The sequence below is a fragment of the Xanthomonas sp. XNM01 genome (genome assembly GCF_014851915.1).
Lineage (GTDB): Bacteria > Pseudomonadota > Gammaproteobacteria > Xanthomonadales > Xanthomonadaceae > Pseudoxanthomonas.
The window spans coordinates 1129664-1244252 of the sequence record NZ_JACVAP010000001.1; the positions used below are offsets into that span (position 1 = coordinate 1129664).

Genomic DNA, 114589 nt, shown 5'->3' on the forward strand with positions numbered 1-114589 from the left:
AGGCGCTGCACGACGGCGCCAACGACTACATCCTCAAACACAGCAGCGCGCGCCTGCCGATGGCGGTCGAGCGCGCGCTGCGCGAGGCCCGCACCGAGGCCGAGCGGCAGCGTGCCGAGGCCGAGCTGATGCGCACCCAGCGCCTGGAAAGCCTGTCGCTGCTGGCCGCCGGCCTCAGCCACGACCTGCGCAACATCCTGCAGCCGCTGCTGATCGTGCCCGACCTGCTGCAGCAGCGGACCGACGACCCGCGCCTGCACCAGCTCGCGGCCGTGGTGGCCGAGTGTGGCCGCCGCGGGCACGAGATGGCCGAATCGATGCTCTCGTTCGTGCGCGGGTCGCGGCGGGCCAGCGAGCACATCGCGCTGGTCGATCTGTTCCACGCGGTCGAGCTGCTGCTCAAGGGCAGCCTGCCGCGCGGCGTCGAACTGGAGCTGGCCATCGCCGACCAGGCGCTGGCGGTGGAAGCCAACTACACCGAGCTCCAGCAGTGCCTGCTCAATCTCTGCCTGAACGCCCTGCATGCGATGCCCGACGGCGGAAAGCTGACCCTGTCGGCCGATCAGGTCGGCCTGCAGGTCCGGATCGGCGTCAGCGACACCGGCGTGGGCATGGACGACACCACCCGCGCGCAGCTGTTCACGCCGTTCTTCACCACCAAGACCAGTGGCACCGGCCTGGGGTTGGTGTCGTGCAAGCGCATCGCCGAGAGCAACGGCGGCCGGATCGAGGTCGCCAGCGCCGTCGGCGAAGGCACCCGTTTCGACCTGTGGCTGCCGCTGCCGGTCGAGATCGCCGACGAGGATGCCGAGCAGATCCCGGCGCCTGCGGCCGGCCATGGCGAGCGGATCCTGCTGGTGGCCGCCGAGGCGGCCCAGCTGTCGCTGCTCGGCCACGCACTGGCCAGCCAGGGCTACGTGCCCGACATGGCGACCGATGGCGCCGCCGCGCTGCGGCGCTGGGTCGACGGCGAGGCGCCAGACCTGGTGGTGGTCGACAGCGGCATCTCGATGCTGACCGCCGCCGGCCTGCTGGCGGCGATGCACGAATCCGGCTACGCCGGCCCGGCCATCGTGCTGGAGGATGCCGCCTCGCCGCTGGAGGAAGCGCTGCTGCCGCCGGCACTGCCACTGCGGCGCCTGCAGCGTCCGATCGGCATGCGCGAGTTGTTCGAGTCGGTCGCCGAGGCCCTGGCCGAAAGGCACGCCACCGCCTGATCGCACCGCTTCCGGGGCCATCTGCACGCCACCGCGCCCGCCTATACTGGCGCGGTCTTGGCGGAACGGATGCGTGTGCATGGAGCAGGTCGGACAGGGGACGCGGTGGATGCGGCGGTGCCGGTCGGCGGTTGCGACCGTCCTGCTGGCGTTGGTGATCGTCGGATGCGGACGCGACCCGGGCGGGCAGCTGCCGCAGGCCGGTGGCGAGAAGATCCAGGCCCAGCGCGAGACGGTCGAAGGCTTCGGCCTGGTCCGCGCGTTTCCCGACCAGCACGACGGCCAGCTGACCCTGGCGCTGGAGTTCTCGCAGCCGCTGGTCGGCACGCAGGATTTCGATGCGCTGCTGCAGGTCGATCCCAAGCCGGACAACGGCAGCGGCTGGTCGCTGTCCGAAGACGGTCTGACCCTGCGCTATCCCTACGTGGAGGCGGCCAGGGATTACCAGGTCAAGGTCTCGGCCGACCTGGTCGCCGCCGATGGCACCCGGCTGGGCCAGGCGATCGACAGGCAGGTGCACACCGGCGAGCTCGAGCCGGTGGTCGGCTTCGCCTCGCAGGGCAGCGTGCTGCCGGCGCGCGAAAGCCGCGGCCTGCCGGTGGTGTCGGTCAACGTCGAGGAGGTCGACGTCGAATTCCTGCGCGTGCGCGATGCCGAACTGCCGCGCTTCTATGCCGCATTCCAGAAGGGCGGCCGTCGCGGTGGCTGGGAGCTGGACAGCGAGTACGGCGAGCGCACGCCGCTGCGCGAGCTGGCCGAGCCGGCCTACCTCAACCGCTTCGTACTCGGCGGCGAGCGCAACGAGCGCGTGCTCAACTACCTGCCGGTGCAGGACATCGCCGAGCTGCAGCAACCCGGCCTGTACTTCGCGGTGATGCGCCGGGTCGGCCAGTACTCGGACCAGTACGACACCGCCTTCTTCAGCGTCAGCGACATCGGCCTGCACACCCGCGCCTACCGCGATACGCTGTACGTGCACGCGGCCTCCCTGCACGACGGCTCGCCGCTGAAGGGCGCCGAACTGCGCGTGCTCGACGCCAGGGGCCAGGCGGTGCTGAAGGCCTCCACCGATACCAACGGCAACGCGCTGCTGGACTACCGGCTCGATGCCGGCCACGTGCTGGTCGCCCGCCGCGGCAAGGACGTCTCCCTGCTGCCGTTCAACCAGCCGGCGCTGGACCTGTCCGAGTTCGCGGTGGACGGCCGCGGCCAGGCCGACTTCGACGTGTTCGCCTGGTCCGGCCGCGACCTGTACCGGCCGGGCGAGACGGTGCGCATCTCCGCGCTGCTGCGCGACTTCGACGGGCGCGCGCTGCCGGCGCCGAAGGATGGAAACGGCAAGGGCCAGCCGCTGTTCCTGCGGCTGAAGCAGCCTGATGGCCGCGTGTTCCGCGAGACCCGGCTCGAGGCCGGCACCCAGGGCCATTACCGGTTCGAGCAGGAGATCCCGGCCGACGCGCCGACCGGACGCTGGCAGGTCGAATTCCGCACCGATCCGGGCGCGGGCGAAGCGGTGCAGGGCATGACCCTGCGGATCGAGGAGTTCCTGCCCGAGCGGATGAAGCTGGACCTGTCCAGCCCGCAGGAGACGCTGGCGCCCAAGCAGCCCTTCAGGCTGCAGGCCGACGCCGCGTACCTGTACGGCGCGCCGGCCGATGGCAACCGTTTCACCGCGCGGCTGACGGTGGCGGTGGCGCGCGAACCGTTGCCGGGCAAGCTGCCCGGGTACCGCTTCGGCGACGCGACGGTGAGCCTGCCCAAGGATCCGCGCGACGTGATCGACACCAGCTTCGATGCCAAGGGTCGGGTCGAGGCCGAGCTGCCCCTGCCCGAGGAGGTCGACGGCAAGACGCCGGTGCTGGCCACGGTCAGCGGCAGCGTGCACGAGAGCGGCGGCCGCCCGGTCAGCCGCACCCTGCAGCGGGTGGTCTGGCCGGCCGATGCGCTGGTCGGCGTGCGCCCGCTGTTCGACGAGGCCGATGGCGCCGACGCCAACGGCAATGCGCGCTTCGAGCTGGTGCGCGTCGGCCGCGACGGCCAGCCGCTGCCGGCCAAGGGGCTGCAGCTGACCCTGGTGCGCGAGCTGCGCGACTACCACTGGCGCTTCGACGACGAAGGCGGCTGGGATTACGACTTCACCCGCCGCTTCGAGAACAAGCAGACCCGCACGCTGGATGCCGGCACCTCGGCGACCGCGTTCGACGTGCCGGTGGAGTGGGGCGAGTACCGGCTCGACGTGTTCGACCCGGACACCGGCCTGACCATGCGCTATCCGTTCCGCGCCGGCTGGAGCTGGGGCGACGAGAACCGCGGCCCGGATGCGCGCCCCGACAAGATCAAGCTGGCGCTGGACCGCACCGGCTACACCGCCGGCGACACGCTCAAGGTCACGGTGACCCCGCCGCAGGCCGGGCGTGGCGTGCTGCTGGTCGAGAGCGACAGGCTGCTGTACGTGCACGACATCGAGGTCCGCGGCAGCGAGGGCAAGGCCACGGCCACCTTCGAGATTCCGGTCACCGAGGACTGGGAGCGGCACGACGTGTACGTCACCGCGCTGGTGTTCCGCGGCGGCTCGGCGGCCAGCCAGGTCACCCCGGCGCGTGCGGTCGGCGTCGCCCACGTGCCGATGTCGCGCAAGGACCGCCGCGTCGCGGTCGGGCTGAAGGTGCCGGAGCAGATGCAGCCGGGGCGCGCGCTGCCGGTCACGGTCAGCGTGCCGCAGCTGGCCGGCCAGCAGGCGCACGTGACGGTGTCGGCGGTGGATGTGGGCATCCTCAACATCACCCGCTTCCCGGTGCCGGACGCGAACGCGCATTTCTTCGCCCAGCGTCGCCTGGCCACCGATGCCTACGACGTGTACGGGCGGGTGATCGAGAGCTTCGCCGGCGGCACCGCGCGGCTGCGCTTCGGTGGCGACATGGCCCTGGCGGCGCTGCCGCAGGCGCGGCGCCCGACCGCCCGCGTGCAGACCGTGGACCTGTTCTCCGGGCCGGTCGCGCTGGATGCGCAGGGCAATGCCAGGCTGCAGCTGCCGGTGCCGGATTTCAACGGCACGCTGCGGGTGTCGGCGCTGGTCTATGGCGATACCCGCTACGGCAACCGCGATGCCGAGGTGCTGGTGCGGGCACCGGTTGTGGCCGAGGCCGGCATGCCGCGGGTGATGGCGCCTGGCGACGCCGCGACGGTGACGCTGGACGTGCAGAACTTCAGCGGCAAGGCCGGCAGCTTCAAGGTCCGGGTCGACGGCGAGGGCCCGCTGGCGATCGCCGAGGGCGAGCGCACGCTGGAGCTGGCCGATGGCGCCAAGCGCACGCTGAACTTCCCGCTGCGTGCGCTGGAAGGCCACAGCGTCGGCAAGGTGCGGGTGCGCGTCGATGGTGGCGGCTACACCGTCGACCGGCGCCATGAGCTGCCGGTGCGGGCGGCCTGGCCGTCGATCCTGCGCGCGCAGACACGCGTGCTCGGCGCCGATGGCGTGCTGACTCTGGATGCGGCCCTGGCCGATGGGCTGATGGGCGAATCGGTGCAGGCGCGGATGCAGGTCTCGGCCTTGCCGCCGGTGCCGTTCGCCGCAGCCCTGCAGGGCGCGCTGGAGTATCCGTACGGCTGCGCCGAGCAGACCACCAGCAAGGGCTACGCCGGCCTGCTGCTCGATGCCGAAACCGCGGCCCTGTTCGGCGTCGCCGGACTGGACGCCTCGGCCCGGCGCGCACGCATGGAAGGCGCGTTCGGCCGCCTGGCGGCGATGCAGTCGGCCAATGGCCACTTCTCGTTGTGGGGCGGACAGGGCGAGGCCGATCCGCTGCTGACCCCGTACATCGCCGAGTTCCTGCTGGATGCGCGCGAGGCCGGTTTCGCCGTGCCCGAGGGCATGCTGCAGAAGGCGCTGGACCGGCTCTCGGAGGACCTGCTGTCCGGCGCGAACCAGTTCTACGGCCGCGACCGCCGCGAGCACCTGCGCTTCGCCAACCGCGCCTATTCGGGCTACGTCCTGGCACGGGTCAACCGTGCACCGTTGGGCACGCTGCGCGCGCTGTACGACAACGAGAAGGGCAGCAGCCTGACCGGCCTGCCGCTGGTCCACCTGGGCCTGGCGTTGAGCCTGCAGGGCGACGCGAAGCGCGGCGCGGCGGCGATCGCCGACGGCTTCGCCCGCGATCCGGACCAGCGCCCGTGGCTGGGCGACTACGGCAGCCGGATCCGCGACGACGCGCTGATGATCGCGCTGCTGCACGAGCGCGGTCAGGGCAAGCCCGAGTACGACGCGCGCGCTGTGGCGCTGGGCCGGGCGATCGATGCCAGGCGCGGCGGCGACAGCGGCAACCGGTTGTGGCTGAGCACCCAGGAGCAGATGGCGCTGGCGCGCATGGGCAAGGCGCTGGGGGCCACCCAAGGCCGGCGCATCGGCGGACAGCTCGCCATCGGCGACAGCAGCGAGACGGTCGCGCCGGCGCGGATGGTGTCGCGGCTGTTCGACCGCGCCGCGCTGGCCCGCGGCGTGCGTTTCGTCGCCGAAGGCGGGCAGGGACCGCTGTACGCCAGCATCGACGTGGCCGGCATTCCGCGCCAGCCGCCGGCCGAGGACATGCGTCGCATCGGCGTGGTCCGCGACTGGTTCCTGCCCGACGGCAAACCCTGGCGGGGTGGCCCGCTGAAGGAAGGCCAGACCCTGGTCGTGCGCCTGACCGTCAGCGCCGACCAGCCGATGCCCGACGCCCTGGTCACCGACCTGCTGCCGGCCGGCCTGGAGATCGAGAACTTCAACCTGTCCGATCCGGCGCAGTGGGACGGCGTGGACATCGAAGGCGTGTCGATCGGCGAACGTGCGCAGGCGGCCGACCTGCGCCACGAGGAGTTCCGCGACGACCGCTACGTGGCCGCACTGCGGCTGGGCTCGGGCAGGTCGCGGCTGTTCTACCTGGTGCGGGCGGTGACGCCCGGCACCTACAACGTGCCGCCGCCGATGGCCGAAGACATGTACCGTCCGGAGCTGCGCGGCGTCGGCGCGTCGAGGCCGGCGACGATCACGGTGATCGCGCCCTGAGCCGGGCAACGCCCCGCATGCGATCGGCATGCGGGGCCTGCGGTCTGCGGCTGTCTGCGCGGGAGATCACGCGCGTGATGGCGGATGGGAATCCGGTTGCGGCCATGCCCGCCGATTCCGGGCGGCTGCGGTTTCGCGGCGGAGATTCCCAGCGCGCGCCGGTGACGGGAGTGGTTAGGGCCATGCTTCGCCGGCGCTGCCGGGATTCTGCGTCGCCAGTTTTCAGGGCCTGCGCCAGCGCATAAAAAAAGCCCCGCGGGTGGGCGGGGCTTCAATATCGAATTCTTTGTGTCGACTGGTATCAGATCAGTCGAGCGGAGTGATGTTCGAAGCCTGAGCGCCCTTCGGGCCCTGGGTGACCTCGTAGCTCACGCGCTGACCTTCCTTGAGCGAGCGGAAACCCTTGGAATTGATCGCGGAAAAGTGCGCGAACACGTCCGCGCTGCCATCCTCCGGCGAAATGAAGCCGAATCCCTTGGCGTCGTTGAACCACTTGACGGTACCGTTGGCCATGATGCTGCGTAGTCCTTGCGATTGACGGAATGTGCGGCGGCCGCCACACCCGCCGAGTATGCAAATCCTCGCGCGTGCTGACAATCCGTGCCGCAACATAATTCTTACATCGCCGATCACGCCGCCAGCGATGCACCAGCGTGGTGCCTTCGGCCCGTCGGACGTCCCGCCGCGCCGGGCATGCACCTGCCCGGCGAGACCGCGGTGCGGCTCAGCCGCGGGCGAGTTCGGCGACCAGTTCGGGCAGGCCGGCCGAGGCGGCGGCCACGTTGTCCAGCACTTCGGCCAGGGTGATCTCGGCGGCATCGCCGCAGCCGGCGGCCCAGTTGGCGACGATCGCCAGGCAGGCGTACTCCAGGCCCAGCTCGCGCGCGAGCGCGGCCTCGGGCATGCCGGTCATGCCGACCAGGTCGCAGCCGTCGCGGCGCATCCGTGCGATCTCGGCGTTGGTCTCCAGGCGCGGGCCCTGGGTGGCGCCATAGCAGCCGCCATCGACGACGCTGGCACCGGTGACGCGCGCGGCCGCCAGCAGCTTGGTCCGGAACAGGGGACTGTACGGATGGCCGAAATCGACATGCAGGGCCTCGCCTTCGCCGTCCCAGAAGGTCGACTCGCGGCCCCAGGTGTAGTCGATCAGCTGGTCCGGGCAGGCCAGCACGCGCGGGCCGTAATCGTCGGTGATGCCGCCGACCGTGTTCAGCGCCAGCACGCGCTGCGCACCGGCCTGCTTGAGCGCATGCAGGTTGGCGCGGTAGTTGACCCGGTGCGGCGGCAGCGCATGGCCTTCGCCGTGGCGGGCGAGGAAGGCCACGCGGCGGTCGCCGAGGCGACCGATCCGCAGCGGTCCGGAGGGCCTGCCGTAGGGCGTGTCGACCTCGCGTGCCTCGACGTCCTCCAGCGCGGCCAGGCGGTACACGCCGGTGCCGCCGATCACCGCCAGCGCGATCTCCATGCGCTCAGTCCCGCAGCGCGTAGATGCCGGGCAGGTTGCGGCCCTGCTCGGAGTAGTCCATGCCGAAACCGAACACGTAGCGGTCCGGCACGTGCACGCCGACGTAGTCGGCGCTGACGCCTTCGATGCGGCGGTCGTGGTCCTTGACCACCAGCGCGGCGATGCGCACGTCGGTGGCACCCTGTTCGATGCACCAGCGGCTGACCTCGCGCAGGGTCTGGCCCTCGTCGAGGATGTCGTCGACAAGCAGCACGCGGCGGCCGTACAGCGAGGTGGCCGGGCGGTGCTTCCAGACCAGTTCGCCGCCGGCGTTCTCGCCGCGGTAGCGGGTGGCGTGCAGGTAATCGAACTGCAGGTCCAGGCCGCGTGCGCCCAGCTCCAGCGACAGCTGTCCGGCGAACGGCATGCCGCCGTGCATGATCGTCAGGAACACCGGCACGAAGCTGTCGCCGAGGCGGTCGCGCGGGACATCGCCCATGTAATCGTGGGCGATCTGGCCGGCCATGCGGGCCACGGCGTCGTCGATGGTGGCGCGGTCGACCAGCAGGTCGGCGCGGGCGAGGACTTCGGAAATCAGGAGATTCGACATCAGGTGATGCTACCGGATCAGGGGGGAAGGCTGAACCGCCGGAGCCGGCGGCCGGCCGGGAAGGTCAGGCGAGGGAGGTGGGTGGCAGGTTGGCGCGGGCACCGCCGTAGCGGGTATCGGCGAGCAGGCCGTCCCAGCCCAGCGCGCCGCGGCCGATCAGGCCCAGCAGCGCGGCGGTGTTCAGTGCACGGCCTTCGACCGCGGCCAGCGAGTCGGCGACCAGTTCGGGATGGCAGACCAGGACGACGTCGCAGCCGGCATCCAGGTGCGCGTCGACGCGGGCCTTGATGCCGCCGGCCGAGTAGGCCGCGGCCATGCCGATGTCGTCGGAGAAGACCACGCCGCGGAAGCCCATCTCCTCGCGCAGGATCTGCTGGATCCAGCGCGGCGAGTAGCCGGCCGGCTCCGGCGCGACCTGCGGATAGGCCACGTGCGCCATCATCACCGCGTCGGCACCGGCGTCGATGCCGGCCACGAACGGGACCAGGTCCTCGCTGCGCAGCACCTCCAGCGGGCGCGGGTCGACCGCGTCGTCGAAGTGGGTGTCCTCGAGCACGGTGCCGTGGCCGGGAAAGTGCTTGAGCGTGGCGCCCATGCCGACCGAATGCATGCCGCGCACGTAGGCGCGGGTGAACGCGGCGACCACCTGCGGGTCGTCGCTGAAGGCGCGGTTGCCGATCGCGCGGTTGCCGCGGGCCAGGTCGACCACGGGCGCGAAGCTCAGGTCGACGCCGCTGGCGCGGATCTCGCTGGCCATCAGCCAGGCGTGTTCCTCGGCCAGGCGCAGTGCGGCGGCCTGGTCCTGCGCGTAGAGCTTTCCGAAAGTGTCCAGCGGCGGCAGCGGGCTGTAGCCATCCTGGAAGCGCTGCACGCGGCCGCCTTCCTGGTCCACGCAGATCAGCTGCGGGCGCGGCGCGGCGGCACGGATCGCCGCCGACAGCTCGGCCACCTGGTCGCGCGAGGCGAAGTTGCGCTTGAACAGGATCACCCCGGCGACGGCGTCGTGCTGCAGCCAGTCGCGTTCCTGGGCGGTGAGTTCGGTGCCGGCGACGCCGATCACGAGCATGCGGTGGAGCTCCGTCAGACCGCGCGGTGCGCGCGTGACCGGATTGTCGCAGATGCGGGTGCCGCTGTTGGAGGCCGGCGATGTCCGCGCACCGCGACCGGCACGACGCCGTGGCCGGAGGCTGTCGCCGCGCATGCGTCGGGGAGGCGGAGATCGATCACAGCGCGTCGATGGAAGGCGCGGCCGGCAGGCGTCGTCGGCGTTGCCGTTGCGGCTGAACGTCAGGACGCTGAGGGTCTCGGCGAGCGTACGGGCACGATGGCAACGTGGCACAGCGTGCCCGTTGCGGCGGCCATGGCGATCTCGGCCCCGTGTCGGGGGAGCCGCGTGCCGACGCGCACTCGCGCGGAAGCACGCTCGTACCGGTATGGCCTGGCGTCGGACCGGCATGGGGCGGAATCAGGGGGGCGACCCCGCCTTCAGACGCTGCAGCCCTCGGGGCCGCACGCCTGGTCCGGTGCCGGTTGCGCGGCCGCCGCTGGGGCGTCGGCCTGGGCCTGGCGCAGGGCCTGGGCGAAGACCTCCGGCGGCTGTCCGCCCTGGACCGCGTAGCGGCCGTCGATGACGAAGGTCGGCACCGCACGGATGCCCATCGACTGGGCCTGGGCGATGTCCGCACGGACCTCGGCCAGCCCTTCGTCGCCCGCCAGCAGCGCGTCGACGCGCGCGGCCGTCAGTCCGCCGGCGGCGCCCGCGGCGACCAGGGTGTCGCGTCCGGCCAGGTTGCGGCCGTCGACGAAATGGGCGCGGAACAGCGCCTCGCCCACGGCCCCCGCGTCGCCTTCGCGCGCGGCCAGCCACAGCAGCCGGTGCGCGTCCAGGGTGCTGACCTGGACCTGGCCTGCATCGAAATCCATCGGCAACCCCTCGGCCCGCGCCGCGGCCTGGGTACCGGCCAGCATCTGGGAGACCCGCTCGCCGCCGCCGAACTTGGCCGCCAGCGCCTGGCGCAGCGGGACCGGGTCGGTGCCGGCCTCGGGGTCGAGCTGGAACGGATGCCAGTGGACCTCCAGCGCGGGGGCGTCATCGCCCAGCAGTTCGACACCACGCTGGAAGCGGTGCTTGCCGATCCAGCACCAGGGACAGACCACGTCGGACCAGATATCGATTCTCATCGCAGGCACATGGGGATGGCACCGGCGGTACGCAAGCGTGGCAGCGGCATGGTCGCCGCGGCGGCAGGGCCCACCGCCCGTGCGGACGCTGCCGACCTGGCGCCGGGCTGGCGCGATGACCGGGAGCGGCCGGAGCCGCAGGCCTCGACGTCACCGTGTCAGCCGGGCGACGGGTGGGTCGGCCGGCCGTTTCAGGCGCCGCCGCGACGCTCGTCCTCGCTCCACTGCGCATACGGCCGGGAGGCCAGTGCGAGGTTGTAATAGCGGGTCTGGTCGGTGACCTCCATCCCGGCCCAGTCGGGCAGGGCGAAGGCTTCGTCGGCGGCATCCAGTTCGATCTCGGCCACGACCAGGCCGGCGTTGTCGCCGAGGAATTCGTCGACCTCCCACAGGTGGCCCTCGTGCTCGACGTAGTGCCGGCGCTTGTCGACCAGGCCGCCCACGGTCAGCGCGAGCAGTGCCCGGGCGTCGTCGACCGGCACCGGGTAGTCGAACTCCTGCCGGGTGTGCCCGGACTCGCGCGACTTGATGTTCAGGAAGGCCTGGTCGCCTTCGATCCGGACCCGCACCGACGCCTTCTGCCGGATCCCGTCGACCAAGGCCAGGTCGTTGAGGTAGCCCTGCGCCATCGGCTGCACGCGCCCGGCGGCGTCACGCCAGCCGTCGCCCTTCACCAGGAACTTGCGTTCGATTTCGATGCCCATTGGTCCTGACCCTGCGTGGTGGGCGGCCATGGTAGGGCGGGGCGCCCGGTCCGAACAGCGCATCCTGCCCGTGCTGCGGACCGGCGCGCACGGCACGTTTCCCGCGTTCCGTCATGGACGCTTCCGGGGCCATCGTGTATTAAACCGGCTTCCCCCGCGCTTCCCCGTTCGCAGAGCACGCATGCAGAAAGACATCACGATCCGGCTGATGATCGTCGACGACCGCGTCGAGGACGCCGAGGCCATCGTCAGCGCCCTGCGCAATGGCGGGATCGCGGTCCGGCCGCTGCGGCCACAGTCGCTGGCCGAACTGAGCGAGATGGTGGCGGCCCAGCCGGTCGACCTGATCCTGGTGTCGCAGTCCCAGCTCACGCCGCTTGCGGAGGTCGGGCAGCGGGTCGATGCCAGCGGCAAGGATGCGCCGCTGCTGGCGTTGCTGGAGACGCTGGACGATGGCTCGGTGCTGGGCGCGTACGCCGATGGCGCGCGCGCGGTCGCGCTCAAGCGCCGGCCCGAGCACCTGGTCGAAGTGGTCCAGCGCGAATGGGCGGACCTGGAGGCCCGCCGCGGCCTGCGCCGGCTCGAGGCGCAGCTGCGCGAGACCGAACGCCGTTGCGATGCGCTGATCGCCTCCTCGCGCGATCCGGTCGCCTACATCCACGAAGGCATGCACATCCGGGCCAACGACGCCTACCTGGAGATGTTCGGCTTCGATTCCTTCGACGACGTCGAGGGCGTGTCGCTGCTGGACCTGGTCGGTGCCCAGCACGCGGACGGGTTCAAGCAGCTGCTGAAGTCGCTGTCGCGCGGCGAGCCGCCGCCGGCCGAGTACCTGATGGAGGCGCGCCACCTCGACGGCAGCACCTTCCCGGCGAAGATGGAGTTCGCCACCGCCAGCTACGAGGGCGAGGCCTGCGTGCAGGTGGTGTTCCGCCGCCGTGAGGAACTGGATCCGGAGCTGGCGCGCGAGGTCGAGGAACTGCGCCGGCGCGACCAGGTCACCGGGCTGCTGAACCGCCCGACCTTCATGCGCATGCTGGAGGACGCGGTGGCCCAGGTCGGGCGCGATGGCGGCCAGTACGGCTTCCTGCTGGTCGAGCCGGACCACTACAACCGGCTGCTGCCGGACATCGGGCTGGATTCGGCCGATGCGCTGGTCGCCGCGCTGGCGGCGCGCCTGCGTGGCAGCGTCGAGGCCGACGTGCAGATCGCCCGCTTCGGCGAGCACAGCTTCGCCCTGCTGATGGAAGGCGGCCACGCGCGCACCAAGGCGGTGGCCGAGACGCTGCGCGACGGCTTCGCGACGCATCTGTTCGCGGTCGGCGAGCGCTCGGTGACGGTGACCGCCAGCATCGGCGGCGTCCAGGTCGGCGAGAAGATCGCCAGCGTCGGCCAGGTCCTGGCCCGGGCCAATTCCTGCCTGCATGCGGCCTCGGAGCTGGGCGGCAACGCGGTCCAGGTGTTCGACCCCGGCGCGGTCGACCGCGCCGAGGAAGAGCGCGTGCAGCGCTGGGTGTCGCGGATCGAGGAGGCGCTGGACGGCGACGGCTTCGTGCTGCATTACCAGCCGCTGATCAGCCTGCAGGGCGAACCGGGCGAGCTGTACGAAACCCACCTGCGCATCGACGCCAACGGCGAGCTGGTGGCCCCGGCCGGCTTCCTCAGCATCGCCGAGGAACACGGCCTGCTGGAGCGGATCGACCACTGGGTCGTGCGGCGTGCGATCGCGCTGCTCGCCGAGCGTGCCCGCGCCGGCCGCCAGACCCGTCTGCTGGTCCGGGTCAGCCCGGCCTCGTTCGCCGATCCGGCGCTGGCCCAGCTGATCCGGCGCGAGCTGGCCGCCCACGAGGTGCCGGGCGACCATCTGTGGCTGGAAGCGCCCGAGGCGAAGGTGTTCACCCACCTGCGCCAGGCCCAGCAGTTCGTCGCCGAGGTCGCGCCGCTGGGGTGCCGCGTGGGCCTGGAGCAGTTCGGTTCCGGCCTGGATTCGTTCCAGCTGCTGACCCACTTCAAGCCGGCCTTCGTCAAGATCGACCCGACCCTGACCGAGGAACTGGCGCGCTCGGCCGAGGCGCAGGACAAGGTGCGCGAGATCACCGTGCGCGCGCAGCAGGAGGGCATCGCCACGATCGCCACCGAGGTCGGCGACGCGCAGGCGATGACCCAGCTGTTCAGCGCCGCGGTCGACTACGTCGCCGGCGGATTCGTGGCTCCGGTCGGCGCGGCGATGAACTTCGAGTTCTGAGCGCGGCCGGAGCGCGATCATGCAGGACCTGCCGGCGTTCGAGACCCACCGCGTCGACAACCAGCCGCCGCCGTTCGAACCGCGCGACCTGTGGCAGGACGACCTCGCGCTGCGCGAGGCGGTGATCGCCGGCGCGGCGCAGGGCTTCGCGCCGCGGCTGGAGGCCTACGGCCGGCTTGCCGGCGATGCGCTCTACCGGCTCGGATTCGACGCCAACCGCGACCGCCCGCGGCTGCGCAGCCACGACCGGTCCGGCCATCGCATCGACACGGTCGAATTCCATCCGGCCTATCACCAGTTGATGCACGCCGCGAAGACGCATGGCGTGGCCGGGCTGAGCTGGCACACGCCCGGCCCGGGCGCGCACGTCGCACGCGCCGCGCTCAGCTACCTGCATCATCAGGCCGAGGCGGGCACCAGTTGCCCGCTGACCATGACCCATGCCGCGGTGCCCGTGCTGCGGCGCGCACCGGCGCTGCAGGACTGGGCCACGCGCGCGGCCGCCCCGCATTACGATCCCGCCGATGTGCCGGCGTCGGCCAAGGCCGGCCTGACCATCGGCATGGGCATGACCGAAAAGCAGGGCGGCTCGGACGTGCGTGCCAACACCACCGTCGCCACGCCGCACGGCGATGGCCACGCCCTGGTCGGGCACAAGTGGTTCCTGTCGGCGCCGATGTCCGACGGCTTCCTGGTGCTGGCCCAGGCGGCGGCTGGGCTGTCGTGCTTCCTGATGCCGCGCCTGCTGCCGGACGGCAGCCGCAATGCCTACCGCCTGCTGCGGCTCAAGGACAAGCTGGGCGACTGGTCCAACGCCTCGTCCGAGGTCGAGCTGTGTGGTGCGCAGGCCTGGCCGGTCGGCGAGGAGGGGCGCGGCGTGTCCACCATCATCGAGATGGTGATGCTGACCCGGCTCGACTGCATGCTCGCCGCTGCCGCCGAGGTGCGGATGGCGCTGGCCCAGGCGCTGCATCACGCCCGCCACCGTCGGGCTTTCGGGCGCCGCCTGGTCGAGCAGCCGCTGATGGCCAACGTGCTGGCCGACCTGGCGCTGGAATCGGAGGCGGCCACGCGGCTGGCGCTGCGCGTGGCCGCCGCGGTCGATGCCGCGCCTGCCGACCCGCGCGAAGCCGCGCTGGCGCGGGTGGCCACGGCCATCGGCAAGTACTGGCTGTGCCGGCGCGCGCCGGCCTGCGTCAACGAGGCCCAGGAATGCCTGGGCGGTGCCGGCTACATCGAGGAATCGATCCTGCCGCGGCTGTACCGGCAGGCGCCGCTCAACGGCATCTGGGAAGGCAGCGGCAACATCCAGTGCCTGGACGTGCTGCGCGCGCTCGAACGCGAGCCTGGGGTGCGCGGAGCCCTGCTCGACAGCATCGCGACCGGTGGCGGCCGCGACCCGGTGTTCGATGCCACGGTCGCCCGCCTGCCCGCGCAGATCGATGCCGCCGGAGAAGGCGACGCGCGCCGGCTGGTCGAACGGCTTGCGCTGGCCCTGCAGGCGGCGGTGCTGCTGGCCCACGACAGCCCGCTGGCGCCCGCGTTCGTGCGCAGCCGGCTGGGCGGCGAGCACAGCTGGGCGCTGGGAACGCTGCCCGGCGGGATCGACACCGCCAGCGTGCTGGCCCGCGCGCTGCCGGCCTGAGCCGATGACGCCGGACGCCAGCGCTGCGCCCTGGCCGCCGGCCCTGCTGGATCCGGCGCAGCGTGCCGATCTGGTGGTCGTGCACAAGCGCGATCGCCGCCTGCTGCTGCTGCGCGAGGGCCGGGTGCTGGCCAGCCATCCGATCGCGCTGGGCCCATCGCCACTGGGCCACAAGCAGCGCGAAGGCGATGGCCGCACGCCCGAGGGGCACTACAGGATCGCGCTGCGCAACCCGCGCAGCCGCTATCACCTGTCGTTGCGGATCTCCTATCCGGCGGCCGACGACCTGGCCCGGGCGCAGGCGGCAGGTGTGGCGCCGGGCGGCGACATCATGATCCACGGCAATCCGCAGTGCCGCACCGGCGACTGGACCGAAGGTTGCGTGGCCGTGTCGGACGCCGACATGGAGGCGATCTGGCAGCGGGTCGACGTCGGTACGCGCGTGCACCTGCTGCCCTGAGCGGTGCGCACGGGCGGTCGGCCTCGCCGCGGCCGGTCGCGTCCGCCATGGACGGCGCGGTGTCCGGTGTCTCCGGTCGCGGTCTGCGTTCGCGCCGTCTTGGTCACCAGCCCCATGTCGCCACCGCGCGCCGCAGCGCCGGGCAGCGGCCCGGAGTGCGTGCATGAGCCGCAATGGCCGCCTGCCGCATCACACCGGGCCGCGCGCCATCCCCGCGCGCGGCCTGCGCCGCTGCCATGGTCATCCACGCGCAGGCCGCGTTCCGCCAGAGGCTGACTCCAGCGCCGGGTTCGCGCCTGCGATCGGCCGGTTCAGTCCAGGAACTGCAGCCGCGCCAGTTCCGCGTACAGGCCGTCCTGCGCCAGCAGCTGTTCGTGCGTGCCCTCGGCCACGATCCGGCCGCGGTCCATCACCACGATCCGGTCGGCCTTGAGCACGGTCGCCAGCCGGTGCGCGACCACCAGCGTGGTCCGGCCCTGCATCAGGTTGGCCAGCGCGTGCTGCACGGCCCGTTCGCTCTGCGCGTCCAGTGCGCTGGTGGCCTCGTCCAGCAGCAGCACCGGCGCGTCCTTGAGCAGGGCGCGGGCGATCGCCACGCGCTGCTGCTGGCCGCCGGACAGGCGCGTGCCGCGCTCGCCCAGTTCGCTGGCGTAGCCGCCGGGCAGGGCGCGGATGAACTCGTCGGCCTCGGCGGCGCGGGCGGCGGCCTCGACCTGCGCGTCGTCGGCCTCGAGCCGGCCGTAGCGGATGTTGTCGCGCGCGCTGGCGGCGAACAGGGTCGGCTGCTGCGGCACCAGCGCGATGCGCTCGCGCAGCGCGGCCGGGTCCAGTTCGCGCAGGTCGACGCCGTCGATCCGCACCGCGCCGGACTGCGGGTCGTGGAAGCGCAGCAGCATCGACAGCACCGTGCTCTTGCCGGCGCCGGACGGACCGACCAGGGCGACGGTCTCGCCCGGGCGTACGTCCAGGTCGAAGCCGTCCAGCGCCGGGGCATCCTCGCGCCCGGCGTAATGGAAGGACACCTGCTCGAAGCGGATCGCGCCGCGCAGCGGCTGCGGCAGGGGTCTGGGCTGGGCCGGCGCCGCCACCTGCGGCTGTTCCTGCAGCAGTTCGCTGATCCGGCCCATGCCGCCGGCGGCGCGCTGCAGCTCGTTCCAGACCTCGGCCAGCGCACCGACCGAACCGCCGCCGATCAGCGCGTACAGCACGAACTGGCCGAGCGTGCCGGCGCTCATGTTGCCTTCGATCACCTCGTGCGCGCCCGACCACAGCACCAGCACGATCGCGCCGAACACCAGCACGATGGCCGCGGCGGTCACCGCGGCCTGGGCGCCGATCCGGCGCCGGGCGGTATCGACCGCGACCTGCAGCGCGGCGCCGAAGCGGCCGCGCTCGTAGGGTTCGCGCGCGTGCGCCTGCACCGTGCGCACCGCGCCCAGCGTTTCTGCGGCCAGCGCGTTGGCATCGGCGACGCGGTCCTGGCTGGCGCGCGAGGCCTTTTCCAGGCGGCGCGCGCCGAGCACGATCGGCAGCACCGACAGCGGGATGCCGATCAGCGAATACGCGGCCAGGTGCGGGCTGGTGACGAACAGCATCACCAGGCTGCCGATCACGGTGACGGTGCTGCGCAGCGCCACCGACATCGTCGTGCCGATCACGCTGCGCAGCAGCTCGCTGTCGGCCGACAGGCGCGAGACCAGTTCACCGCTGCGGCTGCGGTCGTGGAAGCCCGGATCCAGCCCGATCAGGTGCGCGTACAGCCGGTCGCGCAGGTCGGCCACGACCTTCTCGCCCAGCAGCGACACGAAGAAGAAGCGTGCGGCAGTGGCGACCGCCAGCACCACCGCCACCGCGAACAGCAGGCCGAAGGCCAGGTTGATCTGGCCGCCGCCGGTGAAGCCGCGGTCGATCATGTAGCGCACCGCCACCGGCAGGCTCAGCGTGGCGCTCGAGGACAGCGCCAGCGCGCCCAGCCAGGCCACGAACAGCCCGCGATGGCGGCGCACGAACGGCCACAGCGTGTTCAGGCTGCCGAGCTTGCGCATGCGGCCTCGACGGTCGGGAGAGGAATCGGTCATTGCGTGGATGTCTCGTGGCGCGCTTCGTCGTCGAAGCGGATGCGGTTGCGGGTAGCGTCGCGCAGGCGGGTCTTCAGCGCGTCGAGCCGGTCGGCGGGCAGGCTGAGCGTGAGCACGGCGCCATCGGCGTCGAAGCGCTCGTCGGTCATGCTTGCCTCATGCGCGGCCAGTGCCGTGTGGATGGTGCCGAGTGCATCGAACGGCCCGGCGACGGTCAGCGTCGCCATCGTCACCAGGGGCCGCCGCTCGGCGGTGCGCAGGCATTCGGCGGCGCTGCCGCCGTAGGCGCGGACCAGGCCGCCGGCGCCCAGTTTGATGCCGCCGTACCAGCGGGTCACGACGACCGCGACCCGGTCGTAGCCCTGGCCGTCGATCGCGGCCAGGATCGGCCGCCCGGCGGTGCCGGCGGGCTCGCCGTCGTCGCTGGAGCGGTACTCGCCGCCGATCCGGTAGGCCCAGCAGTTGTGGGTGGCGGCCGGGTCGGACACGGCACCGAAGAACGCCAGCGCCGCCTCCGCGCTCTCGACCGGTGCGGCCTGGGCGATGAAGCGGCTGTGCTTGACCTCGAGGGCATGCGTGGCCGGGGCGGCGAGGGTGTCGGTCATCGCCGCGATTTTAGGTCATCCGGGCCGACGGCCGCGGCTGACCGAATGTCCAAGCGGCGTCGCCGTGCAACGCGACGCCGTCACGCCGCCTGTCGAGGTTCAGCGCAGCGCCCGCAGATCCTCCGGCAGCGGGTGCCCGGGATGGGCGTCGACGAAGCGGGCGAGGCTGGCGCGTGCGCCGTCCAGATCGCCGCGGTCGCGCTGCTGCCGGATGCGTTCCAGCCAGCCGGCGATGTCCGCCGGATCGTGTGCATCGCGGGAGGGCGCCGGCCGTGCCTGGGCCTTGTCCGCCGCTGCCTGCTCCTGCGTGCGCAACGCCGCTGGCGCGTCCGCGGCGACGACCGGCGCTGCCGGCGGCGGTGCCGGGAGTGCCGTCCCGGTGACGATGACCTCACCGGTGGTCTCCGGGCGCAGGCGCATGGCTGCGGGTGCGGCCGCCGGCGCTGCCACGGCGGCCTCGGGCCGTGCTTCCGCCGCCCGCATGCCTGCACGACGCGCGGCGGCCGGCGCCGCATCCTGCATGCGCTGTTCCGCGGCTGGTGCAGGTGTCGCCGCAGGCGGGGGTGCGGGAAGCGTGTCCACGAAGGCGGGTTCGCTCGCGGCGTCGGATGTGGCCGGCGGTGCCGGCGCCGGCCGCGCGATGCCGGTTCCGGTCGCGGTCGACGGCGCGGAGCGGGCAGCCGCTGGCGGCGCAGGGCGGGCGGCAGTGGCCGGTGGTTCGGGAGCGGTTGCCGCATCGCTGCGCAGCGCCGGCGCGGCCTGCGGCGCGGCTGGCGCCTCCTGCATCGCCGTGTCGGCCGGGCGTGCCGCCTCTTCGGCGTGTCCGGCGATCATCCCGGTCTGCGTTCGCGGCGGTTCGCGCAGCTGCCAGGCCACGCCGACCGCCAGGGTGAGCGAGGCGGCCAGACCCAGCGGAGCCGCCCAGCGTCGCCGCGGCCTCGTGCGGGCGGCATCGCCGCGACGCCGCACCGTGTCGGTGCCGGGCAGGTCGGCATGGACCTGAGCCGCTCCGGCTCCAGGTCCGGCGACGGCGCCGCGGGCCTGGGCCAGGATCCGCGCGTCCAGCGCCGCCGATGGCATCGCATCGTCCAGCGCCGCGTCGAGGTGGTCGGCCAGGGCGCGTTCTTCGGGTGTCAGGGGGTGTCTGGGGGCGTTCATCGTTCCACCCTCGCGCGCAGCTTGTCGAGCGCGTAGCGCAGCCGCGATTTCACCGTTTCCCGGCCGACGCCGGTGATCGTGCCGATCTCCTCCAGGCTCAGCTCGCGCTGCAGCCGCAGCAGCACCACGGCACGCTGCTCGTCGGGCAGTTCGTCCAGCGCCTGCATCAGGCGCGCATGACGCTCGCCCTGGTCGGCCCGGGATTCGGGGGTATCGGTATCGGCCAGCGCCGCCAGCCGCAGGTCGGCGTCCAGCGGTGCGGCCGGCCGGTGCCGTTGCGCGCGCCAGTGGTCGTTCAGGCGGTTGTGGGCGATCCGGTACAGCCACGTGCCGAACGCCGCTTCCGGACGCCAGCCGGCGCGCGCGGCGATCACCTTCTGCCAGACATCCTGGAACAGCTCCTCGGCCAGCGCCTTGTCGCGCAGCTGCCCGAGCAGGAAGCGGAACAGCGGCAGCCGGTGCCTGGCGTACAGCGTCTCGAACGCAGGCGCGTCGCCGCCGGCATAGGCGAGCATCAGGGTTTCGTCGCTGGGGTCGACCGGCTGCTCCACGGGCGCAAGACTACGGGCTGCGGCGACCGGTGCAAAGCGGGGCGGCGCGTGGAGCGAACGGGCGTGGATGGCGATCTGCATGCAGGGGTCAACGTGCGGGTGGGGCTGATGGGGTTGCACCGCCCGCCGCGCGGTATGCTGCCGGCACGCGAGCGCAGGGAACCCGCAGGGCGAGGATGAGCGCAACCACCAGCGTCCGACATGCACCGGCGGAGTCCGGCGGCCCCGACACGTCCCTGCGGACGACGCTGGAATCGCTGTCGCGGCTGCTGCCGGACGACACCCCGCTGGTGGTCGGCTGGCAGGACGCGGCGCTCGGGCTGGCCTGCGCCGGGCATGCGGACGCGGACTCTCGACTGCGCGCGCATCTGGCCGAGGCCCTGCAGCGCGGCCAGACGGCTGGCGCCGACCCGATGAGGCTGGTCGTGCTCGACGCGCAGGGGTGCGTCGCGGTCGGCCTGCAGCCCGCACTTCGGCCGGATACGCGCTTCGATATCGACGCCTGGCTGGGCGCGGCCTGCCAGGCGGTGGCAGGCGCGCTGCGCACCGAACGCGCTCGCCTCAGGATCGATGCGCTGGAATCGTCGCGCCGGCTGCAGCGGGCGCTGTACGAGATCACCGACCTGGCCGGTGCCGAGCTGGAGACGCAGGTGATCCTGCAGCGCCTGCACGCGATCATCGGCGCGCTGATGTACGCACCGAACTGCTATATCGTCGAGTACGACGACGCGCGCAACCGCGTGCGCTTCCTGCACTTCGCCGACCAGGTCGATGCCTACCGCGCCGATGTCGAGCGCGAATGGGGCGAGGAGGAGATGCGCAGCAGCCTGACCTTCGCCCTGCTGCACCACGGCCAGCCGCTGTGCGGCCCGTCCTCCGACCTGCGTGCCCGGCTGGGCATCGTCGGCGACGAGGAACAGGGGCCGGACAGCCGCGACTGGCTGGGCGTGCCGATGCGGCGCGGCGATCGGATCTGCGGTGCGATCGTCGTGCAGAGCTACGACCGGGCGGGCGTGTACGGCACCGAAGAACAGGCGCTGCTGGGTTACGTGGCCCAGCACGTGCGGATCCTGCTCGATCGCCGGCAGGCGCAGGCGGAACTGGAGCGACGGGTCCGGGAACGCACCCTGGAGCTGCAGGAAGCCAACCAGGACCTGCAGGAAGAGGTGCTGGAGCGCCAGCGCGGCGAGCGCCTGCAGCACGCGCTGTTCCGCATCGCCGAGATGGCGGTCACCTCGGCCAGCCTGGAGCAGTACTACGCCAGGGTGCACGCCTCGGTGGACGAACTGCTCTACGCGCGCAACTTCTACATCGCGCTGCTCGATCCCGGGCGCGAGGGCATCGCCTTCGTGTATTCGGTCGACGAGCACGGCGACCAGCGGCCGCCGCGCCGTCTCGGCAGGGGCATTACCGAGTACGTGATCCGCCACCGCTGCGCGCTGCTGGCCGACCGCGCGCGCATCGAGGCGCTGGTGGCCGAGGGCGAGATCCAGGAAAGCGGCAGCCAGGCGCGCTCCTGGCTCGGCGTGCCGCTCTCGCACGATGGCGAGGTGGTCGGGGTGCTGGCCGTGCAGAGCTACAGCGCCGGCATCCGCTTCACCCCCGACGACCAGCGCCTGCTCGAGTTCGTCGCGCACAACATCAGTGCCGGCCTGGCCAGACAGCGTGCGCAGGACAGCCTGCGCGCGGCGCATGCCGACCTGGAGCGCCGGGTGGCGGCACGCACGGTGGAACTGGAGGAAGCCAACGAGCGCCTGCTCGACCAGATCGGCGAGCGCCTGCGTGCCGAGCAGAAGCTCACCCACCAGGCCCGTCACGATGCGCTGACCGGCCTGCCGAACCGGACCCTGCTGCTGGAGCGGCTGGATGCGGCGATCGACCGTGCCCGCCATGGAGACGGAGTGCCCTTCGCGGTGCTGTTCCTGGATCTGGACCGCTTCAAGCTGGTCAACGACAGCATCGGCCATGCCGCCGGCGACCAGCTGCTGATCGAAGTCGCCCGGCGGATCGTCCCGAGCATGCGCGGCGAGGACCTGGTCGCGCGGCTGGGTGGCGACGAGTTCGCGATCCTGCTGACCTGTCCGGATGGGCCGTCGGGCGTGCGCGAAGTGGCACAGCGGATGCTCGGCGTGCTCGGCCAGCCGATGTGGGTGGCCGGGCGCGAACTGTTTCCATCGGCCAGCATGGGCATCGCGTTCTGGCATCCGCGCTATCGCAGCGGCGAGGAGCTGCTGCGCGACGCCGATGCGGCGATGTACCGGGCCAAGGCCAGCGGCCGCGACCGCCACGCGGTGTTCGACGAGGCCATGCGCGAGGAGGCCATGCGCAGCCTGGACCTGGAGGCCGACCTGCGGCGCGCGATCAAGCGGCGCGATTTCCTCCCGCATTACCAGCCCATCGTGCGGCTGGAGGACGGCGTCGTCGTCGGTTACGAGGCGCTGCTGCGCTGGCGCCACGAACGGCGCGGGCTGCTGGGCCCGGACGCGTTCATCGTCCGCGGCCAGGAAACCGGACTGATCGAGCAGGTCGACTGGCTGCTGTACGAGCAGGTGGTCCAGGCCCTGGCCTGCGGCGGCACGGGCTATGTGTCGGTCAACGTCTCGCCGCGGCATTTCCATTCGCCCGATTTCGCCGACCGCCTGCTCGGCCTGCTCGCCGCGGCCGATGCCGATCCGCGTCGGCTGCGGGTGGAAATCACCGAGGTGGCGCTGCTGGACGATGCGCCGCGCACGCTGCGCATCCTCAGCACGCTGCGCGAGAACGGCGTGCTGGCCCAACTGGACGACTTCGGCACCGGATTCTCGGCACTGTCCTACCTGCACCGGTTCCCGATCTCGGGCCTGAAGATCGACCGCAGTTTCGTCGCCGGTCTGGATGCCGAAGGCCGTCGCGGCGAGAGCCTGGCGCTGGTGCGGGCGATCCTGGCGATGGCCGGCACGCTGGGCATCGACACGGTGGGAGAGGGCGTGGAAACGGCCGCGCAGCGCGACACCCTGCGCCAGCTGGGTTGTCACAGCGGCCAGGGCTACCTGTTCGGGCGGCCGACCGCGCGGATGGGCTGAGTCACGGACGCGGCCCGGATGGGGCTGCAGTCGTCGATCGTCCGGCCCGGGTCAGGCCGATGGCATCGGCATCCGCATCGCGCGTGCGATGCGCTGGTGTGCTCCACGCAGCATCGCGATGCGTGGCATGACGTCCGGATGAGCTGTCGGCCGCGCGTTCCGTTGACAGGCCGCGCGTTGCATTCTGCGCGCAGCGATGCGGTCTGCACCGGCTTCAGACCAGTGCTGGCGGCGCCGACCACGGAAACGGCCGGTAGCCTTGCACCTGCAGTGTCGCGTCCAAGCGAGCGAAGTCCGTGGCGATCGCGCCTGCGCGCCTGCGGTCGAGCTGCTCGCCGAGCGCCAGTGGCAGTGCCCTGCAGCGTGCCAGCGCCTCGCCCGCCGGAATCTCCAGCAGGCGCGCCACCTGCTGCGCCACCACCTTGATCCGTGCATCGGGGCACGCCGTCAGCACCAGGTCGAACGAGGCGAAGATGCCCGGCCCGACACCGGCGGCGCGCGCCTGCCGCTGTTCCGTGGCGCTGGCCTCGCCGGTGGTGGCGTCGATGCCGTCGACCTCCAGAAAGGCGTCGTACTCGGCGTAATGGGCCAGCGCCTGCGCATAGTCCTGCAGCGTGGACAACGGCCGCTGGCGTTTCTGCACCTCGAGCACGCCGGCGAACGTGGCCGGTTCCAGATAGGTCGACAGGCCGAGCGCACGTGCGTGCTCGGGTACCTCGCCGTCATCGTCGAACGCGGTCTCCTCGTCGGGCGGCAGCCAGAAGCGCGCCTGCAGTGGGTCGCCATCGGTGGCGTGCACCCAGCCGAAGGAGGCCCACACCTGGTCGCCGTCGTTGCAGGCGGCGAAGGCATCCAGGGGCTGGCGAAGATCGAGCAGCTCCATCAGGCGTTGTCGGCCAGGCAGTGGCGGGTGCTGCAGTCTACCTTTGCCGGTCGCAGCCCCAATGCGATCAGCATGCCGAGCCCGGCGAACAGCGCGGCGCCGTACTGCGCATCGACCATGCCCTGCAGCGCGTCGGGGCTGGTCGCTGGCTGCCCGCCGCGTGCGGCGTTGGCCAGCATCACCAGCACCGCCAGGCCCAGCGCGCCGCCGATCTGCTGCGCGGTGGCGGCCATGCCCGAGGCCACGCCCTGCTGCGGCGCCGGCACGCCCTGGCCGGCGACGATCCACATCGCGGTCCAGCTCATGCCCTGGCCGATGCTGAGCACCACGATGCCCGGCAGCAGCGGCCAGTAGCCGGCTCCATGCGGCAGCGCCAGCGCCACCGCGGCGATGCCGGCGGCGCCCGCGCCGAAGCCCCAGGCCAGTACCTGCCGTGGCGAATGCCGCCGCAGCATGCGTTCGGCGACATGGATGCCGAAGGTGCAGACCACGGTCGGCAGCAGGAACGCGAGCCCGGCCTGCAGCGGGCTCCAGCCATAGCCGTCCTGGAAGTACAGCGCCAGGAAGTAGTACTGCACGCCGTAGCTGCTCATGAAGGCGAAGGTCAGGCCCAGCGCGGCGCGCAGGCCGGGCAGGCGCAGCAGGGCGAACTGCATCAGCGGGTCGCGGCTGCGCGTTTCGATCACGACGAACAGCGCCAGCAGCGCCACCGCCAGCAGCAGGCAGACCAGGGTGAGCGGCGCGGTCCAGCCCCATTCCGGGCCCTGCACCAGCGTGGTCACGAGCAGGCTGCCACCGGCGGTGACGGTCAGGCAGCCGCCAAGGTCGAATGAACGGCCGCGCAGGCGTTCGCCATCGGCCGGCAGCCAGACGCCAGCACCGACGGCGCAGGCGCTGGCCAGCGGCACGATCACCGCCAGCACGGCCGGCCAGCCGAAGGCCTGGGTCAGCACCCCGCCGAGCAGGGTGCCCAGCGCCAGGCCGACCGCGCTGGCCATGCTCCAGATCGCCAGTGCGCGGTTGCGCACCGGCCCTTCGGCGTACAGCGTGTTGATCAGCGCCAAAGTCGCTGGAAACAACAGCGCGGCGCCCATGCCCTGCGCGGCGCGTGCGATCACCAGCAGGGTGGCGTCCGGCGCCAGCGCGCCCAGCAGCGAGGCCAGCGCGAACAGCAGCATGCCCAGCCGGTAGAAGCGACGGCGGCCGAGCAGGTCGGCGGCGCGTCCGCCCAGCAGCAGGCAGCCGCCGAACGCCACGGTGTAGGCGCTGACCACCCACTGCAGCTGCTGCGCGTTGATCTGCAGGGCGCGGCCCATGTCGTGCAGGGCGACGAAGATGATGGTCGCGTCCAGCGCGATGATCAGCTGCGCGGTGGCCAGCAGGGCCAGCGCCCAGCGGGGGTGTTTCAGATCGGTCATTGCGGGGTCCGGCGTCGGGGGACGGCAGTCTCATTGATGCGGGCCGATACATAAACCCGGGTTGTTCGATATCTGTCATGATTTTTCGCATGAGCGGATCGTCGATGGACCTCAATGCGGTGCGGATGCTGGTGCAGGTGGCCGAGGCACGCAGCTTCACCGTCGCCGCCGGCCAGCTCGGGCTGAGCCAGTCGGGCCTGTCGCGGGCGATCGGGCGGCTGGAGGCGACGCTGGGCGTGAAACTGCTGCAGCGGAACACCCGCAGCGTCGCGTTGACCCCGGACGGGCGTCAGTTCGTCGACCAGGTCGCACCGCTGCTGTGCGGGATGGAAGATGCCGAGCGGCAGCTGGCCGACCGGCCCTGCACGCCCTCCGGCACGCTGAAGATCAGTGCCCCGTCGATGTTCGGGCGCAAGGTGCTGGTGCCGCTACTCGCGCCGTTGCTGGCCCGGTATCCGCAGCTGCAGGTCGAAGCGGTGCTGAGCGACCGCCTGGTCGATCTGGTCGAGGAGGGCTTCGACGCGGCGCTGCGCACCGGGCCGATCGCCGACCAGCGCATCGTCGCGCGGCCGTTGCGCGCGCTGCGCTGGATCACCGTCGCCAGCCCGGCGTATCTGGCCGCGCATGGCACGCCGGGCGATGTCGCCGCACTGCGGGGGCATGCCTGCCTGGCGGTGCGCAACCTGCGCAGCGGGCGGCTGGTGGACTGGCAGTTCCTGCAGGACGGCCAGCTGCGCGAGCTCACGCCATCGACACGGATGGTGTTCGACAGCGGGGATCCGCTGGTGGAAGCGGCGATCGCCGGTGTCGGCATCGTCCAGGTGATGGATTTCGCAGTGGCCGATGCACTGGCCGATGGCCGGCTTCAGCGCGTGCTGCAGCCATTCGAGGGCCGCAGCCGCGAGTTTTCGCTGATCTACCCGCCGTCGCGGCAGCACTCGGCGAAGCTGCAGGTGCTGGCCGAGGCGTTGCTGGCCGGCGCCTGGTGATCAGGCCAGGGCATTCGCGTCCGGGCGCGCTGCGGCGGCCGGGGAGCGGACCGGGTGTCCTGTGTGGCTTCGGAGCGGAAACGGCACTCAGACCCCGGTTTTCGCCGCACCGATGACCTCACCGATCATCTGCTTGCTCTGCCTGAAGCGTGTGTGGCGGCGTCCGGGGCAGGGGCCGGCGGAAAGTGCACTCTGACCCCGGTTTCGGTGTCAGGTTTTCAGTACCAGCAGCCGCACTTCGCTCATGTCCTCGATCGCGAACTTCACGCCTTCGCGGCCCAGGCCGGAATCCTTGACCCCGCCGTAGGGCATGTTGTCCATGCGGAAGCTGGGCACGTCGCCGACGATCACGCCGCCGACCTCAAGCCGGTCCCAGGCCTGCATCGCATGCGCGAGGCTGTCGGTGAACACGCCGGCCTGCAGGCCGAAGTCCGAATCGTTGACCGTGGCCAGCGCCTGGTCGAAGTCGCTGAAGCGCTCCAGCAGCGCCACCGGGGCGAAGGCTTCCTGGCGCTGCAGGTCGGCGTCGCGTGGCACGTTCTCCAGCAGCGCGGGTTCGAGCATGTTGCCGTCGCGGCCGCCACCGGCCAGCACGCTGGCACCGGCATCGCGCGCGGCGCCTATCCAGCCTTCGATCTTCTTCGCCGCAGCCTCGTCGATGACCGGGCCGATGAAGGTGGCCTCGTCCTTCGGATCGCCGCAGACGAAGCCACGCACCTTGTCGGCCAGCTTGTCCTTCAGCGCGTCGTAGACCGTGTCGTGGACCAGGATGCGCTGCACGCTGATGCAGCTCTGGCCGGACTGGTAATAGGCGCCGAAGGCGAGCCGGTCGACCACGTGGTCGAGCTTGCCGGCCTGGTCGCCGTCGACGATGCAGGCGGCGTTGCCGCCCAGTTCCAGCGTGACCTTCTTGCGCCCGGCGCGGGCCTTGAAGTCCCAGCCGACCAGCCCGCCGGTGAAGGACAGCAGCTTGATCCGGTCGTCCTCGATCAGCGGCGCGGCGTCGTCGTTGCTGCAGGCGAACACCGAGAACGCGCCCTTGGGCAGATCGGTCTCGGCCAGCACCTCGGCGATGATCAGCGCGCCGACCGGGGTCTTGGCCGCCGGCTTGAGCACGAACGGGCAGCCGGCGGCGATCGCCGGGGCGACCTTGTGCGCGACCAGGTTCAGCGGAAAGTTGAACGGGGTGATGAAGCTGCACGGGCCGATCGGCACGCGCTTCCAGATGCCGCGGTAGCCGGTGCCGCGCTCGGAGATCTCCAGGTCCACGGTCTGGCCTTCGATCCGCACCGCTTCCTCGGCGGCGATGCGGAAGGTGTCGATCAGCCGGGTGACCTCGCCGCGCGCGTCCTTGATCGGCTTGCCGGCCTCGATGCACAGGGCCAGGGCCAGCTCCTCGGCGCGTTCGCGGAAGCGGCGCACGCAGTGTTCGAGGATGGCCTGGCGTTTGTAGGCGGGCAGGGCGGCCATCGCCGGCGCGGCGTCGACCGCGGCCTGGATCGCGCGTTCTATCGTGCCCGCATCGGCCATCGCCACCCGGGTGGCGACCTCGCCTGAGTATTTGTCCAGCACCTCCAGATCGGTGTTCGGGGTTTCGGGCCGGTTGGCCACGTACAGCGGATAGGTCTTCTCGAGCATGGGGTGCCTCGTGGGGTCAGAGTGCGGCCGCGCGGTCGCGCAGCGCATGGTTGAGGATGGCGACGTTCTGCGAGTAGTCGACCTGCAGGTCGATCAGGTCCACGCCCTCGCGCGCCAGGCAATCGGCCAGCAGCGGCGCGAACGCCCCGGCGCTGTCGGGACGATGGCCGCGCACGCCGTAGCTCTCGGCGTACCTGACGAAATCCGGGTTGCCCAGGGTCATCGCGTAGTCGGCGAAGCCCATGTCTTCCTGCTTCCAGCGGATCATGCCCAGCGCGTCGTCGCGCAGGATCAGTACGGTCAGGTTCAGGCCCAGGCGCACGCAGGTTTCCAGCTCCTGCGAATTCATCATGAAGCCGCCATCGCCGCAGACCGCCAGCACGCGCCGCTCCGGATGCAGCAGCGCCGCGGCCATCGCCGACGGCAGGCCGGCGCCCATCGTCGCCAGCGCGTTGTCCAGCAGCAGGGTATTGGGCCGGCTGGCGCGGTAGTTGCGGGCGAACCACAGCTTGTAGATGCCGTTGTCCAGGCAGACGTGGTCGCAGGCCTCCATCGCGCCGCGCACGTCGGCGACCACGCGCTGCGGCAGCACCGGGAAGCGGTCGTCGTCGGCGCCCTCCAGCAGCTGCGCGTCGAGCGCCTGGCGGACCGTGTCGAAGAAGCCGAAGTCCCAGTGCGGCTGCGGGTCGAAGCCGTCCTGCAGGCGCCACAGCGAATTGGCGATGTCGCCGACCAGCTCAATCTGCGGGAAATAGACGCTGTCGACCTCGGCACCGACGTAGTTGACGTGGATGACGGTGCGGCGGCCCTCGCGCATGAAGAACGGCGGCTTCTCGACCACGTCGTGGCCGACCACCAGGATCAGGTCGGCCTCGGCGATCGCGCGGTGCACGAAGTCGCCGTCCGACAGCGCGGTACAGCCCAGCCACAGCCGGTGGTGCTCGTCGACCACGCCCTTGCCCATCTGGGTGGTGCAGAACGGCACGCCCAGCGTATCGACGAAGCGGGTCAGCATCTTCGACGCGCTCTTGCGGTTTGCCCCGGCGCCGATCACCAGCAGCGGCCGCTTCGCCTGTTCCAGCGCACGCCGCGCGGTGACCACGGCCTTCTGGTCGGCCACCGGCCGCCGCGACTGGCTGGGCGCGGGCAGGTGCGCGTCGCAGTCCTCGCGGGCGATGTCCTCGGGCAGCTCCAGGTGGGTCGCGCCCGGCCGTTCCTCGGCGGCGCGGCGGAACGCCTCGCGGACCTTGGCCGGAATCCCGGCCGCCGCCACGATCTGCCGGGTGTACTTGGTGATCGGTCGCATCATGTCGACCACGTCGATGATCTGGAACGCGCCCTGCTTGCTGCTGCGGATCGGCTTCTGCCCGGTCAGCATCACCATCGGCATCGCGCCGAGCTGGGCATAGGCCGCGGCGGTGACCAGGTTGGTCGCGCCCGGCCCCAGCGTGGACAGGCACACGCCCGGCTTGCCGGTCAGCCGGCCGACCGTGGCGGCCATGAAGCCGGAGGCCTGCTCGTGGCGGTTGACGACCATCCGGATCGGCGACGCGCGCAGCGATTCGAGCAGGTCGAGGTTTTCCTCGCCGGGGACGCCGAAGATGTACTCGATGCCCTCGGCCTCGAGCGCGCGGACGAACAGGTCGGATGCTTTCACGCCGGTCTCCGTTGGATCCTGCGCGGCAGTATGCCGGGCAGGGCGCGAAGCTTTCGTTGCCGGCCACCCGTGTGTCACGCCCGGTCCACGGGTGACCGCCCGGCACCGGGACGCCGCATTCCTTCACCCACCGCTCGCCGGGGCGCAGCTGAATCCACGGCGCATCCAGGCCCTGGCGCTGGCCGGCATCCACCCCGGACGACGGCCCAGGCACTACAATCCGCGCCATGCAGCACGATGCCGTCACCCGCCCCACGCCTCCCGCCTCGGCCGCGCCGTGGGCGCGCCGTCCCACCCGCCAGGTCCTGATCGGAGGCATCGCCGTGGGCGGTGGCGCGCCGGTCGTGGTCCAGTCGATGACCAACACCGATACCGCCGACGTGGCGTCCTCGGTCAAGCAGGTCGCCGAGCTGTGGCGGGCCGGTTCGGAGATGGTGCGGCTGACGGTGAACACGGTCGAGGCCGCCGCTGCGATCCCCAGGATCCGCGACAAGCTGGCGATGATGGGCGTGGACGTGCCGCTGATCGGCGACTTCCACTACAACGGCCACCAGCTGCTCGCCGCCGAGCCGGCCTGCGCCGAGGCGCTGGCCAAGTACCGGATCAACCCGGGCAACGTCGGCTTCGGCAAGAAGAAGGACACCCAGTTCGCCTCGATCATCGAGAAGGCGATCGAGTACGGCAAACCGGTCCGGATCGGCGCCAACTGGGGCTCGCTGGACCAGACCCTGGCCGCGCGCCTGATGGACGAGAACAGTGCCCGGGCCGAACCCTGGGATGCCGGCCGGGTGCTGCGCGAGGCGCTGATCCTGTCGGCGCTGGAGTCGGCCGACCGCGCGGTCGAACTGGGCCTGCCGGCCAACCGCATCGTGCTCAGCTGCAAGGTCAGCGGCGTGCAGGAGCTGATCGCGGTGTATCGCGACCTGGCGATGCGCAGCGACTACGCGCTGCACCTGGGCCTGACCGAGGCCGGGATCGGCAGCAAGGGCATCGTGGCGTCGGCCGCGGCGCTGTCGGTGCTGTTGCAGGAAGGCATCGGCGACACCATCCGCATCTCGCTGACGCCCGAACCGGGCCAGTCGCGCACCGCCGAGGTGGTCGTCGCGCAGGAACTGCTGCAGACCACCGGCCAGCGCGCCTTCACCCCGATGGTCACCGCCTGTCCGGGCTGCGGCCGCACCACCAGCACCTTCTTCCAGGAGCTGGCCAAGACCGTGCAGGAACACGTGCGCGCGAAGATGCCAGAGTGGCGCATCTCGCACCCGGGCGCGGAGAACCTGTCGCTGGCGGTGATGGGCTGCGTGGTCAACGGGCCGGGCGAATCGCGGCATGCCGACATCGGCATCTCGCTGCCGGGCATCGGCGAGGCGCCGTCGGCACCGGTGTTCGTCGATGGCGAGAAGAAGGTCACCCTGAAGGGCGAGAACATCGCCAGCGAGTTCGTCGCCCTCATCGACGACTACGTGCATACCCGCTATGCCCGCAAGGCCGGTTGAGGCCGGCGGCGGCCGGCTGGCCGCCATCGTATCGGTGCTGCGCGGCAGCTGGGGCCGCATCGCGCTGCTGTTCGTCGGCCTGGCGCTGCCGTTGTGGCTGTTCGCCGAACTGGCCGACGAAGTCCACGAGATGGAAGCGCTGGTCTTCGACGACGCGCTGCTGCTGCGCCTCAATGCGATGGCCACGCCGGCGTGGGACGCGTTCTTCCTCGCCGTCACCCGGGTCGGCTACCAGTACGGCGTGATTCCCGGCGACATCATCGTCGCGCTGGCGCTGTTCGCATTGCGCCGCTGGCGCGAGGCGGTGTTCGCCTCGCTGTCCTTCGCCGGTTCGGCGCTGCTGAACATGGCGACCAAGCAGGTGTTCCAGCGCGAGCGGCCGTCGCTGTGGGAGTCGATCGCGCCCGAATCGACCTTCAGTTTCCCCAGCGGCCACGCGATGGGCTCGATCACCCTGGCCGCGGTGCTGGTCCTGCTGGCCTGGCCGACCCGCTGGCGCTGGCCGGTGCTGGTCGCGGCGACGGTGTTCACCGTGCTGGTCGGCGTGTCGCGGATCTACCTGGGCGTGCATTACCCGTCCGACATCCTCGGCGGCTGGGCCGCCGGCCTGGCCTGGGTGGTCGGCCTGTACCTGGTGCTGTTCCGGCAGCGGCTGCCGTGGCAGCGGCATCGTGGAAACGCGACGGCGTAGCAGGCGTTGCCCGCACACGTTCCGCGCGGTGGTGCGCGGGGGCTGCGGTGAACAGGCAGGTTGGCCGTAACGGACGCGATGGTGGTCGCGGCCAAGGCCCCTCCTGCACGAGCAGGACGTCGCACCTGCAGCGGCGGACGCGCCCGCGACCACTCCGTGTTCGAGCAGGCTCCGCTCGCCTTTGCAGCAGTCGCCTTGGCTGACACCGCCATGCCCTGTCCGCGCAGTCGTGCGGCGGTGGTGCGATGGCGGCCGCGCGCAGGTGCACGCCTGCAACGGAGATCAAGCTCACCTGTCGGCATGGTGCTGGTCACGATCGCGTTTCGCGACCGGCAGGCGGTGAGCCTTGGCCGCGATCGCGATGCAGGTTGATGCGCACGCTCGGGACCGGCCTGCGCGATGACGCATGCGCCGCGGACGGAATGATGCTGGTCGCGCGTGCGGACCGCGTCGCTTCAGTCCGGCGCCATCTCCGGCGTGGACCGGCTGTCGGCCTGCCGCGGTACCGGTGCGGCGCTGCGCTCATCGAGGTCCTGGTGCAGGATGCGGCGGATCTCCAGGATCGCCGGCGCGGTTTCCTGCACGCTGTGGCCGGACACGATCACCTTCTCCGAGAGGGCGTCGGCCAGGTGCGCGCTGCGGTAGGGCACCAGGCCGTCGTCGGTCTGCTCGAGCGGGCCCTCGGCGGAAAGCCGGGCGATGATCGAGTGGTAGCGCACCTGCGGCGAGATCGGCAGGTCGGCAGCCGCGCGCACGAACGGATCCTTCTCGCTGAGGTTGTCGATGCTGTTGGGCAGGCGCGCCGGCGTGCCGTCCGGTTGCCCCGGCTCGCTGCCGACCAGCGCCTGCAGGACCTCGCCGAAGTTCTCCAGGATGGTCAGCGGCAGCCGCACCAGTTTCGCGATCCAGCGCCCGACGCGGTGGTCGGCCACCGCGGTGCCGCGGTGCGGGGCGGCGATGAAGATCGCGCGGTCGACCTGCGGCAGCGGCTCGAAGGTCAGCATCGATTCCAGCCGCGGACGCACCCGCGCGGGGATCTCGCGTTCGCTGGCGAAGCTGTCCCACAGCTGGCGTCCGGACGAGGACACCAGCAGCCGCGAGATCACTCCGCCCATGCTGTGCCCGACCAGCACGATGTCCTGCGAGGCGCGGGCCCGTCCCTGCGGATCGAAGTGCTGCAGCGTCTCACCGACCAGGCGCCGGATCTGCGCCTGGTTGAGCGCGATCGGCATGTTGGTCGGGTAGTAGACCTGCCAGACCTGGAAGTTGCGGCGCAGCGCCTCGTCGCCCTGGACCTCGTTGGCGACGTTGACCCAGGCTTCGGGACTGGACGCCAGGCCGTGCAGCATCAGGATGATCCGACGGTCCGGGTCGTAGGGCTGCATCATGTACAGGTGCGGGCGGTCGATGCCGTTGGCGCGGCCGAACAGGGTGCGCAGCGACTGCCGGTTGAAGCCCGAACGTGCCAGCCACAGCCCGTAGCCGGCGGTGAAGTTGGCCGCCAGCGGCACGCGCTGGCCGTGCAGGACCACGTCGGTGTCGACGTACGGGTCGTGCACCTCCATCACCACTTCGCGGCTGGCCAGGACCTGCTCCAGGTCGCTGCCGGCGAAGCGGAACAGCACGGTCAGGCTGGGCGAGGGCATTTCGCTCCAGGCCGGTGCATGGCGCTGGCGCCGGGCGATCCCCTCGGTACCGGCCTGCGCGTCCGCAGCGGGTGCGAGCACGGTGACCGGGTCGTCCTCCATCACCGCCACCAGCTCGGCGCCGAAGCCGTCGCGGCGGTAGGTGCTGCGCAGGCCCTGGAACGACAGCGAGGACGCCGGCAGCAGTTCCCTGGGCAGGGCGACGCCTTCGGGGAAACGGACGTTGCGCATGTCCACGTGCAGCGTCCATTCGCCGAGCCGCAGGGTGTCCTCGATGCCGGCTTCCGGCGCCGTCGCGTCCGCCGCGTTGGCGGCCGGGGTGTCGGATGCCTCGCCCACGCGCTGCAGGAACAGGCGCGTGGTGGCCTGCTGCACCGCGTAGTTGTACCAGTCGCGTGCCTGGGTCTGGCGGTCCTCGAAGGCGCGCTCGCCTGGCGTGCGCGGGCTGAAGAACAGGTAGGCGTACGCGTGCCGCGCCGCTTCCAGCCAGGCCTCCAGCGCGGGATCCGCAGGCACCGCATCCCCGGCCACCGTCCCGGCCGGCCCGGCGGGGACGGCCAGCGCATGCTGCAGCCACAGCTCGGACAGCGCCGAGAGCCGGCGCTCGCGGTTCAGGCCGGAGCTGTCGGCGAGCGCCTGGATGCAGCCCGTGGCCGGCCGCGCGCAGGCACCCGAATCCAGTCCGGCCACACGCAGGGTCTGCTCGGTCGCGGCACTGAGCCGGCCCGAGGTGAGGATGTCGCCACGCTGCAGCGCGATGTACTCGCCCGGCGTCATCGGCTTGACCGCCACCGCAGGCCGGAACTCCTGCAGGATCGAACAGCCGGCGAGCGCGCCCAGCAGGATGGTGGTCAACGCCAGGCGCGGCAGCGGATGGGACGTGGAGGTCATGGCGCGTCGTTGGCGGGAATGCCGGGGACATCCCGGCGGATCGCGGCGGGAAAGCCGGCGGCGGGCCCCTCGTAGGCGCGTGCACGTTCGCTGATCCGGCCGCGCGCCTGCAGGGTCGGGTAATCGTAGCCGGCGACCAGGCCATCGTGGTCGAACGCGTATTCGGCGAACCAGCCCGACAGCAGCAGGCGATGGTCCAGTGGCAGGCCAGGATCGAGGCTGCGTGCCAGTTCGAACACGATCGTGGTGCAGTTGCTGGTCAGGGTGTTGTAGAAGCGTGGTTGCCGCCGGATCCGCTCGGCCCGCTGCAGATAGCCCAGGAAGGCCTGACGCAGCTGCGCCTGGTCCAGATCCAGGCGGTAGAGGTAGACGTCTTCGCCACGCGCATTGGTGCGGGTGCGCAGGATGTCGTACTCGTCGGCCGCGACGATGACGGTCTCGTACTCCTTGAAGAAGCCGGCGATCGAGGAGAACGCCTCGCCGCGTTCCTTGCGGATCTCCAGCGAAAACACCAGCTGGCGCCCGTCGGCGAAGCCGAACGACACCAGCGTGTGCGCGATCGCCGGGCCCATCCAGTAGGACAGCACCAGGTCGGCGGAGACCAGCTGGTCCAGGTCGTAGGTGCGCGTCTCCCAGCGCACGTCGTAGTCCTGCTCGCTGCGCCAGTGGAAATCGCGCACGTTGTGCAGCACCACGCGGTCGCCGTCGATCTCCGCGGTCAGCAGCCGCGCGACGTCGTCTGACCAGTCGCGGTCATGCGACGGGGTCAGGCTGTGCCACCAGGCCAGCATCGCCAGGACCGCGACGACGGCCGGCCATCGGCTCCAGCGCGGGGCGCGGGTGGACAGCGGTGCGAGGCAGGCGGCGGACCAGGCCAGGACCAGCACGCCGCGCACCACAACGGGTTCCGGCCCCCGGTACACCAGGGCGAGCACGCCCCACGCCGCGAGCAGGGGCAGGGCAACGCGCAGGCCGATGCGCAGCAGGGTGGCCGGCCAGCGTCGGGCCGGCGGGGCGTGGGAAGTCAGGACCATCGGAACGTCCGCTGCGGAATGGCCATGATGCCGGCGAGCAGGCGGGGCGGCATCATCGGGGCGTCCAAGCCAGCGCCCGTCGTCGATGCGATGGCGAGTGCCCGAGCGGACCGCCGCGGCCGGGTCGACGATGGGGAAGTCGCGACATCACCCTCGTCGGGCTCGCACGGCACCGACGCCGGGAACGGCTCAGACCGCTTCGGCGCGCGCGCTGTCCCGGGCGACATCGACCAGCTCGAAGAACTGGTTGAGCCGGAACGGCTTCTGCAGGAAATGCGCACCTGCCGGCAGCGGCGGCAGTTTGAACGGCGGATGGCCCGACGCCAGGATCACCCGTGCGGCGGGCAGGGTGCGTGCCACGTGCTCGCCCAGCTGCGCACCGCTGATCTCGCCCGGCATGTGCACGTCGCTGAAGAGCACGTCGCAGGCATACCCGGCATCGAGCAGCTCCATTGCCGCATGCGCGTTGCCGACGGTGCGCACCTCCATGCCGCGGTCCTGCATCACGTCGGCCAGCAGGTCGCGCAGGTCCGCCTGGTCCTCGACCAGCAGCACCCGCAGCGCCGGCGGTACGGCGGCCGCGGCATCCGTGATGGTCTCCGGAGCGATGCCCGCATCGAGGTCGTGACGTCGCGTGCTGTCCGCGTCGCTGCTCATGATCCTGCCCCCTGATTGATGACAACCGGAGACGGTAACGGAAGCGCGCGTGAAGGTCGTGTGCACGCAAAAAGGCCGGAAAAAGCCGCTGTCGCTCGGTTACCATCCCGCGTCTTGATGCGTCGACAGGGGGCGGGAATGGGGATCGGGCGGGATGTGGCGGTCAGCGTGGTGGCATTCGGTCTGGCCGCCGCGACGATGGCGCTGGAGCTGGTGACCCCGCTGGGCTATGCGGTCTGGCTGATGCACTTCCTGGCGGTCGGCGTCACGGTCTTCCAGCGACGTCCGCAGCTGCCGCTGATCGTCGCCCTGGTGTCGTGCGTGCTGCTGGCGATCGGCTACAACGTGGCGCCGGCCAGCACCAATTCCGCGTTCTCCTTCGTCAACCGCTCGATCGGCGGCACCTGCTTCATCCTGACGGCCCTGGTGGTGATGCAGGCGATCCGCGCGCGGCGCGAAGCCGAGCAGTCGCTGTGGCTGCAGGAGGCGGAGACCGCGGTGGCGGTGAGCCTGCAGGGCGACCACGACCCCAGGAGCCTGGCCGAAGCCGGATTGCGCGTCCTGTGCGGTTTCACCGATGCGCAGGTGGCGGCGCTGTACCGGCTCGATGGCGACAGGCTGCTGCTGGCTGGCGGCGTGGCGCTCGGCCGGCAGGTGCCCGGCGAGGTCCAGGCCGGTGTCGGGCAGCTCGGCGAGACGGTCAACCACACCCGGCCGCGGTTGCTGAAAGGCCTGGACGCCAGCCACCTTCCGATCGAGTCCGGGCTGGGGCGCAGTGCGCCGTCCGAGCTCCTGCTGGCGCCGGTCTCGGTCGACGGGCGGGTGATCGGCGTGCTGGAGATGGGACGCCGCGCCTCCCGTGGCGACAGCAGCGTGCATCTGGAGCTGCTCGAGCGCTGCGCCGAGAGCATCGGCATCGCGCTGCGGACCTCGCAGCTGCGCGCCGAGCTGCTGGAGCTGCTGGAGGAAACCCAGCGCCAGAGCGAGGAGCTGCAGGCCCAGCAGGAGGAACTGCGGGTCGCCAACGAGGAGCTCGAGGAACAGAGCCGGACCCTGCAGCAGTCCCAGGTCAGCCTGGAACAGCAGCAGGCCGAGCTGGAGCAGACCAACGTGCAGCTCGAGGAGCGCACCCACGAACTGGAGGCGCAGCGCCGCGGGCTGATCGCCGCGCAGAACGAGCTGGTCAGGAGCAGCGAGGAGCTGGCGACCGCATCGCGCTACAAGTCCGAGTTCCTGGCCAACATGTCGCACGAGCTGCGTACGCCGCTCAACAGTTCGCTGATCCTGGCCAAGCTGCTGGCCGACAACCGCGACGGCACCCTGACCACCGAGCAGGTCAAGTACGCCACCGCGATCCACTCGTCCAACAACGACCTGCTGGCGCTGATCAACGACATCCTCGACCTGTCCAAGATCGAGGCCGGCCACGTGGAACTGGCCAACGAGACGCTGGCCACCGAATCGGTGCTGGCGCGCCTGCGCGAGACGTTCGAGCCGCTCGCGCGGCAGAAGGGGTTGGCGCTGGAGATCTCCGCCGAGCCGGATGCGCCGGCGACCTTCGTCGCCGACGGCCAGCGCCTGCAGCAGATCCTGAAGAACCTGCTCGCCAATGCGGTCAAGTTCACCGAACACGGCAGCGTCAGCCTCACCCTGCGCGCCGCAGGCTCCGACCGGGTGTCGTTCGAGGTCTGCGATACCGGCATCGGCATTTCCCGCGAGCAGGTGCCGGTGATCTTCGAGGCGTTCCGGCAGGCCGACGGCAGCACGCGGCGCCGCTTCGGGGGTACCGGCCTGGGTCTGGCGATCTCGCGCGATCTCGCGGTCCGCATGGGCGGCGGCATCGAGGTGGAAAGCGAGCCCGGCCGTGGCAGCTGCTTCACCCTCGAACTGCCGGTCGATGGCGCGGAGGAGGTCGAGCCGCCCGCCGCGACAGCGGGCGCGCAGCGGCCTGCACCGGCAGCCACACCGGCTCCGCTGCAGCCGCGCCCGTCGCCGGCCCTGTCGCCGGCCGCCGGTCCGGTCACCGGCGCGGTCACCGGCGCGGTCGAGCCGGCGTCGCCGCGGGTGGCCGACGACCGCACGCAGCGGCGTCATCCCGGCCGCCTGATCCTGGCGGTGGAGGACGATTCGGGCTTCGCCGAGGCGCTTGTCGCGCTGGCGCACGAGCTGGACTTCGACTGCGTGGTCGCATCCACCGCCGAAGAAGCGCTGGAGATCGCGGCCACGATGCGCCCCAGCGGCATCCTGCTCGACATCGGCCTGCCCGACGTCTCCGGCCTGAGCGTGCTGGAGCGCCTCAAGCGCGACCCGGCCACGCGCCACATCCCGGTGCACGTGGTGTCCGGGCTGGAGCGGACCCAGGTGGCGATGGAACTGGGCGCGGTCGGCTACCTGATCAAGCCGGCCACGCGCGAGCGCCTGGCCTCGGCCATCCACCAGCTGGAGGAGACCAGCGCGCGCGCGGTGCGCCGGCTGCTGATCGTCGAGGACGACCAGGACCTGCGCCGCAACCTGGAGCTGCTGCTGGCCCGCGACCAGCTGGAGATCGTCGCGGTCGGCAGCGTCGCCGATGCGATCGAGCAGCTGTCGGGCACCACCTTCGACTGCATGGTCACCGACCTGACCCTGCCCGACGGCAGCGGCTACGACCTGCTGGAGCGGATGGCCAACAACGGCGCCGGCGCGTTCCCGCCGGTGATCGTCTACACCGGCCGCGCGCTCACCCGCGACGAGGAGCAGCGGCTGCGGCGCTTCTCCAAGAGCATCATCATCAAGGGCGCACGCTCGCCGGAGCGGCTGCTGGACGAGGTCACGCTGTTCCTTCACAGCGTCGAGGCCTCGCTGCCGAGCGACCAGCAGCGGATCCTGCGCGAGGCGCGCCGCCGCGACGCGGTGCTGGACGGACGCGCGGTACTGCTGGTCGAGGACGACGTGCGCAACGTGTTCGCGTTGTCCAGCGTGCTCGAGCCGCTCGGCGTCAACCTGCACATCGCGCGCAACGGGCGCGAGGCGCTGGAGAGCATCGGCCGGCAGGATTTCGACCTGGTCCTAATGGACATCATGATGCCGGAGATGGACGGCCTGACCGCGATGCGCGAGATCCGTCGCGAGCGGCGCTGGCAGGAACTGCCTATCATCGCGCTGACCGCCAAGGCGATGGCCGACGACCGCGAGCGTTGCCTGGAAGCCGGCGCCAACGACTACATCGCCAAGCCCATCGACATCGACAAGCTGGTGTCGCTGTGCCGGGTGTGGTGCGCGCGCAAATGAACGAGGTGGAGCTGTTCGACCTGGAGCTGAAGCTGCTGCTCGAGGCGATCTACCATCGCTACCACTACGATTTCCGCCAGTACGCGGTGTCCTCGCTGCGGCGCCGCGTGCGCCAGGCGATGGGCCGCTTCGGCTGCGACAACGTCGCCCAGCTCCAGCACCGGCTGCTGCACGAACCGGACCTGTTCACCGAGGCGATGCAGTACTTCACCGTCCAGGTCTCGGAGATGTTCCGCGACCCGGATTACTTCCGCGCGCTGCGCGAGCAGGCCGTGCCGGTGCTGCGGACCTATCCCTCGCTGAAGATCTGGGTCGCCGGCTGCAGCACCGGCGAGGAAGTGTGGTCGCTGGCGATCCTGCTGCATGAAGAAGGCCTGCTCGACCGCACCATCCTCTACGCCACCGACATCAACCCCGATGCGCTGGCACGGGCCGAGGCCGGCGTGTTCGGCATCGAGCGCATGGCCCAGTTCAGCCGCAACTACCTGGCCTCGGGCGGCACGTCCTCGCTGTCGGACTACTACAGCACCGCCTACAACGGCGCGCTGCTCGACCGCCGGCTCAAGCGCAACATCGTGTTCGCTGACCACAGCCTGGCCACCGACACGGTGTTCTCCGAAGTCCATCTGGTGTCGTGCCGGAACGTGCTGATCTACTTCAACCGCGCGCTGCAGGACCGCGCCATCGGCCTGTTCCGCGATGCGCTGGTGTACCGCGGTTTCCTCGGCCTGGGCAGCAAGGAGTCGCTGCAGTTCGGCCAGCACGCCGAGGCGTTCGAGGCCTGCGCCCGCGGGCAGCGCCTGTACAGGAAAGCTGCATGACCGTGCCGACGCAGCCGCTGCGCGGGCGCTACGACGCGATGGTGATCGGCGCGTCGGCCGGTGGCGTCGCCGCATTGCGCGCGGTCCTCGGCAGTCTTCCGGCCGACCTGCCGGTGCCGGTGCTGATCGTGCTGCACCTGCCGCGCGACCGGCCCAGCGGGCTGGCCGAGCTGCTCGACGGCGTCTGCGCACTGCCGGTGCGGGAGGCGCGCGACAAGGCCGCGCTGCGCGCCGGCGAGGTGATGGTGGCGCCACCGGATTACCATCTGCTGGTCGAGGACCGGCAGAGTGTCGCGCTGTCGCTGGACGAGCCGGTGCTGTTCTCCCGGCCCGCGGTCGACCCGCTGTTCGAGAGTGCGTCGGAAACCTTCGGCCCGCGCCTGCTGGCGATCCTGCTGACCGGCGCCAGCAGCGACGGCAGCGCCGGCATCGCGGCGGTGCGCGCCCGCGGCGGCACCGCCTGGGTGCAGCTGCCGGCCGATGCGTCGTCTTCGCTGATGCCGGCCTCCGCGCTTTCGCTGGCCGGTGCCGATGCGGTGCTGACCCTGGAACAGATCTGCCTTTGCCTGACGGAGTATCACGCGTGAACCTCAGCCTGACCTGCACCGGACCGGACCAGGACGAGACGATCGACATCCTCGTGGTCGACGACATCGCCGAGAACCTGGTGGCGATGGAAGCGCTGCTGCGCCGCGATGGCGTGCGCGTGCTGTGCGCGCGCTCCGGTGCCGAGGCGCTGGAGCTGCTGCTGGTGCACGACGTGGCGGTGGCCCTGCTCGACGTGCACATGCCGGAGATGAGCGGTTTCTCGCTGGCCGAACTGATGCGCGGGTCCTCGCGCAGCCGCGCGGTGCCGATCATCTTCCTGACCGCGTCCTCGAACGACCCGGTGCGCGCGTTCAAGGGCTACGAGGCCGGTGCGGTGGACTTCCTGCACAAGCCGATCGAGCCGGACGTCATCCTCAGCAAGGTCAACGTCTTCGTCGAACTGCACCAGCAGCGGCGCCTGCTGAAGGTCCGCAACGAATCGCTCGAGCGTGCGCTCAAGCTCAACGACACCATGATGGCGGTGCTGACCCACGACCTGCGCACGCCGCTGTCGGCGATGCTGCTGTGCGCGGAAAAGCTCGCGTTCCAGCTGCCCGACGACCCGTCCGTGCAGCGCACGCTGGCGCAGATGGAGAGCAGCGGCTGGCGGATGGCGCGGATGGTCGAACAGCTGCTCGACTTCTCCCGCATCCGCACCGGCGGCCTGCATCTGGAGCTCGGCGACTGCGACGGCGGCGCCGTGGTGTCGGCGGTGGTCGAGGAGGCGCGACGCGCCAATCCGAAGGCCGAGGTCCAGCTGCGGGTGGACGGGCCGCTGCCGCTGCGTGCCGATGCCGACCGGTTGTCGCAGGTGGTGTCCAACCTGCTCAACAACGCCATCGTGCATGGCGCCGGTGGTCCGGTCGTGGTCGAGGTGGAGCGCGGCGCCGGCGGTGTGTCCATCGCCGTCTCCAACCAGGGCGTGATCGACGAGGAGCTGCTGCCGCGGCTGTTCGAGCCGTTCAAGAGCAGTTTCCGTCCGAGCCAGGGGCTGGGACTGGGGTTGTACATCGCGCACCAGTTCGTGCTCGCCCATGGCGGGCAGCTGTGCGCGGGCAACGTCGACGGCCGGGTCCGGTTCGAAGCGCGCATTCCGGCCTGAACCGCGTCCTCTGCCGTGACCGCGACCTCACGCCGTCATCGCTAGCGTGCCCTGCAGGCCCGACCGGGCCGCAGCGAGGCGACAGAGATGACGAACCAGAAGCGCGAGCAGGGTGTCGAGGAAGGGATCCGCGAAGGCCGCCAGGACAGGAAGCAGGACGAGGTGGCGCGGGAGCGGCCCGCGTTGAAGGACCTGGAGGTCCACGACGACCACAACAAGCGGCCCAGGCCCAGCGACGAGCGCGGCGACTGAGAAGGCCCGTCGCGGTGGCAACGGGCAGGGGACGCATGATCCGGACGGCCCGGATCGGCGCCACCTTGCCCGCACCGCCGCAGCGGCTGCCGGCGGCGTGCGGGTGGTGGAGCTGCCGGATGGCGCGCGTGCCGCCTGGAATCCTTCCACCGGGCTCCGCGTCGCCGGGATGCTGAGCCACCGGCTCGCGTCCTGATACTCTGCGAGCCCCTCGCCAACGAGTCACGACGCATGCTCACGATCTGGGGACGCCAGAACTCCACCAACGTGCGCAAGGTGTTGTGGTGCGCCGAGGAACTGGAGCTGTCCTATCGACGCCTCGATGCGGGTGGTGCGTACGGCGTGGTTGACGGCGCCGCCTATCGGGATCTCAATCCCAATGGCCGGATTCCCACGCTCGAAGACGATGGCTTCGTCCTGTGGGAATCCAACGCCATCGTCCGCTACCTGCTGGCCACGCACGCGGACGGCACGCCGTGGCATCCGGCCGATACGCGCGCGCGGGCGAGTGCGGACCGCTGGATGGACTGGACGACCGCGACGCTGGCCGGGCCGTTTCGCGACCTGTTCTGGGGCGTGGTGCGCACGCCGCCGGAGCATCAGGACCAGGCCGCCATCCTGCGCGCGCGCGATGCCTGCGGCGGGATCCTGCGGATCGCCGACCAGGCGCTCTCCGCGGCGCCGTATCTGTCGGGGCAGGCGATCGGCATGGGCGACATTCCGCTGGGCAGTTTCGCCTATGCCTGGTTCGGCATGGCGATCGAGCGCCCGGACCTGCCACACCTGTGGCGCTGGTATCAGCGGCTCGCCGGGCGGCCGGCCTATCAGCGGGCAGTGATGACGGAGCTGACCTGAGGCGAGCGCGGGCGCATGGCGGGACGAGATCGCCGCCGCCGTCGCACGCATCGAGTGGCGCGGCGCACGGCAGATACGGCTGTTCCGAGGCGGCGCATGACGCGAAAAAGCGAAGGCCCGGGAGCGACCCGGGCCTTCTGGTATGTGGTGGAGCCAGGGAGGATCGAACTCCCGACCTCGTCATTGCGAACGACGCGCTCTCCCAGCTGAGCTATGGCCCCACGGATGTTGCCGCTGTGGAGCCGTCTGGAGCGGCGTCCGCAGGATGGCGATTCTAGCCGCTAACCGGGGCCGCTGCCAACAGGGGCGTGAGCAGCGGTTCGAGCTGCTGCCGACGCCACTGTCCGAGCGAGGCCGGCCACTGCCCGCGTTCGAGCAGGGCCTCGAGGTGCTTGCGCGAGGCCAGCACGCCGTCGGGCAGGCCGAGCTCGGCGCTGCGCTGGGCGACGGCGGTCTGCAGCCGCTTCAGGGCGGCCTTGTCCGGTTCCGCGGCGGGCGCTGGCGCGGCGGCTTCGTCGGCGAGCGGGGTCTGCAGCGCGTCCCAGATCGCGCCGGCCAGGCGCCGTGGCGATTTCGGCGCCGCGTCCAGGCGCCGCTGCAGGTCGGCCAGATCGGCCGGCGGGTCGCGGGCGAGCAGGGGCGCCAGTTCGTTGTCCAGCACCCAGCTGCGTGGGAGATCGTGTTCACGCGCATAGGCGTCGCGCCAGCGCAGGAGCCGCAGCAGGCGGATCTGGGTCGGCGCATCCAGGAACTGCGCGGCGCGCATCGACAGGTGCGGCCAGCGCTCGGCTTCGTCGCGCTCGATGTTGGTCAGCAGCCGCTCGACGTCCTCGGCCAGCCACGCTTCGCGTCCCAGCGCCTGCAGCCTGCCCAGCGTATCGAGATAGACCGCATCCAGATGCCGCACGTCGTCGGCCGCGTACTCCAGCTGCGAAGCGCTGAGCGGACGGCGCAGCCAGTCAGAGCGGGTCTCGCCCTTGGCCAGGGTCACGCCGGTGACCCGTTCGACCAGCTTCTGGTAGCCGATCCCGGAGGCGATGCCGGCCAGCGCGGCCGCCATCTGGGTGTCGTACAGCGGGCGCGGCAGCACGCCGCAGGTGCACTTGAACGCGACCAGATCCTCGCTGGCGCTGTGCATCACCTTGAGCACATGCGGCGCCTGCAGCCAGGCGGCCAGCGCCTCGGGCATGCCGGGGGCGAGCGGATCGATCAGCAGGATGCGGTCGTCCAGCGCCATCTGCACCAGCGCCAGCTTCGGCCAGTAGGTGCGTTCGCGGATGAATTCGGTATCCAGCGCGACCCGGGTCGGCGCGGTGGGCAGGTGGTTCAGCAGAACGGCAGGATCGGTGATCCAGATCGGAGCGGGCACAGGGATTCCATCAGGTGTCGCGGTTGCCGCAGTCGGCCACAATAGCCTAACGTCAAACGCGACGGATGCGGACGAAAAAAAGCATGGGAGCGGGCGCGCGCGGATACGCGTGGACAATGCTGTACCTGTCGCTGCTGGCCTCGATGGTCGGCTGCACGCCTGCGCCGGTGCCCGGTGCGGAAGACCCGGTGCCGGGTGCGGCCGGGCCGGCGTCCGCGGCGCAGCCGTCGGTCACCGTCAGCGGCGACGAGAGCGAGGCGGTCAGCGGCGTCTGGGTTCCGCCCGCCGTGGCCATCGATGCCGACACCGACCGCGCCGCGCTGCGCCGTCGCGCCGCCGAGGCGCTGGCCGACGGACACCTGTTCGAGGACGCGGAGGCCGCTGCGCCGCTGTATCTGGCGCTGGCGGCCTTCGACCCGGCCGACTCGGTGGCCCGGCGTGGCGTGCAGCGCACGCTGCAGGCGGTGATCGCCGCGGCGGACGAGGCCCTGGCCGGCAGCGAGCACGAGGTCGCGCTGCTGGCCCGCGCCGAACGACTGGCCGCGGTCGCGCGCACGCTGGCGCCCGATGCCGGGCCGGTCCTCGCGTTGCAGTTGCGGGTCGAGTTCGCCCGCCGGCTGCTGACCCTGAACATGGCCGGCGAAGACGATCTGCGTGCCGGTCGCCTCGGCGAACAGGGCAATGGCGCGCTGGCCTGGTTCCGCGATGCGCTGCTGTTGGTCGACAACGACCCGCGTGCGTTGCAGGGACGCGCCGCTGTCGAGAGCGCGATGCTGCGCCGGGCCGACGATGCCGGACGTGGCTTCGATTTCGACGAGGCCGGGCGCTGGCTCGACCACGCGCAGGCGGTGCGCGAGGATGCGGCCGGTGCGGTCGCCGACGGTCGCGACCGGCTCGAAGCGGTACGGGCGGCCCGGGTGGCCGCGCTGCGCGATGCCGCGCTGCGCGACCTGGTCCGCGGCGATGGGCTGCGCGATGCGCGGATCAAGCTGGAGGAGATCCTCGGCGTCGCCAGGCCCGGCGACCCGGTCGCGGCCAACCTGCGCGAACGCATCGACCTGGCCACCCACTACGGTCAGTTCCGTCCCGGTCAGGTGTTCACCGATGCGCTGGGCAACGGTGGCCGCGGACCGCAGATGGTGGTGGTGCCGCACGGCGCGTTCCGCATGGGCGCGCTGGACAGCGACCCGATGGCCGCCGACGCCGAGAAGCCCGCGCACTACGTGCGCTTCGACCGCGGGTTCGCGATGTCGCTGACCGAGGTCACCGTGGCCGAGTTCGGCCGCTTCGTCGCGCAGGCCGGCGCCCGGCCGCGGGCGACGCGCCGCGGCAACTCCATCGTCTACGACGAGCGCAGCGGCAACTTCGTCCGCCGCAGCGGCGTGGACTGGCAGTCCGGCTACGACGGCCGCCCGGCAGCGCCGGGGGACCCGGTCATGCACGTCAGCGTCCGCGATGCGGAGGCTTATGCGGCCTGGCTGTCCGAGCAGACCGGGCGCCATTACCGGCTGCCGAGCGAAGCGGAGTTCGAGTACGCGCTGCGGGCCGGCAACGCCGGACGCTATCCCTGGGGCAACGACGGTCGGCCGCCCGAGGCCAGCGGCAACTTCACCGGCGGCAACGACGTCTCGCCGAGCGGGCGCACCTGGAACAACGCCTTCGTCGGTTACGGCGACGGCTACTGGGGGCCGGCGCCGGTCGCACGGTTCCGCCCCAACGCCTGGGGGCTGCACGACATGGCCGGCAACCTCAGCGAGTGGGTTGCCGACTGCTGGCATGCGAGCTACCGGCGTGCGCCGGCCGACGGGGCGGCGTGGTACAACCCCGGCTGCCGGGCGCGCGTGGTGCGCGGCGGCAACTGGGCCGCGTCGCCCGGGCATACCCGGTCGGCATGGCGCTCGTCGGTGGACTCGGACATGACCAGCGCGCGCATCGGCTTCCGTCTGGTCCGCGGCATCTGAGGCGCCGGCCCGGGCGGCAGCCGGTCCGGCGACCGTCGGGCAGGGACATGCGATCTTGTCCGCGCCTGCACGTGGGCAGGTGCGATGCTTGATCGACACCGCGGGCTGCTCCCGACAGGAGGATGGTGATGCGAAACGATCCGTTCGGCCAGGGACGCGGGCAGCCGGCCCGGCGCAGGCGCGGTGTCGGAGGCGGACGCTGGCTGATCCTGCTGGCCTTCGCCGGCTATGCCGCCTACTACTACGTCTCCAACCGCACCGCCGATCCGTACACCGGCGAGACGGTGCTGATCGACAGCACGATCGGGCCGGAGCAGGAGCGCGCGCTCGGCCTGGAGGCCTACCAGCAGATCCTGCAGCAGGAGCCGCCGCTGCCGGCCAGCGATCCGGCGGCGCGCGAGGTGCGCGAGATCGCCACGCGCCTGATCGACAAGGTCGACGAGGTCTCGGCCGCGCTCGCCGCCGAACACGGCATGCAGGCGCTCGACCACTGGCGCGGCTTCGAGTGGGAGGTCAACGTGATCCCCTCGCCGCAGGCCAATGCGTTCTGCCTGCCGGGCGGCAAGATGGCGGTCTACACCGGCCTGATTCCGGTCGCCGAAACCAGGGACGCGATGGCGGTGGTGATGGGCCACGAGATCGCGCACGCGCTGCTGCGGCATGGCGCGCAGCGGATGAGCCAGCAGAAGCTGGCCCAGATCGGGCAGATGGCCGGCGCGGCCAGCGGCATGGACCCGCAGCAACAGCAGATGGTGATGGCGGCGATGGGCTATGGCTATCTGCTGCCGTATGCGCGGACCCACGAAACCCAGGCAGACGAGGTCGGCCTGATGCTGGCGGCCGCCGCCTGCTACGACCCGAACGAGGCGATCGGCCTGTGGCAGCGGATGGGGCAGGCGTCCGGCGGCGAGGCGCCGCCGGAGTTCGCATCGACCCACCCCAATCCGGGCACCCGCATCCAGACCCTGCAGGCGCTGATGCCCAAGGCGATGGAATACAGGCAGCGGTTCTGCCGGCAGTAGCCAGCGGCGGATGACCGCCGCTCGCCGTGCCCGAGGGCGCGGCCACTGGGCGCTGCTGCGGTGGCGAAGCGGGCACGCTGTCGCGCGATCATCGGGAACCGGGCTTCCGACCGCAGACCGGGCACGGTGATCTCGGATCGCGGCACGGCCGCCATCGGTGGTGGTGGCGACACCGGCTCGACGCTTCGCTGCGGAGCCTGCACGTCGGCGCCTGATGACCGGCTCCGCGAATGCACCCGCGATTCCGGCGTGGAAACCGACGGGGCCCCACAACGAAAATGGCCGCCCGGAGGCGGCCATCTGGTGAATCCCCTGGCTCAGCGGCCGCGGGTCTTGCTGCGGTCCGGCGCCGGCGTCTCGCCCGGGCGTCCGACCGGACGGCCGATGCCGCCGGTGAGGTTGCGCTGGAATTCCTGCCACAGCTCCAGGTTGCGCTCGGTCAGCTGGTTCATCGCCGTCCACGGCGTCTGCCCGAGGAGGTTGCCCATCTGCTGGCGGAAGGTCTGCTGCTGCTCCAGGAACAGGGTCATGCTGCGTTCGAGGTAGTTGCCCATGAAGCCCTGAAGCGAGTCGCCGTAGAATCGGATGATCTGGCTCAGCAGCTGGGTCGACAGCATCGGCTCTCCATCCTGCTCCTGCTCGGCGATGATCTGCAGCAGGACGGAGCGGGTCAGGTCGTCGCCGCTCTTGGCGTCGCGGACTTCGAAGGATTCGCCGTCCAAGATCAGCTGGCGGACGTCCTCGATGGTGATGTAGCTGGAAATCTCGGTGTCGTACAGGCGGCGGTTCGGGTACTTCTTGATGATGCGGGTGGCGGCCATCTAGCGGTCACTCGTTTGCTCCCATGTGCGCCGAGCATGGCGCACTGCAACAGCGCTTGCAACTGCCGGAAGACGGGGTGGAACGTGGCGCGAACGAGGACCGCGGGCTTACCAGCCCATGTGGTGACCGCCGTTGATGTCCAGGTTCGAACCGGTGATCCAGGCGGCCTCGTCGGCGACCAGGAAGCCCACCGCGTAAGCGATTTCCTCGGGCTTGCCGAGGCGTCCGGTCGGGATGTCGGCGACGATCTTGGCGCGCACTTCCTCCGGCACGGCCATCACCATGTCGGTGGCCACGTAGCCGGGCGACACCGTGTTGACGGTGATGCCGAGCCTGGCGTTCTCGCGCGCCAGCGAGATGGTGAAGCCATGCATGCCGGCCTTGGCCGCCGCGTAGTTGGCCTGGCCGTACTGGCCCTTGAGGCCGTTGATCGAGCTGATCTGGATGACGCGGCCCCATTTGCGCTCGCGCATGCCGTCGATCACCGCGCGGGTGACGTTGAACACCGAGTTGAGGTTGGTGTTGATCACGTCGTGCCACTGGTCCGGCGCCATCCGGTGGAACGTGGTGTCGCGGGTAATGCCGGCGTTGTTGATCAGGATCTCGACCGGGCCGAGCTGCGCCTGCACGCCCTCGACCAGCGCCTGCGCGCCTTCCGGCGTGCCGACGTCGCCAGGCACCAGCGTGAACGCATAGTCCTCGGCCTGCATCGCCTGCTGCCAGGCACGGGCCTTCTCTTCGTTGCGGTAGTTGGTGGCGACCTTGTGGCCCATGTCGGCCAGCCGCTTGCAGATGGACGTACCGATACCACCGGTGCCGCCGGTGACGAGTGCGACGCGACTGTTCATGTGGCCCCTCCCGAGGGTCCTATTCAGGGTCTTCGGGGGCAGTTGTAGTGGGCGTTTCATGAAAGTGCAAGCGCGTCGGCAGACGTGCGCCATCGAAGTGCGAAATGGCGCACTCAAGCAGTGCATCGACGCTTCTGCTGCCCTGCAATGGTGCCGGATCCTGGCCGAGCAGGACCCAGCAGGTCCGGAGCGCGGGAAGCGGATCGGCAGGGTCCACCGGCAGCGCGGCGGCGGACTTGGACAGCTTCCTGCCGTCGGCATCGAGCAGCAGCGGCAGGTGCAGGTAGTGCGGCGTCGCCACGCCGAGTGCACGCTGCAGCAGGATCTGGCGCGGGGTGGAGTCGAGCAGGTCGGCGCCGCGCACCACGTGGGTCACGCCCTGGTCGGCATCGTCGACCACCACCGCCAGCTGGTAGGCCCAGTAGCCGTCCGCACGTCGCAGCACCACGTCGCCGACTTCGCGCGCCACGTCCTGCACGACCATGCCCTGGAGTCCGTCCTCGAACGTCACCGGCCCCTCGGCCACGCGCAGCCGGCTGGCCGCGTGCGCCCTGGGGCCGGTCGCCACGCAGCGGCGGTGGATGCCGCCCTGGCTGGCCAGCGCGCTGCGGCTGCAGTGGCAGACGAAGGCGTCGTCGCTGGCCAGCAGGCGCTCCAGCGCGGCTTGGTACAGCGCATGGCGGCCGCTCTGCCGGACCACCGGCAGGTCGGACACCAGGCCGAACGCCGACAGGGCGGCCAGCTGCGCGTCGGCCGCGCCCGGCACCTCCCGCGGCGGATCCAGATCCTCGATCCGGACCAGCCACTGTCCACCGGCGGCGCGGGCCAGCAGCCAGCTGCCGAACGCGGCCAGCAGCGAGCCGGCATGCAGCGGCCCGGTGGGCGAGGGGGCGAAGCGGCCGCGGTAGCCGGAAGGCGGGGCTGACGTCATCGCAGCATGGTGGTGGCGCCCGGCCCTTGAATTCAAGTCGCTGAATTCCCACATGAAGCGGAACAATCCATTACGACGGAGATTCCGCCGTGTTCACCCGCGTCGCACTGTTCCTTGCCACCAATCTGGCCGTGCTGTTCCTGGCCGGCATCATCATGTCCGTGCTGGGCGTGAGCCCCAACCAGATGAGCGGGCTGCTGATCTTCGCCGCCCTGTTCGGCTTCGGCGGCTCCTTCGTCTCGCTGCTGCTGTCCAAGTGGATGGCCAAGCGCTCCACCGGTGCCCAGGTGATCACCCAGCCGCGCACCGAGGTCGAACGCTGGCTGGTGGCCACCGTGCAGCGCCAGGCCCAGGCGGCCGGCATCGGCATGCCCGAGGTCGCGATCTACGACGCGCCGGAGATCAATGCGTTCGCCACCGGTGCCAACCGCAACAACGCGCTGGTCGCCGTCTCCACCGGCCTGCTCAACAACATGAGCCAGGACGAGGCCGAGGCCGTGCTCGGCCACGAGGTCGCGCACGTGGCCAATGGCGACATGATCACCATGGCGCTGCTGCAGGGCGTGCTGAACACCTTCGTGATCGTGCTGGCGCGCGTGGTCGGCGGCATCGTCGACAGCTACCTGTCCGGCAACCGCGAGGGCAACAGCCGCGGCCTGGCCTACTTCGCGATCGTGATGGTGCTGGAGATGGTGTTCGGCCTGTTCGCGACGATGATCGCGATGTGGTTCTCGCGTCGCCGCGAGTTCCGCGCCGATATCGGCGGCGCGCAGCTTGCCGGCCGGCAGAAGATGATCGCCGCGCTGGAGCGGCTGTCGCTGAACCACGGCACCAACACGCTGCCGTCGCAGATCGCCGCGTTCGGCATCGCAGGCGGCATGGGCCAGGGCCTGCGCAAGCTGTTCCTGAGCCACCCGCCGCTGGAAGTGCGCATTGCCGCGCTGCGCTCGAGCACGTCGGTCTGACCGGCGGCGGCGCGGGCGTTCCGCCGCGTCATCCTGCTGAAAGCGAAGGCCCGCGGACGCGGGCCTTCGTCGTCGTGGGGAGTGGAATGCCAGCGTGCCTGCGGCTGCACGACCGCAGTGGAAGCGGCTCCCCGGACGCCGTTCCCGCGGATGGCCCGGGCCGCACAGCCCGGATGCCGCCCGCTGGCCGCATGCTCCATGCCGGGCGGGTCCGGGCGTCTCCACCACGTGGCCATGCAACTGCGTGGCTGGCGCACCGCGCTGCTACGGCGTGGCCTGCGCCTCGCCCGGCGTGCAGTCGCGCGGTGGCTGGCCCGACAGCGTCAGGCGGGCGCTGCCGTCGCGTTCGTCGAACGCGTTGCCGTTGCCATCGGCATGCGTGCCGTCACTGGCACCGGCGGTGGGCAGTTCCAGCTCGCCGCGCGCGTGGGTGAGGATCAGCACGCCGCGGGCGGTGTCGCTGCGCAGCGACACCGTTTCCTCGCCGCACCGCCACTGCCGGGCCGCCGGGGTGGACGCGGCCGGCGCCGGGCGCTGCGCATCTGGCGGCGGGGGTGCGGACGCGGACGTGGCCGGGACTTCCGGCGGGGTGGACGCCGGCGGTTCGGGTGCACCGCAGGCGGCCAGCAGCGGCAACAGCGCAAGGCAGGCCCAGGCCGCACCAGGCGCGATGCGCCGGCCGTGCAGGCGCGCGTGCACGGACGCGGTCATGCCGCGTCCCGGATCTGCTCGACCAGGGTCGCGCAGAACGCGTCGAGATCCTTCGGGGTGCGACTGGTGACCAGTCCGCGGTCGACGACGACCTCGCGGTCCACCCAGCGGGCGCCGGCATTCTGCAGGTCGCGCTGGATGTTGGGCACCGAGGTCAGCTCGCGCGCGTCGATCACGCCGGCATCGACCAGCACCCACGGGCCGTGGCAGATCGCGCCGACCGGCTTGCCGGCGTCGAAGAACGCACGGGTGAAGCGCAGGGCGTCGTCGTCGCGGCGCAGCGCATCGGGATTGAACAGGCCACCGGGAATGACCAGCGCATCGTAGCTGCCGGCATCGACGCCCTCGAGACGACGGTCGACCGCCACCGTCTCGCCCTTGTCGAAATGCGCGAAGCCCTGGATCGGCCCTTCCTCGGGCGAGACGACGTCGACCTCGGCACCCTGGTCGCGCAGTGCCTTCATCGGCTCCAGCAGCTCGGACTGTTCGAACCCGTGGCTGGCCAGGATGGCCACGCGCTTGCCGGTGAGTGGGCGCATGATCGTGCTCCGTTTCGCAGGGGGAGCGGCGAGGCTAGCGTCCGGTTCGCAAAGATCGCGCGAAAGCACGCCCGGCGGGTGAATCCGTTCATGGCGCCGGGAGCAGGCGCGCGTGGACCGACAGCCCCAGATGATCCGATGCCCACAGTCCGCTGGCATCGGGTTCGGTGAACAGCAGGCCCACGCTGCTGGAGGCCAGCCGGCCGCGCTGCAGGAACACGTGGTCGATGCGCACGCGCTGCTCGGGATAGAAATGCGGGTTGAGCGTGCTCGGCGGCGGAGGCGGGCGGGGCAGCGGCAGGATGTCCCAGGCGTCGTCGTAACGCGCGCGCAGGGCGGCCAGTTCAGGCGCCTCGGTCGGGACGTTGAAGTCGCCTGCGATCACGCTCGGCAGGCCATCGTCGGTCGCATCGATCCAGGCCAGCAGGTCGTCGATCTGGCGGGCGCGGATCGCACCGCCCTCCGGCCGCCAGTGCAGGTGGGTCACGTACACGTTCAGCGGCTGGCCCTCGACCAGCAGCCGCACCATCCCGGCGACGCGGTAATCGTCGAGCGGATGCAGCAGCGTTTCGCCACGTTCCAGCACCACACCCCTGGTCAGCAGCGCGTTGCCGTAGCGGCGCGGCCGGCTGGGCGGATCGTTGGTGATGAAATGCACCTGGTAGCCCAGCGCCTGTCCGAGCCACTGCGCCTGGTTCTGCAGCTGCTCGTGCTCCAGCACTTCCTGCAGTGCGATCACGTCGGGCCGGAGGTCGCCGAGCACGCGTGCGATCTCGACCCGGCGCTGCGGCCAGTGCTGCTGGTCGTGGTACAGGTTCAGCGTGACCACGTGGACCGTCGGTCCGGCGGTGGCCGGCGCGTCCTGCACGGGCGTTGCGGCGCCGGCGCTGGCCGACATCGCGGCCAGGGCGAGGACCAGCAGCAGGCCGAGCGCGGGCAGGTGCGGGATGGAGGGACGCATGCCGGTCAGCGTGGTGGCGCCTGGTCCAGGCGCAGCACCGGATACAGGCCGTAGCGCTCGTCCCACGCCGAGTGGCGGCGATAGAAGAAGTCCAGGCGTGCGGCCGGGTCCGCGGCGAAGGCCGGGTCGTCGGCCAGTCGCTGCTCGAACGCCGCCCGCAATCGGGGATCGTCGGCCAGCAGCTGGCGCGCCACGTCCTCGGCGACGTAGTCCTCCATGTACTCCTTGCGCTCGAAGGCGTTGTTGAACGTGCCCCAGGCCGCGAGCGAATCCGGCGCGAGCGGTTCGAGCATCGCCATCGCCAGGCGCAGCAGCGGCTGCGCGGTCGGCACGAACAGCGAGCCGGCCGGGATGTCGCGTGGTTCCGCTGTCCAGTGGCCGGCCAGTTCGGCGCGCTGGTGGCCCTCGGACGGACGCGCGGCGAAGCGCGGCGACTCGCTGCGGAAGGTCTGCACCGGCGCCTGCGTCCAGGCATCCATGCGGCGGTAGGCGATGCCATGCAGGTCGAGCATCGCCGCCACCTGCGCCGCCCAGGCCGCCGGGACCACATAGCCGGCGCCCGGGGCGTCGACCTGCAGGCCGGGTGCGATCCGGTCGCGCAGCGGCACCTGCCAGACCTGCGGTGTGGATTCGTCGTAGCGGGTCATCAGGGCGCCGGAGATCGCCGACGGAGTGCGCGTGTAGGCATAGCCGCGGAACGCGATCGTGCGGGCCTCGGGCAGCGTGATCCAGGTCAGCGGCTGCGGGGTGCCGGCCAGCCGCGCGGCGCGCGCATCGGCGGCGTCGGCCGCACGGCGCCAGTCCGCGCCATGCCGGGCGATCTGCTCGAGCACCAAGACGATGGTGTTGCGCGTGGTCCGTACCCGCTGCGGATACGGGCGCCAGGAATGGGTCTCGACCAGCATGCCGAGGCGGTTGCGCAGCAGGAAATAGCCGTGCGAGAAGCGCGGCGGCGAGACGCTGTCCTCGAAGCCCGATGCCGGTTCGTCTGAGGTGACGAAGGAGGGGTAGAAATCCAGCGGCAGCGATCCCTGCCGGGCCAGGTCGGCGATCACCGTGTCGCGCCACTGCCGGCCGATGCCGCGCAGCGCCTCGTCGCCGGCGTGGACCGGTTCGACCTGGATCGAGATGTCGTGCTCGAACTGCGCACCGTCGGTGGCATGCAGGTCGACGACCGCCAGTGGATCCCAGCTGCGGACCAGGGACAGCATCGCGCGCATCTCGGCGCTGTCGGCCTTCAGGTAGTCGCGGTTGAGGTTGTAGCCCTGCGCGGTGGTGCGCCAGCCCATTTCCTCGGGGCCGCGCTGGTTGGGGCGGTTCCAGCGGCCGAAGCGCTCGTGGCCGTCGACGTTGAACACCGGGACGAACAGCCAGACCAGCCGGTCCAGCGCGCCGGGCGCAGCCTGGCCTTCCAGCACCTGGCGCAGGGCCAGGAAGCCGGCGTCCTTGCCGTCGATCTCACCGGCATGGATGCCGCCCTGGACCAGGACCACGGGCAGGCCGCGGCGACGGGCCTCGTCCGGGTCGAACACGCCGGTGCCGGTCACCACCAGCAGCTGCATCGGCCGGCCTTCGGGGCTGACGCCGAAGGTGCGTACCGCGACCTTGTCCGGATGGGCCTGCTGGAAGGCGCGCGCCAGCGCGGGCACCTCGTCGTAGCGGCCGGTGCTGCGGAACTGCGAGCGCTCGGCGACGGTGGTCAGATCCTGTGCGGCCAGGGCGGGGGAGAGCGCCAGCAGCAGCGGCAGCAGGACGAGGGGAAGACGGGACATCGGCGGTGCCGGCAGGGAGACGACGCCATCATGCCAGTGTCTTCGAAGCCGGTCCCGCGGCATCCGTCAAGATTCGAATTGCCGGCATGATCGGGTAATCTCGGGGAAATTTGCATATTGGACCCCGGATGAGCACGACTCCCGCCGCTAGCGGGCGCATGCCGCGCCAGATCTCCTACATCATCGGCAACGAGGCGTGCGAGCGCTTCAGCTTCTACGGGATGCGCAACATCCTGGTGCCGTTCCTGATCAGTTCGATCCTGCTGGCGTACCTGCCGGAAGGTCCCGCGCGCGACACCGCCGCCAAGGACATCTTCCACATGTTCGTCATCGGCGTGTACTTCTTCCCGCTGCTGGGCGGCTGGCTGTCGGACCGGTACTTCGGCAAATACAACACCATCCTGTGGTTCTCGCTGATCTACTGCGCCGGCCATGCGTGCCTGGCGCTGTTCGAGAACAACGCGACCGGCTTCTACACCGGCCTGTTCCTGATCGCACTCGGCTCGGGCGGCATCAAGCCGCTGGTGGTCACCTTCTGCGGCGACCAGTTCGACCAGAGCAACAAGGACAAGGCCAAGCTGGTCTTCGACGCGTTCTACTGGATCATCAACTTCGGCTCGTTCTTCGCGTCGCTGCTGGCGCCGCTGCTGCTGCGCAACTACGGGCCGGCGGTGGCGTTCGGCGTGCCGGGCATCCTGATGTTCCTGGCCACGTTCGTGTTCTGGCTGGGGCGCAAGCACTACGTGAACGTGCCGCCTTCCAGCCGCGATCCGCATGCATTCTTCGAGGTGGTCAAGAGCGCGCTGCGCGCCGAACAGCGCGGCGCGGGCCGGCCGGGCCTGCTGGTGGCGATGTTCGGTATCGTGGTCGCGGTGCTGCTGCTGCTGGCCTGGGCGTTGTCGGCGGTCGGCGTGCTGCCGGCGGGCTGGGCGCAGTCCTTCAATTTCGTGATCTCGGCGTGTCTGGCGCTGGGCGTGATCATCGCGGCCGGTGGCATCGGCGCCTCGATGCAGCTGGAACGCGCCCGCGGCGTGCACCCGGACGCGGCGGTGGACGGCGTGCGTTCGGTGCTGCGCGTGCTGATCGTGTTCGCGCTGGTGACCCCGTTCTGGTCGCTGTTCGACCAGAAGTCCTCGACCTGGATCCTGCAGGGCCGCGAGATGGTGATCCCGTCGTGGATGCCGCTGCAGGATGCCGCGCAGATGCAGGCGCTGAACCCGCTGCTGGTGATGCTGCTGATCCCGTTCAACAACCTGGTGCTGTATCCGACGCTGCGCGCGATGGGCTTTACCGTGACCCCGCTGCGGCGCATGGGCTGGGGCATCGTGTTCTCCGGCGTGGCCTGGATCGCGGCCGGTGCGCTGCAGCTGTGGATCGACGGCGGCGAGCAGGTCTCGCTGGCCTGGCAGTCGCTGCCGTACCTGCTGCTGACCTTCGGCGAGGTGCTGGTCTCGGCGACCGCGCTGGAGTTCGCCTACAGCCAGGCGCCGCAGGCGATGAAGGGCGTGATCATGGCCTTCTGGTACCTGACCAGCACCTTCGGCAGCCTGTGGGTGCTGCTGACCAATGCCGCGGTGCGCAACGACGCCGTCATCGGCAGCATCGCCAGCACCGGGCTGAGCGAGAATGCGTTCCTGATGTTCTTCTTCGCCGGCTTCGCGTTCGTGGCCGCATTGGCGTTCGCTGCCTATGCACGCCGCTACCCGATGCAGGACAACTATCGCGCCGCCTGAGGACCGCATGGACTCCCCGATCACCCTGGCCCTGATCGCCATCACCGCACTGGTGTCGTGGCGCGCGTTCAATGACCGCCGCCTGGCCGACCGCATGATCCTGTGGCCGCCTGCGATCTCCAGGCACCGCGAGTACTGGCGGGTGCTGAGCTACGGGCTGATCCATGCGGACTTCCCGCACCTGCTGTTCAACATGATCACCCTGTTCTTCTTCGGACGGATGATCGAGCAGGTGATGGTGCAGCTGACCGGCAGCATGCTGACCTATCCGGCGTTCTACCTGACGGCGCTGGCGGTCTCGATCCTGCCCAGCTACCTGAAGAACCAGAACAACCCGAACTACTTGAGCCTGGGGGCGTCCGGGGCGGTGTCGGCGGTGCTGTTCGCCTTCATCCTGCTGTCGCCGTGGACGATCATCCTGGTGATGTTCATCCCGGCGCCGGCGATCCTGTATGCGGTGTTCTACGTCGGCTACAGCATCTGGATGGACCGGCGCGGCGGCGACCGCATCAACCACAGCGCGCACCTGGCCGGCGCGGCCTTCGGCGTGCTGTTCATGGTGGCGATGGATCCGCGGATCCTCGCCCACTTCCTGCAGGCGGTGACCCAGCCGAAGTTCGGCTGAGCCCGCGTCCGCTCAGTCGCCGCCTGCGGGCGGCGGCGGGCTGGCGATGCGGGTCCAGCGGTCGCCGGAGATCCTGGGCGGCGGATAGGCGCTTTTGAGCCGGTCGTAGACTTCGGCATTGATCCGCTCGAACTCCCAGCCCTCGGTGGTGCCGCTGAAGGCGAGCTGGAACAGGGCTTCGAGCAGCAGCGTGTCGCTGCCGGGCGCATCGGTGTGACGGGTCATCGCAGGCTTCTTGGTGAACGCCTGCGATGCGCAGGAAGCGTGCCAGCGCAGGCCGGCATCGCCTGCAGGCGATGCCGGCGTCGATTTCCCGTCGCGATGACGGTTGCGTCAGCCGGCCAGGGCGGGCTGCGTGCGCTCGGCGTCGATCCGGTACGCCGCTTCCAGCCGGCCGTAGACCTCGGCGTTGAGCTGCTCGAACTCCCAGCTGTCGGTCGCGCCATCCAGTACCAGCTGATACAGGCCTTCCAGCAGCGAGGTGTCGCCGTTGGCGCCGGGAACGATGTCCATCGGGGCTACGCTGTTCATCGGTGCTCTCCTGATTGCTGTCGAACACAGTCCACGCATGAGGCGTGCCAACTCCTTGACGCTGGCGGCCGCAGGCCGGCCGCGCGATCATCACCGGGTGCTGTCCGGACCCGCGCCAGAATGTGACGCGCAGCGTCGGCCAGTGCCGCGCATTCCCGGACAGGAGCAGGAGATCTCATGACCAGCGACATCCAGCACGACCCCGCCGCCGCCCGCTTCAGCCTGGTGGTCGATGGCTGGGAGGCCGAGCTGACCTACCGGCAGTCGGGCGAGCGGATGGTCATCGACCATACCGGCGTGCCGGCGCAGATCGGTGGACGCGGCATCGCCGGGCGACTGGTCCAGGTCGCGCTGGAGTACGCGCGCGCGCGTGGCTGGCGGGTGGTGCCGGCGTGCTCGTATGCGGCGACGTGGATCGAGCGGCACCCGGAGTACCAGGGGCTGGTCGTGGAATGAGGGCGTGGCCCATGCGGGCCGCCATGTGGAACGCGGTGCAAGGAGCCGAGATGGACAAGCGTGTGTGGGGCCTGGTGGTGTCGGTCGGCCTGCTGGCCGCCTGCGGTCGTGAACCCCAAACGGCGCCGGAGTCGCAGCCGGCGACGCCCGCGCCGGCACCGGTGGAGGCGGGCGATGCGCCCGCCGCAGCGCCGGCACTCGCGCCGGTCAGCCTGGACGACGTGATCGAGCATGATCCGCGCTATGTGGTCGGGATCAGCTTCCCGAAGGATGCGGGCCGCTACCCGGGCCTGGCACGTGCCCTGTCCGATTACGCCCAGGCCGCCCGCGCCGAGCTGGTGCAGGCGGTGGACGGGCTGGAGGAAGCGCCGCGCGCGCCCTACGAACTCTCGCTGGGATTCCGCCGGATCCTGGAGACCGACGATGTCTACGCGGTCGCCGCGGACGGCAGCCTGTACACCGGTGGTGCGCATGGCCTGCCGCTGGTCGCGCGCTTCGTCTGGCTGCCGCGCCAGGACCGGATGCTGACGTCGGAGAACCTGCTGCGTACGCCGGACGACTGGCGGGGCGTGGCCGATTACGTGGGCGAACAGCTCAGCGCCGCGGCCCACACCCGCGCCGCCGACGAGGCGCTGGAAGAGGAGGACCGTCGTCGCCTGCTGGGCACGGCGCTGAAGATGATCGCCGACGGCACCGAACCGAGCGCGGAGAACTTCTCCCAGTTCGAGCCCGTGCGCGCGGCGGACGGGCGGATCGGCGCGCTGCGCTTCGTGTTTCCGCCCTACCAGGTCGGTCCCTACGCCGACGGCGTGCGGACGGTCGACGTCCCGGCCCAGGTGCTGCGGCCCTGGCTGGCCGACGACATCCGCGGGCTGTTCTCGGACTGAGTGGCGCAGCATGCAGCCGGCATCGCGCGAACGGAAACGTGTCGAAGCGCTGCTGGCCGAAGCGGACGTGCGCATCGACGGGGAGCGCGCCTGGGACATGCAGGTGCACGATTCCCGCGTGTTCCAGCGGCTGCTGGGCGGGGGAGCGCTGGCGCTGGGCGAGTCGTACATGGACGGTGCCTGGGATGCGGCATCGCTCGACGGCCTGCTTCTGCGGCTGATGCGGGCAGGCCTGGACGAGCGCGTCCATGGCATCGGCGAGATCGGCGATGCCGTGCTGGCCCGGCTGCTGAACCTGCAGAGCGCGCGCCGCGCCGGCGAAGTCGGGCGCCGCCATTACGACCTGGGCAACGACCTGTACCGCGCCATGCTGGGGCGGCGCATGGTCTACAGCTGCGGCTACTGGCGCGATGCCGGCGATCTGGACGCTGCCCAGGAAGCGAAGCTGGCCCTGGTCTGCCGCAAGCTCGGTCTGCGCCCCGGCATGCGGGTGCTCGACATCGGATGCGGATGGGGTGAGGCACTGCTGTACGCGGCCGAGCACCATGGGGTGGAAGGTGTCGGCGTGACGATCTCGGGCGAGCAGGCCGCCCATGCGCGCCGCCTGTGCGTAGGTCGGCCGATCGAGATCCGGCTGCAGGACTACCGCGCGCTCGATGGCCGCTACGACGCGGTGTTCTCGATCGGCATGTTCGAGCATGTCGGCGTGCGCAACTACCGGACCTTCTTCGACGTGGTCCGCCGTTGCCTGCTCCCGGACGGGCTGTTCCTGCTGCATACCATCGGTGGCAACCGCAGCCGGATCCGTACCGATCCATGGATCGCGCGTTACATCTTTCCCAACTCGATGCTGCCGTCGGCCGCGCAGATCGCGGACGCCTGCGAGGGACGGTTCGTGATCGAGGACTGGCACAACTTCGGCGCCGACTACGACCGGACCCTGCAGGCCTGGCGCGACAACGTCGAAGCCGCGTGGCACACGCTGGACGCGCGCTACGAGCAGCGCTTCAGGCGGATGTGGCGTTACTACCTGGCCGGCTCGATGGCCGCGTTCCGCTGCCGGCGGCTGCAGCTCTGGCAACTGGTGCTGTCGCCGTCGGGCGTGCCGGGCGGCTACCTGGCGCCGCGCTGATCGGCGGCATCGGGTTGCGTCGTCGCGCGGGTTCGGTGGCCGTTCCCGGCCCTCCTGGATCCTCCGCGAGGCACCGCGCGTGCATTCGGTGCAGGGCATCGCACTTGCGCTGGACGTCGGATCGGCCATGGCGATCGATCCCGGTCCGGTCCGACGATGGTGCTGCTGCTGGTCAAATTTTGACCATCCATCTTGACACGCCCGTCGCGCAAGGCGTCCGGCCGCTTATCCACAGCTTCATGCAGAAGTGATCCACACAGGCTGTGGAGAACTGCATGCCCGGGACCACAAAAAGACGACGCCACCCGGAGGTGGCGTCGTCGTCATGCCGATGGCGCAGGGCGGCTTACTTGCCGGCCTGGTCCAGTCCACGCTTCTTCAGCAGCGGCTCGATCTGCGGCGAGGCCTGCCCGGTGAAGTCCTGGAAAAGCTGCATCGCGTCCTTGCTGCCGCCCTGCGAGAGCAGGGTCGCGCGGAAGCGGTCGCCGTTCTCGCGCTTCAGCCCGCCGTGTTCCTGCATCCAGGCCTGGGTGTTGGCGTCCAGCACTTCCGACCAGATGTAGGCGTAATAGCCGGCCGCGTAGCCGCCCATGATGTGGCTGAAGTAGGCGGTGCGGTAACGCGGCGGCACCGGCGCGTAGGCGATGCCGTCGGCGGCCAGCGCGTCGGCCTGGAACTGCATCACGCCGGCGGCATCAGGCACCTTGTCGGCGCCGATCTGGTGCCAGCGCTGGTCGAGCATCGCCGCGCCCAGGTACTCGGTGGTTGCGAAGCCCTGGTTGAAGGTTGCGGTGGCCTGGACCTTGTCCAGCAGCGCCTGCGGCATCGCCTCGCCGGTCTCGTGGTGCTTGGCGTAGTTGGCCAGCACCGACGGCCAGTCGGCCCACATCTCGTTGACCTGCGAGGGGAACTCGACGAAGTCGCGCGGCACGCTGGTGCCGCTGAAGTACGGGTACTTCACGTCCGAGAACATGCCGTGCAGCGCATGGCCGAACTCGTGGAACATCGTGGTCACCTCGTCCCAGGTCAGCAGGGTCGGGCCACTGGCCGGCTTGGTGATGTTCTGGTGGTTGGCGACCACCGGCTTGGTGCCGCGCAGTTCGGACTGCGACACGTAGGAGTTCATCCAGGCGCCGCCGCGCTTGGAGGAGCGTGCATACGGATCGAAGATGAAGATCGCCAGCTGGCTGCCGTCGGCGTCGAAGACGTCGTAGGTCCAGGTGTCGGCGTGGTACTTCGGCAGGTCGGTGCGTTCCTTGAAGGTGATGCCATACAGCTGGGTCGCGGCGAAGAACACGCCGTTCTCCAGCACGTTCTTCATCTCGAAGTACGGCTTGAGCTGCGACTCGTCGAAGTCGTAGGTCGCCTTGCGCACCTTCTCGGTGTAGTAGGCCCAGTCCCATGCCTCGAGCTGGAAGCTCGGCTCGCCCTTGGCGGCCTGCTCCTGGTCGATCATCTTCTGCAGCTCGGCGGCCTCGCGCTTGGCGTTGGCCACGGCGGCCGGGGCCAGCTTGCCGAGCATGTCGTTGACCGCCTGCGGGGTCTTGGCGGTGGCTTCCTCCAGCGAGAACGCGGCGTGGTTCGGGTAGCCGAGCATCGCGGCGCGCTCGGCGCGCAGCTTCATCACCTGCGAGACGATGGCGGTGTTGTCGAACTCGCCGCCGCGGCTGCCGCGGGCCATCGAGGCCTCGTGGATCTTCCGGCGCGATTCGCGGTCGCTCAGGTAGCTCAGCGGCGGCTGGCCGGTGGTGTTGAGCAGGGTGACGACGTACTTGCCTTCCTGGCCGCGCTTCTTGGCTTCTTCGGCGGCGGCGGCGATCTGCGCGTCGGTCGAACCGGCCAGCGCCTCGGCGCTGTCGAAGGTCACGGCCGAGGCGTTGACCTCGTTCAGCACGTTCTGGCTGAACTGGGTGCCCAGCGTGGCCAGCTGGCCGTTCATGTCCTTCAGCCTGGTCTTGTCGGCGTCGGACAGGTTGGCGCCGGCACGGACGAAGTCGGTGTAGTAGCGCTCGACCAGGCGCACGCCCTCGGCGTCCAGGCCCAGGCTGTCGCGGGTGTCGTACAGGGTCTTGACCCGCTGGAACAGCGGGCCATCGAGCATGATCGCGTCGCTGTGCGCGGCGAACTTCGGCGAGTACTCGGCCTGGATCGCCTTGCGCGTGTCGTTGGTGTCGGTGCCGACCAGGTTGAAGAACACCGCGCGGGCACGGCCCAGCACCTGGCCGCTGTTCTCCAGCGCGAGGATGGTGTTCTCGAAGGTCGGGGCCTCGGCGTTGCCGGCGATCGCCTGGATCTCCTTCAGCTGCTCGGCCATGCCGGCATCGAAGGCCGGCGCGAAATCGCCGTCCTTGATCCGGTCGAAATGCGGGTACTGCAGCGGCAGGTCGCTCTGCACCAGGAACGGGTTGTCCTGCGACGCTTCGGCGCCAGCGGCGGTCTGCTCGGTGCCGGGCTTGGACGCCTCGTCGCTGGAGCAGGCGGTCATGGTCATGCCGAGCGCGGCGGCAAGGGCGAGGGAAAGGCCGGTTCTCATCATCGGGCAGGGTCCTGCTGGGTCAAACCCTGAAATTTACCGCAGCAACCATCGTCGGGACCCGTGACAAAAGGCACGGGACAAACGTCGTATGGCGCTTGCGGGAAGGCGGCTCCCACCGGGCGGCTGCACAGGGGACATCTTTTGAAACAGTGGCTTGCACCCGGAATCGGGGCATGGTCGTGGCGCGGAAACGCGCCAGGCGGCCTGGCTGATGCCGGCCGGCATAGGCCGACGGCCAGATGCAGCCACGCCGCCCGTGCTGCGGGCGGCGTGGATGGCATCGGTGTGGCAGGGGCGTGGCGCCGCCGGTGCGGCCGCCGCGCCGGGTCACTTCTCGACGAAGGCCCGTTCGAACACGTACTGGCCGGGGCTGCCGATCCGCGGCGAGGCGGCGAAGCCACGCGAGTCCAGCAGCACCCGGAAATCGGCCAGCATCTGCGGGCTGCCGCAGATCATCGCGCGGTCGTGCTCGGCATCCAGCGGATCCAGGCCCAGGGTGTCCATCATCGCGCCGCTGGCCATCAGGTCGGTCAGGCGGCCGTGGTTGGGGAAGTCCTCGCGACTGACCGCCGGGTAATACAGCAGCTTCTCGCCGATGATGTCGCCGAGCAACTCGTGCTGCGGCAGTTCCTTCTCGAAATAGTCGCGGTAGGCCAGGTCTTCGGCATGACGCACGCCATGGGTCAGGATGACCTTGTCGAAGCGCTCGTAGGTCTCCGGATCCTTGATCACCGACAACCACGGCGCCAGGCCGGTGCCGGTGCCCAGCAGATACAGGTTGCGGCCCTTGTGCAGGTCGCTGATCAGCAGGGTGCCGGTGGGCTTGCGCCCGATCAGGATCTCGTCGCCGGGCTTGATGTGCTGAAGGCGCGAGGTCAGCGGCCCGTGCTGGACCTTGATGCTGAAGAACTCGAGCTGCTCTTCCCAGTTGGCGCTGGCGATGGAGTAGGCGCGCAGGATCGGTTTGCCGCTTTCGGTGGGCAGGCCGATCATCACGAACTGGCCGTTCTCGAAGCGGAAACCGTCGTCGCGGGTGGTGGTGAAGCTGAAGTAGGCGTCCGTCCAGTGGCGGACGTCGAGCACCGTTTCGGTGCCGTAGGCAGAGGACATCGAGGTATCGGTGGGGAAAACAGGACGCGTCATTGTAGCCGACCCGTCCGTGGGGGCCTTGCGCCCGATCAAGAACCCGCGCCTCGTGCGCCACCGTCCCGGGGCGGCCATGCCGCCCGGGACGGTGGCCGGGACATCAGCCCTTCGGCGGCTGCAGGCGCAGCAGCTTGCCGTTGTCCTCGTCGGTGACCAGGTACAGGTTGCCGTCGGCACCGGCGCGCACGTCGCGGATGCGCTCGCCCAGGTCCTGTAGCAGGCGCTCCTCGCCGACGACGGTATCGCCGTCCAGCTGCAGGCGGATCAGGTTGCGCTGGGCCAGCGCGCCCAGGAACAGGCTGTCGTTCCAGGCCGAATCGGGCTGGCCGGTGAGGAAGGCCATGCCGGACAGGCCTGGCGAGACCTCGAACACGTGGTGGGCCGGCGCCATGCCGTCCTGTTCCTTGCCCTGGGCCTCCGGGATCGGCTGGCCCGAGTAGTTGATGCCGTGGGTGACGATCGGCCAGCCGTAGTTGAGGCCGGGCTTGGGCAGGTTGATCTCGTCGCCGCCGCGCGGGCCATGCTCGGTCTCCCACAGCGTGCCGGTGCGCGGATCGACCGCCAGGCCCTGCGCGTTGCGGTGGCCGTAGCTCCAGATCTCGGCACGGGCGCCGTCCTGGCCGACGAAGGGATTGTCCTGCGGCACCTGGCCGTCCAGGGTCAGGCGCACGATCTTGCCCTGCAGCTTGTCCAGTTCCTGCGCCGACGGACGCAGGGTGCGGTCGCCCTGGCTGATGAACACGTGGCCGGCGCCGTCGAAGGCGAAGCGCGAACCGAAGTGGTTCTCGGCGTTGACCTTCGGCTCCTGCCGGTAGAACACGGTGACGTCGTCCAGGCGGCCATCGCCCAGCGTGGCGTAGGCGGCGCTGGTGCCGGCGACGCCGCCATCGCCCGGCTCGGCGAAGCTCAGGTAGATGCGCCGGCTCTGCGCGAAATCCGGCGCCAGTGCGACGTCGAGCAGGCCGCCCTGGCCGCGTGCGGCCACCGCCGGCACGCCTTCCAGCGGCGCGGAAATGCTGCCGTCGGCGCCGACATGGCGCAGCTGGCCGCCGCGCTCGGTGACCAGGAAGCTGCCGTCCGGCAGCGGCGCGACGGCCCAGGGATGCGACAGGCCGCTGGCGAGCACGGTCAGCTGCGCCTGGCCGCGCTCGCTGGCCACGGCCTGGGTGGTCTGTTCGGCCGGGCCGGTGGCGGCGGTGGAGGAGGTGGCCGTGGTGTCGCTGCCGCCGCAGGCGGCGAGGGCGGACAGCAGCACCACGCACAGCGTGGCGCACGCGGGCAGGCGCAGGGAATGACGCATCGAGACGTGCCTCGTCTTGGCTTCGAGGATCGCCTTCAACGATACCCGGCGGCCTGCAGCTCGAACAACTCCGCGTAGCGGCCGCCCTGCGCCATCAGTTCGGCATGGGTGCCGCTGGCTTCGAGCCTTCCTTCGGCCAGGACCAGGATCCGGTCGGCCATGCGCACGCTGGAGAACCGGTGCGAGATCAGCACCGCGGTGCGCCGCTCGGACAGTTCCTTGAAGCGCTGGAACACCTCGAACTCGCTGCGCGCGTCGAGCGCGGCGGTGGGTTCGTCGAGGATCATCAGCTGCGCGTCGCGCATGTAGGCGCGGGCGATCGCGATCTTCTGCCACTGCCCGCCGGACAGGTCCACGCCGTTGCGGAAGCGGCGGCCGATGACCTGGTCGTAGCCCTGCGGCAGGCCGGCGATCACCTCGTCCGCGAAGGCGCGGCGCGCGGCGTCCTTGATGCGCGCCGCGTCGTCCATCGCCTCGATCCGGCCGACGCCGATGTTCTCGCCGGCGGTCAGGTGGTAGCGGACGAAGTCCTGGAAGATCACGCCGACATTGGCGCGCAGGTCGTCGAGATCGTAGTCGCGCAGGTCGCGGCCATCGAGCAGGATCCGGCCTTCGTCCGGCTCGTACAGCCGCGCCAGCAGCTTCACCAGCGTGGTCTTGCCGGCGCCGTTCTCGCCGACCAGGGCCAGCACCTCGCCGGCGCGCAGCTCGAATTCCAGCCCGCGCAGCGCCCAGCGTTCGGCACCGGGATAGCGGAAGCCCACGTTGTCGAACACGAAGCCCTGCGCGATCGGACGCGGCACCGGCAGCGCGTCGGGCTTCGAGGCGATTTCCGGCTCGATCTCGAAGAACGAGAACAGGTCGTCCAGGTACAGCGCCTGGCCGGCGACCTGCGAGAAGCCGACCAGCAGTCCTTCCAGCAGCTGGCGCAGGCGGCGGAAGCTGCCGGCCAGGAAGGTCAGGTCGCCGATGCTGAAATCGCCGCGCACGGTGCGCCAGGCGATGTAGGCATAGGCCACGTAGTAGCCCAGCGTGCCGAGTGCGGCCAGCAGCGTGCCCCAGAACGCGCGGCGGCGGGCGAGGGCGCGGTTGGCCGCATAGAAGCGCTCGGCCAGCACCCGGTAGCGGCCGACCAGGAAGCGGTGGAGGTTGAAGATCTTCACCTCCTTGGCGGTGTCGACGCTGGCGCCGGTCTGGCGCAGGTACTCGAGCTGGCGGCGCTCGGGCGTCCACTGGTGGTTGAGCGAATACCCCAGCGCGTTGAAGTGCGACTCGCCGATGAAAGCAGGGATCAGCGCGACCGCCAGCAGCGCGATCAGCCACGGCGCATAGACCAGCAGGCCGGCGGCGAAGCTGGCCACGGTGATCGCATCCTGGACCTGGCCGAACAGCTGGCTCATCAGGTTCATCCGGCTCATGGTCTGGCGCCGGGCGCGGTCGAGCTTGTCCTGCAGGTCCGGGTCCTCGAAGTCTTCCAGGTCCAGCGTCGCCGCATGCTCCATCAGGCGGATGCTGCTGGCGTTGGTGAACAGCTCCGACAGCAGGCCGTCGGCATAGGACACCAGCCTGCCGAGCAGGTCCGAGCCGACCGCCAGCGCCAGTTCCAGCGCCAGCAGCCAGGCCAGGTGGTCGAGCGCGCCGCTGCGCCAGGCCTGGGCGATGTCGCTCAGCCCGGGCTCCAGCCCGGCCAGGCGGATCGCCTCGTCGATGATCAGCTTGCCGAGGTAGAGCATCGCCACCGGCAGCAGCGCCCGGATCAGCCGCAGGCCGAGGCTGGTCATCGTCAGCCAGCGACTGGTCTGCCAGATCTGGCGCAGGAACGGCGGCAGGTTGCGCATCGCGTCGAAGCGCTCGCGCAGGCTGGGGCTGGCGTGCTCCCGGCGCGGCTTGGTGCTGGAGGCGGGCGATGGCATGCCGGCATTGTGCCGCGTGCCCCGTCGCGCAGGCGATCACATCGGCAGCGGATGCTTCGACGCTGGCGCAGGCGTCACCTGCGCTGGCGCGGCGGCATCCACGGACCGGGCCGATCCGGACTGCGCACATGAAAAGGCCCGCTTGCGCGGGCCTCTGGATCCGAACGCGTGGAGCCGGCTCAGAAGGCGCCGTGCAGGTCGCGGATCTGGGCCGGGCGCGAACCGAAGTAGGCCGACAGGTCGGCGATGTCCTGGTCGCTCAGGCCGGTTGCCTGCGGGGTCATCAGCGCATGGTCGCGCTCGCCCTTGCGGTAGGCCTGCAGCGCGTGGGCCAGGTAGTCGGCGTACTGCCCGCCGATCTTGGGGTAGCTCGCGTCCAGCGGCACGTTGCCATCCGGGCCGTGGCAGTCCACGCAGCTCTGGCCGGTGGCCTTGCCCTTGGCGGTGGCCAGCTGCTCGCCGATGGCGATGCGTCCGCTCGGCAGGCCTGCCGACGAACTGGCGGCCGGCGCGTCAGCGGCGGCGTGGGAGGAATCCTGTCCGGAGGAGCAGGCCGCCAATGCAAGGGCGGCGGTCAGGGCGATGGCGAGACGCTGGGCGTACACGGCTGTCGTCATGTCGGGAGGCACTTACTTGATGGTGGACAGGAAGGCGGCGAGATCGGCGATGTCCTGGGCCGAGAAGCTCTGCGCCTGGGCCTGCATCGTCGGGTGTCGGCGTTTGCCCTGCTGGTACTCGTGCAGTGCCTGGCCCAGATACTCGGCCGACTGGCCGCCGATCTTGGGCACCTTGTAGCTGGGATAGGCGTTCTTGTAGCCCTCGATGCCGTGGCAGCCCTGGCAGGTGTAGGCCAGGACCCGCCCCTTCTCGGGGTCGCCGGCGGCCGGCGCTGCCGCTTCGGCGGCAGCCGGGGCGGGCGCGGACGGCTGTGCGTCCTGGGCGAGGGAAGTGAAAGAGACAGTGATCAGGGCAATGCAGGCGGCTAGCGGCAGCGGGCGCTTCATTCGATGGTCCGGATCGGTCGCGGATGGAATCTGGCGGCCGGTTCTACCCCTCCCGGACGCAAGTCGGGTCGAGTATAGCCTCGCGTTAACGCAACCGGAAACGCGTGTCCATGCGTGCGATCAAGGACCTTGCTGCGATCCTGTGCCGGAGGTGGCGTCCGTGGGGCGGCAGGATCGGCGGCCGGATGAGGGCGCGCGCACCGGCCTGGCGCTCTCCGTCAGGCGGATGACGCGGCTGGCTGCCCATTGCCTGGTGCCTGGCGCGTGGCCGTTTTCGGGGGCCGGGGCCGGCACCCGGCGAAGGGATCCCTGCAGTCACCATGACCTTCGGCGCATGGCAGGGGGTCGTTCTGGTGATTTACTTGCGTACAACACCTATTCACGCCCCACGCCAAGGCACCTCACGCGCATGGACACCGCAACGACCCGTTCCTCCTCCCACCTCCTGCGCCACGGCCCCCGTGCCGCCACCGCGCTGCTGGCCTGCGCACTGCTGCTGTCTGCCTGCAAGGGGGGCGCGCCCGGCGGCGATGCGGCCGATGCGGCGGAAAAGCCTGCCGATGCCGTGCCGGTGGAGGTCGTCAAGGCGTCGCACCGCGCGATCGCGGCCAGCTACACCGGCACCGCCGCGCTGGAGCCCCGTGCCGAATCGCAGGTGGTGGCCAAGACGTCGGGCGTGGCCCTGCAGGTCCTGGTCGAGGAAGGCCAGCAGGTCAAGGCCGGACAGGCTCTGGTCCGGCTCGATCCGGACCGCGCGCGCCTGGCCGTGGCCCAGAGCGAGGCGCAGCTGCGCAAGCTGGAGAACAACTACCGCCGTGCCCAGCAGCTGGTCGCCCAGCAGCTGATCAGCGCCGGTGAGGTCGACCAGATGCGCTACGACGTCGAGAACGCGCGCGCCCAGCACAACATGGCCGCGCTGGAGCTGTCGTACTCGACGGTGACCGCGCCGATCTCCGGCGTGATCGCCTCGCGCTCGATCAAGGACGGCAACTTCGTCCAGATCAATACACCGATCTTCCGCATCGTCGACGATTCGCGCCTGGAGGCCACGCTCAACGTACCCGAGCGCGAGCTGGCGACGATGAAGGCCGGTCAGCCGGTGGTGCTGCTGGCCGACGCCCTGCCGGGCAAGCGCTTCGAGGGCGTGGTCGACCGCGTCGCACCGGTGGTCGATTCGGGCAGCGGCACCTTCCGCGTGGTCTGCGCCTTCACCGGCGGCGAGGCGCTGCAGCCGGGCATGTTCGGCCGCATCCGCATCGACTACGACCAGCGCGCCGACGCGCTGGTGGTGCCGCGCCTGGCCCTGCTCGACGATCAGGGCGATCCGGCGGTGTACGTGATCCGCGAAGGCAAGGCGGTGCGCGTGCCGGTCAAGCTGGGCTACACCGAAGGCGAGTGGAGCGAGATCCGCGAAGGCCTGAAGGAAGGCGACGCCGTGGTCACCGCCGGCAAGGTGGCGCTGCGCGACGGCAGCACGGTGCAGGTGATCGGGCAGGAACAGACCTCCACCGCGGTGGCCAAGTCGGCCGACGCGACCGCACAGGCCGGTAGCGCACAATGAGCCATACCCCCGAGACATCGCACGGCTCCGAAGGAGCCGGCTGGCAGGCGGCTGCCCGCGGTGGACTGGTCGGCTTCGCCGTCCGCCGCCGTGTCACCGTGGCCATGTTCACCATCACCATGGTGCTGTTCGGCGCGCTGGCGCTGGGCGACCTGAAGGTCAACCTGCTGCCGGACCTGAGCTATCCGACCCTGACCGTACGCACCGAATACACCGGTGCGGCCCCGGCCGAGATCGAGACGCTGGTGACCGAGCCGGTCGAGGAGGCCGTCGGCGTGGCCAAGGGCCTGCGCAAGCTCAAGTCCGTGTCGCGCACCGGGCAGAGCGACGTGGTGCTGGAGTTCGCCTGGGGTACCGACATGGACCAGGCCAGCCTCGAGGTGCGCGACAAGCTGGAAGTGCTGCAGCTGCCGCTGGAGGTCAAGGCGCCGGTGCTGCTGCGCTTCAATCCGTCGACCGAGCCGGTGATGCGGCTGGCGCTGTCGGCCAAGGGCGAGACCGCCAGCGACGAGCAGGCCGTGCGCCAGCTCACCGCGCTGCGCCGCTATGCCGACGACGACCTGAAGAAGAAGCTCGAGCCGGTCACCGGCGTGGCCGCGGTCAAGGTCGGCGGCGGTCTGGAGGACGAGATCCAGGTCGACATCGACCAGCAGAAGCTGGCCCAGCTGAACCTGCCGATCGACAACGTGATCCAGCGCCTGCAGCAGGAGAACATCAACCTGTCCGGCGGTCGCCTGGAGCAGGGCTCGCAGCGCTACCTGGTGCGCACGGTCAACCAGTTCGCCGCGGTCGAGGACATGCGCGAGATGCTGGTCACCACCCAGAGCGGTGGCGACAACGCGGCGGCCTCGGCGGCGCAGCAGATGGCCGCGATCGCCGCGGCCTCGGGCAATGCCAGCGTGCTGGCGGCGGCGGCGTCGGTGCAGAGCGCCTCGTCGGGCGGCAGCAGCAGTGCGATCGCCGGCGGCGTGCCGGTGCGGCTGAAGGACGTCGCCGAGGTGCGCCAGGGCTACAAGGAGCGCGAAGCCATCATCCGCCTGGCCGGCCGCGAGGCGGTCGAGCTGGCGATCTACAAGGAAGGCGACGCGAACACCGTGTCCACCGCCGATGCGGTGCAGGCGCGCTTGGAGCAGATCCGCAAGGAAGTGCCCGACGACATGGAGCTGACCGTCATCGACGACCAGTCCAAGTTCATCCGCAGCGCGATCAACGACGTCAAGGTCGATGCGGTGTGGGGCGGCAGCCTGGCGCTGCTGGTGATCTTCCTGTTCCTGCGCAACGGCTGGAGCACGCTGGTGATCGGCCTGTCGCTGCCGGTCTCGATCATCGCCACCTTCTTCTTCATGGACCAGCTGGGCCTGAGCCTGAACGTGATGTCGCTCGGCGGCCTGGCGCTGGCGACCGGCCTGGTGGTCGACGACTCGATCGTGGTGCTGGAGAGCATCGCCAAGGCGCGCGAGCGCGGACTGTCTCCGCTGCAGGCGGCGATCGTGGGTACGCGCGAAGTCAGCATGGCGGTGGTGGCCTCGACCCTGACCACGATCGCCGTGTTCCTGCCGCTGGTCTTCGTCGAAGGCGTCGCCGGCCAGCTGTTCCGCGACCAGGCGCTGACGATCGCGATCGCGGTCGGCGTGTCGCTGCTGGTGGCGATGACCCTGATCCCGATGCTGTCGGCCTGGAAGTCGCGTTCGGCCCTGGGCTTCCCGGAAGAGCCGGCGCACCCGAGCTGGCGTCCGACCGCGCGCGTGCAGAAGCCGGTCGCCGCGGTTGGCCGCGGGATCGGCGCCAGCGTCCGCGGCATGTTCTTCGGCCTCGCCTGGGTGTTCGTGCGGCTCTGGCGCGGGGTGACCCGCGTGGTGTCGCCGGTGATGGGCAAGGCCAGCGACATCGCGATGGCGCCGTATGGTCGCGCCGAGCGTGGCTATCTGCGCGCGCTGCCGGCCGCACTGCAGCGCCCCGGCCGGGTCCTGCTGTTCGCCGGCGCCGCGTTCGCGGCGGCGGTGGCGGTGATGCCGCTGCTGGGCACCGACCTGATCCCGCAGCTGGCCCAGGACCGCTTCGAAATGACGGTCAAGCTGCCGCCTGGCACGCCGCTGCGCGAAACCGACAAGGTCGTGCGAGAACTGCAGGCCCAGCACAGCGGCGACGCCGGCGTGGAGACGCTGTACGGCGTCAGCGGCAGCGGCACGCGGCTGGACGCCAACCCGACCGAGAGCGGCGAGAACATCGCCAAGCTCACCGTGGTCATGGCCGGCGGCGGCAGCCGCGCGTTCGAGGCCGAGCAGAGCGACCGCATGCGCCAGACCATGCAGCGCTACCCCGGTGCGCAGGCCGACTTCGCCCGGCCGCAGCTGTTCAGCTTCTCCACGCCGCTGGAGATCGAGCTGCGCGGCAACGACCTGGAAAGCCTGGAGCGTGCGGGCCAGAAGCTGGCCGGCATGCTGCGCGACAACCCGCACTACACCGACGTGAAGTCGACGGTGGAACAGGGCTTCCCGGAGATCCAGATCCGCTTCGACCAGGAACGCGCCGGTGCGCTCGGCCTGACCACGCGCCAGGTCGCCGATGCGGTGGTCAAGAAGGTCCGCGGCGAAGTGGCCACGCGTTACAACTTCCGCGACCGCAAGATCGACGTGCTGGTGCGGGCGCAGGAATCGGACCGCGCCACGGTCGAGGACATCCGCCAGCTGATCGTCAATCCCGGCAGCGCCCGTGCGGTGCGGCTGGATGCGGTGGCCGAGGTGGTCGCCACCACCGGCCCCAGCGAGATCCACCGTGCCGACCAGATGCGGGTGGCGGTGATCTCGGCCAACCTGCGCGGCATCGACCTGGGCTCGGCGATGCAGGAAGTGCAGGGCATGGTCGCCGCCAATCCGCTGGGTGCCGGCCTGGGCCTGCACATCGGCGGCCAGGGCGAGGAGCTGGCCGAATCGGTGCGCTCGCTGCTGTTCGCGTTCGCGCTGGCCGTGTTCCTGGTGTACCTGGTGATGGCCTCGCAGTTCGAGTCGCTGCTGCATCCGTTCGTCATCCTGTTCACCATCCCGCTGGCGATGGTCGGTGCGGTGCTGGCGCTGATGCTGACCGGCAATTCGATCTCTGTGGTGGTCTTCATCGGCCTGATATTGATGGTCGGCCTGGTGACCAAGAACGCGATCATCCTGATCGACAAGGTCAACCAGCTGCGCGAGGAAGGCGTGGCCAAGCGCGAGGCGCTGGTCGAGGGCGCCCGTTCGCGCCTGCGTCCGATCGTGATGACCACGCTGAGCACGCTGTTCGGCTTCCTGCCGCTGGCCATCGCGATGGGCGACGGCGCCGAGGTGCGTTCGCCGATGGCGATCACGGTGATCGGCGGCCTGCTGGTCTCGACCCTGCTGACCCTGTTCGTGATCCCGGTGGTCTACGACCTGCTCGACCGTCGCCCCGACAGCGATTACGTCGAGCGCGGCCTGCGCGCACGCGCCGATGCGGAAAGCGGCGGCTATGACGCCACCGTGGGCCAGGAGCACGCATGAGCGTTTCCGAGTTCAGCATCAAGCGGCCGATCACCACGATCATGTGCTTCGTGTCGCTGGTGGTCGTGGGCCTGATCGCCTCGTTCCGCCTGCCGCTGGAGGCACTGCCGGACGTGTCGGCGCCGTTCCTGTTCGTGCAGCTGCCGTACTCGGGCTCCACGCCGGAGGAGATCGAACGCACGATCCTGCGCCCGGCCGAGGAGACCCTGGCGACCCTGACCGGGGTCAAGCGGATGCGCAGCAACGCCACCGCCGACGGCGCCGGCATCTTCATCGAGTTCTCCGACTGGGACCGCGACGTGTCGATCGCGGCCTCCGAGGCGCGCGAGCGGCTGGACGCGATCCGCGACGAGTTCCCGGACGACTTCCAGCGCTACTACGTGATGAAGTTCTCCACCAGCGACGAGGCGGTGCTGCGCGTACGCCTGGCCGCGGACATGGACCTGACCGGCGCGTACGACCTGATCGACCGCGACATGAAGCGGCGGATCGAACGCATCCCCGGCGTGGCCCGGGTGGAGATCAGCGGTGCGCCGCCGAACGAGGTCGAGATCGCGATCGATCCCAACCGCCTGACCGCGCACGACCTGAGCCTCAATGAGCTGACCCAGCGCCTGCAGACGGTCAACTTCTCGGTCTCGGCCGGGCAGATCGAGGACAACGGCCGCCGCCTGCGCCTGCAGCCGGTCGGCGAAATCCGCGACCTGCAGGAGCTGCGCGACCTGGTGCTGAACGCGAAGGGGCTGCGCCTGGGCGACATCGCCGACGTGCGGCTCAAGGCGCAGCGGATGGGCTACGGCCGGCGCCTGGACGGGCGCACCGCGGTCGGCCTGGACATCTTCAAGGAGCGCAACGCCAACCTGGTGGAGGTGTCGGGCAACGTGCTGCGCGAGATCGAGGCGATCCGCAAGGAGCCCGGCCTCAACGACATCGACTTCAAGGTCATCCAGAACATGGGCGACGAGGTCACCGACTCGCTGATCGAGCTGGGCGAAGCCGGCGTGGTCGGCCTGCTGCTGTCGATCATCGTGCTGTACGCGTTCCTGCGGCACTGGCCGTCGACCTTGATGGTGACTCTGGCGATCCCGATCTGCTTCATCGTGACGCTCGGCTTCATGCATTTCGCCGGCGTGACCCTGAACGTGCTGACCCTGATGGGCCTGCTGCTGGCGGTCGGCATGCTGGTCGACAACGCGGTGGTCGTGGTCGAGAGCATCTACCAGGAGCGCGAGCGGATGCCCGAACAGCCGCGCCTGGCTGCGATCCTGGGCACCCGCCACGTGGCCATCGCGCTGTCGGCCGGCACCCTGTCGCACTGCATCGTGTTCCTGCCCAACCTGCTGGGCGAGACCAACATGATCAGCATCTTCATGTCGCAGCTGGCGATCACGATCACGGTGTCGCTGCTGGCGTCGTGGCTGGTCGCGGTCAGCCTGATCCCGATGCTGTCGGCGCGGATGAAGACGCCAGCCGCGGTGCACAGGCCCGATGGCCTGATCCCGCGCATGCAGCGCCGTTATGCGCGGATCCTGCGCTGGACGCTGGAGCACCGTGGCTGGAGCGTGCTCGGCATCGGCATGATCGTGGTGCTGAGCGTGGCGCCGATGATGGGCACCAAGTTCGACTTCTTCGGCGGCGGCGATACCGGCGAGATCCAGGTCTATTACCAGTGGAAGGGCAGCTACACCAAGGACCAGATCTCCGAGGAGGTGGCCCGGGTCGAGAACTTCCTGGACCGCAACCGCGAGCGTTTCCAGATCGTGCAGACCTACTCGTGGTTCAACGAGGAGGGCGAGGCCTCGACGATGGTGACCTTCGCCGACACCGTGAAGGACACCAAGCCGCTCAGCGACCAGATCAGCAACGAGCTGCCCAAGTCGGCCCGCGCCACGCTCGGCGTGCGCGGCGCGAGCGGGCAGGGTGGCGGCGGTGGCAGCCCGGGCCAGAACGTCCAGGTGCAGCTGGTCGGCGACTCGACCCAGCTGCTGTCCGAGCTGGCCGAGGACGTGATCCCGATGCTGGCCGCACGCAAGGAGCTGCGCGACGTGCGCGTGGAGGGTGGCGACAAGAACACCGAGCTCAACGTGCGCGTGGACCGCGAGCGCGCGGCGGCCTACGGCTTCAGTGCCGAAGAGGTGTCGCGCTTCGTCGGTCTGGCCCTGCGCGGCGCGCAGCTGCGCGAGTTCCGTCGCGGCCAGACTGAAGTGCCGGTGTGGGTGCGCTTCGAGGGCGCGCAGAGCTACGGCGTGGAAGACATCGCCAGCTTCATGGTGCGTTCCCCGGACGGGCGGATGGTGCCGCTGCTGAGCATGGTCGAGATCGCGACCATGCCGTCGGCCAGCCAGATCAACCGCTTCAGCCGCCAGACCGTGGTCACCCTGCAGGCCAACCTGACCGACGGCACGACCATGCCCGACGCCCGCAAGGCGATGGAGGCCACGCTCGAGGCGATGAGCTTCCCGCCGGGGTACGGCTACTCGTTCGACGGGTCCGGCTTCCAGGAAGACCAGGAAGGCATGCAGCAGATGATGTTCAACCTGCTGCTGGCGCTGGTGATGATCTACGTGCTGATGGCCGCGGTGTTCGAGTCCCTGCTGTTCCCGTCGGCGATCATGAGCTGCGTGGTGTTTTCGGTGTTCGGCGTGTTCTGGCTGTTCTGGATCACCGGCACGCCGTTCACGATCATGGCCCTGATCGGCATCCTGGTGCTGATGGGCGTGGTGGTGAACAACGGCATCATCATGGTCGAGCACATCAACAACCTGCGCCGGCGCGGCATGTCGCGCACCGACGCACTGGTCGAGGGCAGCCGCGAACGCCTGCGTCCGATCATGATGACGATGGGCACCGCGATCCTGGCGATGGTGCCGATCTCGTTGAGCGACACGGTGGTGCTGGGCGGCCTGGAGTACTCGCCGATGGCACGGGCGGTGGCCGGCGGCCTGGCGTTCTCGACGGTGGTCAGCCTGCTGTTCCTGCCGACGATCTACGCGATCCTGGACGACCTGCGCAACGGCGTGTCGCGCACGCTCCGCCGTGCGCGGGGCCTGCCGCCGGAGCACGCGGGCAGCACTCCGCAGCCGCTGGCGGAGTGAGTCCATGGACGGGGCGCGAGCCCCGTCCACGCGCGCGTCCGGCCGCTCGCATGCGTAGAACGGGCCATGCCGAGTCGCAGTGTGCTGGCGCACGGTGCGATGCATGGGCCGGGGGCGCGACAGGCGGTGGAGCCCGCGCTCGGTATGCGGCTCCGGTGCTGGCGTGGCCTGGTCGACGCCGACGCTGCGGCGAGGTGGCGGGCATGCAGCTGCACGTCGCATGCCGCTGTTGTCGGGCCGATTCGTCTTCACGACAACGACCCGTCGCGCCCTGCGCGCGGTTGCGTATGCCGACGCTCCGGATGTCGGGCAACCGGGCCGGACCCGGTCTTCAGCCGGGGGCGCGACCGATCCCGCCACGCCCGCCGATCCAGCCGGACAACGACTGGTCGCGGAGCTGTCGCTGGCGGCGTGACGTCCTCGCGACGTCGATGCGTCGCCCCCACGGGCCCGCGACGCGGCCGGCGCCCTGCAGGCCGCTTGCAGGTGCTCAGCCGACCAGCTTGCCCAGCATGCGCAGACCACCGGTCCACACGCCGATCGCGGTGCCCAGGCTGGTCAGGAAGAAGTTGAGCATCAAGCGCGCCACACGGTTGCGCCACCAGCCCTTCATCGACTGCACGTCGTCGCGCAGGGCCATGAAGTCGGCGTAGGTCGGCTTGCGCAGCGTCGCCTCGACCAGCGCGCTGACCGTGCCCGAGGCCAGCGCCGGGTGCAGCGGCGTCAGCGGCGAGGCGATGAAGGCGGCGAGGATGCTCAGCGGATGGCCGCCGGCGATCGCGCAGCCGATCGCCCCCAGGATGCCGGTGGCCAGCACCCACTGCAGCAGCAGGTCGGCGCCGACGTCGATCCCGCCCTGCCAGAAGCCCCAGGCGAAGCCGCCGATCACGACGGTACCGATGATCAGCTCCATCCACGGCACGCGCGACTTCGGCTTGACCGTCTCCAGCTCGCGCTGGATCGCGGCCGGTTCGGCGCTGTCCTCGGCCAGATGCCGGGCCAGGCCGGCCAGGTGGCCCGCACCGACCACGGCCAGCACGTCGCGCGCGCCGCCTGCGGTCTCGCGCAGCTTCGCCGCCATGTAGCGGTCGCGTTCGCCGATCACCGCCTCGTACAGGGCGGGGCTCTGGCTGGCGAACTCGCCGAAGCTGGCCTCCAGCATGTCGCCCTGCTTGAGCTTCTCGATTTCCTGGTCGCCGACTTCCTCGTCGCCGAACATCGCCAGCATGATGCCGGCACCGGTCTTGGCCCGGCCCCACCAGCCCAGGCGCTGCATCGCGCGCTTGAAGGTCAGGCCGACCTCGCGGTCGATCAGGTGTACCGGCAGGTCGCGCGCGCGCGCATCCAGTACCGCGGCCTTCAGCTCGGCACCGGGTTCGACGCCGAGCTGCTCGGCCAGCCGGCGCTGGTAGGCCGACAGGGCCAGGTTGGCGGCGAACAGGTGGGTCTTGCCGTCGCGGATCACCCGCACGATGTCCAGCTTCGCCAGCGCGTCCGGATCGCTCAGCGACTGCAGCCGGCCGGGGTCCAGTTCGACCGCGACCGCGTCGTAGGCGCCGGTGGCGACCGCCGCCCGTACCGCGTCGATGCTCGACTGCGAGACATGCGCGGTGCCGAGCAGGGTGTAGCGGACGCCGTCGCGTTCGACGATGCGATGCGGTTGTCCGCCGAGCGGAAGATCGGCGGACAGGTCGGTCTGGGTCATCGGAAGGTTCCGTGCGGGCCGTTGCCGGCGGTCAGTCGATGTAGCGCTTGAGCAGGTCGCCGTAGGCGTCGATGCGGCGGTCGCGCAGGAACGGCCAGATCCGGCGCACGTGCTCGGAGCGCTCCAGGTCGACCTCGCAGACCAGCACGGTCGGCTCGCCGCCGGCCTCGGCGATGAACTCGCCCTGCGGGCCGAGCACATGGCTGTTGCCCCAGAAGTCGATGCCGGACGCACCCAGTGGCGAGGTCTCATGGCCGACCCGGTTGCAGCTCAGCACCGGCAGGCCGTTGGCCACGGCATGGCCGCGGTGGCTCAGCACCCAGGCGTCGCGCTGGCGGTTCTTCTCGTCCTGGACATCGTCCGGATCCCAGCCGATCGCGGTCGGGTAGAGCAGCAGCTCGGCGCCGGCCAGCGCCATCAGGCGCGCGCCTTCCGGATACCACTGGTCCCAGCAGACCAGCACGCCGAGGCGGCCGACCGAGGTGTCGACCGGCTTGAAGCCGATGTCGCCCGGGGTGAAGTAGAACTTCTCGTAGAAGCCCGGATCGTCCGGGATGTGCATCTTGCGGTACTTGCCCAGCAGGGTGCCGTCGGTCTCGAACACCACGGCGGTGTTGTGGTACAGCCCGGCGGCACGGCGCTCGAACAGCGAGCCGACCAGCACGATGCCGTGCTTTTTCGCCAGCGCGCCGAGGCGTTCGGTGCTGGGGCCGGGAATCGGCTCGGCCAGGTCGAACTCGTTCACCGATTCGTGCTGGCAGAAATAGGCGCCGTTGTGCAGTTCCTGCAGCAGCACCAGCTTCGCGCCCTGCGCGGCGGCCTCGGCCACGCGCTGTTCGATCACGGCCAGGTTCGCGGCGGCATCGCCGTGGTTGCGCTCCTGGATCAGGGCGACGGTCAAGGTCTTGCGGCTCATGGCGGTCGATCTCGGCTGAAACGCGGAAAGCGGGAATGGTAACCCGGCGTGTTTGCACGCAGGCTGACGGGTATCCGGGAAAGAAGCGGCACCGGCGCTGCGGTGCCGCTGGGTACGGCTGACTCAGCCGGTGACGCCAGCCGGCAGTTGCATGGTGATGCAGTGCAGGCTGCCGTTCTGCCAGATCAGCGGGCGGCAGGGCACCTGCACGATCTCGCGGTCCGGGAAGGCCTGTGCAAGCACGGCCGCCGCGGCGTCGTCGACCGCACGTTCGGCGTCGGTGACGCCGTAGGCCGGCATCAGCACCGCGCCGTTGACGATCAGGAAGTTCGCGTAGGACGCGGCCAGCCGGCGCTCGCCATCGAGGATCGGCGCGGCCCACGGCAGCGGGAACTGCCGGTAGGGCTGGCCGTCGACCGTGCGCAGCGCGGCGATCTCCTCGGCCATCGCCTTCAGGTCGGGGTAGTGATGGTCGTCGGCGTCGTCGCAGGCCTGGAACACGATTGCGTCCGGTGCGGCGAAGCGGGCGAGGGTGTCGATGTGGGCATCGGTATCGTCGCCCTCCAGGTAGCCGTGCTCCAGCCACAGGATCCGGTGCTGGGCCAGCGACTGCAGCAGGATCGCATCGATCTGCGCGCGCGACTTGTCCGGGTGCCGTTCGTGCAGGCAGTGCCACGTGCTGAGCAGGGTGCCGGCGCCGTCGGTCTCGATGCCGCCGCCTTCCAGCGCGAAATCGATCCGCTGATGCGCGGCGCCGGGGAACAGGCCCTGCGCGACCAGCGCCTCGACCAGCTGGTCGTCGCGGCCGGCCTCGAACTTGCCGCCCCAGGCGGTGAAGCGGAAATCGAGCAGGCGGAAGCCGTCGCCGTCGCGCAGCGTGATCGGGCCGGAATCGCGCAGCCAGGTGTCGTCGTAGTCGAACGGGACGAAGCGCACTTTCGCCATGTCGATCCGGGCCGAGCGCAGGCGCGCGGCGGCATAGGTCTCGATGTCGTCGTCGGCCACGCAGATCCAGACCGGCTGGAAACGGACGATGGCCTGGACCAGGGCGATGTAGGTCTCTTCGACCTCGCCCAGGCGCTGCGCCCAGTCGGTGTCGGCATGCGGCCAGGCGATCAGGATCGCGGACTGGGGTTCCCATTCCGCCGGGAAGCGCAGGGTGTCGCTCATTCCGTACAGGTACTCAGGTCGGGTCCGGGCGGATTGCCCGGCATCGCATCGGATTCCCGGCGCGTGGCGCGCGGGCACGTTAGGGCTGTTGCCGGCGTGGTTGCCGGCGACAGCGCCGGCCGGTGGCCGTACGGAAATGCCGGCAGGCGCCGACACCCGCGGCGGCAGCGGAGACGCCGCTGTCTCAGCGGATCGGCGGCTTGGGACCGACTTCGGCGGGCGAGGCGCGGTGGGCGACCACGTCGATCACCCGGCTTTTCTCGAAGTACACCACGTAGTCCGGATACACCCAGCGGTTGATCGTCGGCCACTGCTGCTTCTGGCCGCCGCGCGGGTCGAGCTTCTGCTGCGGACTGCCGAAGCGCGCTTCGACCTCGCCCATCGACAGGCCACGCGCCGGCTGCGCCACCGCCGGCTTCTGCTGGGCGCGATCGACGAGCAGGACATCGGCATGGGCATGGCCGGCCAGCGCCAGCAACGCCAGGAACAGCAGGTGGGTCGGACGCTTCATCGCAGGTGCTCCCCGGTTGGGTGGCCGCCGGGCGGCCGGGTGGATGGTCGCGGCGATTGTAAGCCCAGTGCCGGAGCGGATGTCCGCCGTGCAGGTCGCAGAAAAGCAGAAGGGCCGCATCGCTGCAGCCCTTCCGTCCATCGCGTTGCCGGCCGGGGCCGGACCCGCAATCAGCGCTGACGCGCCTTGAAACGCGGGTTGGACTTGCAGATCACGAAGACCTTTCCGCGACGGCGGACCACCTTGCAGTCGCGGTGACGGGCCTTCGCCGACTTCAGGGAGGACAGGACTTTCATGACACACCTCAGGAGGACGTTGGATGGGGAGCCGGGGCGCAAAACGGCCACGGCCGCAGACAAGCCGGCGATTCTAGCCGGGATTCGGTTTCCTTTTCAAGCGGTTGCATCGCGCTGCCCGCGGAGCGGTCCGCGCTGCGACTACAATGCGCGCTTTCCCGCCCGAACCAGCCTGGAGTTCCGCATGACGTCACCGGTCCCCGTTCTCACCATCGATGGGCCGTCCGGGGCGGGCAAGGGCACCGTGAGCCGGCTCGCGGCCGCGCGCCTGGGGTGGAACTATCTGGATTCCGGGGCACTGTACCGTGCGGTCGGGGTGGCGGCCAGCTGGGCCGATCTGGATCTCTCCGACCCCGCGGCGCTGGTGCGTTGCACCTTCGACACCGATGTGGCCTTCATCGAGCGCGGCGACGCGCTGCGGGTCATGGTCAATGGGGTCGACGCCACCGACGAGCTGCGGCTGGAGACCACCGGCACGCTCGCCTCGGCCATCGCGGCCATCCCGGAGGTGCGGGCCGCGCTGAAGGAGCGCCAGCGGGCGTTCCGGCAGGCCCCGGGCCTGGTCGCGGACGGGCGCGACATGGGAACGGTGATCTTCGCTGACGCCCCGTTCAAGGTGTTCCTGACCGCGAGCGCCGAGGAGCGCGCCCGCAGGCGGCATAACCAGTTGAAGGAAAAAGGGGTTTCCGTTATATTCGACAGTCTGCTGCGCGAGATTCTGGCCCGGGACGCCCGGGATGCCCAGCGCGCGGTGGCACCGCTGAAGCCGGCCGACGACGCCGAACTCATCGATACCACCGGGCTGTCCATCGACGAAGTGGTGGCGCGCGTGCTTTCCCTGGTGGAGGCGCGCTAGCCGACATTCCGTGCCGCGACGACGTACGGCAGATCCAAGTTCCGATGCGAATGGTCGCATCGGTTTTCCAACATCCAACACACGGCTTCCGTTCGCGGACGCCAGACAGGGTGGACGGTCCGCAGCCTCGCTGCAGGCCGTTCGTGTGTTCAACCGAGTATTCACTAATGACCGAATCTTTTGCCGAGCTGTTCGAACAGAGCCAGACCAACCTGGCCAAGCTGAAGCCGGGCGCGATCGTCGTCGGCACCGTCGTGGAAGTCCGCGGCGATGTCGTGGTGATCAACGCTGGCCTGAAGTCCGAAGGCATCGTGCCGATCGAACAGTTCCGGAATGACGCTGGCGAGATCGACGTGGGCGTGGGCGACCAGGTCAAGGTCGCGCTCGACTCGCTCGAGAACGGCTTCGGCGAGACCGTGCTGTCGCGCGAGAAGGCCAAGCGCGCGATGGTGTGGGACGAGCTGGAAGAGGCGCTGGAGAAGAACGAGACCATCACCGGCCGCATCAGCGGCAAGGTCAAGGGCGGCTTCACCGTCGACATCAAGGACGTCCGCGCCTTCCTGCCGGGCTCGCTGGTCGACGTGCGTCCGGTCCGCGATCCGGCGTACCTGGAAGGCAAGGAACTCGAGTTCAAGCTCATCAAGCTGGACCGCAAGCGCAACAATGTCGTCGTCTCCCGCCGTGCGGTGGTCGAGAGCGAGCATTCGGAAGAGCGCGAGCAGCTGATGGAGAAGCTGGTCGAGGGTGCCAAGCTGAAGGGCGTCGTCAAGAACCTGACCGACTACGGCGCGTTCGTGGACCTGGGCGGCATCGACGGCCTGCTGCACATCACCGACATGGCGTGGAAGCGTGTCCGTCACCCGTCGGAAGTGGTCAACGTCGGCGACGAGCTGGACGTGCGCGTGCTGAAGTTCGACCGCGAGCGCAACCGCGTCTCGCTGGGTCTGAAGCAGCTGGGCGAGGATCCGTGGGACAACATCGCCCGCCGTTACCCGTCCAACAGCCGCGTCTACGGCAAGGTCTCCAACGTCACCGATTACGGCGCGTTCGTCGAGATCGAGCCGGGCGTCGAAGGCCTGGTGCACGTGTCCGAGATGGACTGGACCAACAAGAACGTCAACCCCTCCAAGGTCGTGCAGGTCGGTGACGAAGTCGAAGTCATGGTCCTGGACGTCGACGAGGAGCGTCGCCGCATCTCGCTGGGCATGAAGCAGGTCGCCGCCAATCCGTGGGAGACCTTCGCTGCCATCCACAAGAAGAACGACAAGGTGTCCGGCCAGATCAAGTCGATCACCGACTTCGGCATCTTCATCGGCCTGGACGGTGGCATCGACGGCCTGGTCCACCTGTCGGACATCAGCTGGAACACCACCGGCGAAGACATCCTGCGCAACTACAAGAAGGGCGACATGCTTGACGCTGTCGTGCTCGCGGTCGATCCGGAGCGCGAGCGCATCAGCCTGGGCCTGAAGCAGATGGAGCAGGATCCGTTCGGCCAGTACATGGCGACCAATCCGAAGGGCTCCAAGGTCGAAGGCGTGGTGAAGGAAGTCGACGCCAAGGGCGCGGTCATCGAGCTGGCCGACGGCATCGAAGGCTATGTGATGGCGCGCGACATCGCCGCCGAGCGCGTCGACGACGCCACCCAGCACCTGAAGGTCGGCGACAAGATCGAGGCCAAGTTCGTGGGCATGGACCGCAAGGGCCGCAGCCTGCAGTTGTCGATCAAGGCCAAGGACGACGCGGAAACCGCCGAGGCACTGGCGGAGTACAACAAGACCGCCGCCGAGGCCGCTGCCGGCACCACCAGCCTGGGCGCTCTGCTGCGCGCCCAGCTGGGCGGCAAGTCCGAGTAAGTAAGACACGCTAGTGCGTTCATGCGGCGGCCCGGAGCGATCCGGGTCGCCGCAATGCGCTGCAAGAACCATTGGTCACAGATGACAAAGTCCGAACTGATCGAGATCCTCGCCCGTCGCCAGTCGCACCTGAAGGCCGAAGATGTCGACATGGCCGTCAAGTCGCTGCTGGAGATGATGGCGGGTGCGCTGTCCTCCGGCGAGCGTATCGAGATCCGCGGTTTCGGCAGTTTTTCGCTGCATTACCGTCCGCCCAGGCTGGGGCGCAATCCCAAGACCGGCGATTCGGTCGCATTGCCGGGCAAGCATGTCCCCCATTTCAAGCCGGGCAAGGAGCTGCGCGAGCGCGTGGCCGATGCCTTGCCGGTGGCCGCGGCCGCGCAGGCCGACGCCTGACGCCCTCGTCCCGCTCCGCATGCTCGGCTAAGCTTGCCGGCATCGCCACGGAGGGAGCCGGACCATGACCATCATTCGCCTCCTGATCCTGCTGGCCGTCCTCGCTGGCGGACTGGTGATCGGCTCGCTCAATTCCCAGCGCATCGTGCTCGACTTCGGCCTGGCCGGCGTGGCCACCACCACGGGCGTGGCCCTGATGGTGTCGGCCCTGGCCGGCGCATTGCTCGGTGGCGGCATCGTGGCCGCGACCTCCGTGATTCCCCTTCAGGCCCGGTTGCGGCGCGCGGTGAAGCTGCATGCTTCCGCATCGCCCGGCCAGCCCCCGTCCCAGGAACGCTGATCGGCATGGAATTCCTCAACGAGTGGTTCTGGTTCTTTCTGTTTCTGCCGCTGGCGGCGCTGACCGGCTGGGTGGTCGGTCGTCGTGGTGGCCAACGGCATGGCGACACCCAGGTCAGCCGCCTGTCGACCACCTATTTCCGCGGCCTGAACTATCTGCTCAACGAGCAGCCGGACAAGGCGATCGAGCTGTTCCTGCACATCGCCGAACTGGACAAGGAAACCTTCGAGACCCAGGTGGCGCTCGGTCATCTGTTCCGCCGCCGGGGCGAGGTCGACCGTGCGATCCGGCTGCATCAGGGGCTGGTCCAGCGCAACGACCTGAGCGACCAGCAGCGCGTCCAGGCATTGCTGGCGCTGGGCGAGGACTACATGAAGTCCGGCCTGCTCGATCGGGCAGAGACCGTGTTCACCGATCTGGCCCGGATCGACCAGCGCGCTCCGCAGGCGCTGCGGCACCTGATCGGGATCTACCAGGCCGAACGCGACTGGGAGCGTGCGATCGACAACGCGCTGCGCTACGAGGAAGTGACCGGCGAGGCGATGGGACGGGAGGTCGCGCAGTTCGAGTGCGAGCTGGCCGAGCGGCATCGGCTCAAGGGCGACCTGGACGCTGCCCGTGGCGCGATCGCGCGCGCCTACCAGGCCGATGCGAGCTGCGTCCGCGCGGGCATCCTGGAGGGGCGGATCGAATCGGAGGCCGGTCGTCCCGAGGCAGCGCTGCGTGCGTTCGAGCGTGCCGCACGGCACGACCCCGATTACCTGCCCGAGATCCTGCCCGGGCTGCTGGCCTGCTACGACAAGGTCGGCGACATGGCAGGCGCGCGGTCGTTCCTGACCGAGATGACCGAGTACTACCGCGGCATCGCGCCCGTGCTGGCGCTGACCCGGCTGATCGAGGGGCATGAGGGGCCGGCGCTCGCGCGTGATTATCTGGGCCGGCAGCTCAAGGATCGTCCGTCAGTGCGCGGCGAGGCGGCGCTGATCGACCTCACCCTGGCGGTCGGTGCCGACAGCACCGCGACCCTGCACGATCTCAAGCACATCACCGACCAGCTGCTGGTGCGCAATCCGAGCTATCGCTGCACGCGTTGCGGTTTCGGTGCGCGCACCCACCACTGGCAGTGCCCGAGCTGCAAGGAGTGGGGAAGCGTCAAGCCGCTGCTGAACTACGCGGTGGTCTGATGCAGAGCCTCGTCTGGTGCACTGCCGGCCTGCTGCTGTCGGCGGCGGGCACGTGGGCGGCGCTCGGTTATGCGCGATGGCGCAGGCTGGTCGATCTGCCCGATGAGCGTCGCAATCATTCGATCCCGACCCCGCGCGGCGGTGGCATCGGCATCGTCATCGCGTCGCTGGCCGGCGTGGCGGTGGCGGCCGGCCTCGGCTTCGTTGCCCCGTTCGCTGCGCTGGCCTTCGCTGCCGGTCTGCTGCTGGTTGCGGGCGTCGGCTGGATCGACGACCACCGTCCGCTGTCGGCATGGCTGCGCCTGCTTGCCCACGTCCTCGCCGGTGGGGTGCTCGCCCTGGTGCCTGCCGTCCAGGGGCAGTGGCTGCTGGCTGCCTGCGCGTTGATGCTGGTGCCGGCCCTGGTCAACATCTGGAACTTCATGGATGGCATCAACGGCATCGCCACCATTCAGACCGCATTGTGTCTGCTTCTGGTGAGTCTGCTGCTGTCGGCGCCCGCCACGCTGCCGGTCGTGCTGGCGCTGGGAGCCTGCCTCGGGTTTCTGCCGTTCAACTTTCCTCGCGCGCGCATCTTTCTCGGCGATGTCGGCAGTGGTGCGCTCGGCTTCGTCGTCGCCGCTGCAGTGGTGCTGGTCGCCGACCGGGGCGATCTGCGGTGCGTGCTGGTTGCCATGCCAGCGATGCCGTTCCTTGTCGACGCTGGCTTCACGTTGGCAGGACGCATGATCCGCGGCGAACGATGGTGGCAGGCACACAGCCAGCATCTCTACCAGCGCCTGGTCAGGCGCGGGCATGGACACGCGGCGGTCGCGCTCGGCTATGCGGGGTTCAGCATCGTCGCTGTTATCCTTGCGTTATTCATCGCGACGCTTCAGGTCGGTTGGGCGCTTGCTCTTGCGGCGACCGTCGGATGGTTCTTGTTCGTGGCGGCCGCCTGGTTCTTTCTCAAGGATAGGACTGATGCAGAGGAAAGCTCTGGTCTGGAGTAGGTCCTGGAAGCACGTCGTGGCGTCGTTGCCGCGATACGCCGTGATCGGCCATGACCTGCTCATGGTCATGGTGTGCTGGCAGCTCCTCCATGTGATCCGCTTCGCGAGCCGGCACGAGAACTACGCCTGGTTTGATTTCAGTGGCAACGAACTGGTCGTCCTTCTCGCCCAGGGTCTGGTGTTCTGGAAGGTCGGTCTCTACAGGGGGCTGTGGCGTTTCGCCAGCGTCCCGGATCTGTGGAACATCCTCAAGGCCAGTCTGTTCGGGCTGCTGGCGATCGTGCTGGGCCTGGCTGTCTACAACCGCATCGAGGCCGTGCCGCGTACGGTGCTGGTGCTCTATCCGCTTGCGCTGACCGTGTTGCTGGGCATGCCGCGGCTGCTCTATCGCGTCTGGAAGGACTACCAGCTTGGCCGCGGCGAGTCGTACGTGCGCCGCGTGCTGATTCTCGGTGCCGGCCGCGCTGGCGAAGCCCTCGTCCGCGACCTGCGTCGTTCCGGCGCCTATCAACCCGTCGGCTTTCTCGATGATGCACCTCAGCTGCGCGGTTCGCACATGCAGGGGGCACCGATCCTCGGACGGCTCGAGGACGCGCCCGCCATCGCCAAGGAGACCGGCGCCGGCATGCTGGTGATCGCGATGCCCTCGCTCGAGGCGGCCGAGATGCAGCGTGTCGTCTCGATCTGCGAGCGCACCGGGCTGCCGTTCCGCACCGTGCCGAGGCTGACCGATGTGCTCGAGGGCCAGGCGCTGCCCGGCGAGCTGAAGGAAGTGGCGATCGAGGATCTGCTCGGCCGCAAGCCGGTGACGCCGGACTGGAAGCTGATCCGTGGCTGGCTCGGCGGTCGTACCGTGATGGTGACCGGCGCGGGCGGCTCGATCGGTTCCGAACTGTGCCGGCAGTGCGCGCGGCACGGCGCGCGCAAGATCGCGCTGCTGGAGATGGACGAGCTTGCGCTGATCACCATTCATACCGAGCTCACCCGTGCATTCCCGGATCTTGAGATCGAGGCCGTGCTTGGCGACTGCGGCGATCCCGCGGTGACCGCGCATGCGCTGCGGCTCGCGCAGCCCGATGCGGTGTTCCATGCGGCGGCCTACAAGCAGGTCCCGTTGCTGGAGCGCCAGCTGCGCGAGGCGGTGCGCAACAACGTGCTCGCGACTGAAACCGTCGCCGGCCTGTGTCGCGACGCCGGAGTGGGCACGTTCGTGCTGATTTCCACGGACAAGGCGGTCGACCCGGCCAACGTGCTGGGTGCGACCAAGCGCTTCGCCGAGATGATCGCCCAGTCCTTCGACGCCAAGGATGCTGGCACCCGTTTCATCACGGTCCGCTTCGGCAACGTGCTCGATTCCGCCGGCAGCGTGGTGCCGCTGTTCCGCGAACAGATCCGCCAGGGCGGGCCGGTGACGGTGACCGACCCGGAGGTCACGCGCTACTTCATGACGATTCCGGAAGCCTGCCAGTTGATCGTGCAGGCCGCCGCATCAGGTTCGCATGCGGCGATCTACACCTTGGACATGGGCGAGCCGGTGCCGATCAGGCTGTTGGCAGAGCAGATGATCCGTCTCGCCGGCAAGCAGCCGGGCAGGGACATCGCCATCGTCTATACCGGACTGCGCCCGGGCGAGAAGCTGCACGAGACGCTGTTCTACTCGGATGAGCATTACCGGCCGACCTCGCACTCGAAGATCCTCGAGGCAGGTGCCCGCCAGGTGTCGTACGAGCAGGTACGGCAGGGTGTACTGCGCATGCGCGACGCCAACTCGCGGTATGACGAAGTCGCCCTGAGGCAGGTGCTTCAGGATGTGATTCCCGAGTTCGTCCAGGGCGAGCGCGTACCGGCTCCGGAGCCGGCGGCGCATGCTACGGTTGTTCCATTCCCACCCCGTGAAGCAAGAAGGACACGATGACGGCAAGGATTCGCAAGGCGGTCTTCCCTGTGGCTGGTCTCGGGACCCGCTTTCTCCCGGCAACGAAGACGGTACCCAAGGAAATGTTGCCGATCATCGATCGGCCGCTGATCCAGTACGCGGTCGACGAGGCCATCGAGGCCGGCTGCGACACGCTGATCTTCGTCACCAACCGCTACAAGCATGCGGTGGCCGACTATTTCGACAAGGCCTACGAGCTGGAACAGAAGCTCGAGCGTGCCGGCAAGGTCGAGCAGCTGGAGATGATCCGCCACGTGCTGCCGGAAGGCGTGCGCGCGGTGTTCGTCACCCAGGCCGAGGCCCTGGGCCTGGGACATGCGGTGCTGTGCGCGAAAGCTATCGTCGGCGACGAGCCATTCGCGGTCCTGCTGCCCGATGACCTGATGTGGAACCGTGGCGACGGCGCCCTCAAGCAGATGGCCGATCTGGCCGAGACCACCGGCGGCAGCGTGATCGCGGTCGAGGATGTTCCTCACGAAAAGACCGCCAGCTACGGCATCGTCGCCACCGAAACGTTCGACGGCCGCAAGGGCCGCATCTCGCAGATCGTCGAGAAGCCCAAGCCGGAAGACGCGCCCAGCGACCTGGCCGTAGTCGGCCGCTACGTGCTCAGCCCGAAGATCTTTGCGCTGCTGGAAGCGACCGGTACCGGCGCTGGTGGCGAGATCCAGCTGACCGACGCGATCGCGCAACTGCTGAAGAGCGATGCCGTCGATGCCTACCGCTTCGAAGGCACGCGTTTCGACTGTGGCACCCATCTGGGCCTGGTCGAGGCGACGATCCGCTTCGCGCTGGACAACCCGAAGCTGGCCAAGCCGGCGCGCGAGAAGCTGGCAGCCATGCTGGCAGAGTAAGGGTTTCATTAAACGCTCCGCGCAGCGCCTTGATTGATGTGTGGGGAGGTGTCATCCGCCGCCTTTCGCCAGTTTCCTGGTGGCGCGGACGGGAAGGGCGGAATCAAGGCACGAGCAGAAGCAAAAAGGCAGCCATTGGCTGCCTTTTTTGTGAATTGAAGTCAGAGTCCTTTGCGTAGCAAAAGGCTCTGACTCCCGGTGTTTTAACCCTTACAGCGCTTCGAAAATGCCTGCCGCGCCCATGCCCGTGCCGATGCACATCGTCACCATGCCGTACTTCTGCTGGCGACGGCGCAGGCCGTGGACGAGGGTGGCGGTGCGGATCGCGCCGGTGGCGCCGAGCGGATGGCCGAGCGCGATCGCGCCGCCCAGTGGATTGATCTTCGACGGATCCAGCCCGCAGTCGCGGATCACCGCCAGCGACTGCGCTGCGAAGGCTTCGTTGAGCTCGATCCAGTCGAGCTGGTCCTGGCTTAGGCCGGCCTGCTTCAGTGCCTTCGGGATCGCGGCGATCGGACCGATGCCCATCACTTCCGGGCGCACGCCGGCGACCGAGAAGCTGACAAAGCGGGCCAGCGGAGTCAGGCCGTAGTCCTTGACCGCCTGCTCGGAGGCCAGCAGCACCGCGCCCGCGCCGTCGCTCATCTGCGAGGAGTTGCCGGCGGTGACGCTGCCGCCGAACTGGCCGTTGCGGAACACCGGGCGCAGCTTGGCCAGGCCTTCGGCCGAGGAATCCGGGCGCGGGCCCTCGTCGGTATCGACGATCTTGTTGCGCGTGATGATGCGCTTTCCATCGGCCAGATCGGCTTGGTGGGAGACGATCTCGTACGGGCTGATCTCGTCCTTGAACTCGCCGGCCTGGATCGCGGCGATCGCCTTCTGGTGCGAGGCGAGGGCGAAGGCATCCTGGTCCTCGCGCGAGATCTTCCACTCCTCGGCGACCTTCTCGGCGGTGATGCCCATGCCGTAGGCGATGGCGACATGGTCGTTGTCGAACACGCTGGGCGCCATCGCGATCTTGTTGCCCATCATCGGCACCATCGACATCGACTCGGTGCCGCCGGCCAGCATCAGGTCGGCGTTGCCCAGGCGGATCTGGTCGGCCGCCAGCGCGACGGCCTGCAGGCCGGACGAGCAGAAGCGGTTGATGGTTTGCGCGGCGACGGTGTCGGGCAGGCCGGCCAGCAGCACGCCGATGCGCGCCACGTTCATGCCCTGCTCGCCCTCGGGCATCGCGCAGCCGATGATGGCGTCGTCGATGCGCGAGGTATCGATGCCCGGCGCCTGCGCGACCACGGCCTTGAGCACGTGGGCGAGCATGTCGTCGGGACGGGTGTTGCGGAACACGCCCTTGGGCGCTTTGCCGACCGGGGTGCGGGTGGCGGCGACGATGTAGGCGTCCTGGATCTGCTTGGTCATGGTGTGAACTCCGGAGATTCTGGATTCGGGAAGAAGATCGGTGGGCGCCGTGCGTGCGGCGCCGGTCCCGAACCTCAGTTCCGCAGCGGCTTGCCGGTCTTGAGCATGTGCGCGATGCGCGCCTGGGTCTTTTCCTGCTGCGCCAGCTCGACGAAGTGCCTGCGCTCCAGGGTCAGCAGCCATTCCTCGTCCACCACGCTGCCGCGGTCGACCTGCCCGCCGCACAGCACGGTGGCGATGCGCTCGGCGATCTCGTAGTCGTACGGACTGATGAAGCGGCCTTCCAGCATGTTGACCAGCATCATCTTGAAGGTGGCGATGCCCACGTCACCGGCCACCTGGATGCGGCGTGCCGGCAGCGGCGGGCGGTAGCCGGCCTCAGCCAGCGCACGCGCTTCGGCCTTGGCGATGTGCAGCGCCTCGTAGCTGTTGAACGCCACCTTGTCGGTGCTGCGCAGCAGGCCCAGTTCCTGGGCGTTGACCGCCGAGTTGGACACCTTGGCCATCGCCACGGTCTCGAAGGTCTTCTTCAGCTCGGCGAACACGTCGCCGCCCGGGCCGGCCGCCTGCGAAGCGCGCACCGCCAGTTCCTTCAGGCCGCCACCGGCCGGCAGCAGGCCGACGCCGGCCTCGACCAGGCCGATGTAGCTTTCCAGCGAGGCCACGACCTTCGCGCTGTGCATCTGGAACTCGCAGCCGCCACCCAGGGCGAGACCGCGCACGGCCGAGATCACCGGTACAAGCGAGTACTTGATGCGCTGGCTGGTGCGCTGGAAGTTGGCGACCATGTCTTCGAACTGGTCGACCTTGCCGGCCTGCAGCAGGCCGAGCGCACCGGCCAGGTCGGCGCCGGCGGAGAAGGGTTCCTTCTGCTGCCAGATCACCAGGCCCTGGAAGTCCTTCTCGGCGCGGCTGATCGCTTCCTGCAGACCGTTGAGGACATGGTCGGACACGGTGTTCATCTTGGTCTTGAAGCCGACCACGGCGATGCCGTCGCCGTCGTGCCACATGCGCACGCCGTCGTTCTCGAACACGGTCTCGCCCTGGGCGAAGGTTTCGCCCAGCAGCGGGTCGGGGAAGCGCTGGCGCTGGTACACCGGCAGCGACGAGCGCGGCAGCTTGGCATTGCGCGACGGGCTGTAGCTGCCCTCGGCGGCGTGCACGCCGTCGCGGCCGTCGAACACCCAGTCCGGCAGCGGCGCGCTGCTCATCGACTTGCCGGCGACGATGTCGTCGGCGATCCACTGCGCCACCTGCTTCCAGCCGGCGGCCTGCCAGGTCTCGAACGGGCCCAGCGACCATCCGTAGCCCCAGCGGATGGCCAGGTCGACGTCGCGCGCGGTCTCGGCGATGTCGGCCAGGTGGTAGGCGCTGTAGTGGAACAGGTCGCGGAAGGTCGCCCACAGGAACTGCGCCTGCGGGTGCTGGCTTTCGCGCAGCTTGGCGAACTTCTCGGCCGGGTTCCTGATCTTCAGGATCTCGACCACCTCGGGTGCGGCGCTGCGGTCGGCCGGGCGGTAGTCCTGCTTGTCCACGTCAAGGACGACGATGTCCTTGCCGACCTTGCGGAAGATGCCGGCGCCGGTCTTCTGGCCGAGCGCGCCCTTGGCGATCAGCGCCTCCAGCCATTTCGGGGACTTGAAGAATGCATGCCACGGGTCGTCGGGCAGGGTGTCGCCCATGGTCTTGATGACGTGGGCCATCGTGTCCAGGCCGACCACATCGGAGGTGCGGTAGGTCGCCGACTTCGGGCGGCCGACCAGCGGCCCGGTCAGGCCGTCGACCTCGTCGAAGCCCAGTCCGAACTGCTGGGTGTGGTGGATCGTCGACAGGATCGAGAACACGCCGATGCGGTTGCCGATGAAGTTCGGGGTGTCCTTGGCGTAGACCACGCCCTTGCCCAGCGCCGTGGTCAGGAAGGTTTCAAGACCTTCGAGCACCGCGGTGTCGGTGGTGCTGGCCGGGATCAGTTCGGCCAGGTGCATGTAGCGCGGCGGGTTGAAGAAGTGCACGCCGCAGAAACGGTGGCGCAGCTGTTCGGGCAGCACGTCGGCCAGCTTGTTGATGCCCAGGCCCGAGGTGTTGGAGGCCAGCACCGCATGGTCGGCCACGAACGGGGCGATCTTCCTGTACAGGTCCTGCTTCCAGTCCATGCGCTCGGCGATGGCTTCGATGATCAGGTCGCAGTCCTTCAGCTGGTCCAGACCCGTCTCATAGTTGGCCGGCGTGATCGCCTCGGCGTAGGACTTGCTGGCCAGCGGGGCCGGGCTCAGCTTGCCCAGGTTGGCGATCGCCTTCAGCACGATGCCGTCGGCCGGACCTTCCTTGGCGGGCAGGTCGAACAGCACGGTGTCGACGCCAGCGTTGGTGAGGTGGGCGGCGATCTGGGCCCCCATGACGCCGGCACCCAGCACGGCGGCGCGGCGGACGAGCAGTTTGTTGGACATGGTTCTCAACCCCTTGTGCGGGAAAGGATCATTGGGCCGCATCGGCCGTGAGGCCGGCGGCAGCGAAGCGGATCAGTTCACGGGCGGCGCGGCCGCGGTGGGTGGCCTCGCTGGTGCCGGTCGGGCGCTTGATCAGGCCGAAGTCGGACATCGCGTAGGTCAGGGCGCCTGCCAGGAAGTCCAGGCGCCAGTACAGCGTTTCCTTGTCCAGGCCCGGCAGGCAGCCGGCCAGCGCCTTGCCGAACTCGCGCAGCACGTGGCCGTAATGGTCGGACAGGAACTTGCGCAGGCTCTCGTTGTGTTCGGCGTAGGCGCGGGCGATGACGCGGACGAAGGCCGCGCCGCCATTGCGGTCCTGGGCCAGCGCCAGCGCCGGCTCGATGAACGCGGCCAGCACCGGCTCCAGTTCGCCCGGGTGCTCGCGCAGCGCCGTCTGCAGCTGGCCGAGGCGGGCAGCGGTCATCTCGTCCATGCGCCGGCGGAAGACCTCGTTGACCAGGTTTTCCTTGGAGCCGAAGTGGTAATTGACCGCGGCGATGTTGACCGCCGCCAGGCTGGTGACCTGTCGCAGGGAGGTCCCGGCGAAGCCGTGCTGGGCGAACAGTTCCTCGGCGGCACCGAGGATGCGGTCCTTGGTGGAGAAGTGCGCGGGCCGGCCCATGGTGGTCCATTGAATCAAACGATTGTTTCATTCTAGGGGCGGCCCGGGTGCCCGGTCATTTTGCGGCGCAGCATCCCGGTTCAGGGCCCGGCCTGCACAGGCCGGAGGGGCAATGCTAGAATCCCGCTACGCAAACACGTCCAAGTCCGCGTTCTCACGCGGTTTTTGTCGTCACCATTTCCGCGGGCCGCGCGTGGCCTGCCCAGTCACAGCAGAAGAGAGAAGTCCATGGCGCTGGAGCGCACCCTTTCGATCATCAAGCCGGATGCCGTCGCCAAGAACGTCATCGGCGAGATCTACGCCCGTTTCGAGAAGGCCGGCCTGAAGGTCGTCGCGGCCAAGTATAAGCAGCTGTCGCGCCGCGAGGCCGAGGGCTTCTACGCTGTGCACCGCGAGCGTCCGTTCTTCAACGCGCTGGTCGAGTTCATGATCTCCGGCCCGGTGATGATCCAGGCGCTGGAAGGCGAGAACGCCGTGCTGGCCCACCGCGACCTGCTGGGCGCGACCAACCCGAAGGACGCGGCGCCGGGCACCATCCGCGCCGATTTCGCCGAGTCGATCGACGCCAATGCCGCACACGGTTCGGACTCGGTCGAGAACGCCGCGATCGAAGTCGCGTACTTCTTCGCCGCCACCGAAGTCGTCTCGCGCTGAGCGAAGGTCGAGTGAACCCGTGAACGAGATCGTCCAGGTTCCCAGCGCCACCGGCAGCGATGCCGGTGGCGTCGGCGTGTCCAGGCAGAACCTGCTCGATCTCGATCGCGCCGGGCTGGAGAAGTTCTTCGTCGAGACCCTCGGCGAACAGAAGTTCCGCGCCCATCAGGTGATGAAGTGGGTCCACCACCGCTACGTCACCGATTTCGACCAGATGACCGATCTCGGCAAGGGGTTGCGCGCCAAGCTGCAGCAGCATGCCGAGGTCGTCGTCCCGAACGTCGTGTTCGACAAGCCCTCCGCCGACGGCACCCACAAGTGGCTGCTGGCGATGGGCGTGGATGGCAAGAACGCCATCGAGACCGTCTACATCCCGGACAAGACCCGCGGCACGCTGTGCGTGTCCTCGCAGGTCGGTTGCGGCCTGAACTGCACGTTCTGTTCGACCGCCACCCAGGGTTTCAACCGCAACCTGACCACCGCCGAGATCATCGGCCAGGTCTGGGTCGCCGCCCGCCACCTGGGCAACGTGCCGCACCAGATGCGCCGCCTCACCAACGTGGTGATGATGGGCATGGGCGAGCCGCTGATGAATTTCGACAACGTCGTGCGCGCGATGAGCATCATGCGCGACGACCTGGGCTACGGCCTGGCCAACAAGCGCGTGACCCTGTCGACCTCGGGTCTGGTGCCGCAGATCGACCGCCTGTCCGCCGAGAGCGACGTCTCGCTGGCGGTGTCGCTGCATGCGCCGAACGACGCGCTGCGCGAGACCCTGGTTCCGCTCAACAAGAAGTATCCGATCGCCGAGCTCATGGCTTCGTGCGCGCGTTATCTGCGTGCGAACAAGCGCCGCGAGTCGGTGACCTTCGAATACACGCTGATGAAGGGCATCAACGACCAGCCCGAGCACGCCCGCCAGCTGGCCCGCCTGATGCGCCAGTTCGACAACGCGGTGCAGGCCAAGGATTCGGGCAAGGTCAACCTGATCCCGTTCAATCCCTTCCCCGGCACCCGCTACGAGCGATCCGGCGAAGACGAGATCCGCGCGTTCCAGAAGATCCTGCTCGATTCGCAGGTGCTGACGATGGTGCGCCGGACCCGTGGCGACGACATCGACGCCGCCTGCGGTCAGCTCAAGGGCCAGGTCATGGACCGGACCCGGCGCCAGGCCGAGTTCAACCGCCAGCTCGCCGCCGACAGGGCGGACGGACATGCGGCGGCCTGACCGCGCTTTCCTGGTCATGTTCGCGGGTGCGCTGCTGCTGGCGGCGTGCTCGAAGTCCCCGACACTGAAATCCCCGAAGATCCGCGGCAGCGAGCAGATCGCACCGACGTACCGCTTCGAGGACGACGCGGCGACGCGGCGACGCGTGGAAGTGCGCGAGATGCTGGGCATCGCGGCGCAGCGGCTGTCGATCGGAGACCTTGCCGAAGCGGAAAAGCAGGCGCGAGGCGCGCTGCGGCGTGATCCGGCAGCCGCCGATGGGCACACGCTGCTGGCGGTGATCGCGGATCGTCGTGGTGACTCCGAACAGGCAGGGGCGCATTACCGTCAGGCGGCCGAGCTGGGGCCGTCGCGTGGCGATCTGCTCAACAACTATGGTGCCTGGCTGTGCGGCAACGGTTATCCGGCCGAGGCGCTTGTCTGGTTCGACCGGGCATTGGCGATGCCGGACTATCCGAGTCCCGCTTCGGCCCTGGCCAATGCCGGTGGCTGCGCAGTGCGCAGCGGCCAGCACGAGCGTGCGGAGCGCGATCTCAGGCGCGCGCTCGAACTCGATCCTGGCAATGCGTATGCCCTCGCGAGCATGGCGGAGCTGAGCTACGGCGCAGGCCAGCTGATGCAGGCGCGGGCCTTTGCCCAGCGCAGGCTCGCTGCTGCACCCGCTGACGCATCCGTGTTACAACTCGCCGTCAAGATCGAACAGGGGCTTGGCGACAGGGTGGCCGCCAGCCGATACCACCAGCGGCTCAGGGAGGAGTTCCCGCAGGCCGTTCTTGTCAAATCCGGGGAAGATCCAGGGTGATCCAAGATTCCAATGCGCACGACCGGGAGGATGCCCGGGGGGGCGGTCGCCTGCTTCGGGAAGCACGCGAGGCGGCCGGCCTGACGATCCAGGAGGCGGCGGCGCGCGTTCGCATGCCGGTGCACGTGGTCGAGGCGCTCGAGCGTGGCGACTGGGCCGGCATCGGGGCGCCGGTGTTCGTGCGTGGTCAGCTGCGCAGCTACGCGCGCCTGCTGAAGTTCGATCTGGAGCCGATGCTGCGGACCGAAGTGGCGCCCGTGGTTCCGGTCGATCTGGTCAGTCACACGCATACGCCGCGCTATCAGCGCGTCATCGAGAGCATCGGCCGGCGCGCGGTCTATGTGGTGATCACCGCGGCGATCGCGGTGCCGGTCTGGTTCACCACGCGCTCGCATTTCGCCGAGGCGCCGCCGAGCATGGCTTCGCTGGATGCATTGCCGGAGACCACCGGCAGCGCGGTCACGCCGGCGTCGCTGCCGGCACCGCCGCCCGTGGTGCCCGCATCGCAGCCGCAGGACCAGGCGCCATACGTGGCTTCACTGGCGCCGCAGGCGACGCGTTCGCCGCCGCCGGTGGCCGCTTCCGCCGCCGGGCTGGAGCTGGTCTTCCAGGGGGACAGCTGGATGCAGGCGAGCGGCGCCGACGGGCAGACCGTCGAGCAGGGGCTGATGCGGGCCGGGGATTCGCGCACCTTCCAGGCTGGCGATGTCGCACGCGTGGTTCTGGGCAATGCGTCCGCAGTACGCGTTCAGCAAGCGGGCAGTATCGTGGACCTGACGCCGTACCAGAGGGCGAACGTCGCGCGCTTTGCGGTATCCTCTGACGGATCCGTCGCTCCGGCCGAATAGGTCGCAGCCCGGTCCACATCTCAATGGAACAATCACCCGGTGCCTTGGGCATCGGGCAGGACTTTGCATGGCAATCGACGACCTTCTGGACGAGCACGAGCAGGGCGAACGCGTCCGCAGCTGGCTGCGCAGCAACGCACTGAGCATCGTGGGTGGCGTGGCACTGGGCATCGCGGCGATCTATGGGTGGCAGTGGTGGCAGGGCAGCAGTGCCCGTGAGGACCAGCAGGCCCACGCCGCATACGAGCAGGCGCTCAAGCAGGTCGACGCCGGTGGCGACGATCCGGCCGCGGCGCTGGCCGGCCATGAAGGCATCTATGCCGACCTCGCCGGCCTGCGCGTGGCGAAGGCGCAGGTCGAGGCGGGCAAGCTGGACGAGGCGATCGCCACGCTGCGCGGCCTGTCGGTCGAGCCTTCGCTCAAGCCGGTGGTCGATCTGCGCCTGGCGCAGCTGCTGACCGCGACCGGCAAGCACGACGAGGCGATCGCGCTGCTGGCCCAGAGTTCCGATGGCGCCGGGCTCGAAGTCCGTGGCGATGCGCTGGTGGCCGCTGGCAAGCGTGACGAGGCCAGGGATGCCTACACCAAGGCCTTGTCCACGCTGGATGTGGCCGCTCCCGAGCGCCGCCGGGTCGAACTGAAGCTGGAAGACGTCGGCGGCCAGGTGCCGGAGCCGGTGGAATCGATCTGATGAGGCAGGTGAACATGTTCAAGCGCATTGCCTTCGTGCTGGCCGCTACCGCGATGCTCGCGGGCTGCAGTACGGTCAAGGGCTGGTTTGCAGGCAAGGATGCGGAGGCCAAGAAGCTGGCCGAGCCGGCGGAACTGGTGAAGTTCGAGCCGTCGGTCCGTGTGTCCAAGCTCTGGTCGAGCGGCTTGGGCGATGGCGAGCAGCGCGTCGGTGCGCGTCAGGTTCCGGCCGTGGCCGATGGTCGCGTGTATGCCGCGGCCGGCGAGGGCAGCGTCTTCGCGCTGGACCTGCAGACCGGCAAGGAAGTCTGGCGCTACCGCGCCGACAAGAAGGAAGAGCTGCGTCTGGTCGGCGGCCCGGGTGCCGGTGCCGGCCTAGTCGTGGTCGGCGGGCTGTCTGGCGTGGTGATCGCGCTCGATGCCGAGACCGGCAACGAGCGCTGGCGCGCGAAGGTGACCAGCGAAGTCATCGTCGCGCCCGCCGTGTCGCAGGGCCTGGTATTCGTGCGCAGCAACGATGGTCGCGTCACCGCCTTCGATGCAGCCTCCGGCGAGCGCCGCTGGTTCAACGACCGCGAGCTGCCGAGCCTGACCGTGCGTGGCAACGCACCGTTGACCGTGGGCCCGGGCGTGCTGCTGGTCGGCAACGACGACGGCACCATGAGCGCCGCCGGCCTCAACGATGGCCGCACCCTGTGGGACGTGCCGGTCGGCCTGCCGGAAGGCCGGACCGAACTGGAGCGCATGGCCGATGTGGATGGCGCCCCGTTGATCGAGGGCAGCCGCATCTACGCCAGCAGCTTCCGCAAGCGCACCATCGCGATCGACGGCCCGAGCGGGCGTCCGATGTGGCAGAGCGATCATGGCGGCGGTGGCGGCATGGGCATCACCTCGTCCAGCGTGCTGGTGTCGGACAACGGTGGCGTCGTCTACGGGCTGGACAAGAACACCGGTGTCGCCACGTGGTCGCAGCCGGCGCTGGCGCGCCGCTCGCTGACCGGCGTGGCGGTGCATGGCGATTACGCCGTGGTCGCCGATTTCGATGGCTACGTGCACTGGCTGCGCCTGAGCGATGGCGAACTGGCCGCGCGCGAACGCGCCGGCCGCAAGCCGATCAAGGGCCAGCCGATCTCGGTCGACGGCATCCTGCTGGTGCAGAACGTCGAAGGCGGCCTGACCGCGTTCCGGTTCGCCGACTGATTCGCCGGATGCGAAAGGGAGTACCACCATGCTGCCGCTGGTCGCACTGGTAGGACGGCCGAATGTCGGCAAGTCCACGTTGTTCAATGCGCTGACGCGCAGCCGCGACGCCCTGGTTCACGACGAACCGGGCGTCACCCGTGACCGTAACTACGGGGTCTGCCGCCTCGATCCCGACCAGCCGTTCCTGCTGGTCGACACCGGCGGCATCGCCGGCGAGGAAGAAGGGCTGGCCGGCGCCACCGCGCGCCAGTCGCGTGCGGCGGCCGAAGAGGCCGATCTGATCCTGTTCGTCGTCGATGGCCGTGAAGGCACCTCCGCGCTGGACGATGAGATCCTGGCCTGGCTGCGCAAGCTCTCGCGGCCGACCCTGCTTGTCATCAACAAGATCGACGGCACGTTCGAGGAAGCCGTGCGCGGCGAGTTCGCGCGCTACGGCTTCTCCGACATGCTCGCGGTGTCCGCCGCGCACCGCCAGGGCCTGGACGACCTGCACGAGGAAATCCTGCAGCGCATGCCCGAAGAGGGCAGCGGCGAGGTGCTGGACAGCGATCCGAACCGGCTGCGCGTGGCCTTCGTCGGCCGCCCGAACGTGGGCAAGTCGACCCTGGTCAACCGCCTGCTCGGCGAGGAGCGGATGATCGCCTCCGAAGTGCCGGGGACCACGCGCGATTCGATCGCCGCCGACCTCGAGCGCGACGGGCGCCTGTACCGCCTGATCGACACCGCCGGCATCCGCCGCCGCGGCAAGGTCGAGGAAGCGGTCGAGAAGTTCAGCGTGGTCAAGACCATGCAGGCGATCGAGCGCTGCCAGGTGGCGGTGCTGATGCTGGACGCGGGCGAGGGCGTGACCGACCAGGACGCGACCGTGCTCGGCGCGGTGCTCGATGCCGGCCGTGCGCTGGTGATCGGCGTCAACAAGTGGGACGGGCTGACCCAGTACCAGCGCGAGCAGGCCGAGGCGATGCTGGTGCGCAAGCTGGCGTTCGTGCCGTGGGCCGAGCCGGTGCGGATCTCCGCCAAGCACGGTTCGGGCCTGCGCGAGCTGTTCCGCGCGATCCACCGCGCGCACGATTCGGCGATGCGCAGCTTCAGCACCAGCGAAGTCAACAAGGCGCTGGAGATCGCCTACGAGACCAATCCGCCGCCGAGCATCCGCGGCCACGTCTCCAAGCTGCGCTACGTGCATCCGGGCGGCGAGAACCCGCCGACCTTCATCATCCACGGCACCCGCCTGAAGGTGCTGCCGGAATCGTACAAGCGCTATCTGGAGAACTTCTTCCGCAAGCGCTTCAAGCTGGTCGGCACGCCGGTGCGGATGCTGTTCCGCGAAGGCGCCAACCCCTACGAGGGGAAGAAGAACGAGCTGACCGAGCGCCAGATCGCCAAGAAGCGGCGTCTGATCCGCCACGTCAAGCGCGGCAAGTGAGCGCGGCGGTCGCGGCCGCCGACATCACCCTGGGCCTGCTGGCCGGCGGCCGTGGCAGCCGGCTAGGCGGTGCCGACAAGGCCTGGCTGGAGCGCGACGGCATCCCGCAGGTGCTGCGCCTGGCCCGGCGTTTTCCGGGCGAGACCGGACCTGTGCTGGTCAGTGCCAATCGCGACCTCGGGCGGCATGACGCGGCCGGCCTGACTGCGCTGCCCGATCGCCTGCCGGCCGACAGCGGTCCGCTGGCCGGGATCGAGGCGATCCTGGCGGCCTGCACCACACCGTGGCTGCTGACCCTGCCGGTTGATCTGTTCGACGTGAACGACTGCCTAGTGCGCAGCCTGCTGGCCGGACGCAGCGAAGCTGGCACGTACGCCGAGGACGACGACGGCCCGCAGCCGCTGGTCGCGCTGTACCGCTGCGAGCTGCTGCGTGCGGCGCTGCCCGGGGCGATCGCGTCAGGCGAACTGGCGCCGCGACGCCTGCAGGCGCTGCTTGGGCTGGCCCGCGTGCGCCTGCCCGGAGTCCGGTTCGGCAATCTCAACACTCCACAGGATCTGGCCGCGGCCCGGATCGCCCTGCCAGCGAGGGACATGCCATGACCACCAGCGCCTTTCCGACCCGGATCGGCTTTCCCGAAGCGCTTGCGATCGTGCAGGCCGTCGCCGCGCGGCGACGCACCGAGATCGAGACGATCGCGATCCGGCGTGCCGATGGGCGCGTGCTGGCCGAGGACATCGTCGCGCCGGTGGCACTGCCACCGTTCGACAACAGTGCGATGGATGGCTTCGCGCTGCGCCATGCGGATGTCGGCGATGCCGGGGGGGAACTGGTACTGGCGGGCGAGCAGTTCGCCGGCCCGGATCTGGGTCTGGTGCTGGCGCCCGGCCAGTGCGTGCGGATCACCACCGGCGCGCCGCTGCCCGAAGGCGCGGACACCATCCTGATCAAGGAGAGCGCCGGCGCGCGCGACGGCCGCGTGCTGGTGCCGGCGGGACTGAAGCCCGGCGCCAACGTGCGTCGGCGGGCCGAGGACGTTGCGGTCGGCGATCCGGTGCTGCGCGCTGGCGACGTGCTGACCCCGTCGCGGATCGGCCTGGCGGCCTCGCTGGGCCTGGACCGGCTGCCGGTCGCGGCGCGGCCGACGGTGGCGGTGTTCGCCAGCGGCGACGAGCTGGTCGAGCCGGGCATGCCGCTCGGTCCGGGCCAGGTCTACAACAGCAATCGCGACCAGCTGATGGCGCAGCTGCGCCTGCTCGGTCTGGAGCCGGTCGCCTGGCCCACGCTGCCGGACGAGCCGGCGCTGATCGAGGCGATGCTGCGCGATGCGGTCGCCAGCTTCGATGTCGTCCTGACCTGCGGCGGCGTCTCGGCCGGCGAGAAGGACCACCTGCCGCGCTGGTTGCAGGCGCAGGGCCGGATCCATTTCTGGAAGGTGCGGATGCGGCCGGGCATGCCGGTGCTGTTCGGCGAGGCCGACCGTGCGCTAGTGCTGGGCCTGCCGGGCAATCCGGTGTCGGTGCTGGCGACCTTCACCGCGCTGGGCCGCAGCCTGATCGATGCGCTGCAGGGCCGCGCCGAGCCGCGACCACGCTGGCGCGCGCGGCTGGCCGCGCCCTGGAACAAGAAGCACGAGCGGCTGGAGTTCCTGCGAGGGCGGTTGGCGCAGGACGAGGATGCGGTACTGCGGGTCGACCCGAATCCTGCCGACGGCTCGCACCGGCTGCGTGCGGCCGCCGACAGCGACGTGCTGATCGTGCTGGACGAGGGCATCCGTGAGTTCGCGGCTGGCGAGCTGGTCGAGGTCGTACCTTACTGAGTGCTTGTCCGCTGCCTGTGTGACAGGTGTTTCTGGAGTCGCGGAGACGGCCAGAGGCCGATGATCGCCCACATGGCGCGGAGGCATTCCCGGACTGTGCTGGCGTCTGGTCGCCGGGCCCATTGAGGGGGTAACTCCGGCATGACGCCGCTGTCTCGCTCGTAGAGTCGAGTTTGCTCGACTGCGGCCTGCGCTGGAAACCATCCCGGTCGCAGGACGTTCGCCGGGACCTCCCAACCGGGCAGGCCGGATGTCGCGTGCCTCTGTCCATCCGCTGCTCTGGTCGTTGCGCCTGCCACCGGCCAGTCCGCTGCCTGCGGTGTGCCAGTGCCCGGCGTTGAATCCCTTCAGGGACCGGCAGTCCATGTGGTCCGGGCGATGCGCGGACATTGCCGAAGCGGTGCGCTCCCCGCTGACTGGATGCCCGAACCAATCAGTATCGGCACGACATACGCGCCGGCCGGGCAACCTGCTCGCGCAGGAACAGGCGACATCAGCCAGACGTGGCCGGCTCGCCTGGCCAGGCCTGGCGGTCAAGGCATCACCGCAACAGGACGCAGTGTCCGTGACGATTCCGGTCTCCGCTGCTTTCGCCGCGTTGGCGCTCGACCGATAATCCGCCCATGTCCAACCCCGAACTCAGCCCGCAGCAGGCGCTCGAACGCCTGCGCCAGGGTGTCGTCCTGATCGATGTCCGCGAGGCCCACGAACGCGCCGGCGGCATGGCCGAGGGCGCGCGCGGCATCGCCAAGGGCGATCTGCTGGCCGACCCGGCGGCGCATCTGCCCGGCATGGAGCAGCCGGTGCTGCTGATCTGCCAGACCGGCAAGCGCTCGCTGGATGCGGCCGCCGCGCTGGCGGAGGCCGGCTGGTCCGGTGCCGTCTCCGTCGCAGGCGGCACGGTGGCCTGGCGCACGCAGGGACTGCCGCTGGTGCAGCCGCTGGCCAGCGCCGAAGAGCGCGATTTCTACGACCGCTACGCCCGCCATCTGCTGCTGCCGCAGGTCGGCGAAGCCGGCCAGCGTGCGCTGCAGCGTGCGCGGGTGCTGGTCGTCGGCGCCGGTGGACTGGGCGCGCCGGCCGGGTTCTATCTGGCCGCCGCCGGCGTCGGCCACCTGCGCATCGTCGATGACGACCGGGTCGAGCGCAGCAACCTGCACCGGCAGATCGTCCACACCGATGCCAGCATCGGCTCGCCCAAGGTCGACTCGGCGCGCGCGCGCCTGCTGGCGCTCAATCCGGGCATCGCCGTCGAGGCGATCGCCGAGCGGGTGAGCTCGGCCAACATCGATGCATTGATGGACGGCGTGGACGTGGTGCTGGATGGCTCGGACAATTTCCCGCTGCGCTATCTGCTCAACGACGCCTGCATCAAGCACGGAAAACCGGTCGTGTACGCGGCGATCGAGCGCTTCGAGGGGCAGGTGAGCGTGTTCGACGCCGGTCGTCGGCGTGGTGAGGCGCCGTGCTACCGCTGCCTGTTCCCGGAGCCGCCGCCGCCGGAGTTCGCACCGAACTGCTCGGAAGCCGGCGTGCTCGGTGTGCTGCCTGGCCTGGCCGGCGTGCTGCAGGCCACCGAGGTGCTGAAGCTGCTGCTGGACATCGGCCAGCCGCTGAGCGGGCGCCTGCTGCAGTTCGATGCGCTGTCGATGCGCTTCCGCGAGACCCGGCTGGCGCCGGACCCGGACTGCGCGGTCTGCGCGCCGGGCCGGCCGTTCCCCGGCTACATCGACTACGCGGCATTCTGCGCGGCCGGCTGAATCGCGCCGTCTGCGCGGACCAGCACGGCGGTACATGGCATTCCCGGCCGGTCATGGCAGGGTCGAGGGTTTGAATCGAACGTCGGCCCGCAAGGGCGGCCGTCATCAGTGGAGAAGTGGCATGGCGGTCGAAGGCGGCGCGGGCAGTGAACTGGTGAAGGTGGTCGCGCTGCTCGGCGCGGCGGTGGTGATGGTGCCGATCTTCCGAAGGCTGGGCCTGGGCTCGGTACTTGGCTATCTGGCCGCGGGCCTGATCATCGGCCCGTTCGGCTTCGGCTGGTTCTCAGATCCGCAGGCGATCCTGCACGTGGCCGAACTGGGCGTGGTGATGTTCCTGTTCGTGATCGGCCTGGAGATGCGGCCCTCGCACCTGTGGAGCCTGCGTGGTGAGATCTTCGGCCTGGGCGCGCTGCAGATCGGCGTGTGCACGCTGGTGCTGACCGGCGTGGCCCTGCTGCTGGGCTTCAGCCCGCCGGTGGCCTTCGTCGGCGCGGCCGGCTTCGTGCTGACCTCGACCGCGATCGTGATGCAGCTGCTCAGCGAACGCGGGGACATCGCCCTGCCGCGTGGGCAGAAGATCGTCTCGGTGCTGCTGTTCGAGGATCTGCTGATCGTGCCGCTGCTGGCGCTGGTCGCCTTCATGTCGCCGCTGCCCTCCGATACCGCCGAGGGCTCGCGCTGGATGGGCGTGCTGGTCGGCATCGGCGCGCTGGCCGGCCTGGTCGCCGCCGGCATCTGGCTGCTCAATCCGCTGTTCCGGCTGCTGGCCGCGGCCAAGGCGCGCGAGGTGATGACCGCCGCGGCGCTGCTGGTGGTGCTGGGCGCGGCGCTGCTGATGGACATCGGCGGGCTGTCGATGGCGATGGGCGCATTCCTGGCCGGCGTGCTGCTGTCCGAATCGACCTTCCGCCACCAGCTGGAAGCCGACATCGAGCCGTTCCGCGGGATCCTGCTGGGGCTGTTCTTCCTCGGCGTCGGCATGGCCCTGGACCTGGCCGTGGTCGCCGCGAACTGGCCGCTGATCGTCGCCGGCGTGCTGGCGATGATGGCGGCCAAGGCGGCCTGCATCTACGCGGTCGCGCGGATCATGCGCAGCCCGCACGGCGAGGCGCTGGACCGGGCGGTGCTGATGGCCCAGGGCGGCGAGTTCGCCTTCGTGCTGTTCGCCGCGGCGCTGGCGGCCGGGGTGATCGACGCGACCATCAACGCCAACCTGACTGCGATCGTGGTGCTGTCGATGGCGCTGACCCCGCTGGTCGTCCTGGTGGTCAAGCGTTTCGTGCGCACCGCGCAGGCACCGTCGCTGGAAGGCGTGGACGTGGTCGACGGACAGTCCGGCAGCGTGCTGATCATCGGCTTCGGCCGCTTCGGCCAGGTGATGAGCCAGGCACTGCTGGCGCGCGATGTCGACGTGACCATCATCGACACCGACATCGAGATGATCCAGAGCGCCGGCGAGTTCGGGTTCAAGGTCTATTACGGCGACGGCACCCGGCTGGACGTGCTGCATGCCTCGGGCGCGCACACCGCACGCGCGATCGCCGTCTGCGTCGACAACCGCGCCGCGGCCAACCAGATCGCCGAACTGTGCGGGCACGAGTTCCCGCAGGCCAAGGTGCTGGTGCGTGCGTTCGACCGCGAGCATGCGCTGGAACTGGTGGCGCTGGATGTCGAGTACCACATCCGCGAGACCTTCGAGTCGGCGGTGCGCTTCGGCCAGGCCGCACTGGAGGCGCTGGGCGTGGATGCCGAGGAGGCGGCCGCGGTGTCCGAGGAGGTGCGGCGACTGGATGGCGAGCGCTTCGACCTGGAAGTGGCGGCCGGCGATGTCCGTGCGGGACGTTCGCTGCTGATCGGCAACACCGCGCCGGCCACGCCGACGCCGTTCACCACGCCACGGCGGGCCTCGCGCCGGCTGGACGCCAGCGGCGCGGTCATCGTGGAGCCCGGCGAGCCTCGTTGAGATGGCGTCGCCGCGGCACGGGTCGCCGTGGCGACGGCGGCCGCACGGCAGCGATCAGCGGAAGAACCCGATCAACGCCTGCGCGTAGCGCGGATCATCCGACAGGTCGTTGTGGCCTGCGGCGGGAAAGTCGACCACCTCGGCATGGGGCAGCACCGCGAGCAGGCGGTCGGTGTTGCCCGGCGGCACCACCGTGTCGCGGCCGGCACGCAGCACCAGCACCGGCCCGGCGTAATCCTGCAGCCAGGTCGACGACGGATAGCGCTCGCTGGCCAGCCAGCGCACCGGCAGCCACGGGTAGTGGGCCTGGCCGACCGCGGCGAGGCTGTCGAACGGGGTGATCAAGGCCAGCCGGTCGACCTCGCGCTGCGCGGCGACCCAGGCGGCGACCCCGCTGCCGAGGCTGCGCCCGACCACGCCGATCCGCCCGTCCGGATGTCTGCGGCGGACCTCGTCGTACACCGCCAGCGCATCGCCCAGCAGGGCCTGTTCGCCGGGCGTGCCATCGCTGGCGCCGTAGCCGGGGTGGGCGACCAGATAGACGCTGCGGCCCTCGAACCAGGCCGCGAACGGCCCGCGCCAGCCCTCGATCCGCTCGGCGTTGCCGCCGAAGTAGAGCAGGGCGTCATGCCGGCCGGGATCGACGGTCCAGCCGCGCAGGGTGACCGCCGGCCCGCGTTCCAGGGCGAAATCGGTGCCGTCGACCGCGGCCCGGGTCAGGCCCGGGTGGTAGATCATGGCGCGCTGCTGGGTGTACAGCAGCGCGCAGATCGCGGCGTAGCCGAGGACGACGATGCCGAGCGCGACGGCCAGCACGCGCAGGCTCCGGCGCCGTTCAGCCATGGCGCTGGAGCGCGGCCTCGAACGCGGCCAGCTGCTCGGGCGTGGCGTCCTGCTGGTGCAGCGCCTTCCACTCGGCGAAGGGCATGCCGTAGACGCGTTCGCGGGCCTGCTCCTTGTCCAGCGCGATGCCGGCCTCGGCCGCGGCCTCGCGGTACCAGTCGCCCAGGCAGTTGCGGCAGAAGCCGGCCAGGATCATCAGGTCGATGTTCTGCACGTCCGGGCGCTGCACGTTCAGGTGGTCCAGCAGGCGGCGGAAGGCGGCGGCCTCGATCCGGGTGATGGTGTCGTCCTGCATGCGTGGCTATCTCGGGGGAGTGGAAATCGGGGACAATGGCCGACTCTACACCGTCGCCACACCCCCGATCCCGATGACCGCACGCATCCTCGATGGCCGCCGCGTGGCCGAAGACCTGCTCGATGAACTCAAGGTCCGCGTCGATGCGCGGCTGGAGCGCGGCCTCTCGCGGCCCGGTCTGGCGGTGGTGCTGGTCGGCGAGGATCCGGCCTCGGCCGTGTACGTGCGCAACAAGCGCCGTGCCGCCGAGAAGGTCGGCATCGAGGCGTTCGACTACGACCTGCCGGCCGGCACCTCCGAGGCCGAGATTCTGGCCCTGATCGACCAGCTCAATGCCGATCCGAAGATCCACGGCATCCTGGTCCAGCTGCCGTTGCCGGGCATTCCGGACGCGACCGCGCTGATCCACCGGATCGATCCGCGCAAGGATGTCGACGGCTTCCATCCGGAGAACGTCGGCCATCTGGCGCTGCGCCAGTTCGGCCTGCGACCGTGCACGCCGCGCGGGATCATGACCCTGCTGGCCCATACCGACCGCCCGGTGCGCGGCCGCAACGCGACCATCGTCGGGGTCAGCAACCATGTCGGCCGGCCGATGGGGCTGGAGCTGCTGATCGCAGGCTGCACCGTGACCAGCTGCCACAAGTTCACCCCGGCCGACGTGCTGGAACAGGCGGTGCGCAACGCCGACATCCTGGTGGTCGCGGTCGGCCGGCCGGGCATCGTGCCGGGCGAGTGGGTCAAGCCGGGCGCCGTGGTGATCGACGTCGGCATCAACCGGATCGAGGACGGCCGCCTGGTCGGTGACGTCGGCTTCGATGCCGCCGCCGAACGCGCGGCCTGGATCACGCCGGTGCCGGGTGGCGTCGGCCCGATGACCGTGGCCACGCTGATGCAGAACACCATCGAGGCGGTGGAAGCGGCCGGCTGAACGCGCCCCGCATACCTCGCGCAGTCGCGCATCGCGGCGGCTTCACGACGCACTGAAGATACTGACCGCATTCCGGTAACTACACCGATGCGGCGACTGCGACGCAGGCCGTGTCGTGGTCGAGGAGGGTGTGTCCCATCGTTGCGTCCCCGCGTCTTCGCGCACTGCTCTGTCCGGCCGCGACGCTGATCCTGTGCGCCTGCAGCGCGTCCGGGCCGCAATCGGCCCTCGACCCGGCCGGCCCGGCCGCGGCGGCGATCGCACGCAGCTGGTGGCTGATGTTCTGGGCCGCGCTGGCGATCTGGACCCTGGTGGTGGCGCTGGTGCTGATGGGCATGCAGCGCGCACGCGGCATGACCGCCAGTGGAGGGCGCCGCCTGATCGTGATCGGCGGGCTGGTGCTGCCGGTCGTGCTGCTGGCGGCGCTGCTGGTGTACGGCACGCTGACCAGCGACCGAGTGACCGGACGCGGCGCCGAGGTGGACCACGTGGTCGCGGTCAGCGCGCGGCAATGGCAGTGGGACTTCGTCTACCTCGATGACGCCGGCCAGCCGCTGGCCACCTCGACCGACGTGCTGGCGATGCCGCTGGGCGGCATGGTCGAGTTCCGCATCGACAGCGCCGACGTGATCCACAGTTTCTGGATCCCGCGCCTGGGCGGCAAGATCGATGCGATTCCCGGGCGCACCAACGTGCTGCGCCTGCGTGCCGATGCGGCCGGCCCGATGCGCGGCCAGTGCGCAGAGTTCTGCGGGCTGGACCACGCGCTGATGGCGTTCGAGGTGCGGGTGCTGGAGGCCGACGCGTATGCGGCCTGGCTGCGGGAGCATGCGATCGGACAGGGAGGTGCCCGATGACGGTCCCTGTGGACAGCGGCGTGCGCGGCCCGCATGACGCGGAGCGCCTGCGCCTGCGCCTGCTCGATCGCATCTGGTCCAACGCACCGGGCTGGAAGGGGCAGCTGACCGCGGTCAACCACAGCACCGTGGCGATACGCTTCATCCTGACCGGGTTCGCCTTCATGGTGATCGGCGGCGCGCTGTCGATGTTCATCCGCCTGCAGCTGGCATGGCCGGGCAACGAGGTGCTCGACCCGCAGCGCTACGCGCAGTTCGTGACCCTGCACGGCACGACGATGATGTTCCTGTTCGCGGTGCCGGTGCTGGAAGGCTTCGCGATGTACCTGCTGCCGAAGATGCTCGGCGCGCGCGACCTGCCGTTCCCGCGCCTGGGCGCGTTTGGCTACTGGTGCTATCTGTTCGGCGGCCTGTTCCTGTATTCGAGCCTGCTGTTCGACGCGGCGCCGGATGGCGGCTGGTTCATGTACGTGCCGCTGACCGATGCCACGTTCTCGCCCGGGCGCGGCCCGGATTTCTGGCTGGTCGGGGTGACCTTCGCCGAGATCTCGGCGGTGGCCGCGGCGGTCGAGCTGATCGTCGCGGTGCTGATCACCCGCGCGCCGGGCATGGATCTGCGACGGATGCCGCTGTTCGCGTGGGCGGTGCTGGTGACCGCCTTCATGATCGCGTTCGGCTTCCCGCCGCTGATCCTCGGCAGCATCCTGCTGGAGATCCAGCGCGCATTCGGCTTCGCCTTCTTCGATGTCGCCCGCGGCGGTGACCCGCTGCTGTGGCAGCACCTGTTCTGGCTGTTCGGGCACCCGGAGGTGTACATCATCTTCCTGCCGGCGGCGGGCATGGTCTCGATGATCGTGCCGACGTTCGCGCGGCGGCCGGTGGTGGGCTACCTGTGGATCGTGCTGGCGCTGGTGTCGACCGGCTTCCTGAGTTTCGGCCTGTGGGTGCACCACATGTTCGCGGTCGGCATCCCGCTGCTGGCGCTGGCGTTCTTCAGCGCGGCGAGCATGGCGGTGGCCGTGCCCAGCGGCATCCAGGTGTTCGCGTGGATCGCCACGCTGTGGTCGGGCCGGCCCTGGCTGCGGCTGCCGATGCTGCATCTGGTCGGCTTCTTCGTGGTGTTCGTGCTCGGCGGGCTGACCGGGGTGATGCTGGCCTTCGTGCCGTTCGACTGGCAGGCGCACGACAGCCATTTCGTTGTCGCGCACCTGCATTACGTGCTGATCGGCGGGCTGATGTTCCCGTTGTTCGCCGGCCTGTACTACTGGCTGCCGCTGGCCAGCGGGCGGATGCCGTCGGAGAGCATCGGCCGTACTGCGTTCTGGCTGGTGTTCGTCGGCTTCAACCTGACCTTCCTGCCGATGCACCTGACCGGCCTGATGGGCCTGCCGCGGCGCGTGCAGGATTACCCGATGGAGCTGGGGGTGCACTGGCTGAACCTGGTCTCGACAGCGGCCGGCTTCGCACTGGCGGTGGGCATGGTCGCGATCCTGGTCGATGCGGCGCTGTGTTTCCGCCATGGCCGGCGCGCCAGCGCCAATCCCTGGCAGGCCGGCACCCTGGAGTGGGCGCTGCCGCAGCCGGTGCCGGCCTACAACTTCGCTTCGGTGCCCGAGGTGCGCGACCGGTATCCGCTGTGGGACGACCCGCCGCTGGCCGCGCGTACGGCGGGCACCGACGGCCTGCTCGGCGATGCGGCGCACGGGCGCCGCGAGATGCTCGGCACCGGCCTGCTGACCGCCGAGCCGGAGCAGGTGATCCGCCTGTCGAGCTCGAGCTGGCAGCCGCTGATCGCCGCGTTGGCGATCGCCGCGCTGCTGGCCTGCTTCCTCGCCAAGTGGTATGTCGCCGCCGCGCTGTTGTTGCTGCCGCTGCTGGCCTGCCTGCTGGTCTGGGCCTGGACCACCGGCGACCGCCACGCGGCACCGCGGCTGTCCGCCACGCCGTCGCTCGCGCTGCCGGTGCAGTACGCCAGCCGCAACGCACCGGGCTGGTGGGCGCTGGTGTCGAGCCTGCTGATCGATGGGTCACTGTTCGCCTCGCTGGTGTTCGCCTATTTCTACCTGTGGCTGGGCACGCCGGCATGGCCACCGCCGGGGATGTCCGCCGGGGCTGGCTTGTCCGGATGGGTCGCGCTGGGCCTGATGGCGGCATGCTGGCCGCTGGCCGCGGTGTCGATGCGGGCGTTGCGCGCCGGCCGGGGCGGTACCGCCATGCTCTGGCTGCTGGCGACGCTGGCGCCTGCGGTCGGGTTCCTCGCGCTGCATCTGCCGCTGGTGTCGTCGCTGGTGGGCGCGCCGTCGGGTCATGCGTACGCGTCGGTGGTGTGGACGCTGGCCGGCTTCCACGCGGTGCACGTCGGCGTGGCGATGCTCATCGCCGCGTTCGTGGCCGCGCGGCTGCACCGCCGGCACGTCGACGCGGCGCGCCCGCTGGAACTGCGCATCGCCGTCGCCTTCTGGCGCTATACGGTCGGGCAGGGCGTGGTGATGTGGGCGGTGATCCACCTGTTCCCGGGGGCGCTGTGATGCTGCAGGCGATCGCACCCTGGCGGCTGGTGGGCCTGGCGGCGCCGATGGCGGTGTGGGCGCTGCATTTCGTCGTGGTCTACAGCCTGCAGGGCCTGGGCTGCGTCGAGGGCTGGAACCAGACGCTGCTGACCACGCTCCTGCTTGCGCTGACCGTGGCGGCGCTGCTGGTGATCGCCTGGCTCGGCCTGCGCGCGCGCCGCGCCGCGGTGGCCGGTGCGGGTCCGTGCGACGCGGTGCAGCGCCGCCGGCACTTCCTGTCGCTGGCCACCGCGCTGGTCGCGCTGCTGTCGCTGGTCGCAGTGGTCTTCACCACGATTCCGATCCTGTTGCTGCGGCCCTGCGCCTGAGGAGCATCGATGCGCAAGAGCCTGAAACAACCCGTCCCCAAGGAACGCAGCAGCACCGTGTCGAGTGCGGTCGCGATCCGGCAGCATCCACTGCATCCGATGTTGGTGGTCTATCCGATCGCCTGCCTGAGCCTGCTGCCGGTCAGCGACCTGGCCCTGCTGTGGACCGGCACGCCGTTCTGGGGACAGGTGTCGCTGCTGCTGAACATGGTCGGGCTGGGGGGCGGGCTGGTCGCGGCGATCGTGGGGACCTGCGACATGCTGCTGATCCGCGTCGCGCGCCGGCATGTGTCGGTATGGAGCCACGCCATCGCCGCGGTGATGCTGCTGGCGGTCTCGGCCGCCGGCGTGCGCCTGCGCATGGCCGATGCGGTGGAGGCGGTGTGGCCGTGGGGGCTGATGCTGTCGGTCACCGGCCTGCTGCTGGTCGGCGTGGCCGGCTGGCTGGGAGGTACGCTGACCTTCAAGTACGGGATCGGCGTCTACGGCAACGCGTCCGAAGAGGAAGAGGGCGGCGACGGCACGCCGCCGGCGGCATGAGCGGCCTGGCCGCCGATCGGATTCGGCGCAGGCGGCAGCGTCCCGGCGCTGTCCGGCTTGGCTCCGGTGAGCGCGGCCAGGCCCAGCAGCAACAGCAGCGGCAGCCAGCCGACGATGCGGTAGAAGGTGGCACCGTGGCGGTCGTGGCCCTGGCCGAGCTGGTACAGATGCAGGCCGAAATACAGGTGCAGCAGCACCGCGAAGGTGACCAGCACCAGTTTCATCGCGAGCCAGGCATCGAACGGGATCCAGGCGATCAGCACCATGCCCAGCGCGATGGCGACCAGCGCCGATGGCGTGGCGATGCGGAAGAACAGCAGGTTGGCGGTGACGTTGAAGAACTCCGGATCGGCGTCGACCTCGCCGGCATGCCGCGCCACGAACAGGCGCGGCAGAAAGAACAGGCCGGTGAACCACAACATCACCGCGCCGATGTGCAGCAGCTTGAGCCAGAAGTACACGCGCGCATCCCGCCGAAGATCCGATCGGGACACCGTAGCCGGCCGGGCGCGAAGCGCGCGTGGGCATCGATGGCGTCGGCCGCGCTCGCGGCGCTGTCCCCGCCCGCCGCGGCCCAGTCGATGTGCCGGGTGCCGACCCCGCTTGAGCAGGTGGGCTGGTTCGCCTCGCTCTGGACGCAGCTGCCGCTGGTGCTGCTCGCCGTGCTCTACGGCATCGGCGTGTGCAGGCTGTGGCGGCGAGGGTGGGGCCGTGGTGTCGGCAGGGGGGCGGTGGTCTGCTTCGGCGCCGGAACCGGGCTGTTGCTGCTGGTCACCGCCGGCCCGCTGCGGGCCCTCGGTGCATGGTCGCTGGCCGCGCACATGGCCCAGCACATGGTGCTGCTGGCGCTGGTGCCGCCGCTGCTGTTGGCCGGCCGGCCACTGGCGGTGGTGGCCTGCGCGCTGCCGGCCGCCTGGTCCCGGCGGCTGCACCGTGTGCTGCATCCGCTGCAGCGCTGGCTGGGCGACGCGCTCGCGCCGGCGACGATCGCGCACTGCGCGGCGATGTGGCTGTGGCATACCCCGGGCGGGCTGCAGCGTGCGCTGGAGGGCGAGGTCCTGCACTGGACGATGCACGCCAGCTTCCTGGTCGCCGGCCTCTGGTTCTGGGGCGCGCTGTGGCGGCGGATCCGCGATCCGGTGGCCGGGGCGGTGCCGGGCCTGGTGGCCCTGGTCGTGGTGATGATGCAGATGGGCTTCATCGGCGCGCTGCTGACCTTCGCCTCGCGCCCGCTGTACGCGGTCTACGTCCTGCGCGCTCCCGAGCTGGGGCTGGCACCGCTGGCCGACCAGCAGCTGGCCGGCCTGCTGATGTGGGTCCCGAGCTGCCTGCCGTATCTGGCCGGGGCGGCCTGGCTGCTGTGGCGCGGGTTCGGAAGGCTGGAGCGGTCGCGTCGGCCGACGGGGGCGGTGCGGCGCTGAGGCGTGGGGTGCGGGCTTCCCGGCGTGCCCCAGGCCGGACGGACGTCCTGCCGGGGCGGTCAGGCCCCGCCACCGGAATGTTGCGTCCGTCCAGTGGGCAGCATCGCGGCCGGCTTCGGGCGTATAATGTCGTGCTTCCCCACAAACGGGTATGCCGATGCTGCGCATCCAGGCCGAAGCACTCACCTACGACGACGTCTCGCTCGTCCCCGCCCATTCTGCCGTGCTGCCGAAGGATGTCTCGCTCGGCACCCGCCTGACCCGCGACCTGCGCATCAACCTGCCGATCGTCTCGGCGGCGATGGACACGGTGACCGAAGCGCGCCTGGCCGTGGCCATGGCCCAGCTCGGCGGCATCGGCATCCTGCACAAGAACATGACCGCCGAGCAGCAGGCGGCCGAAGTGGCCAAGGTGAAGAAGTTCGAGTCCGGCGTGATCCGCGACCCGTTCACCGTGCGCCCGGACACCACCATCCGCGAAGTGCTGGCCTTGACCCGCGCCCGCAACATCTCCGGCGTGCCGGTGGTCGACGACGCGGGCCAGCTGGCCGGCATCGTGACCCGCCGCGACATGCGCTTCGAGACCGAGCTGGACGATCCGGTCCGCCACATCATGACCAAGAAGGACCGCCTGGTCACGGTCAACGAGGGCGCTGCCGACGAGGAAG

96 protein-coding genes and 1 tRNA gene (2 of these 97 cut by a window edge) are annotated in these 114589 nt (G+C 70.0%); 52 read left to right on the forward strand and 45 right to left on the reverse strand.

The annotated features are described in order from the left end of the window. Both IB242_RS05190 and IB242_RS05195 read left to right on the forward strand, forming a co-directional pair. Positions 1 to 1217: the 3' portion of an ATP-binding protein gene (locus tag IB242_RS05190; protein WP_192276481.1), read on the forward strand. It extends 304 nt beyond the left edge of the window; the window shows 1217 of its 1521 coding nt (coding positions 305-1521); its start codon lies beyond the left edge, outside the window; it ends in the stop codon at positions 1215 to 1217. Positions 1218 to 1326: 109 nt separating this feature from the next. Next, on the forward strand, positions 1327 to 6261 hold the full coding sequence (locus IB242_RS05195; RefSeq protein ID WP_192276484.1) for an alpha-2-macroglobulin: 4935 nt from the start codon (positions 1327 to 1329) through the stop codon (positions 6259 to 6261). A 306-nt stretch (positions 6262 to 6567) separates the two neighbouring features. Here the strand turns inward: IB242_RS05195 and IB242_RS05200 are convergent, their stop codons facing one another. From IB242_RS05200 to IB242_RS05225, 6 genes are all read right to left on the reverse strand, one after another. Further along, positions 6568 to 6774, reverse strand: a complete 207-nt coding sequence (locus tag IB242_RS05200) for a cold-shock protein (protein WP_162309646.1) — start codon at positions 6772 to 6774, stop codon at positions 6568 to 6570. A 211-nt stretch (positions 6775 to 6985) separates the two neighbouring features. Continuing rightward, entirely contained in the window at positions 6986 to 7726 is a 741-nt protein-coding gene (locus IB242_RS05205) for an S-methyl-5'-thioinosine phosphorylase (protein ID WP_192276487.1), read from the reverse strand. 4 nt (positions 7727 to 7730) lie between these two features. Beyond that, positions 7731 to 8315 carry a hypoxanthine-guanine phosphoribosyltransferase gene (locus IB242_RS05210; protein ID WP_192276491.1) on the reverse strand — a complete coding sequence of 195 codons (585 nt, stop codon included), beginning with the start codon at positions 8313 to 8315 and terminating at the stop codon, positions 7731 to 7733. Between the two features lie 64 nt (positions 8316 to 8379). Beyond that, positions 8380 to 9381 carry a beta-N-acetylhexosaminidase gene (gene nagZ / locus IB242_RS05215; protein ID WP_192276494.1) on the reverse strand — a complete coding sequence of 334 codons (1002 nt, stop codon included), beginning with the start codon at positions 9379 to 9381 and terminating at the stop codon, positions 8380 to 8382. A gap of 419 nt (positions 9382 to 9800) precedes the next feature. Continuing rightward, positions 9801 to 10496: a DsbA family oxidoreductase gene (locus IB242_RS05220; protein ID WP_192276497.1), complete on the reverse strand. Its 696-nt coding sequence runs from the start codon at positions 10494 to 10496 to the stop codon at positions 9801 to 9803. Positions 10497 to 10687: 191 nt separating this feature from the next. Beyond that, complete coding sequence (locus IB242_RS05225; RefSeq protein ID WP_192276500.1) at positions 10688 to 11200, reverse strand: CYTH domain-containing protein; 513 nt, start codon at positions 11198 to 11200, stop codon at positions 10688 to 10690. Positions 11201 to 11381: 181 nt separating this feature from the next. Here IB242_RS05225 and IB242_RS05230 point away from each other — a divergent pair, with 181 nt between their 5' ends. The 3 genes from IB242_RS05230 to IB242_RS05240 are packed head-to-tail and all read left to right on the forward strand — an operon-like array spanning position 11382 to position 15550. Further along, a complete protein-coding gene (locus tag IB242_RS05230; protein WP_192276503.1) occupies positions 11382 to 13445 on the forward strand; it encodes an EAL domain-containing protein in 2064 nt (687 codons plus the stop codon). A 19-nt stretch (positions 13446 to 13464) separates the two neighbouring features. Beyond that, positions 13465 to 15090 carry an acyl-CoA dehydrogenase family protein gene (locus tag IB242_RS05235; protein ID WP_192276506.1) on the forward strand — a complete coding sequence of 542 codons (1626 nt, stop codon included), beginning with the start codon at positions 13465 to 13467 and terminating at the stop codon, positions 15088 to 15090. Between the two features lie 4 nt (positions 15091 to 15094). Beyond that, the gene (locus tag IB242_RS05240; RefSeq protein WP_192276509.1) at positions 15095 to 15550 is read left to right on the forward strand and encodes a L,D-transpeptidase family protein; all 456 of its coding nucleotides are present in this window, start codon (positions 15095 to 15097) and stop codon (positions 15548 to 15550) included. Between the two features lie 311 nt (positions 15551 to 15861). Here the strand turns inward: IB242_RS05240 and IB242_RS05245 are convergent, their stop codons facing one another. From IB242_RS05245 to IB242_RS05260, 4 genes are all read right to left on the reverse strand, one after another. Further along, a complete protein-coding gene (locus IB242_RS05245) occupies positions 15862 to 17628 on the reverse strand; it encodes an ABC transporter transmembrane domain-containing protein (protein ID WP_192276512.1) in 1767 nt (588 codons plus the stop codon). After that, positions 17625 to 18233 (reverse strand): YigZ family protein, encoded by a 609-nt coding sequence (locus tag IB242_RS05250; RefSeq protein ID WP_192276515.1) that lies wholly within the window; start codon positions 18231 to 18233, stop codon positions 17625 to 17627. The genes IB242_RS05245 and IB242_RS05250 overlap by 4 nt, the downstream gene beginning before the upstream one ends. Before the next feature lie 99 nt (positions 18234 to 18332). Then, entirely contained in the window at positions 18333 to 19391 is a 1059-nt protein-coding gene (locus tag IB242_RS05255; RefSeq protein WP_192276518.1) for a hypothetical protein, read from the reverse strand. Then, entirely contained in the window at positions 19388 to 19942 is a 555-nt protein-coding gene (locus IB242_RS05260) for an RNA polymerase sigma factor (protein WP_192277749.1), read from the reverse strand. The genes IB242_RS05255 and IB242_RS05260 overlap by 4 nt, the downstream gene beginning before the upstream one ends. Positions 19943 to 20118: 176 nt before the next feature. Between IB242_RS05260 and IB242_RS05265 the strand changes: the two genes are divergently transcribed. After that, a complete protein-coding gene (locus IB242_RS05265) occupies positions 20119 to 23004 on the forward strand; it encodes an EAL domain-containing protein (protein WP_192276521.1) in 2886 nt (961 codons plus the stop codon). Positions 23005 to 23218: 214 nt separating this feature from the next. Here the strand turns inward: IB242_RS05265 and IB242_RS05270 are convergent, their stop codons facing one another. Continuing rightward, complete coding sequence (locus IB242_RS05270) at positions 23219 to 23887, reverse strand: hypothetical protein (protein WP_225540036.1); 669 nt, start codon at positions 23885 to 23887, stop codon at positions 23219 to 23221. After that, entirely contained in the window at positions 23887 to 25305 is a 1419-nt protein-coding gene (locus IB242_RS05275) for an MFS transporter (protein ID WP_192276524.1), read from the reverse strand. Before IB242_RS05275 ends, IB242_RS05270 begins: the two co-directional genes overlap by 1 nt. Before the next feature lie 104 nt (positions 25306 to 25409). Between IB242_RS05275 and IB242_RS05280 the strand changes: the two genes are divergently transcribed. Beyond that, a complete protein-coding gene (locus IB242_RS05280) occupies positions 25410 to 26294 on the forward strand; it encodes a LysR family transcriptional regulator (protein ID WP_192277754.1) in 885 nt (294 codons plus the stop codon). Between the two features lie 210 nt (positions 26295 to 26504). Here IB242_RS05280 and IB242_RS05285 read toward each other — a convergent pair whose 3' ends face one another. Together IB242_RS05285 and IB242_RS05290 are read right to left on the reverse strand one after the other, a co-directional pair. After that, positions 26505 to 27932, reverse strand: a complete 1428-nt coding sequence (locus IB242_RS05285; protein ID WP_192276527.1) for an aldehyde dehydrogenase family protein — start codon at positions 27930 to 27932, stop codon at positions 26505 to 26507. 16 nt (positions 27933 to 27948) lie between these two features. Further along, positions 27949 to 29589: an acetolactate synthase large subunit gene (locus IB242_RS05290; protein WP_192276531.1), complete on the reverse strand. Its 1641-nt coding sequence runs from the start codon at positions 29587 to 29589 to the stop codon at positions 27949 to 27951. Between the two features lie 227 nt (positions 29590 to 29816). Between IB242_RS05290 and ispG the strand changes: the two genes are divergently transcribed. Further along, positions 29817 to 31085 carry a flavodoxin-dependent (E)-4-hydroxy-3-methylbut-2-enyl-diphosphate synthase gene (gene ispG / locus IB242_RS05295; RefSeq protein WP_192276534.1) on the forward strand — a complete coding sequence of 423 codons (1269 nt, stop codon included), beginning with the start codon at positions 29817 to 29819 and terminating at the stop codon, positions 31083 to 31085. Beyond that, on the forward strand, positions 31066 to 31776 hold the full coding sequence (locus tag IB242_RS05300; protein WP_192276537.1) for a phosphatase PAP2 family protein: 711 nt from the start codon (positions 31066 to 31068) through the stop codon (positions 31774 to 31776). Before ispG ends, IB242_RS05300 begins: the two co-directional genes overlap by 20 nt. Before the next feature lie 455 nt (positions 31777 to 32231). On the opposite strand, the gene IB242_RS05305 is transcribed toward IB242_RS05300, so the two are convergent. From IB242_RS05305 to IB242_RS05315, 3 genes are all read right to left on the reverse strand, one after another. Beyond that, a complete protein-coding gene (locus IB242_RS05305) occupies positions 32232 to 34313 on the reverse strand; it encodes an alpha/beta fold hydrolase (protein ID WP_192276540.1) in 2082 nt (693 codons plus the stop codon). Beyond that, positions 34310 to 35347, reverse strand: coding sequence for a DUF4105 domain-containing protein (locus IB242_RS05310; RefSeq protein ID WP_192276543.1), 1038 nt, complete (start codon positions 35345 to 35347; stop codon positions 34310 to 34312). The genes IB242_RS05305 and IB242_RS05310 overlap by 4 nt, the downstream gene beginning before the upstream one ends. Positions 35348 to 35536: 189 nt before the next feature. Beyond that, complete coding sequence (locus IB242_RS05315) at positions 35537 to 36004, reverse strand: response regulator (protein WP_192276546.1); 468 nt, start codon at positions 36002 to 36004, stop codon at positions 35537 to 35539. A gap of 138 nt (positions 36005 to 36142) precedes the next feature. On the opposite strand from IB242_RS05315, the gene IB242_RS05320 reads away from it, so the two are divergent. From IB242_RS05320 to IB242_RS05345, 6 genes are all read left to right on the forward strand, one after another. Next, a complete protein-coding gene (locus IB242_RS05320; protein WP_192276550.1) occupies positions 36143 to 39274 on the forward strand; it encodes a response regulator in 3132 nt (1043 codons plus the stop codon). Then, the gene (locus IB242_RS05325; RefSeq protein WP_192276553.1) at positions 39271 to 40095 is read left to right on the forward strand and encodes a CheR family methyltransferase; all 825 of its coding nucleotides are present in this window, start codon (positions 39271 to 39273) and stop codon (positions 40093 to 40095) included. The genes IB242_RS05320 and IB242_RS05325 overlap by 4 nt, the downstream gene beginning before the upstream one ends. Next, on the forward strand, positions 40092 to 40682 hold the full coding sequence (locus tag IB242_RS05330) for a chemotaxis protein CheB (RefSeq protein ID WP_192276556.1): 591 nt from the start codon (positions 40092 to 40094) through the stop codon (positions 40680 to 40682). The genes IB242_RS05325 and IB242_RS05330 overlap by 4 nt, the downstream gene beginning before the upstream one ends. Continuing rightward, a complete protein-coding gene (locus tag IB242_RS05335; RefSeq protein ID WP_343237088.1) occupies positions 40679 to 41785 on the forward strand; it encodes a hybrid sensor histidine kinase/response regulator in 1107 nt (368 codons plus the stop codon). The genes IB242_RS05330 and IB242_RS05335 overlap by 4 nt, the downstream gene beginning before the upstream one ends. A gap of 87 nt (positions 41786 to 41872) precedes the next feature. Continuing rightward, positions 41873 to 42037 carry a hypothetical protein gene (locus IB242_RS05340; RefSeq protein WP_192276559.1) on the forward strand — a complete coding sequence of 55 codons (165 nt, stop codon included), beginning with the start codon at positions 41873 to 41875 and terminating at the stop codon, positions 42035 to 42037. Positions 42038 to 42268: 231 nt separating this feature from the next. Further along, positions 42269 to 42892: a glutathione S-transferase gene (locus IB242_RS05345; protein WP_192276562.1), complete on the forward strand. Its 624-nt coding sequence runs from the start codon at positions 42269 to 42271 to the stop codon at positions 42890 to 42892. A gap of 145 nt (positions 42893 to 43037) precedes the next feature. Here the strand turns inward: IB242_RS05345 and IB242_RS05350 are convergent. Both IB242_RS05350 and rnd read right to left on the reverse strand, forming a co-directional pair. Then, positions 43038 to 43113 (reverse strand) — tRNA-Ala (locus tag IB242_RS05350). Between the two features lie 53 nt (positions 43114 to 43166). Further along, positions 43167 to 44261, reverse strand: a complete 1095-nt coding sequence (gene rnd, locus IB242_RS05355) for a ribonuclease D (protein ID WP_192276565.1) — start codon at positions 44259 to 44261, stop codon at positions 43167 to 43169. Positions 44262 to 44377: 116 nt separating this feature from the next. Here rnd and IB242_RS05360 point away from each other — a divergent pair, with 116 nt between their 5' ends. Then, positions 44378 to 46222 (forward strand): formylglycine-generating enzyme family protein, encoded by a 1845-nt coding sequence (locus tag IB242_RS05360; RefSeq protein ID WP_225540039.1) that lies wholly within the window; start codon positions 44378 to 44380, stop codon positions 46220 to 46222. A gap of 128 nt (positions 46223 to 46350) precedes the next feature. Further along, entirely contained in the window at positions 46351 to 47244 is an 894-nt protein-coding gene (locus IB242_RS05365; protein ID WP_192276572.1) for a M48 family metallopeptidase, read from the forward strand. 317 nt (positions 47245 to 47561) lie between these two features. On the opposite strand, the gene phaR is transcribed toward IB242_RS05365, so the two are convergent. The 3 genes from phaR to gluQRS all read right to left on the reverse strand — a co-directional run bounded on the left by phaR (position 47562) and on the right by gluQRS (position 49845). Continuing rightward, positions 47562 to 48065, reverse strand: coding sequence for a polyhydroxyalkanoate synthesis repressor PhaR (phaR, locus tag IB242_RS05370; protein ID WP_192276575.1), 504 nt, complete (start codon positions 48063 to 48065; stop codon positions 47562 to 47564). 108 nt (positions 48066 to 48173) lie between these two features. Further along, positions 48174 to 48914 (reverse strand): acetoacetyl-CoA reductase, encoded by a 741-nt coding sequence (phbB, locus tag IB242_RS05375; protein ID WP_192276578.1) that lies wholly within the window; start codon positions 48912 to 48914, stop codon positions 48174 to 48176. A gap of 19 nt (positions 48915 to 48933) precedes the next feature. Beyond that, complete coding sequence (gene gluQRS, locus IB242_RS05380; protein ID WP_192276581.1) at positions 48934 to 49845, reverse strand: tRNA glutamyl-Q(34) synthetase GluQRS; 912 nt, start codon at positions 49843 to 49845, stop codon at positions 48934 to 48936. An 89-nt stretch (positions 49846 to 49934) separates the two neighbouring features. Between gluQRS and htpX the strand changes: the two genes are divergently transcribed. Continuing rightward, entirely contained in the window at positions 49935 to 50810 is an 876-nt protein-coding gene (gene htpX, locus IB242_RS05385) for a protease HtpX (protein WP_192276584.1), read from the forward strand. Positions 50811 to 51074: 264 nt separating this feature from the next. Here htpX and IB242_RS05390 read toward each other — a convergent pair whose 3' ends face one another. From IB242_RS05390 to IB242_RS05405, 4 genes are all read right to left on the reverse strand, one after another. Further along, entirely contained in the window at positions 51075 to 51521 is a 447-nt protein-coding gene (locus tag IB242_RS05390) for a hypothetical protein (RefSeq protein ID WP_192276587.1), read from the reverse strand. Then, a complete protein-coding gene (locus IB242_RS05395) occupies positions 51518 to 52063 on the reverse strand; it encodes a type 1 glutamine amidotransferase domain-containing protein (protein WP_343237104.1) in 546 nt (181 codons plus the stop codon). Before IB242_RS05395 ends, IB242_RS05390 begins: the two co-directional genes overlap by 4 nt. 85 nt (positions 52064 to 52148) lie before the next feature. Further along, positions 52149 to 53021, reverse strand: coding sequence for an endonuclease/exonuclease/phosphatase family protein (locus IB242_RS05400; RefSeq protein ID WP_225540041.1), 873 nt, complete (start codon positions 53019 to 53021; stop codon positions 52149 to 52151). A gap of 5 nt (positions 53022 to 53026) precedes the next feature. After that, complete coding sequence (locus IB242_RS05405; RefSeq protein WP_192276593.1) at positions 53027 to 54793, reverse strand: M14 family metallopeptidase; 1767 nt, start codon at positions 54791 to 54793, stop codon at positions 53027 to 53029. Positions 54794 to 54921: 128 nt separating this feature from the next. Between IB242_RS05405 and IB242_RS05410 the strand changes: the two genes are divergently transcribed. Together IB242_RS05410 and IB242_RS05415 are read left to right on the forward strand one after the other, a co-directional pair. Next, positions 54922 to 56526, forward strand: coding sequence for an oligopeptide:H+ symporter (locus IB242_RS05410; RefSeq protein WP_192276596.1), 1605 nt, complete (start codon positions 54922 to 54924; stop codon positions 56524 to 56526). Positions 56527 to 56533: 7 nt separating this feature from the next. Then, positions 56534 to 57151, forward strand: coding sequence for a rhomboid family intramembrane serine protease (locus IB242_RS05415; protein ID WP_192276599.1), 618 nt, complete (start codon positions 56534 to 56536; stop codon positions 57149 to 57151). Between the two features lie 12 nt (positions 57152 to 57163). On the opposite strand, the gene IB242_RS05420 is transcribed toward IB242_RS05415, so the two are convergent. Together IB242_RS05420 and IB242_RS05425 are read right to left on the reverse strand one after the other, a co-directional pair. Then, on the reverse strand, positions 57164 to 57376 hold the full coding sequence (locus IB242_RS05420) for a hypothetical protein (protein ID WP_192277810.1): 213 nt from the start codon (positions 57374 to 57376) through the stop codon (positions 57164 to 57166). Positions 57377 to 57484: 108 nt separating this feature from the next. After that, a complete protein-coding gene (locus IB242_RS05425; RefSeq protein WP_225540043.1) occupies positions 57485 to 57682 on the reverse strand; it encodes a hypothetical protein in 198 nt (65 codons plus the stop codon). Between the two features lie 177 nt (positions 57683 to 57859). On the opposite strand from IB242_RS05425, the gene IB242_RS05430 reads away from it, so the two are divergent. Genes IB242_RS05430 through cfa form a run of 3 tightly spaced genes read left to right on the forward strand, consistent with a single transcriptional unit; the run spans position 57860 to position 60157 of the window. Continuing rightward, entirely contained in the window at positions 57860 to 58138 is a 279-nt protein-coding gene (locus IB242_RS05430; protein WP_192276602.1) for a GNAT family N-acetyltransferase, read from the forward strand. A gap of 50 nt (positions 58139 to 58188) precedes the next feature. After that, entirely contained in the window at positions 58189 to 59025 is an 837-nt protein-coding gene (locus IB242_RS05435) for a DUF3298 and DUF4163 domain-containing protein (RefSeq protein WP_192276605.1), read from the forward strand. Positions 59026 to 59035: 10 nt separating this feature from the next. After that, positions 59036 to 60157, forward strand: a complete 1122-nt coding sequence (gene cfa, locus IB242_RS05440) for a cyclopropane fatty acyl phospholipid synthase (protein WP_192276608.1) — start codon at positions 59036 to 59038, stop codon at positions 60155 to 60157. Positions 60158 to 60503: 346 nt separating this feature from the next. Here the strand turns inward: cfa and IB242_RS05445 are convergent, their stop codons facing one another. The 6 genes from IB242_RS05445 to IB242_RS05470 form a co-directional block, all read right to left on the reverse strand. Then, positions 60504 to 62690 (reverse strand): M3 family metallopeptidase, encoded by a 2187-nt coding sequence (locus IB242_RS05445; RefSeq protein ID WP_192277762.1) that lies wholly within the window; start codon positions 62688 to 62690, stop codon positions 60504 to 60506. 330 nt (positions 62691 to 63020) lie between these two features. Continuing rightward, entirely contained in the window at positions 63021 to 63803 is a 783-nt protein-coding gene (locus IB242_RS05450) for a ferredoxin--NADP reductase (RefSeq protein WP_192276612.1), read from the reverse strand. A gap of 136 nt (positions 63804 to 63939) precedes the next feature. After that, a complete protein-coding gene (locus IB242_RS05455) occupies positions 63940 to 65139 on the reverse strand; it encodes a PQQ-dependent sugar dehydrogenase (protein WP_192276615.1) in 1200 nt (399 codons plus the stop codon). A gap of 35 nt (positions 65140 to 65174) precedes the next feature. After that, positions 65175 to 67052: an ABC transporter ATP-binding protein gene (locus IB242_RS05460; protein ID WP_192276618.1), complete on the reverse strand. Its 1878-nt coding sequence runs from the start codon at positions 67050 to 67052 to the stop codon at positions 65175 to 65177. Positions 67053 to 67231: 179 nt separating this feature from the next. Then, on the reverse strand, positions 67232 to 67669 hold the full coding sequence (locus tag IB242_RS05465; protein ID WP_192276621.1) for a cytochrome c: 438 nt from the start codon (positions 67667 to 67669) through the stop codon (positions 67232 to 67234). A 12-nt stretch (positions 67670 to 67681) separates the two neighbouring features. Then, positions 67682 to 68056: a cytochrome c gene (locus tag IB242_RS05470; protein ID WP_192276625.1), complete on the reverse strand. Its 375-nt coding sequence runs from the start codon at positions 68054 to 68056 to the stop codon at positions 67682 to 67684. A 409-nt stretch (positions 68057 to 68465) separates the two neighbouring features. Here IB242_RS05470 and IB242_RS05475 point away from each other — a divergent pair, with 409 nt between their 5' ends. The 3 genes from IB242_RS05475 to IB242_RS05485 are packed head-to-tail and all read left to right on the forward strand — an operon-like array spanning position 68466 to position 76224. After that, positions 68466 to 69617 (forward strand): efflux RND transporter periplasmic adaptor subunit, encoded by a 1152-nt coding sequence (locus tag IB242_RS05475; protein WP_192276628.1) that lies wholly within the window; start codon positions 68466 to 68468, stop codon positions 69615 to 69617. Then, complete coding sequence (locus IB242_RS05480; protein ID WP_192276631.1) at positions 69614 to 73129, forward strand: efflux RND transporter permease subunit; 3516 nt, start codon at positions 69614 to 69616, stop codon at positions 73127 to 73129. Before IB242_RS05475 ends, IB242_RS05480 begins: the two co-directional genes overlap by 4 nt. Next, positions 73126 to 76224 (forward strand): efflux RND transporter permease subunit, encoded by a 3099-nt coding sequence (locus tag IB242_RS05485; protein WP_192276634.1) that lies wholly within the window; start codon positions 73126 to 73128, stop codon positions 76222 to 76224. Before IB242_RS05480 ends, IB242_RS05485 begins: the two co-directional genes overlap by 4 nt. Positions 76225 to 76714: 490 nt before the next feature. Here IB242_RS05485 and IB242_RS05490 read toward each other — a convergent pair whose 3' ends face one another. From IB242_RS05490 to ykgO, 5 genes are all read right to left on the reverse strand, one after another. Further along, positions 76715 to 77929 carry a TraB/GumN family protein gene (locus IB242_RS05490; RefSeq protein WP_192276637.1) on the reverse strand — a complete coding sequence of 405 codons (1215 nt, stop codon included), beginning with the start codon at positions 77927 to 77929 and terminating at the stop codon, positions 76715 to 76717. 31 nt (positions 77930 to 77960) lie between these two features. Next, positions 77961 to 78845: a carbon-nitrogen hydrolase gene (locus IB242_RS05495; RefSeq protein WP_192276640.1), complete on the reverse strand. Its 885-nt coding sequence runs from the start codon at positions 78843 to 78845 to the stop codon at positions 77961 to 77963. A gap of 123 nt (positions 78846 to 78968) precedes the next feature. Further along, positions 78969 to 80015, reverse strand: coding sequence for an agmatine deiminase family protein (locus IB242_RS05500; RefSeq protein ID WP_192276643.1), 1047 nt, complete (start codon positions 80013 to 80015; stop codon positions 78969 to 78971). A gap of 184 nt (positions 80016 to 80199) precedes the next feature. Then, positions 80200 to 80526 (reverse strand): hypothetical protein, encoded by a 327-nt coding sequence (locus IB242_RS05505; RefSeq protein ID WP_192276647.1) that lies wholly within the window; start codon positions 80524 to 80526, stop codon positions 80200 to 80202. Between the two features lie 170 nt (positions 80527 to 80696). Beyond that, positions 80697 to 80822 (reverse strand): type B 50S ribosomal protein L36, encoded by a 126-nt coding sequence (gene ykgO, locus IB242_RS05510; RefSeq protein WP_010342887.1) that lies wholly within the window; start codon positions 80820 to 80822, stop codon positions 80697 to 80699. A 184-nt stretch (positions 80823 to 81006) separates the two neighbouring features. Here ykgO and cmk point away from each other — a divergent pair, with 184 nt between their 5' ends. The 8 genes from cmk (at position 81007) to galU (ending at position 89236) form a co-directional block, all read left to right on the forward strand. Further along, positions 81007 to 81678, forward strand: a complete 672-nt coding sequence (cmk, locus tag IB242_RS05515) for a (d)CMP kinase (RefSeq protein WP_192276650.1) — start codon at positions 81007 to 81009, stop codon at positions 81676 to 81678. 167 nt (positions 81679 to 81845) lie between these two features. Next, complete coding sequence (gene rpsA / locus IB242_RS05520) at positions 81846 to 83534, forward strand: 30S ribosomal protein S1 (protein ID WP_192276653.1); 1689 nt, start codon at positions 81846 to 81848, stop codon at positions 83532 to 83534. A gap of 81 nt (positions 83535 to 83615) precedes the next feature. After that, a complete protein-coding gene (locus tag IB242_RS05525; protein WP_192276655.1) occupies positions 83616 to 83930 on the forward strand; it encodes an integration host factor subunit beta in 315 nt (104 codons plus the stop codon). Positions 83931 to 83994: 64 nt separating this feature from the next. Continuing rightward, complete coding sequence (locus IB242_RS05530; protein WP_192276657.1) at positions 83995 to 84270, forward strand: hypothetical protein; 276 nt, start codon at positions 83995 to 83997, stop codon at positions 84268 to 84270. Positions 84271 to 84275: 5 nt separating this feature from the next. After that, a complete protein-coding gene (gene lapB / locus IB242_RS05535; RefSeq protein ID WP_192276659.1) occupies positions 84276 to 85454 on the forward strand; it encodes a lipopolysaccharide assembly protein LapB in 1179 nt (392 codons plus the stop codon). Beyond that, positions 85454 to 86446 (forward strand): glycosyltransferase family 4 protein, encoded by a 993-nt coding sequence (locus IB242_RS05540; RefSeq protein ID WP_192276661.1) that lies wholly within the window; start codon positions 85454 to 85456, stop codon positions 86444 to 86446. The genes lapB and IB242_RS05540 overlap by 1 nt, the downstream gene beginning before the upstream one ends. Beyond that, on the forward strand, positions 86418 to 88361 hold the full coding sequence (locus tag IB242_RS05545) for a nucleoside-diphosphate sugar epimerase/dehydratase (RefSeq protein WP_225540226.1): 1944 nt from the start codon (positions 86418 to 86420) through the stop codon (positions 88359 to 88361). Before IB242_RS05540 ends, IB242_RS05545 begins: the two co-directional genes overlap by 29 nt. Further along, entirely contained in the window at positions 88358 to 89236 is an 879-nt protein-coding gene (gene galU, locus IB242_RS05550; RefSeq protein WP_192276663.1) for a UTP--glucose-1-phosphate uridylyltransferase GalU, read from the forward strand. The genes IB242_RS05545 and galU overlap by 4 nt, the downstream gene beginning before the upstream one ends. Before the next feature lie 210 nt (positions 89237 to 89446). Here the strand turns inward: galU and IB242_RS05555 are convergent, their stop codons facing one another. From IB242_RS05555 to IB242_RS05565, 3 genes are all read right to left on the reverse strand, one after another. Beyond that, the gene (locus IB242_RS05555) at positions 89447 to 90655 is read right to left on the reverse strand and encodes an acetyl-CoA C-acyltransferase (RefSeq protein WP_192276665.1); all 1209 of its coding nucleotides are present in this window, start codon (positions 90653 to 90655) and stop codon (positions 89447 to 89449) included. Between the two features lie 74 nt (positions 90656 to 90729). Further along, positions 90730 to 93102 (reverse strand): 3-hydroxyacyl-CoA dehydrogenase/enoyl-CoA hydratase family protein, encoded by a 2373-nt coding sequence (locus IB242_RS05560; protein WP_192276667.1) that lies wholly within the window; start codon positions 93100 to 93102, stop codon positions 90730 to 90732. A 28-nt stretch (positions 93103 to 93130) separates the two neighbouring features. Next, the gene (locus tag IB242_RS05565) at positions 93131 to 93763 is read right to left on the reverse strand and encodes a TetR family transcriptional regulator (protein WP_192276669.1); all 633 of its coding nucleotides are present in this window, start codon (positions 93761 to 93763) and stop codon (positions 93131 to 93133) included. Positions 93764 to 93991: 228 nt separating this feature from the next. Here IB242_RS05565 and ndk point away from each other — a divergent pair, with 228 nt between their 5' ends. The 11 genes from ndk to IB242_RS05620 all read left to right on the forward strand — a co-directional run bounded on the left by ndk (position 93992) and on the right by IB242_RS05620 (position 106156). Then, positions 93992 to 94417: a nucleoside-diphosphate kinase gene (ndk, locus tag IB242_RS05570; protein ID WP_125360526.1), complete on the forward strand. Its 426-nt coding sequence runs from the start codon at positions 93992 to 93994 to the stop codon at positions 94415 to 94417. A gap of 76 nt (positions 94418 to 94493) precedes the next feature. After that, on the forward strand, positions 94494 to 95645 hold the full coding sequence (gene rlmN, locus IB242_RS05575; protein WP_192277766.1) for a 23S rRNA (adenine(2503)-C(2))-methyltransferase RlmN: 1152 nt from the start codon (positions 94494 to 94496) through the stop codon (positions 95643 to 95645). Continuing rightward, on the forward strand, positions 95632 to 96447 hold the full coding sequence (gene pilW, locus IB242_RS05580; protein ID WP_192276672.1) for a type IV pilus biogenesis/stability protein PilW: 816 nt from the start codon (positions 95632 to 95634) through the stop codon (positions 96445 to 96447). The genes rlmN and pilW overlap by 14 nt, the downstream gene beginning before the upstream one ends. Further along, entirely contained in the window at positions 96444 to 97295 is an 852-nt protein-coding gene (locus IB242_RS05585; RefSeq protein WP_192276675.1) for a helix-turn-helix domain-containing protein, read from the forward strand. The genes pilW and IB242_RS05585 overlap by 4 nt, the downstream gene beginning before the upstream one ends. A gap of 67 nt (positions 97296 to 97362) precedes the next feature. Next, positions 97363 to 97986: a tetratricopeptide repeat protein gene (locus tag IB242_RS05590; protein ID WP_192276678.1), complete on the forward strand. Its 624-nt coding sequence runs from the start codon at positions 97363 to 97365 to the stop codon at positions 97984 to 97986. Further along, on the forward strand, positions 97986 to 99185 hold the full coding sequence (gene bamB, locus IB242_RS05595; protein ID WP_192276681.1) for an outer membrane protein assembly factor BamB: 1200 nt from the start codon (positions 97986 to 97988) through the stop codon (positions 99183 to 99185). The genes IB242_RS05590 and bamB overlap by 1 nt, the downstream gene beginning before the upstream one ends. Before the next feature lie 28 nt (positions 99186 to 99213). Next, entirely contained in the window at positions 99214 to 100614 is a 1401-nt protein-coding gene (gene der, locus IB242_RS05600) for a ribosome biogenesis GTPase Der (protein ID WP_192276684.1), read from the forward strand. Continuing rightward, positions 100611 to 101216 carry an NTP transferase domain-containing protein gene (locus tag IB242_RS05605; protein WP_192276687.1) on the forward strand — a complete coding sequence of 202 codons (606 nt, stop codon included), beginning with the start codon at positions 100611 to 100613 and terminating at the stop codon, positions 101214 to 101216. Before der ends, IB242_RS05605 begins: the two co-directional genes overlap by 4 nt. Then, complete coding sequence (gene glp / locus IB242_RS05610) at positions 101213 to 102433, forward strand: gephyrin-like molybdotransferase Glp (RefSeq protein WP_192276690.1); 1221 nt, start codon at positions 101213 to 101215, stop codon at positions 102431 to 102433. Before IB242_RS05605 ends, glp begins: the two co-directional genes overlap by 4 nt. 623 nt (positions 102434 to 103056) lie before the next feature. Then, the gene (gene moeB, locus IB242_RS05615) at positions 103057 to 104193 is read left to right on the forward strand and encodes a molybdopterin-synthase adenylyltransferase MoeB (protein WP_192276693.1); all 1137 of its coding nucleotides are present in this window, start codon (positions 103057 to 103059) and stop codon (positions 104191 to 104193) included. Positions 104194 to 104314: 121 nt separating this feature from the next. Then, positions 104315 to 106156: a monovalent cation:proton antiporter-2 (CPA2) family protein gene (locus IB242_RS05620; RefSeq protein ID WP_192276696.1), complete on the forward strand. Its 1842-nt coding sequence runs from the start codon at positions 104315 to 104317 to the stop codon at positions 106154 to 106156. A gap of 54 nt (positions 106157 to 106210) precedes the next feature. On the opposite strand, the gene IB242_RS05625 is transcribed toward IB242_RS05620, so the two are convergent. After that, positions 106211 to 106972 carry an alpha/beta fold hydrolase gene (locus tag IB242_RS05625; RefSeq protein WP_343237089.1) on the reverse strand — a complete coding sequence of 254 codons (762 nt, stop codon included), beginning with the start codon at positions 106970 to 106972 and terminating at the stop codon, positions 106211 to 106213. Positions 106973 to 106991: 19 nt separating this feature from the next. Then, on the reverse strand, positions 106992 to 107294 hold the full coding sequence (locus IB242_RS05630; protein ID WP_192276700.1) for a DUF1244 domain-containing protein: 303 nt from the start codon (positions 107292 to 107294) through the stop codon (positions 106992 to 106994). Between the two features lie 73 nt (positions 107295 to 107367). Here IB242_RS05630 and folD point away from each other — a divergent pair, with 73 nt between their 5' ends. The 5 genes from folD (at position 107368) to IB242_RS05655 (ending at position 112500) form a co-directional block, all read left to right on the forward strand. Beyond that, positions 107368 to 108225, forward strand: a complete 858-nt coding sequence (folD, locus tag IB242_RS05635; RefSeq protein ID WP_192276702.1) for a bifunctional methylenetetrahydrofolate dehydrogenase/methenyltetrahydrofolate cyclohydrolase FolD — start codon at positions 107368 to 107370, stop codon at positions 108223 to 108225. A 128-nt stretch (positions 108226 to 108353) separates the two neighbouring features. After that, positions 108354 to 109082, forward strand: a complete 729-nt coding sequence (gene coxB, locus IB242_RS05640; RefSeq protein ID WP_343237090.1) for a cytochrome c oxidase subunit II — start codon at positions 108354 to 108356, stop codon at positions 109080 to 109082. Next, the gene (gene ctaD / locus IB242_RS05645) at positions 109079 to 111610 is read left to right on the forward strand and encodes a cytochrome c oxidase subunit I (protein WP_192276704.1); all 2532 of its coding nucleotides are present in this window, start codon (positions 109079 to 109081) and stop codon (positions 111608 to 111610) included. Before coxB ends, ctaD begins: the two co-directional genes overlap by 4 nt. Then, entirely contained in the window at positions 111610 to 111960 is a 351-nt protein-coding gene (locus IB242_RS05650; protein ID WP_192276706.1) for a hypothetical protein, read from the forward strand. Before ctaD ends, IB242_RS05650 begins: the two co-directional genes overlap by 1 nt. A gap of 9 nt (positions 111961 to 111969) precedes the next feature. Beyond that, on the forward strand, positions 111970 to 112500 hold the full coding sequence (locus IB242_RS05655; RefSeq protein ID WP_192276708.1) for a DUF2231 domain-containing protein: 531 nt from the start codon (positions 111970 to 111972) through the stop codon (positions 112498 to 112500). Here the strand turns inward: IB242_RS05655 and IB242_RS05660 are convergent. Then, on the reverse strand, positions 112443 to 112961 hold the full coding sequence (locus tag IB242_RS05660) for a CopD family protein (RefSeq protein ID WP_192276711.1): 519 nt from the start codon (positions 112959 to 112961) through the stop codon (positions 112443 to 112445). The two genes, IB242_RS05655 and IB242_RS05660, sit on opposite strands and share 58 nt — an antisense overlap. A 120-nt stretch (positions 112962 to 113081) precedes the next feature. Here IB242_RS05660 and IB242_RS05665 point away from each other — a divergent pair, with 120 nt between their 5' ends. Both IB242_RS05665 and guaB read left to right on the forward strand, forming a co-directional pair. Beyond that, positions 113082 to 113921 carry a cytochrome c oxidase assembly protein gene (locus tag IB242_RS05665; protein ID WP_225540238.1) on the forward strand — a complete coding sequence of 280 codons (840 nt, stop codon included), beginning with the start codon at positions 113082 to 113084 and terminating at the stop codon, positions 113919 to 113921. Between the two features lie 157 nt (positions 113922 to 114078). After that, on the forward strand, positions 114079 to 114589 hold the 5' end (the start) of the coding sequence (gene guaB, locus IB242_RS05670) for an IMP dehydrogenase (RefSeq protein WP_192276717.1). Its footprint extends 950 nt past the window's final position; the window shows 511 of its 1461 coding nt (coding positions 1-511); its start codon is at positions 114079 to 114081; its stop codon lies beyond the right edge, outside the window.

Excerpts from the sequence above, each read along its gene's own strand:
- IB242_RS05405 (WP_192276593.1), bottom strand. The coding sequence starts at position 54,793 with ATGTCCCGTCTTCCCCTCGTCCTGCTGCCGCTGCTGCTGGCGCTCTCC.
- IB242_RS05480 (WP_192276631.1), top strand. The coding sequence starts at position 69,614 with ATGAGCCATACCCCCGAGACATCGCACGGCTCCGAAGGAGCCGGCTGG.
- IB242_RS05425 (WP_225540043.1), bottom strand. The coding sequence starts at position 57,682 with ATGAACAGCGTAGCCCCGATGGACATCGTTCCCGGCGCCAACGGCGAC.
- IB242_RS05470 (WP_192276625.1), bottom strand. The coding sequence starts at position 68,056 with ATGAAGCGCCCGCTGCCGCTAGCCGCCTGCATTGCCCTGATCACTGTC.
- IB242_RS05305 (WP_192276540.1), bottom strand. The coding sequence starts at position 34,313 with ATGACCTCCACGTCCCATCCGCTGCCGCGCCTGGCGTTGACCACCATC.
- IB242_RS05500 (WP_192276643.1), bottom strand. The coding sequence starts at position 80,015 with ATGAGCGACACCCTGCGCTTCCCGGCGGAATGGGAACCCCAGTCCGCG.
- IB242_RS05285 (WP_192276527.1), bottom strand. The coding sequence starts at position 27,932 with ATGCTCGAGAAGACCTATCCGCTGTACGTGGCCAACCGGCCCGAAACC.
- IB242_RS05340 (WP_192276559.1), top strand. The coding sequence starts at position 41,873 with ATGACGAACCAGAAGCGCGAGCAGGGTGTCGAGGAAGGGATCCGCGAA.
- IB242_RS05545 (WP_225540226.1), top strand. The coding sequence starts at position 86,418 with ATGCAGAGGAAAGCTCTGGTCTGGAGTAGGTCCTGGAAGCACGTCGTG.
- IB242_RS05530 (WP_192276657.1), top strand. The coding sequence starts at position 83,995 with ATGACCATCATTCGCCTCCTGATCCTGCTGGCCGTCCTCGCTGGCGGA.
- IB242_RS05275 (WP_192276524.1), bottom strand. The coding sequence starts at position 25,305 with ATGACCGATCTGAAACACCCCCGCTGGGCGCTGGCCCTGCTGGCCACC.
- IB242_RS05430 (WP_192276602.1), top strand. The coding sequence starts at position 57,860 with ATGACCAGCGACATCCAGCACGACCCCGCCGCCGCCCGCTTCAGCCTG.
- IB242_RS05235 (WP_192276506.1), top strand. The coding sequence starts at position 13,465 with ATGCAGGACCTGCCGGCGTTCGAGACCCACCGCGTCGACAACCAGCCG.
- lapB (WP_192276659.1), top strand. The coding sequence starts at position 84,276 with ATGGAATTCCTCAACGAGTGGTTCTGGTTCTTTCTGTTTCTGCCGCTG.
- IB242_RS05495 (WP_192276640.1), bottom strand. The coding sequence starts at position 78,845 with ATGAGCCGCAAGACCTTGACCGTCGCCCTGATCCAGGAGCGCAACCAC.
- IB242_RS05490 (WP_192276637.1), bottom strand. The coding sequence starts at position 77,929 with ATGACCCAGACCGACCTGTCCGCCGATCTTCCGCTCGGCGGACAACCG.
- IB242_RS05650 (WP_192276706.1), top strand. The coding sequence starts at position 111,610 with ATGCTGCAGGCGATCGCACCCTGGCGGCTGGTGGGCCTGGCGGCGCCG.
- IB242_RS05560 (WP_192276667.1), bottom strand. The coding sequence starts at position 93,102 with ATGTCCAACAAACTGCTCGTCCGCCGCGCCGCCGTGCTGGGTGCCGGC.
- IB242_RS05445 (WP_192277762.1), bottom strand. The coding sequence starts at position 62,690 with ATGAGAACCGGCCTTTCCCTCGCCCTTGCCGCCGCGCTCGGCATGACC.
- IB242_RS05435 (WP_192276605.1), top strand. The coding sequence starts at position 58,189 with ATGGACAAGCGTGTGTGGGGCCTGGTGGTGTCGGTCGGCCTGCTGGCC.
- IB242_RS05415 (WP_192276599.1), top strand. The coding sequence starts at position 56,534 with ATGGACTCCCCGATCACCCTGGCCCTGATCGCCATCACCGCACTGGTG.
- IB242_RS05555 (WP_192276665.1), bottom strand. The coding sequence starts at position 90,655 with ATGACCAAGCAGATCCAGGACGCCTACATCGTCGCCGCCACCCGCACC.
- IB242_RS05225 (WP_192276500.1), bottom strand. The coding sequence starts at position 11,200 with ATGGGCATCGAAATCGAACGCAAGTTCCTGGTGAAGGGCGACGGCTGG.
- IB242_RS05525 (WP_192276655.1), top strand. The coding sequence starts at position 83,616 with ATGACAAAGTCCGAACTGATCGAGATCCTCGCCCGTCGCCAGTCGCAC.
- IB242_RS05360 (WP_225540039.1), top strand. The coding sequence starts at position 44,378 with ATGCTGTACCTGTCGCTGCTGGCCTCGATGGTCGGCTGCACGCCTGCG.
- glp (WP_192276690.1), top strand. The coding sequence starts at position 101,213 with ATGACCACCAGCGCCTTTCCGACCCGGATCGGCTTTCCCGAAGCGCTT.
- IB242_RS05665 (WP_225540238.1), top strand. The coding sequence starts at position 113,082 with ATGTGCCGGGTGCCGACCCCGCTTGAGCAGGTGGGCTGGTTCGCCTCG.
- ispG (WP_192276534.1), top strand. The coding sequence starts at position 29,817 with ATGCAGCACGATGCCGTCACCCGCCCCACGCCTCCCGCCTCGGCCGCG.
- IB242_RS05345 (WP_192276562.1), top strand. The coding sequence starts at position 42,269 with ATGCTCACGATCTGGGGACGCCAGAACTCCACCAACGTGCGCAAGGTG.
- folD (WP_192276702.1), top strand. The coding sequence starts at position 107,368 with ATGACCGCACGCATCCTCGATGGCCGCCGCGTGGCCGAAGACCTGCTC.
- IB242_RS05465 (WP_192276621.1), bottom strand. The coding sequence starts at position 67,669 with ATGACGACAGCCGTGTACGCCCAGCGTCTCGCCATCGCCCTGACCGCC.
- IB242_RS05230 (WP_192276503.1), top strand. The coding sequence starts at position 11,382 with ATGCAGAAAGACATCACGATCCGGCTGATGATCGTCGACGACCGCGTC.
- IB242_RS05300 (WP_192276537.1), top strand. The coding sequence starts at position 31,066 with ATGCCCGCAAGGCCGGTTGAGGCCGGCGGCGGCCGGCTGGCCGCCATC.
- IB242_RS05365 (WP_192276572.1), top strand. The coding sequence starts at position 46,351 with ATGCGAAACGATCCGTTCGGCCAGGGACGCGGGCAGCCGGCCCGGCGC.
- IB242_RS05195 (WP_192276484.1), top strand. The coding sequence starts at position 1,327 with ATGCGGCGGTGCCGGTCGGCGGTTGCGACCGTCCTGCTGGCGTTGGTG.
- bamB (WP_192276681.1), top strand. The coding sequence starts at position 97,986 with ATGAGGCAGGTGAACATGTTCAAGCGCATTGCCTTCGTGCTGGCCGCT.
- der (WP_192276684.1), top strand. The coding sequence starts at position 99,214 with ATGCTGCCGCTGGTCGCACTGGTAGGACGGCCGAATGTCGGCAAGTCC.
- IB242_RS05200 (WP_162309646.1), bottom strand. The coding sequence starts at position 6,774 with ATGGCCAACGGTACCGTCAAGTGGTTCAACGACGCCAAGGGATTCGGC.
- IB242_RS05240 (WP_192276509.1), top strand. The coding sequence starts at position 15,095 with ATGACGCCGGACGCCAGCGCTGCGCCCTGGCCGCCGGCCCTGCTGGAT.
- phbB (WP_192276578.1), bottom strand. The coding sequence starts at position 48,914 with ATGAACAGTCGCGTCGCACTCGTCACCGGCGGCACCGGTGGTATCGGT.
- moeB (WP_192276693.1), top strand. The coding sequence starts at position 103,057 with ATGTCCAACCCCGAACTCAGCCCGCAGCAGGCGCTCGAACGCCTGCGC.
- IB242_RS05330 (WP_192276556.1), top strand. The coding sequence starts at position 40,092 with ATGACCGTGCCGACGCAGCCGCTGCGCGGGCGCTACGACGCGATGGTG.
- cfa (WP_192276608.1), top strand. The coding sequence starts at position 59,036 with ATGCAGCCGGCATCGCGCGAACGGAAACGTGTCGAAGCGCTGCTGGCC.
- IB242_RS05420 (WP_192277810.1), bottom strand. The coding sequence starts at position 57,376 with ATGACCCGTCACACCGATGCGCCCGGCAGCGACACGCTGCTGCTCGAA.
- IB242_RS05485 (WP_192276634.1), top strand. The coding sequence starts at position 73,126 with ATGAGCGTTTCCGAGTTCAGCATCAAGCGGCCGATCACCACGATCATG.
- IB242_RS05210 (WP_192276491.1), bottom strand. The coding sequence starts at position 8,315 with ATGTCGAATCTCCTGATTTCCGAAGTCCTCGCCCGCGCCGACCTGCTG.
- IB242_RS05270 (WP_225540036.1), bottom strand. The coding sequence starts at position 23,887 with ATGGAGCTGCTCGATCTTCGCCAGCCCCTGGATGCCTTCGCCGCCTGC.
- IB242_RS05325 (WP_192276553.1), top strand. The coding sequence starts at position 39,271 with ATGAACGAGGTGGAGCTGTTCGACCTGGAGCTGAAGCTGCTGCTCGAG.
- IB242_RS05450 (WP_192276612.1), bottom strand. The coding sequence starts at position 63,803 with ATGTCCTCTGCCTACGGCACCGAAACGGTGCTCGACGTCCGCCACTGG.
- pilW (WP_192276672.1), top strand. The coding sequence starts at position 95,632 with ATGCGGCGGCCTGACCGCGCTTTCCTGGTCATGTTCGCGGGTGCGCTG.
- galU (WP_192276663.1), top strand. The coding sequence starts at position 88,358 with ATGACGGCAAGGATTCGCAAGGCGGTCTTCCCTGTGGCTGGTCTCGGG.
- IB242_RS05505 (WP_192276647.1), bottom strand. The coding sequence starts at position 80,526 with ATGAAGCGTCCGACCCACCTGCTGTTCCTGGCGTTGCTGGCGCTGGCC.
- IB242_RS05265 (WP_192276521.1), top strand. The coding sequence starts at position 20,119 with ATGAGCGCAACCACCAGCGTCCGACATGCACCGGCGGAGTCCGGCGGC.
- IB242_RS05410 (WP_192276596.1), top strand. The coding sequence starts at position 54,922 with ATGAGCACGACTCCCGCCGCTAGCGGGCGCATGCCGCGCCAGATCTCC.
- ctaD (WP_192276704.1), top strand. The coding sequence starts at position 109,079 with ATGACGGTCCCTGTGGACAGCGGCGTGCGCGGCCCGCATGACGCGGAG.
- IB242_RS05540 (WP_192276661.1), top strand. The coding sequence starts at position 85,454 with ATGCAGAGCCTCGTCTGGTGCACTGCCGGCCTGCTGCTGTCGGCGGCG.
- IB242_RS05310 (WP_192276543.1), bottom strand. The coding sequence starts at position 35,347 with ATGGTCCTGACTTCCCACGCCCCGCCGGCCCGACGCTGGCCGGCCACC.
- IB242_RS05565 (WP_192276669.1), bottom strand. The coding sequence starts at position 93,763 with ATGGGCCGGCCCGCGCACTTCTCCACCAAGGACCGCATCCTCGGTGCC.
- IB242_RS05455 (WP_192276615.1), bottom strand. The coding sequence starts at position 65,139 with ATGCGTCATTCCCTGCGCCTGCCCGCGTGCGCCACGCTGTGCGTGGTG.
- IB242_RS05620 (WP_192276696.1), top strand. The coding sequence starts at position 104,315 with ATGGCGGTCGAAGGCGGCGCGGGCAGTGAACTGGTGAAGGTGGTCGCG.
- IB242_RS05655 (WP_192276708.1), top strand. The coding sequence starts at position 111,970 with ATGCGCAAGAGCCTGAAACAACCCGTCCCCAAGGAACGCAGCAGCACC.
- IB242_RS05590 (WP_192276678.1), top strand. The coding sequence starts at position 97,363 with ATGGCAATCGACGACCTTCTGGACGAGCACGAGCAGGGCGAACGCGTC.
- cmk (WP_192276650.1), top strand. The coding sequence starts at position 81,007 with ATGACGTCACCGGTCCCCGTTCTCACCATCGATGGGCCGTCCGGGGCG.
- IB242_RS05320 (WP_192276550.1), top strand. The coding sequence starts at position 36,143 with ATGGGGATCGGGCGGGATGTGGCGGTCAGCGTGGTGGCATTCGGTCTG.
- IB242_RS05205 (WP_192276487.1), bottom strand. The coding sequence starts at position 7,726 with ATGGAGATCGCGCTGGCGGTGATCGGCGGCACCGGCGTGTACCGCCTG.
- nagZ (WP_192276494.1), bottom strand. The coding sequence starts at position 9,381 with ATGCTCGTGATCGGCGTCGCCGGCACCGAACTCACCGCCCAGGAACGC.
- IB242_RS05460 (WP_192276618.1), bottom strand. The coding sequence starts at position 67,052 with ATGCCATCGCCCGCCTCCAGCACCAAGCCGCGCCGGGAGCACGCCAGC.
- IB242_RS05250 (WP_192276515.1), bottom strand. The coding sequence starts at position 18,233 with ATGACCGACACCCTCGCCGCCCCGGCCACGCATGCCCTCGAGGTCAAG.
- IB242_RS05220 (WP_192276497.1), bottom strand. The coding sequence starts at position 10,496 with ATGAGAATCGATATCTGGTCCGACGTGGTCTGTCCCTGGTGCTGGATC.
- IB242_RS05245 (WP_192276512.1), bottom strand. The coding sequence starts at position 17,628 with ATGACCGATTCCTCTCCCGACCGTCGAGGCCGCATGCGCAAGCTCGGC.
- ndk (WP_125360526.1), top strand. The coding sequence starts at position 93,992 with ATGGCGCTGGAGCGCACCCTTTCGATCATCAAGCCGGATGCCGTCGCC.
- gluQRS (WP_192276581.1), bottom strand. The coding sequence starts at position 49,845 with ATGACGTCAGCCCCGCCTTCCGGCTACCGCGGCCGCTTCGCCCCCTCG.
- IB242_RS05315 (WP_192276546.1), bottom strand. The coding sequence starts at position 36,004 with ATGAGCAGCGACGCGGACAGCACGCGACGTCACGACCTCGATGCGGGC.
- rpsA (WP_192276653.1), top strand. The coding sequence starts at position 81,846 with ATGACCGAATCTTTTGCCGAGCTGTTCGAACAGAGCCAGACCAACCTG.
- IB242_RS05630 (WP_192276700.1), bottom strand. The coding sequence starts at position 107,294 with ATGCAGGACGACACCATCACCCGGATCGAGGCCGCCGCCTTCCGCCGC.
- IB242_RS05280 (WP_192277754.1), top strand. The coding sequence starts at position 25,410 with ATGGACCTCAATGCGGTGCGGATGCTGGTGCAGGTGGCCGAGGCACGC.
- IB242_RS05475 (WP_192276628.1), top strand. The coding sequence starts at position 68,466 with ATGGACACCGCAACGACCCGTTCCTCCTCCCACCTCCTGCGCCACGGC.
- phaR (WP_192276575.1), bottom strand. The coding sequence starts at position 48,065 with ATGGCCGCCACCCGCATCATCAAGAAGTACCCGAACCGCCGCCTGTAC.
- IB242_RS05400 (WP_225540041.1), bottom strand. The coding sequence starts at position 53,021 with ATGCGTCCCTCCATCCCGCACCTGCCCGCGCTCGGCCTGCTGCTGGTC.
- IB242_RS05255 (WP_192276518.1), bottom strand. The coding sequence starts at position 19,391 with ATGAACGCCCCCAGACACCCCCTGACACCCGAAGAACGCGCCCTGGCC.
- ykgO (WP_010342887.1), bottom strand. The coding sequence starts at position 80,822 with ATGAAAGTCCTGTCCTCCCTGAAGTCGGCGAAGGCCCGTCACCGCGAC.
- IB242_RS05390 (WP_192276587.1), bottom strand. The coding sequence starts at position 51,521 with ATGACCGCGTCCGTGCACGCGCGCCTGCACGGCCGGCGCATCGCGCCT.